Here is a 115,343-nt window from a genome sequence, read left to right as displayed (position 1 = left end):
GGCAGTGCCTGGAGCAGGCTGGCCGCTTCCTGCTGGCCCGAGTCGGCGGTGAACCGGGCGGCGCGCCGGTTGGCCACCCGGAAGCCGGCCTGAGCCAGGGTGTCCGCGAAGCCCTTCGAGCGCTCCTGCGTCAGCTCCAGCTCGTCCATGCCGGCGATCTCGCCGATGACCGGTGCGCTGACGTTCTTCGCCTTTAGCTGCGTGATGATGTATGTCGCCGCGGAGACACCCATGCCGTAGTTGTCGCCCTTGATCTGCAGGCGGTACGCCTTCGCGTCCGGGAACGCCCGGTCCAGGTTGACCACCGGGATACCGGCCTGCATGGCCTCCAGCCCGAACGCGTTCAGCTCCTTGCCGTCGTGCGGGAGCAGCACGATGACGTCGGGCTTCTGCGAGACGAGCGTCTGGAGGGCCGCGCGCTGGGCCGCCGCGTCCGCGCCGGCCTCGACCGTCTTGAACTCCACATCGGAGTACGTGCCGGCCTGCGCCTTGGCGTTGTTGGTGATGGCGGCGATCCAGCCGTGGTCGGCGGCCGGTGCGGAGAAGCCGATGGTCACCTGCTTGCCCGGTGCCGCGTTCGCGTTGTTGTTGCCGGTGTTCACCTGCGCGTTGTTGTCGTCGTCGCCCGAGTCGTTGCTCGTGCAGCCGGTGAGCACGGCCCCCGCGCCGAGCGCGGCACCACCTATCAGTAGGCGTCGGCGGGACAGATCGGGTAGGCGTCGCATGGCGACCTCCGGGAGAGTCAGGGGTGCAAGGGGCCCAGCCACCGTCCGAGATGGACGGTCGCCGATGGTTCGTTTTGGATCAGGTTCGGTTGAACAATTGGGAGAGCGACTTGTACCGGAACTGCTGGACCAGTACGGCGGCGACGATGATGCCGCCCTTGACCATGTTCTGGACCTCGGTGGACAGGTTGTTGATGGCGAACAGGTTCGTGATGGTGGCGAACACGATCACGCCCAGGAGCGAGCCGATGATCGTGCCGCGGCCGCCGCTGAGCAGCGTGCCGCCGATGATCGCCGCGGCGATCGCGTCGAGTTCGTACAGGTTGGCCATGGCCGCCTGGGCGGAGTTGGCCTGCGAGGTCAGCATGATGGCCGCGATGCCGCAGCACAGGCCGGACAGCGCGTACAGCAGCAGCGTGTGCCGCTTGACGTTGATGCCCGCGAGCCGGGCGGCCTCGACGTTGCCGCCGACCGCCACCGTGCGCCGGCCGAACGTGGTGCGGTTGAGCAGTACCCAGCCGGCGGCCACGACCGCGGCGAGGATGTAGACGAGCAGCGGGATGCCGAGCAGGTCGCCCGCCGCGATGTCGTTGATGAACGTGTTCGTGGACACCTGGGTCTGCTTGCCGGAGATCTGGGCGGCGAGCCCGCGGGCGGCCACCAGCATCGCGAGCGTGGCGATGAAGGCGACCAGCCGGCCGTACGCGATCAGGATGCCGTTGACCACGCCGACACCGATGCCGACCGCGACCGCGCAGAAGATCATGCCGCCGGCGCCGTAGCTCTGGGTGGCGACCGTTGTCGACCAGACCCCGGCGAGGGCCACGATCGCGCCCACCGACAGGTCGATGCCGCCGCCGATGATCACGAAGGTCATGCCCACGGTCACGACGCCGATCACCGACGCCAGCTCCAGGATCGTGAAGATGTTGTTGCGCACCCAGGTGGAGTCGCCGTAAAGGTCGGGCCGGGTCGCGATGCCGATGATGACCAGCAGGATCAGCACGCCGACGAGAGCCAGGTTGCGCCGCAGTGGCTCGCTGGCGTCGTCGCGCCACCAGCTCCGCTTCTCGGCCGGCTTTTCGGGGGCGGGCGGGGCCGCCGTCTGTGTTGTCGTCATAGCGTGACCTCTTCCGCCTGGAGCGAGCCCGCCATCACCAGGTCGAGCACGGTGTCTTCGTCGAGTTCTCCGGCGGGGGCCTCGCGGACCATCCGCCCCTCTCGCATGACCAGCACCCGGTCGGCGAGACCGAGCACCTCGGGGACCTCGCTGGAGACCAGCAGGACGCCGACGCCGCGCGCGGCGAGGTCGCGGATCACCTGGTACAGCTCGGCGCGGGCGCCGACGTCGACGCCTCGGGTCGGCTCGTCGAGCAGCAGCAGCTTGGTGTCGCCGAGCAACCACCGGCCGACCACGACCTTCTGCTGGTTGCCACCGGACAGTGTGCGCACCGGCCGGCGCACGTCGCGCGGGCGCAGTTCGAGCAGGTCGGCGATGCGGTTCGCCTCGGCGATCTCCTTGCCCGCGTTGGTGAACCCGCCCCGGGCGTACCCGGTGAACGTGGCGAGCGTGACGTTGCGGTAGATCGGTTCGCCGAGCAGCAGCGCCTGGCTCTTGCGTTCCTCCGGCGCCATGCCGAGCCCGGCCCGTACCGCCGCGCCAACGCTGCCGGGCCGCAGCGTCTTGCCGCGGACCGTCACGGTGCCCGACTCGGCCCGGCGCGCGCCGAAGATGGTCTCCAGCAGCTCCGATCGGCCCGAGCCGACCAGCCCGGCGATCCCGACGATCTCACCACTGTGGACGCTGAGCGAGATGTCGGCGAACTCCCCGGCGCGGCCAAGACCGTCGACGCGGAGCAGCTCCTCCCCGCGGTCCTGTGTGGACTGCTCGGGAAAGACGTACTCGATGGTGCGCCCCGTCATCCGGCTGACCAGGTCGCGGGTGGGCGTCGTGCGCGCGGGCAGGTTGGCCGCCGTCGTCCGCCCATCCTTGAGTACCGTCACCCGGTCGCCGATCTCCCGGATCTCTTCGAGCCGGTGGGAGATGTAGATGACCGCGATGCCGTTCGAGGTGAGGTCGCGGATGATCCGGAAGAGGTTGTCCACCTCGTCGTGGGCCAGTACCGCACTCGGCTCGTCCATGATGATCAGCTTGGCGTCGTGCGAGAGCGCGCGGGCCATGCTGACCACCTGCTTGCCGGCCGCCGGCAGCGAACGGACCATCCGGCCCGGCGGGATCTCGCCGTGCCCGAGCCGGGTCAGGATCTGCCTGGTGTGCCGGGACATGTATCCGCGCCGGACGAACCCGAACCGGCGCGGCTCATGCCCGAGAAACGCGTTCTCCGCCACCGACAGGTCGTCGACCAGGTCGAGCTCCTGGTAGATGGTGGCGATGCCGGCCTTCATCGCGGCCTGCGGGTTGGCCGGCTTGAACTCCCCGCCGAGCCACTCGATCCGCCCTTCGTCGGGGCGGTGCACACCCGACAGCACCTTGATGAGCGTGGACTTGCCGGCACCGTTCTGCCCGAGCAGGCAGTGCACCTCGCCCGCGCGCACCTCCAGCTGCACCCCGTCCAGGGCACGCACGCCGGGAAACGTCTTGACGACGTCTTCCAGCCGCAGCACGACCTCGTTGTCGGTCATGTCGCCTGCTCGAACGCCAGGTCGCTGGCCAGGACCGCGGCGCCGGTAACGCCGGCGCGCGGGCCCAACTCGGACAGGACCACGGGCAGGTTGCCGGTGGCGAGTGGCAGGGAGCGCCGGTACACCACGCTGCGGATCTCGGCCAGCAGGATGTGCCCGAGGTGTGCGAGCCCGCCCCCGATGACGATCATCGACGGGTTCGCGAAGCTGACCAGCCCCGCCAGTACGCCACCGAGCCGGCGCCCCCCGTCACGGATGAGCCGGATGCAGGTGACGTCACCCTCGGAGGCCGCCTCGGCCACGTCGCGCGCGGTCAGCGTGCCCTTGGCCGCGAGCCGCTCGGCGAGCGCGGGCGAGGTGCCGCCGCGCGCCGCGAGCCCGGCGTCCTTGGCGAGCGCGGCGCCACTGAACAGCGCCTCCAGGCAGCCGACGTTGCCGCAGGAACACATTGGACCGTGCGAGTCGACCTGGATGTGCCCGATGTCGCCGGCACAGCCGTCGGTGCCCCGGTAGACCTCACCGGAAAGGTAGATGCCGCAACCGATACCTGTGCCGATCTTGACGAACAGGAAATCGTCGACCGAGTGCGCGACACCCCCGTGCCGCTCCCCGATCGCCATGATGTTGACGTCGTTGTCGACGACGGCGGGGCAGCCGTGCTCGCGGGTCAGCAGCTCCCGTACCGGGAACCGGTCCCAGCCCGGCATGATTGGCGGCGACACCGGCACCCCGTCGCGGAAACTCACCGGCCCCGGTACGCCGATCCCGATCGCGTCGAGACGCTCGTACACGCCGTCGGCCTTGGCCTTGGCGAGCAGCTCGTTGACCCGGTGCAGGATGACCTTGGGACCGCTGCGGATGTCGGTGCTCTCGGTGTACGCCGCGATGGGCTCCAGCCGACCGTTGCTCACCTCGACGTCGACCGAGCTGGCGCCCAGGTCGACGGCCGCGAAGCGCAGGTTCGGGTTGAGCTCGACCAATGTGGAGCGTCGACCGCCCCGGGACGCCGCCATGCCGGCCTCGGCGATGTAGCCGGCGCCGACCAGGCGGTCGAGCTCTGCGAGCAGCCGCGGCCGGGGAATCTCCAGGCGGTCGGCCAGCTCGGCGCGGGAGACCGTGCCCTGATCGCGCAGGAGCCGCAGGAGCCGCAGGTGCAGAGGTTCGGCGATGCGCACGGAATCCTCCTAGAAGCAACGTGCTCGAAACAATATGAGGCTTCCGCCTGCGCTGTCTATACCTTTGGGAAGCGCAGCCCCAAACTTTTCATCACCTGAGCAAAAGTCTGAGGCTGCGCGGTGTTCCTACCGGTAGATGGTCAGGTCGGACATGTTGGTGTAGCTGAGCGCGGCGAAGTTCATCGACTGCCCCGGGTTGGCCGTGCCGCCGGGAGCGGTGTCCTGCTCCCAGTTGGCGTGGTGGTAGTCCTGCTCCCCGATCACCTCGAAGAACTGCTGGAAGTTGATGTCGCCCTCGCCCAGCGGCGTCATCACGTATCCGTTGGCTTGCTCCGGCGCCTTGTCGCCGTCCTTCGCGTGGAAGAGCGGGAACCGCTTGGTGCGCCGGGCCACCGTCAGGATCGGGTCGAAGATGTCCGTCTTCACCTGACCGGCGGAGTTCGTGTATGTCTTGTGCTTGAACTTCGCCACGTGCGCCCAGTAGATGTCCATCTCGAAGAACACGTACTTCGGGTCGGTCTTGGCGAAGAAGTACTCCAGCCGCCGCACGCCCGACGAGCGCGTGGGCTTGCCGTTGGCGTCCAGCGGGCCGGCGTCGAGCAGGAAGCTGTACGCGATGTCGTGGTTGTGCGTGTAGAGCTTGATGCCCCGTTCCTTGGCCTGCCGTCCCAACTCGTTCCACACGTCGGCCGCGGCGTCCCAATCGGACTGGTACGCGCTGCCCGTCGGGTCGGAGCCGGTGCCGATGTGCTTCATGCCCAGCTCTTCGGCGATGTCGAGCTGCTGCTGGAACGTCGCCGGGTTGATCTGAGTGTGCGTGCCGTTGGCCACGAGCCCGTTGTCGTCGAGGATCTTCCTGATCTCGGCCGGCGTGATCTGGCGGCCGAGGATCGAGGTGTGCTGGTTGTACCCAGCGAACTCGATCTCCTTGTATCCGACCTCGGCCAGCCGGCTGAGCACCCGCTCGAAGCCGTATGGGACGCCGCTCTCGTCGGGCGCCGCCGCGATGCGGTCGCGCACGCTGTACAGGATGATGCCGCGGTTCTGGTGCGGGATAAGGGGCTCGACCGTGAGCTTCTTGTCGCCGAGCGCGGGGGCGCCGGTCTGGAGGACGGGCAGGCCGGCGGCGCCGATCGCGGCAGCGGCTCCGGCCGAGGCGGTGAGCAGCCGCCGGCGGGTCAACGCGGACTTGGACTGCGGCTCGTTCATGCGTTCTCACCTTTCGTGGTCACGCGCTGCCGATGCGCCGGACCGAGGAAAACAGGAGATGAGAGGGGGTACGGGGGTGCCGCCCGAGCTTTGTGTCAATGGTGTTACGTCCTGAGAGCAGACGCTAGCGGCACCGCTGGGCGAAAGAAAGTCCCCAGAGCGCCAAACTTTTGACGATCTCAGCGAAAGCTCGGTTATTTAGCGAGCAACTTACCCATCCGGCGCGCGGCGACCCACAGGCCCAGCGCCAGCACGGCGACAAGATAGGCCAGGTCGAGCCATGGGTGACCGCCCGAGGTGCCCGTCGTGATGCCCCGGATCAGGTCGACCGCCCGGTACAGCGGAGACAGCTCGACGACCCACCGCAGCACCGCCGGGTAGCTCTCGGCCGGCACGAACGTGCCCGAGAACAGGAACAGTGCGAACTGGGCCGAACCCACCACGTCGAAGTCTTGCCAACCACGCATGAACGTGGACAGCGTCATGCCCAGCGCCCCGAACGCGAAGCCGGTCAGTACGGTCGCCGGGAAGGCGGCCAGCGCCCGCAGCCCGGTGGTCAAATCCATCGTCACCATGACGACCAGGAACGCCGCGGAGTACAGCGAGCCGCGCACCATGGCCCAGGCCAGCTCGCCGAGCGCGATCTCGAAGGGCTGCACGGGGGTGGCCAGTACCCCGTCGTACAGCTTCATGTACTTCATCTTCCCGAAGAAGTTGAAGGTGGTCTCCGAGAGCGCGCCGGACATCGCCGAGGACGCCAGCATCGCGGGCGCGACGAACGCGGCGTACGCCACCACCTCGCCGCCGGGCAGCGTGAGGTCGCCGACCAGCGCGCCCACCCCGATGCCGATCGACAGCAGGTAGAGCAGCGGCTCCAGGAAGCCGGAGAGCAGCACGAGCCAGTACGCCGACTTGAGGGCGGCCACGTTGCGCTCGGACACCGACAGCGCCCGCCGGCCAACCGCGATGGCGAGCATCAGACCACCAGCCTCTTCGCGAACTGCCGGCGTGCCAGCAGGTAACCACCGACCGCCCACACCGACAGGTACGCCAGGTGACCGGCCACCGACCACTCCGGTGCCACGCCGAGCGTCGCCGCCCGGCTGAGGTCGACGCCGTGCCACAACGGCGACGCGTATGCCAGCCACCGCAGGCCGACCGGCAGCGACTCGACGGGGAAGAAAACGCCCGCGAACAGCGACATCGGGATCACCACGAACCGGAACAGCAACGCGAGGAAGCTGTCGCTCGTGACCGAGGAGCTGTAGGCGAACGTGGGCGCCGCGACCGCGAACGCGAGCAGCGCGCCGATCGGCAGCGTGGCCAGCGCCCACGGCGAGTGCAGCACGCCGAACGCGAGTGCCACCAGCAGGAACGCCACGATGCTGGTGAGCGCGCGGAACATCACGAAGAGCAGGTTGCCGCCGAGGATGTCGTCGAGGCGCACCGGCGTGGCCGCCTGCCCCTCGTAGGTGCGCACCCAGTTGAAGCTGCTGAGCACCGGCCAGGTCGACTCGAAGACGGCCACCTGCAGCGCGGTCGACGCGATCAGGCCGGGCACCATCCAGTCGAGGTACGGCGCGCCGTCGACGCCACCCTCCACATAGGCCCCGACCCCGAGGCCGAACCCGAGCATGGTGAGCAGCGGCAGCACGAACGACGACATCGCGCTGCCCCGCCACACCCGCCGGTAGCTGACGAGGTAGAACTCGAAGACCGCGGCCATGTCAGTCGACCAGGGTCCGGCCGGTGAGGTGCAGGAACACGTCTTCGAGCGAGCTGCGCCGCTCCAGCACGCTCGCTGGGGTCAGCGCCCGCTCGTGCACCGCCGCGAGGGCCGCGTCGCCATCCTCGACATACAGCAAGATGCGGTCGGGCAGCACCTCGACCCGCTCCCCGATGCCGGCCAGCTTGTCGGCGAAGCCCTCCTGCGACTCGGCGGTGAAGCGCAGCTCGACCACCTCACGCGTCGAATACCGCTCGATGAGCTCGCGCGGTGAGCCCTCGGCGACGATCTTGCCGGCGTCCATCACCACGAGCCGGTCGCAGAGCTGCTCGGCCTCGTCCATGTAGTGCGTGGTCAGCACGAGCGTCACGCCCTGCTGCTTGAGCCGGAAGAGCCGCTCCCACACCAGGTGCCGGGCCTGCGGGTCGAGCCCGGTGGTCGGCTCGTCGAGCAGCACGATCTCGGGCTCGTTGACCAGCGCACGGGCGATCGTCAGCCGGCGCTTCATGCCGCCGGACAGTGGCTCGACCTTGCTGCCCGCCCGCTCGGTGAGCTGCACGAAGTCGAGCAGCTCGTCGGCGCGCTGCCGAGCCACCTTGCGCGGGATGCCGAAATATCGCGCGTAGGTCGTGAGGTTTTCCCGGACGGTCAGCTCGGGGTCGAGGTTGTCGAGCTGCGGGCACACGCCCAGGCGGCCACGGATCGCCGGGCCGTCGCGGCGCGGATCCATGCCGAGGATGCGCAGCGTGCCGCCGGTCGGCGGCGAGACGCAGCCCACCATGCGCATGGTCGAGCTCTTGCCGGCACCGTTTGGACCGAGGAAGCCGAAGGCCTCTCCCGGCTGGACGTCGACGTCGATGCCGTCGACCGCGGTGAAGGAGCCGAACCGTTTGACCAGCCCCCGAGCATGGATAAGTGGTTCAGTTGCCACGCCACGCACCCTAGCCCCGGGGTCCGACACGAACCCACCGACTTTCGGACTTTTGAAGAGATAGAACAAAGTTCATCGCTGTCGAGCCGAACTTTAGGATATCTTGGACGAATGGTTGGCGTGTGGCCCGACAATCGGCACCAGGCGGCAGTGCTCCGCCTCCTGCGCGACGGCGGGCCGTCCTCGCGCGCCGAGCTGGTCGAGGCGGTGGGACTCTCCCGATCCAAGCTGGGGCTGGAGATCGACCGCCTCGTCGAGCGCGGGCTCGTCGAGGCGGTCGGCCCGGCGGCCAGCCGTGGCGGGCGCCGCTCGTCGGTGGTACGCATCGCCACCACCACGCGCTTTCTGGGCATCGACATCGGCGCCAGCACGCTCGACCTGGCCGTGGTCGACGGCGAGATGCGGATGATCTCACGGCTCACCGAGCAGACAGACCTGCGGCGCGGGCCGGCGAAGGTACTCGCCCAGGCTTTGGAACTCGTCAACAAGCTGCGCGCCGACACGGGCACCACGCGGTTCGCCGGAGCGGGTGTCGGCGTGCCCGGCCCGGTCAGCTTTCGCGAGGGTGTGCCGGTGTCGCCGCCGTTCATGCCGGGCTGGCATCGGTTTCCGGTACGCGAGACCATCGCCACCGAGCTGGCCTGCCCGGTACTGGTCGACAACGACGTCAACATCATGGCGCTCGGCGAGATGCACGCCGGCATCGCCCGTTCGTTCGACGACTTTCTGTTCGTCAAGATCGGCGCCGGTATCGGCTGCGGGATCGTGGTCGGTGGCCAGGTGTACCGGGGCGCGACCGGCAGCGCCGGCGACATCGGGCACACCTCGGTCGACCCGCACGGGCCGGTGTGCGTGTGCGGCAACACCGGCTGCCTGGAGGCGTTCTTCGGTGGAGCGGCCCTCAGCCGGGACGCCCTCGCCGCCGCCCAGTCGGGCAGGTCGCCGCAGCTCGCCGAGAGGCTGGCCGAGGTCGGCACGGTCACCTCGGTCGACGTCGCGCGGGCGGCCGCCGAGGGTGACCCGTACTCGATCGGCATGGTGCGCGACGGCGCGCGACGGGTCGGTCAGGTCCTCGCCGGCCTGGTCAGCTTCTTCAACCCCGGCCTGGTCGTGGTCGGCGGCGGCGTCGCGGGCATCGGCCACGCGCTGCTCGCCGAGATCCGCGGCGTCGTCTACCGCTCCTCGCCACCGCTGGCGACAGGCGACATGCCGATCGCCCTGTCCGAGATGGGCGACGAGGCCGGCCTGGTAGGCGCCGCCCGCCTGATCAGCGACCACATCCTCACGCCCTGATCACGAGAAGGTGGTGGCGGCGCGGGCCGCGGTTACCAGGTCGGCCACCGCCTCTGGGGCGGGTGGGGTGTCGGGGTCGTAGCGGGCCGTCCAGGTCAGGCCATCCACGCCGCTCACCCGCCGCGCCACCACCCGCACGCCGCCACCGTCGGGCAGCGCGTGGTGTTCCGTGTACGCCACCGACTTGGTCACCCGGGCGCGCACCTGGTGCGGCAGCTCGCCCGGGTCGAGCAGCAGGTACGAGAGCGGTAGCCGGTCGGCCACCACCGTGTACCCCTCCTGCTCCTCGACGACGGTGGCCGCCGTGACCGCGAGCTCGCGCCCCGACCACGCCGCTTTGTGGATCTCGTGCCAGCCGAGGCGGTCGTGCTCCGGCAGCCACAGCCCGCGGTTGGTCGCGACCACGACACCGCCGCCCGACTCGGCCCACGCCAATACCCGCTCGTCGCGGTCGAGCGCCGGCCGCCGGTCGGCTGGCAACTTGGGCTTGCGCCGGAACAGTCCCATCAAAGCCCTCCAACCGCCTGCTCGCGCAGCGCCCGCGCGTGCTGCTCCAGCGGCACGAGCTCGCCGAAGAGGCGGAGGTGATCGTCTGCATTGGATACCGGGTTGACGCGCTGAAGCCTCGACTTGAGGTCGCGGATGCGGGCATCGACCGAGGCGAGCTGGAGCCGCGCCAGCGTCACCGAGACGTAGTACGGGTCGGGCTCGCGGTCGATCCGCATCGGCTCCACGGCCAGCTCGCCCACCAGCGCCTTCGCGGCCAGGTCGGGGCTGGCGTCGCGTACCCCTTCGATCCACACCGCTCCGGCGACGGCGGACGCGGCCCCACCGGCATCGGTGATCGCCTGCCGGATCGCCACATGCACCGGGTGCCGGTAGACCTCGGGGCCCAGCGCGTCGAACATCGGGCCAGCGAGCACCGGCGCCTGGAGGGCCAGCTTCAACGCCTCGCGCTCGACCGCCGCTTGTGGACTGTCCACAGCCGACTCCGGGAGTGGCGCCGAGCGCGCGGGCGGCTCGGCCCGGCCCAGGGCGGCCGCCACGGCACGCTGTACCGGCTCGATCTCCATGCCGAGATCGCCGGCGAGCTTCCGGACGTACTCGGGACGCTTTTCCCTGTCTTTGATCTTCGCGACCAGCGGCGCGGCCCGGCGCATCGCGTCGACCCTGCCCTCGACGGTGTCGAGGTCGTGCCGTGACAGCACCTGCCGCAGCGCGAAGTCGACGAGCGGCTCGCGGCGCGCGACCAGGTCACGCACTGCCATGTCGCCCTTGGCGAGGCGCAGGTCGCAGGGGTCCATGTTGTCGGGCGAGACCGCGATGAAGGTGCGGCCGACGAACCTCTGGTCTTCCTCGAACGCCCGCAGCGCCGCCTTCTGCCCAGCCGCGTCGCCGTCGAAGGTGAAGATGATCTCGCCGGCGAACCCGTCGGTGTCCATGAGCAGCCGGCGCAGCACGCCGATGTGGTCGGTGCCGAAAGAGGTGCCGCAGGTGGCCACGGCCGTCGGGACGTCGGCCAGGTGGCAGGCCATCACGTCCGTGTACCCCTCGACGATGACCACGCGCCCCTGCTTGGCGATCTCGCGTTTGGCCTGGTCGACGCCGTAGAGCACGTGCGACTTCTTGTAGATCGGCGTCTCGGGCGTGTTGAGGTACTTGGGCCCGTCATCGTCGTCGAAGAGCTTGCGCGCCCCGAAACCGATGACGTCGCCGGTCAGGTCCTTGATCGGCCACAGCAGCCGGCGGCGGAACCGGTCGATCAGCGACCCCGACCGCGCCTCACGCGCCAATCCGGCGGTGATCAGCTCCTGTGCGGTGAAACCCTTCTGCCGCAGGTGCTTGGCGAGCAGGTCCCAGGCGTCCGGGGCGAACCCGCAGCTGTACCGCTCGGCGGCCGCCTTGTCGAAGCCGCGCTGGGCGAGGAACTCGCGGGCCGGCCGCGCCCCCGCGGTGCCGAGCATGTCCGTGTAGTACTCCAGGGCGGCGGCGTGTGCGGCGACCAGGCGCTGCCGCTGCCCCTGCTGCTGGCGGACGGGCGCCGGGCCGGCCTCGATGTACCGGAGCTGGATGCCGGCGCGGGCGGCGAGCCGCTCGACCGACTCGACGAACGTCAGGTGGTCGATGTCGATCAGGAATTTGATCGCGTCGCCACCGGCGCCGCAGCCGTGGCAGAAGTACACATTTCGGCCGGGTGCGACGGTGAACGAGGCGGTCTTTTCGTCGTGGAACGGGCAGAGGCCCTTGAGATTGCCCCCGCCGGCCGACTTCAGCGTGACGTGCTCGGAGATGACGTCGGCGATCGCAGTGCGTTCGCGGACCAGCGCGATGTCCTCGTCTCGGATGCGGCCAGCCATGCCGTACATCCTGCCTCGCGAACCTGATCTTGGCGATCCGGCCCTTCGTTACTCACATTCCATTGACCAACATTGATTTAACCAAGTATTCTTCCGGAATTGTTCCGGTAAGCATAACCCGTTTCCGGGGAGGACCATCGCCCATGGCGCAGCTCACCCTGTTCGCGGTCGACGTCGTCGCGGTAGGTGTCCTGGTATTCGGGCTCTACTTCCCGCGCCACCGCAGGCGTGACCTGGTCGTCGCCTACCTCGGCGTCAACGTCGGCGTCCTTGCCGTGGCCAGCGCGCTGAGCGTCAGCACCATCGGCGCCGGCCTCGGTCTCGGCATGGCCCTTTTCGGCGTACTGTCGATCATCCGGCTGCGCTCCACCGAGTTGGACCAGCACGAGGTCGCCTACTACTTCTCGGCGCTGGCGCTCGGTCTGCTCGGTGCGCTCGAAGCCAACCCACTCTGGCGCAACGTGGCGCTGATGGCACTCATCGTCGTCGTGATGTTCGTCGGCGACCACGCCCGGCTGTTCCGCCGGTACCGCCACCAGATCGTCGTACTGGACTCGGCGATCACCGATCACGTGGCGCTGGTCGCCCACCTCGAACAGATCCTCGGCGGCCGGGTGCACGCGGTGACGGTCCAGCGCGTCGACCTCGTCAACGACACGATGGTGGTCGACGTGCGGTACGCCATCGCGCCGGTGCCGGTGGGCGTCGGTCCCATGCTGGCGGCGCACCGGTGAGCGCGCTGGTCGCGACCTCCCGCCTCTGGGACCTGGCGCCGATCGGCCTCGACGACCTCATGGAGCGGGCCGCGCTGCAGACCCGCGTCGACCGCAAGTACCTGGTGCCGCTGACCGAGGTCGACGCGTTGCTCGCCGACCTGGAAGCGGGCACCGAGATCCTGGACATCGACGGGACACGGGTCTTCACCTACGAGACGGTGTACTTCGACACGCCGGAGCTCACCAGCTACCTGCTGACGGCGTACCGGCGCCGCCGGCGTTTCAAGGTGCGCACGCGCACCTATGTGGACTCGGCGACGTGCTGGCTCGAGGTGAAAGTGGCTGGCTCGCGAGGCGACACGGTCAAGCACCGCGCGCCGTACCACCGCGAGCACCACGCCACAGTGGACCCCGGCCGGGAGTTCGTCGACAGCGTGCTCACCGGGTTCGGGCAGCAGGCGAGCTTCGCGCCCACGCTCGTCACCCGGTACCGCCGCTGCACGCTCTTCGTGCCCGCCACCGCCAGCCGGGTCACCATCGACACCGACCTGTCGTGGCACGACCGGCACCATCGCCTGCACCTGCCCGGCCTCGCGGTGGTCGAGACCAAGACGAGCCGAGCTGTGTCCACTGTCGACCGTCGACTGTGGCGGCGCGGACATCGCCCGACCCGCATCTCCAAGTACGCCACGGGTCTGGCCGCCCTGCGCACCGACCTGCCGGACGCACCCTGGCGGCGCGTCCTGCGCCAGCACTTCACCGCTGCCCCCGTTCCGCTACGGAAGGAGTCCGCTCCGTGTTTCGCGCTGCCGCCACTGCCCTGGCGGTGATCCTGGTCACCGTCATGAGCCCGCCCGTGCGGGCCGCCGCCGATCTCACTGGCGACATCGTGTTCTCGGTACCCAGTGGCACCTTCCAGGGCGAGGTGAACGTTTCCCTGAGCACCGCGGTCAGCGGCGCCCAGATCCGGTACACGACGAACGGCCAGCTCCCCACCGCGAGTTCGACGGCGTACGGGGCGCCGTTGCGGTTAACGGCGACCACGCAGCTGCGTGCCCAGGCGTTCGTCAACGGCGCCGCCACGGGTGCGCCCGGCACGGCTCTCTACATCGCACGGTCGTTCAACGCCAGCCACGACCTGCCGCTCGTCGTCGTCGACGCGTACGGCCAGGGCAAGCCGGGTCGGGAGTACGTCGACGCGGCCACGATGGTCTTCAACGCACCCGCGTCGCTCGGTTCGGCGCCGGCCATCGCCACGCGCGCCGGGGTACGGCTGCGCGGGCAGTCGTCGTCGACGTTCGAGAAGGCGCCGTACCGGTTGGAGTTCTGGGACAACGCGAACGAGGACGCCGACCACGCCGTGCTCGGCATGCCGGCCGACTCCGACTGGGTGCTGCGCGGGCCGTTCACCGACAAGTCGCTCATCCGGGACGCGTTCGTCTACGGGCTCGGGCGAGACATGGGCATTCCCGCGCCACGGTTCGCGTTCGTGGAGTTCTATCTCAACACCGATGCCAGTCCGCTCGCCGCGAGCGACTACCAGGGCGTCTACATGGTCGTCGAGACCATCAAGAACTCCAAGGACCGGCTCGACCTCAAGCAGCTCGAAGAGGAAGACACCACGCTGCCCAAGATTCAGGGCGGGTACATCTTCAAGTTCGAGTGGATGGCCGCCGAAGAGCCGATCCTGCCGTGCACCGGGCCGGCCGCCACCTGCTGGAACTATCTGGAGGTCGAGGACCCGTCACCGCTCAACACCCAGCAGCGCGCGTGGCTCACCCAGCACCTGCAACAGTTCCACGACCTCATGCACACTTCCGGTGCCAACGATCCGTCAACCGGGTATCGCGCGTGGATCGACGTGCGCTCGTTCGTCAACCAGCTCATCATCTACGAGGTGAGCCGGGAGATGGACGCGTACGTGCGCAGCGCGTACTTCCACAAGGATCGGGATACGAAGATTTTCGCCGGTCCACTGTGGGACTACGACCTGAGCTTCGGCGTCGGCGGGTTCTTCAACAACACGCAGACCGCCGGCTGGCAGTACCAGCAGACGCGGCAGCCGACGGCCAACGACTGGTTCCAGATCCTGATGCGCGATCCGGCTTTCGTCGCGGACGTCAAGACCCGCTGGCGGGAGCTCCGGCAAGGTGTGCTGTCCAACTCCTCCCTCAACGCGCGCATCGACAGCCTGGCGGCACCGTTGACAAACGCCGCCCAGCGAAACTTCCAGCGCTGGCCGAACCTCAGCTCCCCACAGGTGGGCTTCTTCCAGACGCCGACCGCGCCGACGTGGCAGGGCCAGGTGCAGGCCATGCGAACCTGGCTGACGCAGCGGGTGTCCTGGTTGGACAGTGCGGCCGGCTTCGGCGGCGGCACCACTCCCCCGCCAACCACTCCCCCGCCAACCACTCCCCCACCGACGACTCCTCCGCCCACAAGCGCTCCCCCCGCGCCTACCGGGTGCACGGCCACCTACTCGGTGACCAGCCAATGGACGGGCGGTTTCCAGGCCGAGGTGCGGGTCGTGGCGGGCTCCGCGCCGATCAACGGCTGGACGGTGACGTGGACGTTCGCCAACGGTCAGAGCCTCAGCCAGGCGTGGAACGCGACGGTCACCACCAGCGGCACGGCGGTGACCGCCCGGAACGTGTCGTACAACGGCGCGCTGGGTGCCGGCGCCAGCACCACATTCGGCTTCATCGGCTCCTGGACCGGCACGAACGCGGTCCCCACCCTCACCTGCAGGTAACCCCGTGATCAGGGCGTCCCTCAAGTCGTTAGAGCGACTTGAGGGACGCCCTGATCACGAAACTATGCGTAGGCGTTGGGAGCCCAGATCGACGACGTCGCCGGGACGGACCGGCGAGGGTGCCTGGAGCTTCCACCCGTTGATGCGGCTGCCGTTCGTGGATCCCAGGTCGGACAGCGTCCACTGCCCGTCGTTACCCGTCAGCACCGCGTGCCGGCGCGACACGGTGTCGTCGGCCAGCCGCAGGTCGCAGGCGTTGTCGCGGCCGATCACGTAGCTGCCCGGGGCGGGTGGCAACCGCAGCTGCATCTCGGGCACCGCCGCCGCGACGGCCGGTCGTGAGAGGGAGCGGGTGGCCCGGTCGAGCAGCATCCGCGCCCGGGCCAGCACGCCACGGGCCGGCAGGTCACCGACGACCGCTTTCAACTCGCTGCGTCGCCGCGCTTCGAGGGCCATGCGCAGCCGGGTGACGAACGTGACCTCGGAGAGCCGCCCATCTCGCGCCCCGTCACGCAGGGCTCGAACGGCGTCCTGCCGTTCGCGGTGCGAGATGCGTAGCCACTCCGAGGTCATCGCCACATTATCGGTGTATGTCGCTAACCCGTACAGCCCTCAGCGGGCGGTGCAGGTCAGCGCGGGTACGGCGTTGGTCGCACCCGACGACGCGGTGAAGCCGAACGCCGCGCCGGCACCGGCCGCGAGGGCACCGTTCCAGGAGACGTTCTGCGCCAGCACGCTCGCGCCGTTGCTGGTCACGGTCGCGTTCCACGCCTGGGTGATGGTCTGGCCGTTCGCGTACGTCCAGCTCACCGTCCAGCCGTTGATCGGTGCCGTACCCGCACGCACGCTCACGTCGCCCTGGAACCCGCCCTGCCACTGGCTGGTAATGGTGTATGTCGCGCTGCATCCCGCTCCGGAAGGCGGCGGTGTCGTGGCGGGTGGAGGGGTTGTCGCGGGCGGCGGCGTCGTCGCCGGCGGGGTCGTCGCGGGAGGCGTGGTGGCCGGCGGCGTCGTCGCGGGCGGCGGCGTGGTCGGGTTCGTGTCACCGGTGATGGCGAGTTCCTCGGTGGTGAACGTGCCGTGTGCCGGGTTGACGTCGACCTCGGTCGAGCCGCTGCCGCAGGCCCGGTCCGGGTTGAACAGCAGGTACGTCCCGGACGAGCAGTTGCCGCCGGTGGGACCGGCCGGTGGTTCGGCGTCACCGCCGATGATGGCGCTGCCGCCGATGGTCACTCCACCGTGGACGATCGCGTTGTGCCGGACGATCGCGTTGCCGGTGACCGTGCCGCCGTTGACCCACGCGAGGTCTTCGATCCGGGCGTTGCCGCTCACCGTGCCGCTGAAGACCGCCGCGCGGGGGCCGACGTACGCGGTCGACGCCACGCTGGCGTTGCCGGCGACCCAGCCTCCACCGTTGGAGTGCCAGCGCCCGCCGTTGGTCGCCGCCGGCTTCTGGTACCCAGCCTGGTGACCGTCCGGGATCGCGCCGGAAATGCGGAACTCGTACGGGTACCGGCGGTTCTTCGACCAGCCGTCGAGGAAGCCGTACTTGGGCACGGCGGTCGCCGGCGTACCGGTGACGACCAGGTACACCTCGGTCTCACCGGCCTGCGTCTGGAAGCTGATCTGCCCGCTGGTGCCCTGGGTCAGTGGCCCGTACCGCGGGGTGCTGCCGTTGCGGACCGCGACGAAGCCGAACGTCCAGCCCGTGGCGCCGGTCTCGGCGTGTCCCTTGAGGTGCAGCCGGATCAGCGCGCCGCTGCTGTCCGGTACAAGCTTGATCTTGTTGTATCCGTAGTCCGACGGTGCCATCGCGTCCGAGATCCGGTAGTGGCGGGCGCTGGCGTTGACCGCCTCGACCGGCACACCCTTGTACGCGTTGAGGAAGCCCGCCCCGTACACGTTGTTGATGAACCCGATGAAGTCGGCGCGGTTCGTGTAGTCCCAGGTGACGTTGTGCTGGGCGTACTCGCCGAGGCGGCGGTTCAGCTCGGTGTGCGAGATGTTCGCGATCCGCCGGTACGTCTCGAGCGGGTGCTCGGTGTTGCGGGCCTCGTTCCACATCCGGTTGAACATGGCGAGCCCGTCACGGTCCTTGATGTACTGCGCCAGCATCCACGCGCCGTAGTGATGGCGGCTCGAGCTGTAGTACAGGTTTTCCGTCCGCAGCCACCGGGTGAGGTCACCGGCTGCCGCGCGCGGGTACACCTGCATGGCCATGAACTCGGCGCTGGCCTCCCAGAAGGTGCCGGCCGACGGGTGCGTGAAGCCCATGCCGGAGCGACCCAGGAACGTGTAGTTCTGGAACACGTGCGCGAGCTCGTGCGCGAGACCCCACGATCCGGGCTGCGCCGCGCCGGGCGCGATGTTGATGACGCCGACCCGCCCGTCCGTCGAGCCGCCGGTCGCCCAGGCGTCCAGCGCGGTCCGGTTCCAGGTGCGCGTGACGATCACGATGATCTTGTGCTCGGCCAGGAGCCCGGTCTCCGGCGTGAACTGCATCGTGTTCACGTAGAAGGAGTACAGGCTCTCCAACTGGCTCAGGATGTTGGCTGGGTCGAAGCGGAACTCCGACGGCGCGGTCAGGGGGTTGGTGCCCGACTTCTCACCCCACAGCAGGATGAAGTTCGCCGACTCCCTGGTCCGATCCGTCGCCCACGGCACCTCGCCGGTGCTCTGCCAGCGGGCCGGGATGAAGACGGTCTTGGCGGCGGCGGACGCTTCGGGCATCAGGCGCGGCAGGCCGAAGGAGACGCCGAGCGCGAGCAACGCGGTCGCGATCAGCAGATATCGGCGCCACGATGGCCGATTTGACATGGCAATCCTCTGGTAGACGACGGGTCGATCCTCGCCCGGAGAGGATGCACCGAACATGGTGAATGTCCGGTCTTTGGATGTCAAGCCTATCGATGGAAGCGCTCCCGCACCACTTCAGCCGCGTTTCATGAGGCGACCGACGGCCGCCATCATCTCCGTCGCCATCTCCTCGCCACGCCCGTCGCTGGCACCCTCGTGCATGCAGTGGCGGGCGTGACCGTCGAGAAGGCCGAGCGCGACCTTGTCGAGCGCCGCCTGGATGGCGGAGATCTGGGTGAGCACGTCGATGCAGTACCGGTCGTCGTCGACCATCCGCTCGATGCCGCGAACCTGCCCTTCGACCCTGCGCAGGCGCGCGAGCAACTGGTCTTTGCTGGCGGTGTAGCCACGAACTGGTGTCGTCATGACTCCAAGGATAGTCAAACCCCCCGGGGGTATGCTAGGTTTCAGATACCCCGGTGGGGTAACTTGGCGAGGGAGGGAGCTACCAGTGATCACCCAGACGTTCCGCGTGAAGGGCATGACCTGCGGACACTGCGTCAACTCGGTCAGCAGCGAGGTCGGCGCGCTGCCCGGCGTCGATGACGTCCAGGTCGACCTGACCTCCGGCACGGTCACCGTCCAGAGCGCCGCGGCCCTCGATGAGCAGGCCGTCCGCGAGGCTGTCGACGAAGCCGGATACGAGTTGGTCAGCGCCTGACGTGGTTTAGGCTTGACTAAAGGTTTAGGTAGAGCTAACGTTGAGGTCTGGTAGCTCGGCACAGGGGGCGTGACTCATGGCTCGCGAGTCTTTCGATCTCTTGCGTGTCATCGTCGACGAGGTGACGTGGTATATGCGAGAGCACAAGATCACCCGTGCCGAGCTGGCCTCGACGATGGGCGTCTCGCCCGGGCGGGTCAGCCAGATCCTCTCCGGCGATGAAAACCTCACCCTTCGCACCCTCGGATCGGTGATCGACGCTCTCGGCGCCGAGATCGACCTCACCCTCCGCTCGCGGGAGCCGAGACTCGCCGGTTGACCATTGGCGCCGGCCGGTAGCAGGGCATTTTCCGGTACCCCGCGGCGTAGCCGACGCTTATCAGTCGCACCAGATCGCGCTCCGCGTCGTGCCGCAGGATGTTCGCCAGCCGCCCCAGATCGTCCAGGTACCGCCGGTAGCGCGGCTCTCGGGTCACGCGCGCCTCGTCCAACGCGACCTCGACCTTCTGCCGCGCCACTCCGTTTTCGATGATCTGCACGATGCCCAGCCGCGTCTCGATCCCGCTGAGCACGGCATGGATCCTCGCTCGCCGCTTCTCTTCCAGCGACAGCCGCTCCCGCAGGTACTCCTGGTAGACGCGCGCCGCCATGTGCAGCTCGTCGGTGCTCCACATGGGATCGACGCGCCGCTCGCACCAGGTGTCTCGGTCGTCGGCCATCCCCTCGTGCATCCGGGCCAGCAGCCGCGCCAGCCATAACGTCGACGCGTCGCGGGCCAGGTTGCGCCGGGCCTCACCGTTGTTACGGATCTGCCCGAGCCACAGCCAACTCGGCGCCGCGACGCCGACACCGAGGAAGGCGTGCGGCAGGTGGCTCAGCAGCGTGACGCCGGCGAACGCGACCGCCGTGGACAGGGCGCTCGTGATCCCGACCACCGCGAGCGCCCACCACCTGCTACTCGGACCGAACGGCCGGCCCTTGCCCTCACAGCGCAGGAAGAGGAAGAACGCCGCCGACGCGAACGCCAACGCGAACGTGACCCCCAGACCCAGCGCTTCGCCCGGCACGGTGGTGACCCCTCTCGCCGCGGCGCTCTCCACGCAAGATAGCCGCGTTACGGACGGGAGCCAACCGGTTACCCGACTCTGTCCTCAATGGCGAAAGATCGTCCGGAGCACCTCCGCGGTTCGCGCCGCGTTGGTCGCGACGAAGTAGTGATCGCCGTCGACCGCGTGCGCGGTCGACACGAGGTCCGCCGGCAGGTTCGCGGTGATCGCGTCGAGCGTGCAGAGCGGGTCATGGGTACCGGCCAGCACGTGCACCGCCGTGCCGAGCGAACCCTCCCACCCCTGCGCCACCAGCGCGAGGTCGCGCCGGAACCGCGGCAGCACCAGCCGCCGTACCTCGTCGGGCGTGAGCGAGGTGCGCGGCAGCAACCCGGCCCTCAGCAGCTCGACGACCAGCGTCTCGTCGTCCAGCGCCAGGAACTCGCGTGGAATCCGGCCCGCCCACACAGGCAGCGCGGAGAGCACGACGTGCGCGTCGTCCAGCCGCCCGCCCGCGAGCCCGGCCACCTCGGCGGCCAGTACCGCGCCCACGCTGTGCCCGAGCAGCACCGAGCCGTCAGAGACGTACGGCGTGATGGCCTTCCACCACGCCTCGGCCGCCTCGCCGAGCGTGACGCCGTTGCGGTACGACGCCTCGCCGGCCACCACCCGCCAGCCGGGCAGGTGCCGGGCCAGCCGGGTGAACGAGCCTGACGAGCCGCCCGCGTAAGGGATGCAGACAAGCGTGCGGCCGGGGTCGTTGCGCAGTACCCGCATCGTCACCGACGCGACCTCGCGCACTCCCGCGGCCCTCAGCTTGAACCGGGCGAGCTTGCCGGTCGACGTCACCGGCAGCCGGTCGACCACCTCGACCACGGCGGGCCGTTTGAAGGCCGGGAGTGCCCGGAACGCGCGGCGCGCCGCCGCGTGCACCGCGTCCAGCTCCGCGCCCGGGGTCGGCACCAGGTACGCCACGGCCTGTTCCAAGCCGCGGTCATCGCGGGAGCCGACGACCGCGCACTGCGCCACGCTCGGGACGCCGAGCATCGCGGCCTCGATCTCGAACGGCGACACCTTGTAGCCGCCCACATTGATGAGATCATCGCGCCGGCAGACGAACTCAACCACGCCGCCGGGTCCGCGCCGCACGATATCGCCCGTGTACGCGCCACCGTCAGCGAACGTCCGCGTGGTCGCCTCGGGACGGTCCAGGTATCCGGCCGCGACCGACGCGCCCGCGATGTGCAGCCTGCCGGGCGAACCGTTCGTCACCGGATTGCCCTCGTCGTCGCGGACCGAGATCCGGATGCCGGGCACCGCCGTGCCCGTCCAGCCGGGCTGGGTGCCGCGGGTCGCCACGACGATGTGCAGCACCTCGGTCGCGCCGAGGCCGTTGATGATCGGGACGCCGTACCGCTTGACGAACCACTCGCAGATCGGGGATGGCAGGTGCTCGCCGGCCGAGACCGCGAGCCGGAGGCTTCCGAGCGGCTTCCGCTCGTCGAGGAGGGCGGCGTACATGCGCGGCACCGAGCAGAGGACCGTCGGCTGGTGCGCGGCGACCGCCGCCGCCACCTTGTATACATCCGGTGGTCCTGACATCAGCACGGCCCGTGCCCCGGCGGCCAGCGGAAACAGCAACGAGTTGCCGAACCCGTACCCGAACGAGAGCTTCGCCGTGGACAGCACGACGTCGGTCGGGCCGAGGCCGAGCAGCTTGCCGAACCCGCCGAGCACGCTGTCGATGCCGGCCCGGGTGTGCAGTACTCCCTTGGGCGTCCCGGTGCTGCCCGACGTGTACTGGATCAGCACCACGTCGCCGCTCTCCTGTGCGACCAGCGGCGGCGCGTTACCTGCGGCACCGGGGTTACCCGTGTCACTTGGTAGAGCCCAGTCGGCGCCGCCCCGCGGTACATCGAACGGGCCGGTCATCGGCACCTTGGCGGCCGCACTCTCGTCCAGGTGCAGAAACGCGGCGTAGCAGTCCTTGGCGACGAACTCGATCTCCTGCACGGTCAGCATCGGGCTCACCGGTACCGGGATGCCGCCGTTCCACCACACCGCGAGGATCGCCACGACGGCCGGTACCGAGTCGTCCGACACGACCAGTGCCCGCGAACCGGGCCGGAATCCGGTGTCCGCCAAGCGGCTCGCGTACGCCCGGACCGCCCGGCCCAGGTCCGCGTATGTCATCTGGCCGGCGCCGTCCACATAGGCCACCGACTTCCCCGGAGCGCCCAGCAGCCGCTCGACGATGTTGACGTTCACGATGACGAGACCTCCAGTACCACGGCGTTTCCGCGCGGCTCGATGGCGAGCGCCAGGATGGTGACGGGACGGGTGGTTTCACCGCAGAGCGCGACCGCGCAGACCGCCGCGATGAGGCCACCGGCCGCACCGAAGTCGCCGAGCGTCCGCTCGACATGCCATACCGGGTACGGCAGGCGCTTCGCCAGCGCCTCGGCGATACCGGTATCGGGTGTCGCGACGACGAGGCCGGCGGTGGCGCCGAGTGCCGCTTCGTCCAGCGCACCGCGATGGCGCGTGCGCAGGTGTACTCCCTTGTGGTTCGCGGGTGCGAGGGCGAGGCACGCGGCTCCCTCCGCGGCGATGAAGCCGTTCGGAGCGCGCCACGGGCTCACCGCCGCTGAGCCGCCGGCCAGTACGCCGGTCGCGTCGCCGGTCGCGATGAGCCTGATCGCCTCGGCGATCGCCGACAGGCCCGCCGTGGCACCGCCCGTCAGGGTGAGGTTCGGTCCCACGAGGCCCAGCCGGATCGAGATCATGGCCGCCGGGATGTTGAACGCCGAGGCGGGACCGAGCGCGGGACTCGCGAGTCCTGGGTCCAGTGTGGACGCCTCGGTGCAGATTGTCGCGTACTCGGTCAGGCCCGCCGTCGAACTGGCCCACGCCACGGCGGCGGCGTCGCGCGGACCACCCGGGTCGGCGTCGGCCGCCGCGGCGAGCGCGAGCCGTGACTCGTGCGCCATGTTCCGCAGCCCGCGCGTGCCGATCCGCTCCGGCATCCGCGGGTCGACCAGATCGCCGCCGACCGGTGCCTCGCGGGCCACCAGCCACCCGGCCAGCTCGTCGGTGCCGCCCACGCCGGACAGCCGAAGGCCCACCTGCGCGACCGCGGCCCTAGGCATCGTCGTTCCTTCCCAGCAGTACCGTCGACACGCCACCGCCGAAGCCATACGCCTGGCTGAGCACGACGTCCACTGTGGTCTTCCGGCCACCGGGCGGCACCAGGTCGACACCCGCGCAGTCGGGGTCCGGCTCCAGCAGCGTCACGTTGCCCGGGATGCGGTTCTCTTCCAACGCCTTCACCGCGACGATCGCCTCCAGCGCGGCCGCGCCACCCTCGGCGTGCCCGATCTGGCCCTTGATGGACGACAGGACGGGGCGGCGCTTCCCCGCCAGCGCCTTGGCGACCGCGCGCGCCTCCACACCGTCATTCGCGGGCGTACCCGTGCCATGCGCGCACACCCAGTCGACATCGTCGGCGCCCAGGCCGGCGCGGGTGAGGCAGGTGTGGATCGTCGCGATCAGGCCGGAGCCGTCGGGGTGCGGTTGCGTGACGCTGTACGCGTCGGCGGCTGACGCCGTGGCCAGTACCCGGGCCAGCGGCTCGACACCGCGAGCCAGGGCGCGTTCGGGGCGCTCCAGCACCAGTACGCCGGCGCCCTCGCCCGGCATCGTGCCCCGCCGGCCGGCGTCGAACGGCCGGATCGTGTCCGGCGCCAGCGCCCGCATCGCCGTAAAGAACGCGAACACCTCCAGCGACAACTCGTCCACGCCACCGCAGATCGCCACGTCCACCTCGCCCGAGGCGACCGCCGCAGCGCCCGCCGCGATCGCGATGTTGCCGGCCGAGCAGCCCGGCGCGAACAGCACCACCGGACCGTTGACGGCCACCACCTGGCAGAGCGTCGCGAGCAGTTCATCCGGATCCGCCCACGTGCGGTCCGAAACCCCCAGCCGTCCCGGACCGATCGCGCGGTCCAGCACCGGCCGGGTACCCATCACCGTGCCGACGAAGACACCCAACTTCTCCCGCCGGGCCCGGGGCGCGATGCCCGCCTGGCCCAACGCTTCCAGAGCCGCCGCGCTGAGATACCGCGCCACCAGCGACTCGTGATGCGGCAGCGCCGCGTCCAGCGCGGCCACCGTCTGCGCCGGGACTTCCCCCGCCCGCTGGGTCGGGTACCCGGAAACGTCGAAGCGGGTGACCGGACCGGTCAGCACCCGCCCACCGACAGTGGCGTCCCACAGCGCGGTCACACCCAGGCCGGCGACCGAAACGGCGCCGATGCCGGAGACCGCGACCGCTCTCCTACGGTCCAATGTAGAGACCCTTGCCACGCAGTACCGCGAGCGTGTCACCGATGTCGCGAAGGCCGGCCGCCTCCTCGTCGGTAAGCTTCACGCCCAGCTGTCGTTCGATGCGCACCACCAGCTCAACCTTCTGGAGCGAGTCGACCCCGAGATCCTCGTAGAACGACGCGCCCTCGGTGACCTCCTCAGGTCCGACCTCAAACACCTCTGCCGCCAGGTCGCGTAGCCGAGCAGCCGACACATTGGGCACCGCCCTCTCCTCACCTGTCCGCCGTGTCACCGCCGAGGCCGACGGCCAGCCGAAGCACACACCTGATCAAGTCCGCGCCGTCGCACACAGGGTCCGTCAAATCGCTCTTGACAACACCCCGCCGGCGGCGCTGCGCGCGGTCCGCCCGCGCCCGACGCGCCCGCGCCCGGGCGGTCGCGCCCCGCGCCCTCTCCCCGCCGATCAAGGGCGAATGCACGCGGTTGGATCTCTTTCCGCGTGCATTCGCCCTTGATCCATGCACTTGCCCTTGATCGATCGGCGCCCGCCGGCAGCGCGACCCGCTCACCGCACGGCGCCGGCGGCCGCCGGGCCAGTGCGCCCGGCGATGCCGCCGCTCTCGTCTTGACCATCCGACGTCGGGGTTCGTCCGTCCATGGATTCGAGCTACTGCGACGCAGGCCGCGGTAGCCCAAGCATCGACCCTGATCTTGACCTACCGGCGGACCAGCCTGGTGCGGGCCGCGGATCTACGCGGCGTTCCAGCAGGTTCAGGGAAAGTGCTGCATCACCACGGCCCGGAGGGCGCATTTTCCCCGAAACTGCTGCATCCCGCGCCGCTCGCCGACGCAAGGCCGTCCGGCACGCGCCGCGCCGCGGGATGCGGTGGAAACGCCGCGAGGGTCCGCCGATCAAGGCCATTCGCATCGATCAAGGGCAAAGGGACGCGGAAAAGAGATCGAACCGCGTGCGTTTGCCCTTGATCGACGGGAGGGGGCGCTTCGCGCGGCACGAGCAGCGCGGCACGAGCGGCGCGGCACGAGCGGCGCGGCACGAGCGGCGCGGCACGAGCGGCGCGGCACGAGCGGCGCGGCACGAGCGGCGCGGCACGAGCGGCGCGGCACGAGCGGCGCGGCGGGTTAGTTGCCTAGGAGTGGGGGGAGGGTGGGGAGCGGGAGGCCCGGGAGCAGCGATGGGAGCAGGCCGGGACGGGACGAGGGCTCCGGGGATGGCGACGGTGAGACCGGCGCGGAAGGCGCCGGGTTGGCGGCGGTGCCGGGTGACGTCGACGGTGTTGGCTGGGTCGACGGTGACGGGTGCGGCGCGGGCGTCGACGGGCTGGCGGCGGCGAGTCGCTTGCGGAGCGTGTCGATTTCGCCGCGAAGGCGGCGGGCGGCGGGCTCGTCGTCGACGCGAGCGACGTGGGCGTCGGCCTCGTCGAGCTGCCTCGCCGCCTCGTCGCGGTTGCCCGCGGTCAGCGCCGCACCGGCGAGCGCGATCGCGTTTTCCGCCGCACGGATCTCGGCCTGTTGCGGGTACACGACCTCGGTGATCGGCCACAGTGGACCGCCGGGCTCGGATTGGTATGTGGCGACGCCGAGGCCGGTCAGCAGGATGGCACCCGCCGCCGCGCTCATTATGACGCGGGCGAACCGGCGTGGCTTGAGCACGACGACAGGGGCCGTGTCGACTTCCTCGAACGCTTCATCCGAGGGGTCCAGGTCGGCTCGCCACACCGCCAGCATCTCGGCGACCTCGTCGGCGTCGGCGGGGAGCGTGCCCTGGCCGAGGGCGTCGAGCAGCGCGTCGTCGGCTGCGATGGTGGGCAGGCCGTCGGGCGGGTTGGTCGTGCTCATGCCGCCGTCACCTCGTCGAGAGCGCTCCCAGCAAGCGTACGCAGCCGGGCGAGGCCGCGGGACTGCGCCACCCGTACCGCCGCCGCGGACATGCCCATCACGACGCCGACCTCATCGGCGGACAGGCCCACGGCGACGCGCAGCAGGATGATCTCGCGTTGTGCTTCGGGGAGGCGGCCGAGCAGTGCGGACAGGCGGCGGGCCAGGTCGGTGGCGACCGCCTGCTGCTCCGGTCCGGGTGCGGCGTCGGGCCGGTCGAGTACCGCCTCGGTCGGCGTGACCGCCGAGTCACGGATTGCGGCGCGCTGGGCGTCGGCCACCTTGTGGGCCGCGATGGCGTAGACGAACGCGGCGAACGGCCGGCCCTCGTCACGGTACTGGGGCAGCGCCCGCAGGACCGCGATGCAGACCTCCTGCGCGACGTCGTCCGCGGTGGTGTACGCGCCACCGATCCGGCCGAGCCGCGCACGGCAGTACCGCACCAAACCCGGACGAAGCTCCGTAAGTAAGGCGGATGTCGCGCGCGGGTCGCGTTGTGCGGCCCGCCGGACCAGATCCGGATCGATCGCTGCGCTCATGTCGCGTGGGGTACGCCCTCATTACTCACCAGTTAACTACCGCACCGTACCGGTGAGCAGGCGAAACCGCCACCGCCGCAAAATCGTGTGTAACACCCGGGCGCCTTCTCCCGATGTCTACCCCAGAGGGAGGGGCGGATGGGTGTCGAGGTTCGCGTCGAGGGGCTGACGAAGTCGTTCGGCGGTCACGCGGTCTGGTCAGACGTGAGCCTGACCCTGCCCTCGGGCGAGATCTCGGTGCTGCTCGGCCCGTCCGGAACCGGCAAATCGGTCTTCTTGAAGACGCTGGTCGGACTGCTCAAACCCGACCGTGGCTCGATCTGGATCGCGGACAACGACCTGCCGCGCCTCTCTGAGCGTGCCCTGTACGAGGTTCGCAAGCTCTTCGGCGTCCTTTTCCAGGATGGGGCGCTCTTCGGCTCGATGAACCTCTATGACAATGTTGCTTTTCCACTGCGCGAGCACACCCGGCGTCCTGAGTCGGAAATCAAGAAGATCGTCTTCGAGAAGCTGGAGATGGTCGGTCTCGTGGGTGCTGAGGAGAAACTCCCGGGCGAGATCTCTGGGGGCATGCGGAAGCGTGCTGGTCTCGCCCGGGCTCTCGTCCTGGATCCCGAAATCATCCTCTTCGACGAACCCGACTCCGGGCTCGACCCGGTGCGCACCGCCTATCTGAACCAACTCATCATCGACCTCAACCAGCAGACCGGCGCGACGTTCCTCATCGTCACGCACGACATCAACACGGCGCGCACCGTCCCGGACAACATCGGGCTCATCTACCACGGGCACCTGGCGATGTTCGGGCCGCGCGAGATGCTGCTGTCCAGTACCGAGCCTGTGGTGCGGCAGTTCCTCAACGCGCAACGGATCGGCCCGATCGGCATGGCCGAGGAGAAGGACGCGGACGAGCTTCAGGCCGAGGCGGCGTCCGGTGTGGAGCTTCCGCCACTGCCACCGATACCGCTGCAATTGCGGCCGTCGGACGGCGCGCCGCGCCGCGCGGAGCACGCGCCCGGCGCGTGGTGCCGGGAAAACGGGATCGCGCCACCGCCGGGATCGTTCTCGTGATCAGGGCGTCGGGACACTTCATCGCGTTTTCGCTGGATACGCTGCGCGGTCTGGCGCGACGTCCGTTTCAGGTACGCGAATTCATCCAGCAGGCGTGGTTCATCAGCTCCGTCTCGATCCTGCCGGCCGCGCTGGTCGCCATCCCGTTCGGCGCGGTGATCGCGCTTCAGTTGGGTTCTCTGGTACGCCAGCTCGGCGCGCAGTCATTCACGGGCGCAGCCTCGGTACTGGCCGTGGTGCGCGAGGCGGGACCGATCGTGACCGCGCTCATCATCGCGGGCGCGGGCGGCTCGGCGATCTGCGCCGACCTGGGTGCCCGGAAGATTCGCGAAGAGCTCGACGCCATGCAGGTGCTCGGCATCGACCCGATCCAACGCCTGGTGGTGCCGCGCGTGGTCGCCGCGATGCTGGTGGCCGTACTGCTCAACGGTGTCGTGAGCGTGGTCGGCGTATCGGGCGGCTATCTGTTCAACGTGGTGCTTCAGGACGGCACCCCGGGCGCGTACCTGGCCAGTTTCCAGGCGTTGGGCCAGCTCCCCGACCTCATCGTTGGCGAGATCAAGGCGCTGCTGTTCGGTGCCGCCGCGGCTCTGGTGGCTTCCTACAAGGGGATGAACGCCAAGGGCGGCCCGAAAGGCGTCGGCGACGCGGTGAACCAGAGCGTGGTCATCACGTTCATGTTGCTTTTCGCCCTGAACTTCGTCGTCACCGCCCTGTACTTCCAGCTCGTCCCGCAGAAGGGGTCCTGAGATGCTACAGAGCCTCGGCGGGCAGCTCGCATTCTACCTGCGGGCGTTCGGGTGGACGCCACGCGCGATCCGGCGGTACAAGCGCGAGGTTTTCAGGTTGCTGGCCGAGGTCAGCTTCGGGCGCGGCGCGCTGGCGGTGGCCGGCGGCACGGTCGGCGTGATCTGCTTCCTGACCTTCTTCACGGGCACCGAGGTCGGGCTCCAGGGATACCAGGCGCTGAACCAGCTCGGCAGCAGCGCGTTCACCGGGTTCGTGTCGGCGTACTTCAACACGCGCGAGATCGCCCCGCTGGTAGCGGCGTTGGCACTCTCAGCCACCGTCGGGTGTGGATTCACCGCACAGCTCGGCGCGATGCGCATCTCCGAGGAGGTCGACGCGCTCGAGGTGATGGGCATACCCTCGCTGCCGTTCCTGGTCACGACCCGAATGATCGCGGCGTTCGTCGCCGTCATCCCGCTGTACGTGATCGGCCTGCTCTCCAGCTACCTGGCCACCCGCACGATCGCGGTCGTCTACTTCGGACAGTCCGCGGGCACCTACGACTACTACTTCGACCTGTTCCTGCCGCCCGTCGACGTGCTGTGGTCGTTCGGCAAGGTGCTCGTGTTCAGCGTGATCGTCGTGCTCGTGCACTGCTACTACGGGTACACGGCGACGGGCGGGCCGGCCGGTGTCGGTGTGGCGGTGGGTCGCGCGGTGCGCACGGCGATCGTCTCCGTCAATGTCGTCGACTTCTTCCTGTCGCTCGCCATCTGGGGCGCGACGACGACGGTACGGATCGCGGGGTGACGGCGTGAGGCATCGGGTACTCGGCATCGTCTTCATCGCCTTGCTCACGGCGGCCCTGTCGGCGGCGGTTCTCCAGTACAACAAGGCGTTCACCTCGGTCGCATGGGTGACGCTGCTCGCCGACCGCAGCGGCATGCAGCTCAGCCGTGGCGCCGAGGTCAAACTGCGCGGTGTCGTCGTGGGCGACGTGCGGTCGATCAGCAGCGACGGCAGCGGCGCGAAGCTGCAGCTGGCCCTCGACCCCGACCTGGTGCCGCAGATTCCGGCCGACGTGACCGCGCGGCTGCTGCCCAAGACGCTCTTCGGCGAGCGGTACGTGGCGCTGGCGGCACCGGACACCACGACCGGCGCGCCGATCCGGGACGGTGCGACCATCACGCAGGACCGCACGCGCAACGGCGTCGAGCTGGAGCGGGTGCTCGACAACGCGCTGCCGCTCCTCCAGTCGATCCGGCCGGACCGCCTCGCCGCCACGCTGAGCGCGCTCGCCACCGCGCTGGAGGGGCGGGGCGAGCAGGTCGGCGACAACCTCGTGCTGCTGGACCAGTACCTGAAGGCGCTGAACCCGCAGATGCCGGTGATCGCCGAAGACGTACGCAAGCTGGCGGCCGTGGTCGACGCGTACGACGCGGCGCTGCCGGACCTGATGTCGATCCTGCGCGACGTGACAGTGACCGCCACGACGGTGTACGACCAGCGCACGCAGTTGGCCGCGCTGTTCGCCAGCACGACCGGCGCCGCCGACGTGTCCAGCGTCTTCCTGAACCGCCATGGCGACCAGCTGATCCGGCTGGGCGACGTGAGCCGGCCGGTACTGGAGCTGCTGGCCGCCTACGCGCCCGAGTACCCGTGCCTGTTGAAGGGTCTGGTGACGCTGGAGCCTCGGGTGGCGGAGTCGTTCGAGAACGGGCGGTTCCACATCACGCTGGAGGTGACGCGCGACGGTGGGAAGTACGAGGCTGGGCGGGACGATCCGGTCTATGGCGCCGACGACGGTCCACTGTGTCATGGGTTGCCGGGCCCCAAGCAGCCCGCACCTGGATATCCCATCGACGACGGCTATGACTACAGCGGGAGCCGGTCGCCGGTGAAGCTGCCGGTGGGCCTGCCAAGCGTCACCGAGAGCCCCGACATGGGCGTCGCCGGCACGACCGAGGAGAAGGACGTGCTCAAGCCGATCGTGGGCGCGGCCACCGGCACGCTCCCCGTGGAGGTACCCGACATCGCGGTGCTCCTATGGGGACCGCTGCTGCGTGGAGCGGTGGTGAACACGCCATGAAGACCGGAAAGCCGCTGCTGAAGCTGCTCATCTTCGCGACCGTCACGGTGTTGCTGACCGGTGCGCTCGCGAGCACCCTGGGCTCGTTCGACTTCGGTGGCACCACGTACCGGGCCCGGTTCTCCGACGTGACCGGGCTGCTCGACGGCGACGACGTGCGCATCGCCGGTGTCCGGGTGGGCCAGGTGCGCGACATCCGGGTGGTCGACAACTCGGTCGCCGAGGTGACGTTCACAGTGGACGGCGACGTGCCGCTCGCCACGAGCGTGCTGGCGAAGATCCGGTACCGGAACCTGGTCGGCCAGCGGTACATCGCGCTGAGCGAGGGCCCGGGCGACGGCCGGCCGCTGCGCCCGCACGCGCTGATACCGCTGGCGCAGACCTCACCCGCGCTCGACCTGACCGCGCTGTTCCACGGGTTCCGCCCGCTGTTCACCGCGCTCACACCCGACGACGTCAACAAGCTGGCGTACGAGATCATCCAGGTGCTCCAAGGCGAGGGCGGCACCGTGGCCAGCCTGCTGCGGCGCACGGCGTCCGTGACGAACACGCTCGCCGACCGCGACGCGGTGATCGGCCGCGTGGTCACGAACCTCAACCAGGTGCTGTCCACTCTGGCCAGTCGCGACCAGGAGCTGGACCAGACCATCGGATCGCTCCAGCAGTTCGTCAGCGCCCTCGCGGCCGACCGGGTGGCCATCGGCGACGCGGTGGACAGTCTCGCCGACCTCACCGGTGCGACCGCCGACCTGCTGCACGACGCCCGACCGGCCATCGCTGACGACGTGGTATCGCTCGACACGCTCGCCGGCACGCTGAACCGCAACTCAGCCGTCATCGACCAGACGCTCGGGGAGTTGCCGGGACGGTACGAGGCGCTGACCCGGGTGGCGTCGTACGGCTCGTGGTTCAACTTCTACCTGTGTGACTTCGACGGCCGCGTGACGGTGGGCAACCAGAGCCTGAACCCCGCGACGCTCAGCTCGCCGGCCGCCCGTTGCGCGGCACCCGGAGGTGCGCGATGAAGCCGTTCCGGGAGCGGAACCCGGTCGTGGTCGGGGCGATCGGGCTGACGGTACTGGTGGCCTCGGTGGTCATCGCGTTCCGGATCGACGAGATCGCGGCGCTCGGCGCCCGCGGGTACCAGGCGGCCTTCCGGGACGCGAGCGGGCTGGCGCCCGGCAACGAGGTACGCGTCGCGGGCGTGCGCGTCGGCAAGGTGACCGATGTGGACCTCGCCCGGCACGGCACGACCACGTATGTGCGGGTCGGCTTCCGGGTCGAGGACGACGGCATCCGCCTGGGTACCGGGACCGGTGCGACGATCCGCATCAAGACCGTGCTGGGCCAGAAGTACCTGGCGCTCGCACCGGCCGGCGACGGGCGGATGCCGGAGGGCGACGAGATCCCGCTCGACCGCACCGCGTCACCGTTCGACGTGCTGCAGGCGGTGACCGGGCTTGCCGACACCGTCGACCAGATCGACAGCCAGCAGCTCGCGACCGCCTTCACCACGCTCAGCCAGGCGTTCACGGACACACCGTCCAGCGTGGAGTCGTCGCTCGACGGGCTGTCCCGGCTGTCGCAGACGATCGCCAGCCGCGACGCCGAACTGCGCCAGCTGCTCGACCGGGCGCACACTGTTACGCAGGTACTGGCCGAACGCGACGACGAGTTCCGCAAGCTGGTGACCGATGGCGACGCGCTGTTGCGGGAGGTCAGGAAGCGGCGCGACGCCATCCACGAGCTGCTGGTCGGCACCAACGAACTGTCGGTGCAGCTGTCCGGGCTGGTCTCCGACAACCGCGCGCAGCTTGAGCCGGCGCTCAAGGAGCTGCGCGGTGTCGTGGCGATCCTCCAGCGCAACCGCGACAACCTGGAGCAGTCGATCGAGAAGATGAGCCCGTTCCTCGACGCCTTCGCGAACGTGGTCGGAAACGGCCGCTGGTTCGACTCCTACGTCAGCGGGCTCCTGCAGCCGTACACCCCGACGGGAGGCCGCTGATGGCTTGGCGTACCCGGATAGCCGCGGGCGTGGCGCTGACCGTCGCCGCCGCCGGGGCGGTGGTCGTACTGGCCAACGGCGAACCCCAGCGGCGGCTGGTCGCACACTTCACTCGCGTCGTGGGTGTGCACGAAGGATCCGACCTGCGGGTGCTCGGCGTGAAGATCGGCGAGGTGACCGCCGTCGTACCCGAGGGGCGCACGGTGCGGGTCGAGATGCGGTACGCCCGCGAATACGACATCCCGGCCGGTGCCCAAGCCATCATCGTCCCGCCCAGCGTGGTCAGCGACCGGTACGTCCAGCTCACGCCGGCGTACTCGAGCGGGCCCACCCTCGCCGACAGGGCTGACCTGCCGATCAGCCGGACAGCGGCGCCCATGGAGATCGACGAGATCTACCAGGCCCTCGACGAGTTCAACAAGGCGCTCGGTCCGGAGGGCGCCAACAAGGACGGCGCGCTGAGCGACCTGCTGGCCACCGGCCGCGCCAACCTAGAGGGCAACGGCCAGAACCTGCACGAGACGCTCGCCGGCCTCTCACAGGCGCTCGACACGCTCGCCGACGGCCGGCAGGATCTCTTCGGCACCGTCGGCAACCTCCAGAAGTTCACCACGGCTCTGGCCCAGAGCGACGCGCAGGTGCGCTCGTTCAACCAGCAGCTCGCCGGGGTGTCCGAGCAGCTGGCGGCGGAGGGTGACGAGCTGACCGCCGCGCTGCGGAGCCTGTCCACCGCACTCGCCGACGTCACCACGTTTCTCAAGCAGAACCGCACCGAGCTAGTGTCGAATGTGGACGCTCTCGCGGACATCACCGGTGTACTGGTACGCCAGCAGCAGGCGGTCATCAACATCCTCGACGTCGCACCGCTGGCGCTGTCGAACCTGAACCTGGCGTACAACCCGCGCTCGGGCACCTTGGACACCCGCGACAACGTGATGGGACCGTACGACCCGGCGAGCTTCGTCTGTTCGCTGATGGTCGACCTGTTGCCGGCGGGCAAGGTGTCAGACAAGTGCTTCGCGCTCGCGCAGACTCTCAACGCCAAGAAGCTGCCCATGACAGACCAGCTCCGCAAGCTCCTCAAACTACCGGCCGGCGCCCCTTCACGGAGTACGGTCCCTACTCCGGAGGCCTCCCCGGCGCCGGCCGGTTCCGACGTGGCTCCAGATCTCACCCTCGGCGGCATCCTGCGAGGCGGGCGATGAAGGCCCCGGTCGCCGCCGCGACGGTACTGCTCGCGCTCGCCAGCGGATGCGGCGTCGTCGACAGGTCCGACGGCTACCGGGTCACCGTCGAGTTCAGCGACGTGCTCGACCTCGTTCCACACTCGTCGGTCAAAGTGGACGATGTCACCGTCGGCAGCGTCGAGAAGATCTCGCTGTCGGGGTGGACCGCCAAGGTGCGGGTGCGGCTCGACCGGAAGGTCCAGCTGCCCGCGAACGCCACCGCCGCGGTGCGCCAGACGAGCCTGCTCGGCGAGAAGTACGTCGAGGTGGCCAAGCCGACCACCGAGGCGGCGCGCGGCAAGCTGACTGACGGATCAGTCATCCCGCTGGCCCGCACCCGCCGCTCCGCCGAGGTCGAGGAGGTACTGGCCGCGCTCGGCCTCGTGCTGAACGGCGGCGGTCTCGCCCAGTTGAAGACCATCAACCAGGAGCTCGCCACCGCGTTCGACGGCCGTGAGCCCGTCGCGCGCGACGCGCTGCACCAGCTCGACGAGTTCATGGGTGGCCTGGACAAGCAGAAGGCGGACCTGGTGCGCGCCATCGAGGCGCTCGACCGGCTCACCGGGCGGCTTGTGCAGCAGCGAGCGGTCATCGGTGACGCCCTCGACGCGCTCGGGCCCGGCATCACCGTGCTGGCCGACCAGAGCACCCAACTCACCGGCGCCCTCAAGTCTCTGGGCGAGCTGGGCACCGTTGGCACCCGCGTGGTCAACGAGAGCAAAGCCGACACCGTCGCCAGCCTGCGTGCGCTGCGTCCCATCCTCGACCAGCTCGTGAAGGCCGGCGACGACCTGCCGCAGTCCCTCGACTTCCTGCTGACCTACCCGTTTCCGCCGAACGTGACGGGCGCTATCGTCGGCGACTTCGTCAACCTCGCCATCACCGCCGACCTCGACGCCGCGTCCATCCTCGCGAACCTCGTGGCGGCCGGGCCTCGCGTCAGCAAGGCCGGCAAGACGGCAACGACCACGCCGCGCGGCACCACGAAGACTCCGAAACCCGGCACGCTCGCGCCCTCGCTCCCCGGTCAGCTTCCGCTGGAATGCCTGCCGCTCGACGGCATCCTGCCGCCGGAGTGGGTGCCGCCCAAGGAGTGCAAGCTGCCCGACGGCTGCAAGCTGCTGGCTCCTGGCTCACCGGTGCCACTGGGCGGGCTCCTCATTCCCGCCGAGGGTCTGGTGCCCGCCGGCACGGTCTTTCCCGCCGGCACCAAGCTGCCCAAAGGCACCGTCCTCACCGCACAGTGCCTTCTCGGCGCCGTCACCGGCGCGGTGGACGGCGTGGTTGGCGGCCTCACCGACGTGCTCACCGGAGGGCTGACGCCGTGATCCGAACGGGTACGAAGCTTCAGCTCCTCGCGTTCCTTCTGGTGAGCGTGCTCGGCGTGACGTATGTCGCCGTGCGCTATGTGGGAATCGGCGGGCGCGGGTACATCGTGCACGCCGACTTCGCCGACGCGGGCGGCATCTTCGCCAACGCGCCGGTCACCTATCGGGGCTCCCCCGTCGGGCGGGTCACCGGCGTCCGGCTGCACGCGGGCGGCGTCCGCGCGGACCTTCGGCTTGATCAAGGGGTACGGGTGCCGAGCGACCTGCGCGCGGTGGTGGCCCAGCGCTCCGCGGTCGGCGAGCAGTACCTGGACCTGCGGCCGAACCAGGACGGCGGCCCGTACCTGAGCGACGGCTCGGTGATACCGAGCGACCGCACCGGCACGCCGATCGCCGCCGAGACTCTACTGTCCAACCTGGACACGCTGGTGCGCTCGGTCGACCCCGACGACCTGGGTGTGGTCATCGACGAGCTGGGCATCGCGTTCGAGGGCAACGAGGCCGCGTTGCGCACCATCTTCGACGCGAGCGACGCGCTGCTCGCCGACGCGGTCGCCAACCTGCCGCAGACGGTGGCGCTCATCCGGGACGGCCGCACCGTGCTCACCACGCAGGCGGAGTCGGCGGCCGCCATCCGGCGCTGGGCCAAGGGGCTCGCCGATCTGTCCGCCACGCTCAAGGCGGCCGATCCGGACCTGCGCAAGCTCCTCACGACCGCACCACCCGCGGCCACGGAGCTCGTGGCGTTGCTGCGCGACCTCGAACCCACCATCGGCACGCTGCTGGGCAACCTCGTGACGGTGAACGGCATCGCCGCCCGCCGGCTGCCCGGCATCGAGCAGATCCTCGTGGTGTACCCGCTGGCGGTGGCCGGTGGTTTCACCGTCACGCCCGGCGACGGCACCGCCCACCTTGGACTCGTCGTCAACATCGACGATCCGCCGTCGTGCAAGTACCAGGGGTCGACGCGGTGCGACAGCGTGCGCGGCACCGGCAACGCACCACGGCCCGGTGGGCGGGAGCCGGCGCAGCCCGACCCGGAGACCGGTGTCGTCACGGAAGACGGCGGCGCTCCACTGTGGTTCGGGGGCACGGGTGGCCAGTACCAGATGGCGGGCGACCAATCCTGGAAGCAGCTTCTCCTCTCGGGTCTTGCCCCATGAACGAGATAGCCCCGTGAGTACCGACGGACATCAGGAGGCGACCATGCCGACGACACGCGACCAGCGCATGCTGCGCCTGGTCAAGGGAACTGACGCTGCCGCCGTGCGGCAGCGGCGCGCCATCGTCCGCCGGCTGCCGCGCGCGGAAGACGACCCGGTCGCGCTCCTCGCGCACCTGGACGAGGAGCCGGTATCGGACGAGGAGCCGCCGAAGCGGCGCTGGCGGCTGCCTCTGATCGGCGCCGCCGTGGCGCTCGCGCTGGCACTCGCCGCCGCGATCCTGTCCGGATATCAGTGGTACCAGGACCGTGCGCTCGACGACGCGCATCAGCGGGCCCTCGCGGCGGCCAAGCAGACGTCCGTCAACTTCGTGTCGGTCAGCGCGTCCAGTGTGGACCGTGACTTGCAGCGGATCGTCGCGGGAGCCACCGGCGACTTCAAGGACGAGTTCACGCGCGGGCAGGCCCAGGTGCGCACCGCCGTGGTGGAAAACAAGGTGGAGTCGCGCGGCACCGTGCTGCGGGCCGGCCTGGTCTCCGGCGACCGCCGCTCGGCCGTCGTGCTGGTCGCCATCGACGCCACCGTCAAGAACGTGAAGACGCCGGACGGCCGGGCGTCGCACTACCGCATCCAGGTCGACGTCACGCGCGACGGCAAGTCCGGCGCGTGGCTCGTGTCGAAGCTCCAGTTCGTCGGATAAGGAGGGACACCGTGCGCGTTCGCATCGTTCCCGCGCTCGCCGTAGCCGCCGTGCTCGCCGCGGGTATCGCGGTCGCCGGCTGGATCGGGCACCACCGCGCCGACGGCAAGTCCGCGGCGGTCCGGCAGTCGCTCGCCGCCGCGCCCGCCGCGGCCAAGGCGATCTTCTCGTACGACTACCGCACGTTCGACGCGAGCGTGGCCAACGGGAAGCTCTTCGTCACCGGCACATTCGCCGACGAGTACGCCGAGACGACAGCCGCGCTCAAAAAGACCGCCACGACGGAGCAGGCGGTCGTCCTGGCCGAAGTGTCGTCGACGGGTGTCGTCAGCGCCGGCAGCGACAAGGTCGAACTGCTGCTCTATCTCAACCAGTACCGGCGCAACGTGAACACGTCCGGCGAGAAGGTCGACCAGAACCGAGTGGTGCTCACGATGGTGCCGGTCGACGGCGAGTGGAAGGTATCTCAGGCCGCCGCCATCTGAGTTGGCGGTAGCGTGGAACGGTGGACGCGGATCAGGAGAAGGTGCTGCGTACGTTCCTGCGAGACGGGCGGCTCGTGTCGATACCGGCCAAGGCGGGCAAGCGGCGGGTGCTGTTGGAGCACATCGCACGCGCGTTCGAGCCGGGAGTCAAGTTACCCGAGCGCGAGGTCGACGCGGTGCTGCGCGCGTTCTACGAGACGGACTGGGTGGCGCTGCGCCGATACCTCATCGACGAGGGTCTGATGAGCCGCGAGGGTGGCCTGTACTGGCGCACGGGCGGCCCGGTCGACGTGTGAATCACGCTTCTTTGGGGTCGCGCCGTCAGGCTTCCTCAGGGTCGCGGCCCTGTGCCGACCGGCCGCCGTCGACCGGCACCACCGCGCCGTTGACGAAGCTCGCCTCACCCGACAGCAGGTACGCGACGGCGGCGGCCACCTCGTCGATGCGCCCCACCCGGCCGAGCGGGTGCAGCCGGCCCATCTCCGCGCCGATCCGCGCCACCTCGTCGGGCTCCTGAGCGGCGAGATAGTCCGCGTACCGCTCGGTCGCGATCGAGCCGAGCGCCACCGCGTTGACCCGGATGCCGTCCGGGCCGTAGTCGACGGCCAGCGCCCGGGTGAGCCCCTCGGTGGCCGCCTTCGCGGTCGCGTACGCCATCGCGCCGCGGACCGCCCGTTGGGCCTGGTGTGACGAGATGTTGACGATGGCGCCTCCGGTGCCGGCGTCACGAAACCGCCGGATCGCGGTGGCGCAGCCCGCCAGTACCGGAGCGAGATTGCGATCCACGAGGCTCAGCGCCTCGCTGGCGGGCGTCTCGTGGAGCCAGGCGTCGCGGAACGTGGCCGCGTTGTTGACCCAACCCGCGAGCGGGGCGGCCGCCTCCGCGAGGTCGGCCGCCCGCTCTGTCACCGCTTCGTCGCTTGCGTCGCCGGTCACCGGAATCACCCGCTCGGGAACCGAGGCGAGCACCGCCGGATCGAGTTCGATCGCCACCACGGTGTCTTCGGTGCCCAGCAGCCGCTCGACGATCGCACGGCCGATACCCCGGCCGCCTCCGGTCACCACATAGGAACGCGCCATGTGGTTCAGCCTTGCGCAAACGCCTCCGAGTTGGCGAACTTCCGGTAGGCATCCTGCTCGGCCGTGTCGGAGCGGCCCTTGTCGTCGTACCGGATCCGCAGGCCGCCCTGGTCGTGGGTTCCCGGCGAGTCGAAGATCATGTACGCCTTGAGTCGCGGGAACCGGTCGGTCGCCAGCGCGGCCGCGGCCTGCCCGTAGTAGGCGATCGCCGTCGACTGGGGTGCGTCATGCACGCCCCACTCCACGATGCCCCAGGGCTTCGAGACGAGGTTCCGGTCCGCTGTGGACAGCGAGGTGAGCAGCTTGTAGAACCGGTCGACGTCGGTGACGAAGTTGGCTTTGCTGCCCGAGCCGTAGCCGTTGAACATGATCCAGTCCACATAGGCGTCGCCCGGGTAGACCTGCGGAACCAGGCAGTCCCAGCGCTTGTAGTTCATGTAGTCCATCACCCACACGACGTTGTCGACACCCTTGGCGTCGAACCGCGTGCGGACGTTCTTCCACATCTGCCGGTACTCGGCCGCGGTGCCGCCAGACGCGCTCGACTTCGTGTCACACGAACCGGCCGACGTCACGTCGTTTTCGGGCTCGTGGTGCAGGGTCAGGAAAATCTTCTTGCCGCCCAGCGACTTGATGGCGTCGGCCGCCTTGTCGATGAACGCGTTCACCTTCGCGTTGCCACCGCCGGCGTCCTTCCACCGGCTGACCGGCTTCCAGTTCTGGTACAGGTAGGTGTCGGCGCGCAGCGCGAAGTACTTGTCGCTGGAGCTCGACAGCGGCAGCTTCCCGACCGGAGCGAACGTGTGCACGATGTCGACCTGCCGGCCGATCCGCTTCTCGTGGAATTCGAGCTGGACCTTCTGGTCCGACGACACGTCCGGATAGTCGTTGGCGCGGGCTCCGAGCCATGGCCGGCACGAGTTGACGAGCTTGTCGTCGACGGTGCAGGAGGCGGTGGCCGCGTGGGTGGTCAGGGGTACGGCCGCACAGACCGCAGCGGTCGCGAGGACCAGCACCGGCCGGACGAAACGGGGGAATGACGCCATGGGCGTGGACCGTATGGATCACACGGCGGGCAACACCAGACCACCAGAGCAAGCGACCTGTCACAGTAAGTAATCGATTACTCGGCGTTTACGAATCTCCCACGCGTAGTGGTCAGATCGGGCACATCAGTCACATCGGTCTCCCTGAGTCACCGGTCAGCGGCTCGGTGAAATAGGTCACAATGTCTTATGCTGCCCGTGATCCAGTACACCGGGGCCGAAGGGGTGCTCGACCTCGGTTGGGGCCACCCCGACCCCACCCTGCTCCCAGTCGAGGCGTGGGCGGAGTCCACATCGGAAGCGATACGCGCCGCCGGGTGGACGGCGCTCACCTACGGGTACGCCAACGGGCCCGGTCCACTGATCGAGTGGCTGACCGTCCACATCGGCGCGATCGACGGCCGGGCGCCCTCACCGGACGAACTCTTCGTGACAGCCGGCGCCTCACAGGGCCTCGAACTTGTCTCCACCGTCCTGACCCGACCCGGCGACGTCGTACTGGTCGACTCGCCCACGTACCACCTGGCGCTGCGCATCCTCACCGACCGCGGCGTCGAGCTGCGTGCCGCACCCACCGACGCGCAGGGCATCGACCCCGCGGCCACCGCGCGGCTCGTCGGCGACCTGCGCGCCGCCGGACGACGGGTGCCCATGCTGTACACGGTGGCGACGTTCAACAATCCGTCAGGCGCCTCGATGCCGGTGCCTCGCCGGCGTGAGCTGGTCGACGCTCTCGACGGCGTGACGATCGTCGAGGACGACACGTACCGCGAGCTGGCGTACGACGGCCCGGCCCCACCATCGTTGTGGAGTCTCGCCTCGGCGGGCGTGGTGCGGCTCGGCTCCTTCGCCAAGACGATCGCGCCTGGCCTCCGGCTCGGCTACCTCTCGGCGGAGGCGGGATTCGTGCGGCGTCTCGCCGGCCGCGGGTACGTCGACAGTGGAGGCTGCGTCAACCACACGTCGGCGATGGCGCTGGCTCAGTTCGCCACTACGGGCAGGTACGAGGCGCACGTGTCCGCGCTCCGTGAGGCGTACCGGCTGCGCAGGGACGCGCTTGTTGGTGCGCTGCGCGCGGCGGCGCCCGGCGTCGAGTTCACGGTGCCGGCGGGTGGGTGGTTTCTGTGGCTGGGAGTACCGGACGCGGCGGCGGTGGCGCGGCGCGCTCTGGAGCGGGGCGTCGGGATGTCGACCGGCGAACGCTTCCATGTGGACGGTGGCGGCACGCGGCACCTACGCGTGTCCTTCTCGATGTACGGCCCGACCGACCTTGAGGAAGCCGCCCACCGCTTCGGCGGCTCCCTCAAGATCGGGGCAGATCAGGTCAGGCCGTAGGCGCGGTGGACTGTTTGGGTGACCGTGTTGCCGGCGGCGTCGACCGCGCGTACGCGCAGGCTCACGGCACCCGTCGTGTCGGTCAGCGCCGGATGCCTCACCGTCGCCGTGTACTGGCCACCGCCCACCGGTGCCGTCCGGACCTGTGTCCAATGTGCTCCATCATCGACGCTGGTCCACAGCTCCAGCTTGCTCACCTTCGGCGCCGGCTTCAGGAATGGGCTGTGTGCGGCGCTCAGCGTGATCCGGTGGGCCTTGCCCGCCCGCAACGTGTTGTCCAGGCTCAGCCCCAGGTCGTACCCCACGAAGAGCTGGCTCGTGGCCTGGCAGACGTCGTTCGGCCTGGGCCACGTCATGTACCAGCCCATGCAGTTCGCGCCGTCCGCGGTCGACGTGTAGCCGCTCTTTGGTCGCTCTGAGGTGAACGTCCACTCTGTCTCGACGGTTCGCGCCCAGCGCTGCGCGCCTGCCAGCGTCGGGTGCCGCTCGGTCAGCCGGTAGTTCGCTCGCTCGGGCGGGAGCATGAAGTACGCGTTGACGTAAGCGAACCACGGCGGCGCGATCCAGACGAGGCCCTGCTGGCGCGGCACCTCGACGCCGTCACGGTACAGGCGCAGTTCGGTCTGCTCGTCGCCGTAGTACCCGTTGGAGATGTCGTATGCCTGGTAGCCGCTGCCCAGGCCGTCGTTGTCGAGCACGTGTACAGGGTTGAACATGTCACCGTTGCGGCACGACAGGCAGGTGCGGGTGAAGTAGTCGGCGGTGCTCGACGTGTACTGGCTGGTGTTTGGCACCAGCGGATGCTCGCCCCACTCCTCCACACGGTGCCCGGGTCGGGTGAATTCTTCGATCTTGGTGTCCGCCCAGCCGCCCGGCCGGACGATCCCGGGCGCCGCGTCGTACGACACCATCGCGCCGTGGAACCAGCCAACGTTCCGGCTGACGGGCCCGTAGTAGGTGGTGATTTCGCTGGGCGCCCGCACCGGCAGGTCGTTGCCGTTGCCGACCCGCTTCGGATAGCTGAGTTCGGGAAGGCTGGCGCTCCAGCTCAAGGTGGCCTTGGCGGGCCCGTCGGCGTGGATGCGGTTGTCGATCCGGTACAGCTCGTCGCCGGCGACGCGACCGCTCAACGACTTGGGAATACGGCCCTCCCACGGGTACGTCAGCGCGTACACGTACTCGGGGTCCACCGAGCCGGTGATGTCCACGCTGACGGGGCCGCGGGTCAGCGCGTCCTGCAACGCCCGGCCCTGTTCGGCCGCCAGGCTCACGGTGGGCACGGGATGCGCGGGCCAGGTCGGTCGGGCCGCGTACGGGTCGGGGTCGAGGAAACCACGCCCCGCCGAGCCGAAGCCGGCGACACCAGCCGCTCCAGCCGCGGCGACCGCGCGCACCCTGGCGGTGCCGTAGTCGGTGCAGGTGAACCCGCAGATGTCGGAGAGGTCGAGAAGCGCCAGCTTGCCACGCAGGTCCAGCCCGGCGATGTCTTCCGGGGTGCCGCGTCCGGCGTACACGACTGGGAGAGTGTGCCGCCCGTCGAACCGCAGGATCTTGTCGTCGCTGACCGCGGCGTTCGGCGTCTGGTACCGGGCGTCGAGCGTGGTGTGCCGGCCGGCGATCCGCATGGACAGCCGGGGCGTGATGTGGACCTGTTGGCTGTACGCGTAGAAGGAGCCGACTTTGGGTTTGACGGTCGGCAGTGTCCACAGTGTCATGGCACCGTACATGCGGATTTCGACGCGGGCGCGAGCCCAACCACCCGCCACGGTGCTCTCGAAGCCGAACTGGTGCACGTACCGCTCGGTCGGGCGGGGCGTGTCCGCGCCGATCCGCTTGGCTTTGCGCAGGTCGAGCACGACGGTGGTGTCGTTGCGCGCGTCCACGTCGGGTGCGGCGACGAGCGCGGCGTTCGGCGCACCGCTGGCGTCGCGCCACTCGACGAACGTGCGCACCGCGTACCGGCCGGCGTAGATTTCGCCGCTCACCTCGGGTACCTCGGCGGTCTCGCCCAACACCGGCACCTCGTCGCGCCCGTCGATCCGCAGCAGCACCCAGCCGCCGTAGAAGAGCTGGCTGGCGCCATCCGGCGGAATCACCCGCAGGGTGAGGTCGACCTTCTTCATCTCGCGGAACGCACCGACCGCCGTGGTCACCTCGACACCGTTGGCACGCGCCCGGATCTTGCCCTGGTACCAGGTGTCGGGGCCACCGGCCGGGTTGAACGCGGCCACCACCGGGGCCGAGCCGTGCGCCGGCACGGTGACGGTGGTGCGATCGAGCCGCAGCGCACCCGCCGGGGCGGGTCCCGTGCGCGCGCTGACCGACGACTCAAGGCTGAGCGTGACCGGCTCGCCGGTGTCGTTGGTGTACGTCACCGTCCGCGTCACCGGGGACGCCTGGTCGTACGCGATCCGTCCGAAGTCGACGCTTCCGGTCGCGTACACGCCCTGACCGATGGAGCGCGCCACATCGACCCGCCCGGCGCCCTGCTCGTAGACGTCCGCGCCGTTGTCCTTGGCGGTGCTCATGAGGACTTCTTTGAGGCGTGATCCGGTCCAGTCTGGATGCCGCTGGGCCAGGATCGCGGCGGCGCCCGCCACGTGCGGCGACGCCATCGAGGTGCCGGAGATCGTGGTGAACTTCCCGTCGACCACCGGCCCGGCCGCGGTGCCGTCGGCGCGCGCCGCGGTGATGGCGACGCCGGGCGCGGCGATGTCCGGCTTGAGGCCGAAGTCGCCGAAGCGGGGCCCACGGCTGGAGAATGGAGCGGTCCGGTCCTGCTTGTCGACGGCTGCCACGGTGAGCGCGGACGCCGCGACACCAGGTGCACCGATGGTGCGGTTGCCGTAGGCGCCGTTGTTGCCGGCGGCGATGACGAAGAGCGCCCCTGACTGCGCGCTCAGTCTGTTGACCGCCTGGCTCATCGGGTCGGTGCCGTCGGTACAGCAGCCGCCGAGGCTCATGTTCACCACGTCGGCGCCCTGGTCCACGGCCCACTGCATGCCAGCGATGATCTGCGACTCGCTGCCGTTACCGGCGTTGTCGAGCACCTTGCCCACGATCAGCGAGGCGCCCGGAGCGACGCCCTTGTACTTCTCATCCACACCGGCCACAGTGGACGCCACGTGGGTGCCGTGGCCGTTTCCGTCCTGCACCGTCTGGCCCGGCACGAAACTGCGGGTCGCCGCCACCTTGCCGGCCAGCGCGGAATGCTTCTCGTCGACGCCGGTGTCCAGCACGGCAACGGTCACGCCCGAGCCGTCGTACCCCGACGCCCACGCCTGGGGCGCGCCGATCATGGGCACGCTCTCGGCGAGGTCGGCCTTGACCCGGCCGTCCAGCCACAGGCTGTCGACTCCCGAAAGCGCCGACGCCCAGAACTTCTCGGCTTCCGGCTTCTCGACCTCGACGGCGGCGGCGTTGACGGTGGCGAGCGTGGCGGTGCGGGCGCTCGCGGGCAGGTCGTCCGCGCGGCGACTCAGGTCGGAACGCGCGGTCGCTGGGTACCGCACGATCACGGGCAGCGTCTTCGACGCCTTGTCCGCGTACCCGTTGCTCGCCAGATACGCCACGTCGAACAGGCGACGGTCCAGCCGGCCCTCGTCGACGGGCGCCATCGCGTCGGACGGGTACACGTACAGCGAGTCGTGCTCGCGCACCGTCGAATACACCACCGCGCGGCCGTTCGGCCGGGGCGCGGGCGCGGTCACTTCCGCGCTGAACGCGCCGTTCGGCTCGACACCCACGGTCACCACGTCGCCGGTCACGAGTGTGACCTCGCCGATCGGCTTGGATGCCCCGTAAGAGGGCGCGACGTCGGGTGGCGGTGGCGCCGCCGACGCGGGTGCTGCCGCTACAACAGGTAACCCGAGCACCAGTACGGCACTCGCGACCGTGGCTCGCAACCACGCTGGACGGCTCATTCGTCCTCCCCAGGGCGCCGACATTGTTGATCTACGATGGCAGCGTCGGCCGCTGGCGGGAAGACGGCGGCGCGGCCTCTTCACGTCAATGGCGGCAAGTGGCCACGGGTGGACGCGCGGCGGCCACGCCGGGGTGATGATGGCGGAGGCGGCGCTGCGCCGCCGGAGCTGAGAGGAGAACGGTCATCGCCACCGCGAAGTCGGTCCGGTACACCTACTACGCACTCCAGCTGGGAAACACCCTGGCCGCGTCGCTCATCTGGGGGATCAACACGATCTTCCTGCTTGACGCCGGGCTGTCGAACCTGGAGGCGTTCGCGGCCAACGCCTTCTTCACCGCCGGCATGGTGCTTTTCGAGGTACCGACGGGCGTGGTCGCCGACGTGTGGGGGCGGCGAGCGTCCTTCCTGCTCGGCACGGTCACGCTGGCCGCGTCCACCGGGCTGTACGTGCTGCTCTGGCAGGTGAACGGCCCGTTCTGGCAGTGGGCTGTCGTGTCGCTGCTGCTGGGGCTCGGCTTCACGTTCTTTTCGGGCGCGGTCGAGGCGTGGCTGGTCGACGCGCTCACCGCGACCGGATACACCGGGCCGCTGGAGTCGGTCTTCGCGCGCGGACAGGTCATCAGCGGCACGGGAATGCTCGCCGGTTCGGTGGCCGGCGGGTACATCGCGCAGCTCACCAACCTGGGTGTGCCTTTCGTGCTCCGGGCGGGTGTGCTGCTGGTGATGTTCGTGGTGGCTCTGGTGCTGATGCGCGACATAGGGTTCACGCCGAGCCGGGGCGCCGGGCCGATCGGCGGCACCGGACCGATTGACAGGGTGCGAAACATCGCCGCCAACTCGGTACGGTACGGATGGCGGGTGCCGGCGGTGCGGTACCTGATGCTGGCCGCGCCGTTCACCGGTGGCGTCAGCATCTACGTCTTCTACGCGCTCCAGCCGTACCTGCTCGATCTCTGGGGCGACCCGCAGGCGTACGGCATCGCCGGTCTCGCGGCGGCCATCGTCGCTGGCGCGCAGATCCTCGGTGGGCTGCTCACACCGCAGGTCGCCCGGATCTTCCCGCGCCGCACCACGGCCCTGCTGGTCGTCGAGGCGATCGCCGCGGTGGCCGTACTGCTCATCGGGCTGGTCACGAACTTCTGGGCGGTCATCGCACTGATCGTCGTGTGGGCGCTGCTGTTCGCGGCCGTCACGCCCGTGCGCCAGGCGTACATCAACGGGATGATCCCGTCGCAGCAGCGCGCCACGATCCTGTCGTTCGACTCGCTGATGTCGTCGAGCGGCGGTATCGCGGCGCAGCCCGTGCTGGGGCGGGTGGCCGACGTGTGGGGCTATCCCGCCTCGTACCTCATCTCCGGCGTGCTGTCGGCGCTGGCGCTCCCGTTCGTCGCCCAGGCTCGCCGCCAAAACGCCCCGGCCGACCTCCGCACCACGCTCCCCGACCCCCCGCCCCCCACGCCCTGATCACGGAGGGGAGACGGCGGCGCTCAGGCAGGCGGGGATGTCGGCGGCGTGATACGGGTGCTCCGACGGCTCGATGTTGTCGATGAAGTTCGCGTAGACGGCGGCCATGCGCAGCGCGGCGACCGGCCGGAGCAACTCGACGGCCCTCTCGGGATCGCAGCCGGGCACCGCCTCACGCCAGCGCGCCGCCCAGGCCCCGATGAGATGCGTGGCATCGGCCGACGCGACGCCCTCGGTCAGCCGCAGTATGTCGAACGCCGGATGCCCGATGAACGAGTCGCCCCAATCGATGAGCGTGCGCCGTTCGCTGGTGCCGCGCGCGTTTCCGGGGTGCAGGTCGCCGTGCACGAGCGTGTCGGGCAGGCCACAGGACTCCACTGTGGAGAGGCGGGCGGGTAGGTCGTCGACGAGCGCCCGCAGGCCGGTATCACCGCCGCCATGACGTGTCACGACGCCGGCTACCCAGTCGCAGAGCGGTGCCGCGCGCAGGTCCGGCACACCCGTGGCCAGCAACTCGGCCTCGTTGTCGAGTGTGGCCAGTTGGATGCGGTGCATGTCGGCGGCGATGGCGTCACGGGTGGCGATGCCCGCGCCGTACAGGTCATCGCCTTCGACGTGAGCGAGCAGCGCCCGCCCGTCGTCACCGGCCGCGAGCAGCGGGGGCACGAGCCGCTCCCCCGCCCGGTCGGCGATCCACGCGAGAACCGCTGCCTCGTGCGCGAAGAACCGGGGCACCTGCTTGAGCCACACCGGGCCGCGGGGCGTGCCCAGCCGCCAGATCGCAGACAGGTTCCACGTGCGGTGCTGCTCCACATCGGACACCGCGCCGTAGCCCAGATCGGTCAGCACGCGAGCGGCCCATCGCAGGCTCGCCGCCGGACCGCCCGGCCACGCGTAGGGAGCACGGTGCGGATGCGCGACCGGGTCCGGCCGGTACCCGTCAAGCGCCTCGCCCACCTGCGCGAGGTACGTGACGGGCCCGCCATGCGGCACCGGCCGCTCGGCGGCGAGCAGGCGCAGGATGGTCACGTCGACGCCGTACCGCTCGCGGGCGCCGCGGACCACGCAGGCGACTTCCTGCCAGTACGGGAGATCAACCTCGAAGGGCGGCAGCGAGCCTGCCGGCGATCCCTCGCCATCGACGAGGGTCAGCGAAACGGTACGCGACACAAGCCACGACGCTAGCGTGCTCCCTCGCGACGCCGCTCCGGTTTTCCTACGCCGCCGCCGTCCGCGCCGGCTGGTCGTGGCCGGCGGGAGGAGTCCGGTACGGCAGGTCGTGGAGGGTGCGGTCGCCGAAGAAGCGGAGCATCAGGTCGACGAACTCGTCCAGCCGCTGCAGCGGCATCAGGTGATCCGCCTGCCGCACGGTCAGGAACCGCGCGTCGGGACAGCGCGCCGCCGTCGCCCGGCACATCGACGCGGTCGTCAACGAGTCGTGCTCACCGGTGACCAGCAGCGTCGGCACCGCCGGCGGCGCACCGGCGGGCAGCGGGGCGGCGAGCACCCGTTCGGTGTTGGCGACGTACTTCCGGATGTCTTCGGGGGTCAGTGCGCGGAGTTGCCGCTCCAGCAGCCGAGCCACCGCCGCCTGCCGGCGGATCTCACGGTCGGAGTCCTGGCACAGGAAGAGCGCGAGCGTGGCACGCACGAAGTCGTCCATGGCTCCGCGGCGCAGCAGCGCCACGGTGTCCGCGGCGCGGGCCCGGGTCGCGTCGGGCACGTCCAACGCGGTACCGCACAGCAGTAACCGGCGCACGTCGGCGGGATGGCGCTGCGCCAGCCGGTACGCGACCGCGCCACCGTACGAGCCGCCCATCACGTTCAGCGGCGGCAGCCCCTCCTCGACGATCATGTGGTGTAGCGCGTCCGCGAGAAACTCCAGCCCGTACCCGGCGGGCAGGTAGTCCGCGGCCCCCGCGCCCGGCAGGTCGACGGTCACCACGGACGCGAGCGGCCCGATCAGGGCCTCGTGCCGCAGCCAGGACTGCTTGTCCTGAAACGCGCCGCCGAGCAGCAGGATCGGCGCCATCGCCGGTTCGGGGCGGGTCACGACCCGGTACTCGTACTTGAACCCGCCGAAAGCCAGAGGCGTCACGCGTTCCACAAGTGTGATCAACGCCGTTGCGACCGGTAGAGAAACGGCTAGGGTGCGTCGCATGAGCGAACGGCGGGCGATCTTGAGCGGTTCGACCTTCGAGGAGCAGATCGGGTACGCGCGGGCCGTGGTCGACGGTGATCGGGTACACGTGTCCGGCACTACCGGCTTTGACTACGCCACGATGACGATCTCGGACGATGTCGTCGAGCAGGCCGAACAGTGCCTTCGCAACGTGGGCGCGGCCCTGGCCGAGGCCGGCTGCACGTTCGCCGACGTGGTGCGCGTGCGGTACATCCTGCCTGACCGCGACGACTTCGAGCCCTGCTGGCCGACGCTGCGCCGGTACTTCGCCGAGGTCCGCCCGGCGGCGACCATGCTGATGTGCGGCCTGTCCGACCCGCGCATGAAGATCGAAATCGAAGTGGACGCCCGCCGGTCCGCGACGATGTAGGTACACCAACGTCGTGACGGACGAGGTACGCGACGCCGCCGCCCGGCGTCCCGCTGGCGCACGTGCCCTCGGCGCGATCCACGTCGCGAGCGCGCAGATCATTGGATCCGCGTTGAACTCGCTGGTCACATACGACAAGCGAATGCTGGATGTGGCACGGTCGGTTGGATTGACGACCGCGGCCCCCGGTCTCGACGTCGCTCAAGATCTCGATGGCCGTGGGTGTAACGCTGGGTCGCGCGCCGGAGCCTGACAGATCGCCGCAACGCCTGGCTCGACGACGCCGCTCAAGGAGAAGTCCATCGATCAAGGGCAAATACACGCGGAAAAGAGATCCAACCGCGTGCATTCGCCCTTGATCGGCGCGGAGAGACCGCGGCGCGGACGCCGCGTAGACGCGGCGCGGCCGTAGCGCGGCGCGGCCGTGGCGCGGAGGGCGCGCTGTTAGGCGGCGGTGGTGGCGCGTTGGGACGGGACGGGGCTGGTCGGGGTCGGGTCGGCCTCGGGCTCGGCGGGCGCCGGCTCCTCGATGGCCTCGGCGTTGACCTGGGGCTCGTCGACCCAGAGCGCGCGGAGCTGGTTCTGCATGAACGAGGTGAGGCGAGTCCGGTACTCCCGGTCGAAGCTCTCCAGTGCCTCGATCTGCCGCTGCAGCGCCTCCCGCTTGGCGGCCAGGCTGCCGACGACGTCCTGGTACTTCTGCTCGGCCTGGTGCCTGAGCTCCTCGGCGGACACCTGTGCGTGCTTGGCCATGTCGTCGGCCTTGGTGCGCGCCTCGGAAAGGATCGTCTCCGCCTCGCGGTGCGCCTTGTCGGAGCGCGACTGGGCTTCGCGGGCGATCTGAGCGGCCGAGGCGTGCGCGGCCGACAACGCCTTTTCGGCCTCCTGCTGGAGGCCCTGGGCGTTAGCCTGCGCCTCGCGGATGATCTGCTCCGCGCTGGCCTGCGCGTCCGCGCGGATCCGCTCGACCTCGCGCCGGGCGCTGGCGACGTGCTCCTCGGCGGTGCGTTGCGCCAGCGTGAGGACCTGCAGGGCCTGGTGCTGCTGCGCGACGGGGTCGGCTGCGGCGACGGCCACCTGCTCCAGAGTCTCGCTCATTCCAGATGGCCCTCCGAGTAGTCCCTTGACACGACCCTTCATGCCACTGTCAGACACGAGATGACCTCCCCTGTGTCGCTGCAGCCGTAGCCGTGAGTCGGCGGCAGAGTATCAAGCTCTCGCCAGCCACGGGAGGGGGAACTGCGCGATGTAGCCGTGCCACTTCGCGGCGTCACCGCCGCCGGCCCGGACCACCGATCAAGGGCAACTGCATCGATCGAGGGCAAAAGCACGCGGAAAAGCGATCCAACCACGTGCATTCGCCCTTGATCGACGGAAGAGAGACGGCGGGAGAGCGGGTGGGGACGGCGGGTGGGGCTACGGGAGGAGGGACGATAGGGGGATGGAGGGGTCGGACAGACGGGTCTCGTCTATTGGCTGGCCGGCGAAGCCGGCGCGCACCAGGGCCTGGATGTCGTCCTGGACGTCCCAGACATTGACGTTCATGCCGGCGAGGACGCGGCCGCCCTTGACCCAGAACGCCACGAACTCGCGCCCCGCCACGTCGCCCCGGAATATGACGGAGTCGTACGAGCCCTGGGGTGCCCAGCCCGCGTACTCCATGCCCAGGTCGTACTGGTCGGTGAAGAAGTACGGCACGCGGTCGTAACTGACCGCCTGGCCGAGCATCGAGCGGGCGGCGGCCGGGCCACCGTTGAGCGCGTTCGACCAGTGCTCGACCCTGATCCGCTCGCCGATCAGCGGGTGCTCGAAGGAGGCGACGTCGCCGCACGCGTACACGTCGGGGTTGGCAGTACGCAGCGCGGCGTCGGTGACCACGCCGTTGTCGACGGCCAGCCCGGCGGCCTCGGCCAACTCGGTGGCGGGCCGGATGCCGACGCCCGCCACGACCAGGTCGGTGGGCACCTCGGTGCCGTCTTCGAGCACCGCGTGGGTGACCCGGCCACCGAGCCCACCGAACTCCCGGATCCCGACGCCGAACCGGAACTCGACCCCGTGTGCCACGTGCAGGTCGCGGAAGACGGCCGCCACCTCGTCGCCGATCACGCGGCGCAGCGGCAGCGAGTCCAGCTCGACCACGGTGACCGGGCAGCCGTGCTCGCGGGCGGCGGCGGCTACCTCCAGCCCGATCCAGCCGGCGCCGACGACGAGCACCTGGTTACCGGCGCGGAGCCGTTCGAGCAGCGTCTCGGCTTCGTCGACGGTGCGCAGATAGCGGACGCCGCTCAGCTCGGCGCCCGCCACGGACAGCGTGCGGACCCGGGAGCCCGTGGCGAGCAGCAGCTTGTCGTACGCCAGCTCGACCACGCCGTCGAGCGTGACGGTGCGAGCGGCGACGTCGAGGTTGGTGGCCCGGCGGCCCAGCATCAGCTCGACGTCGTGCTCCGCGTACCAGGACTCGTCGTGCACGAACGCCTTGTCGCGCGGCTCCTTGCCGAGCATGTACCCCTTGGACAGTGGCGGCCGCTCGTACGGCCGCTCGGTCTCCTCGCCGACGAGCACGATCCGCCCGTCGAAGCCCTCGGCGCGTAGCGTCTCCGCCGCCTTCGCGCCCGCGAGGGACGCACCGATGATCACGAACGTGGGCATGTCAGCCTCCCGTCAACCGCTGATGCCAGGCTACGGCCGCCGGGTCGGTCAGGGAGGCCACCTGGTCGACAACCACGCGAAGCCGCGCGGCGTCGTCGGGAGCGGCCTTCCACAGCGGCTCGAATACCGGATCGAGTCCGTCCGGCGCCCTGATCGTAAGCGCCCGGACCAGCTCCGTGAGGATCTCGCGCTGCTCGACGTATCGATGCTCGGCGTTCGGCCGGCGCATGACGTATCGCAGCGCCATGCCCTTGAGCAGCGCGGACTGTGCCCGTACGGCCCGCGGCACGACGAGATCGGCCGCGTACCGCCGTAGTGGACCGTCGCCGAAACGTTCCTGGGTCGCCTCGACGGCTCCCGCCACGAACCGGCCGATGAGGACACTCGTGACGCCCTTGAGAGCGGCCAGCGCGCCGTGGCTGCCGTCGTACCGCGACAGGGGCGCGAGCACCGGATCGGCGAGCAGGTCGACGAGCGCCTCTTCGAGGTCGGCGGCGGACTCGGCGGAGTACGCCTCGGCCACGTCGGCGCACAGGCCGGCCCGCTCGTCGCGGTCGTCCAGCAGCCCGCGAAACGCGATGTAGCCGCCGTGGACGCCGTCTTCGACATCGTGGACCGAGTACGCCACGTCGTCGGCCCAGTCCATGACCTGGGCTTCCAGGCACCGGGTCTCGCCCGGCGCGCCGGCGCGCACCCAGTCGAACACCGCGGCGTCGTCGGCGTAGACGCCGAACTTGCGCTGGCCGGGCCGGCGCCGCCACGGGTACTTGCAGGTGGCGTCCAGGGAGGCTCGCGTCAGGTTGAGGCCGGCACCCTCCACCTTGGCTTCCAGCCGAGCCAGTACCCGAAGGGTCTGCGCGTTGCCCTCGAACCCGCCACAGTCCCGCGCTGCCTTGTCCAGGGCGTCTTCGCCGTTGTGCCCGAACGGCGGGTGGCCCAGGTCGTGCGCCAGCGCCGCCGTGTCCACCACGTCGGGGTCGCAGCCGAGCCGCGCCCCCATCTCGCGGGCGATCTGCGCCACTTCGAGCGAGTGGGTGAGCCGCGTGCGGAGGAAGTCGTCCGACCCGGCCGTGTGGACCTGGGTCTTCGCGGCGAGCCGCCGGAACGCCGCCGAGTGCAGCACCCGGGCACGGTCTCGCTCGTACGGGCTGCGCCCGTACCCGGTGTCCTTGGGCGGCTCGAAGACGAGGCGCTCGGAATCCCGACTCACTCCAGGAGCCTAGCCCTGCCCCTTCGTGATCAGGGCGTCCCTGAAGGCGTTAGGGCAGCTTGAGGGACGCCCTGATCACGAAGAGGGGGTCAGCAGTATGCGGGGGCTACCTCGGCGAGGCGCTCGACGACCTGGCGGATGTCCTGGATCTGGGCCCGGCCGGCGACCAGCAACCCGTCGTCGAGGTCGACGACCACGCTGTCACGGACGCCGACCAGCGCGATGGGCCGCGGCGTGGCCTGCAGCACGAGGTTGTCGGACGCGTCGATGCCGATGATCAGCTCGGGGCGCGGGCTGACCACCACGGTGCCGTCGGGCTCGGCCCAACCGTCGGCGAGCACCGCGTACAGCTCGTTCCAGTTGCCGACGTCGCTCCACCGGAAGTCGGCCGGCAGCACGTAGATGTTGGACGCCTTCTCCGTCATCGCGGTGTCGACCGGCGCCGCCTCCACAGTGGCGTACACCTGGGCGATGGCGGCCCTGTCAGCGGTGCCGCGCAACGGGGCGAGCGCGCGGTACAGGCTGGGGGCGTACTCAGCAAGGCTGGCGAGGAACGTGTCGACGTGAAACGTGTAGTAGTTGGCGTTCCACAGGTACCGTCCAGAGTCGACGAACGCGCGAGCCGTTGCCGCGTCGGGCTTCTCGGTGAACCGGGCCACCTCCAGCAGCGTCCGGTCCCCTACCTCGATGGTGTCGGCGCCCACCTCGATGTACCCGAGTCCCGTGTTGGCGAACGTGGGTGGCACGCCCAGCACGGCGACCACCGGATGGTCGTACGCGGCCTCGGCGGCGGTGAGCAGCGCGGCGCGAAAGCGTTCCCCGTCGGCGACGTAGTGGTCGGCCGGGAGGTTGACGACCACGGCGTCCGGGCAGCGCGCGGAGACGATCTCGGCGGCGACGCCCATGGCGGGCGCGGTGTCGCGGCCGCACGGCTCCGCGATGATGTTTTCCGGTGCCAGGTCGGGCAGTTGGGCGGCGACGTCGGCGGCGAACCGCTCGGTCGTGACGACCAGGACGCGGTCGAGCGGGATGATGTCGACGACCCGGTCGACGGCCTGCTGCAGCAGCGACCGCCCACCGCCGAGCAGGTCGATGAACTGCTTGGGACGACCCTGCCGCGAGAGCGGCCAGAGTCGGGTACCGAAGCCGCCCGCGAGCACCACGCCGTAGAGGTTCTGTGGATCGAAGCCCACTATGTCCGCCTTACCCTTAATTGCGCCGTTTGCGCAGGGTAGCACGAAATGGACATATATGAGCTAGCCGCGCTGGCGCAGCACGCAGAACTCGTTTCCCTCGGGATCGGCGAGCACGACCCAACTCACGTCGTCGCCCTGGCCCACGTCGACGTGCCGGGCGCCCATGTTGACCAGGCGCTCCACCTCGGCCTCCTGATCGGAGGGGCGCAGGTCGATGTGCAGGCGGTTCTTGATGGTCTTGCTTTCGGGTACCGCCACGAAGATCAGGCCGGGCAGCGCGTCGGGCGTGCGGCGGATCTCCACCTCGTCGGGCTTTTCGTAGGTGATCTGGTAGCCGAGCGCCTCTGCCCACCAGCGCGCCAGTCGCGGTGGGTCCTGAGAGTCAACGACCAGGTTCTCCCACTGGCTGCCCATGGGTCGCACCTCCGTTGTCACCGTACCGACGAAGTCAAAGTGACGCTTAGGTTACGCCGAGCTTCCAAGTCCCGCCGGCCGCACAACCGCCGATCAGTCGAGACTTGCTGGCCGATCGCCGACCGTGACGGCTATGGCAATGACCAATAGCGGCGAGTAGCGTCCGCCGAGGCGGAAGGTAAGCAGGTCGGCAGCGGTGCCGGCCGTCCACCCACGATGCTCGAAGTTCGACGACCACCAGGCCGGAGCGGTCGCCGGAGTTTCCTTCGGGCGGAGGAGCGCACGTGTCCGGCATTGACGACTGCCTCGTGCAGGCCATGGCCATCCCCGGCGCCATCGGGACGGGCCTCGTCGACTACAGCTCTGGCTTCGCCCTCGGCACCGCTGGGCGGGCGCCCGCGGAGGATCCGGACGGCGCCTGGGCGGGCGCCTCAGAGGTCGTGAACACAGCCGTCAACCGGGCGCCATTCGCGTCGACCCGGCCGGGCGACCGCGTAGAGGACATCATCGTCACCACGCTCGGTGGCTACCACATCTTTCGGCAGGTACACACGCAGTTCGACAGCCGGTTGGTGCTCTACCTATGGCTGGATCGCAGCGTCGCCAACCTCGCGATCGCCCGAAGAAAGCTGCAGCTTCTCGCCGACAACCTCGTCGCCGCCTCCGCGGCCGTACCGGCGCCCGCGTCGGGCGCTGGACGCTGAACGTCGCCCCGTAGCCACCACAGCCTCGTGAGGAGTGCCGGTGAAGTCCGGTCGTGCGGTCCTGCCCCGACGGGTGCTCACCCAACTCGCCGGTGCCGCTGAGACCGGCGCCCTGTACGTGGAGGGCGAGCCGGGCGGCACGCTGTACCTGGCCGGCGGGCTGGTCAGTTACGCCGAGTCGCCCTCGACGCCCGACGCGGGTGAGCTGCTGACCGCGTCCGGGCGGGTGCCGCCGCACGTCTGGCACACCGTGGTGACCGGCACCTCGGACACTGGCGCCGGTGCGCAGCTGGTCGCGCAGGGCCACCTGACCCAGGGCGAGTTGGAGCTGTGCGTGCTCGGCGCGCTCTACGACGCCGCCTTCTTCGTGCTCTCCCCCACGCCGGCCCGGGTCCGGTTCGAGCCCGGCGGTACGCACCCGCTCGGCGGGGTGTGCCGGGTCGACCCGGCGGTACTCGGCCGAGAGGTGACCCGCCGGCGTAAGCAACTCGACGAGGCGCATCCCGGGTCCGCGGTGGACAGTGCGCCGATCACGCCCGTGCTTCGCGCGCCCGTGCCCCGCCTGGCGTTGACCGCCGCGCAGTGGGAGCTGGTGGTGCACGCCGACGGGAAGCGCACCGCCGCCGAGATCGCCCGGCTGCTCGGGCGGGCGGGGTACACCACGCTGCTGGAGCTGCGCCGGCTCGCCGCAGCCGGTCTGGTCACAGTGGACGGTGATGACGGGCCGGTCGCGGCGGAACCCGCGCCCGCGGGTCCAAAGACCGGCCCCGCCACACCACCCCGTAAGGCACAGATCGCTCGAAAGCCGGCCAGCCCGGCTCGGCGTACCCAGAAAAACCGCGCGACGGAGGGTGAGCTGCCGCAACGCAGTCCCGGCGCGGAGCTGCCCCCGGTCGAGGCGGCCTTGGCCACCGAAGAACCGGACGTGCCGCTGCTGAAACGCATCCGATCGGGGCTCAAAGCTCTGCGTTGACGACACAGGGTCGATAAAACAAGGGGGGAATAGATGGACGCGCTGGCGGAACTGCTCGCGCTCCGCCGCCGGCTGCCCGACGTGGCCGGCACCGTGCTGGCCGCCGTCGACGGCATGCTCATCGCGAGCGACCTGCGGGACGGCGGGTCGGCTGTCGAAGCCGAGACCGTAGCGGCGATGTGCGCGACGACCTTGGGACTGGGGCAGCGGTTCGCGGCCACGGTCGGCCAGGGCGGGCTGATGGAAGTCGTGATGCGCGCCGCGGGCGGTTACATCGCCACGTACGCCGCCGGCGGCGGCGCGCTGCTCACGGTGCTGGCGCATCCGCACGCCAACGTGGCCCGACTGCACCTGGAGGCGCGACGTTCGGCGGAACGCATTGGCCGGCTACTCGACGTCTACGCGGCAGCGCCGCCGCAACCCGACTCCGCATCCACCCACCACGGCGGGCCACTCGCTACCCGCACCCCGATGGCCACTCTCAACCAGCGGGCCTGACGTCCGGCACTCACATCTCACCCGAAAGGAACCTGGCATGGCCGACATGGACACCGCCCTCAAGCAGGCGATGCAGATCGACGGAGCGATCGGCGTGGCGCTGGTCGACTACACGAGCGGGATGGCGCTCGGCACCGTCGGCGGCGGCAAGGAGCTCGACCTCACCGTCGCCGCCGCCGGCAACACCGACGTGGTGCGCGCCAAGCTGCGCGCCATGGAGTTGCTGGCGCTGAAGGAGACGATCGAGGACATCCTGATCACGCTTGACACCCAGTACCACCTGATCCGGCCGCTGACCGGTCGCGCGGGCAAGGGCCTGTTCATCTACCTGGCCCTCAACAAGGCCCGTGCCAACCTCGCGATGGCGCGCCACCAGCTGCGCTCGATCGAGGAAGACCTGGACGTCTGAACTTCGTACGAACGCCCCCGCCGTCACTGGACGACCGGCGGGGGCGTGCGGTTAGCGGCTGTCGGAGCCGTCGGAGTGCACGGACGCGCGCCCGGCCTCCAGTCGGGCCACCGGCACCCGGAATGGCGAGCACGACACGTAGTCGAGGCCCGCGTCTTCGAAGAAGTGCACGGAGTCGGGGTCGCCCCCGTGCTCCCCACAAACGCCGATCTTGAGGTCTGGACGCGCGGTCCGGCCCTCGTCGACGGCGATCCGCACGAGCCGCCCGACCCCGTCGCGGTCGATCGACTCGAACGGCGACACACCGAAGATGCCCAACTCCAGGTAGCGGGGGAAGAACGCGCCCTCGACGTCGTCGCGGGAGAACCCCCAGCCCATCTGGGTCAGGTCGTTGGTGCCGAACGAGAAGAACTCGGCCGCCTCGGCGATCTGGTCGGCGGTGAGGGCCGCTCGCGGTACCTCGATCATCGTGCCGATCGGGATGCCGGACACGCCCGCCTCAGCGATGATCCGCTCCGCCTCCGCGCGTACCGTCTCCAGCTCCTGCACGGCGCCCACGAGCGGCACCATGATCTCCGGCCGCGGCGTGCCGCCCTGGCGCGCGCACTCGGCGGCGGCCTCCGCGATCGCGCGGACCTGCATGCCGAACAGGCCGGGAATCACCAGGCCGAGCCGGACGCCGCGCAGGCCGAGCATCGGGTTCTGCTCGTGCATGCGGCGGACGGCGGCCAGCAGCGCCTCGTCCTTGCCCGCGTCTTCGCCGCGCTCATGCGCGACCGCCACGCGCACCGCCAGGTCTTCGAGCGCCGGCAGGAACTCGTGCAGCGGCGGGTCGATCAGCCGCACGGTGACCGGCAGGCCGTCCATCGCCTGGAAGATCTCGACGAAGTCCGCGCGCTGCAACGGCATCAGCCCGTCCAGCGCCGCCTGCCGCTCCTCGTCGGTGCGGGCCAGGATCAGCCGCTCGACGAGCTCGCGCCGGTCACCCAGGAACATGTGCTCGGTGCGGCACAGGCCGATCCCCTCGGCACCGAACCGCCGCGCACGCGCCGCGTCTTCCCCGGTGTCGGCGTTCGCGCGAACGCGCAGCCGCCGCGCTTCATCGGCGTGCGTGACGAGTCTGTGTACCGCCGCCACGAGCGCGTCGTCGTCTGGTGAGACCTCGCCCTCGAAGTACCGCACCACGGCCGACGGCCGCACCGGTACCTCACCGAGATAGACGCAGCCACTGGTGCCGTCGATCGAGATGACGTCACCCTCGCTGACCGTACGACCGTCCACAGTGAACTTCCGGCCGGCGGTGTCCACTTCGAGGTCGTCGGCCCCGCACACGCACGTCTTGCCCATGCCCCGGGCCACCACGGCCGCGTGGCTGGTCTTACCGCCACGGCTGGTGAGGATGCCCTGCGCGGCGATCATGCCGGGCAGGTCGTCGGGGTTGGTCTCGCGCCGGACCAGGATCACCGGCTCGCCGCCCGCGGCCACCTCGGCGGCGCGCGCGGAGTCGAACACCGCCTTCCCGTACGCCGCTCCCGGCGACGCCGCGATGCCCTTGGCCAGCGCCTCGGGCTCACCCGACAGGTCGAAGCGCGGGAACGTCAGCTGCGCGAGCTGTGCGCCGTTGACCCGCTGGAGCGCCTCGTCGAGGTCGATCAGCCCCTCGTCGACGAGCTGGCTGGCGATGATGAAAGCCGCCGCCGCGGTGCGCTTGCCGACCCGCGTCTGGAGCATCCACAGCTTGCCGCGCTCGATCGTGAACTCGATGTCGCACAGGTCGCGGTAGTGGCCCTCCAGCGTCGCCATGATCGACATGAGCTCGTCGTACGAGGTCTTGTCGAGCCGTTCCAGGTCCTGCAGGGGCACGGTGTTGCGGATGCCGGCCACCACGTCTTCGCCCTGCGCGTTGGCGAGGTAGTCGCCGTACACGCCCTGCGCGCCGGTCGCCGGGTCACGGGTGAACGCGACACCCGTGCCCGAGTCGGAGCCCAGGTTGCCGAAGACCATCGCCATGACGTTCACCGCCGTACCCAGGGTGTGCGGGATGCGTTCCTGCCGGCGGTACAGCGTCGCGCGTTCACTGTTCCAGGAGGTGAAGACCGCCCGGATGGCCAGGTGGAGCTGCTCGCGCGGATCCTGCGGGAACTCGCGGCCGGTGTGCGCCTGAAGGATCTTCTGGTAGGCCGCGACCAGGTGACGCAGGTCGGCGACGGTCAGTTCAGTATCGATCCTGACGCCGGCGTGCACCTTGTGCGCGGCCAGTTCCTCCTCGAACGCCTCGCCCGGCACGCCAAACACCGTCTTGCCGAACATCTGGATCAGGCGCCGGTAGGAGTCCCAGGCGAACCGCTCCCCACCGTAGTGCTGGGCGAGACCCGCGACGCTGGCGTCGGTCAGTCCGATGTCCAGGACGGTGTCCATCATCCCCGGCATGGAGAACTTGCCACCCGAACGCACCGACAGCAGCAACGGGTCCGCCGGGTCGCCGAGCGCGCGGCCCATGCGCGCCTCGACGTGCAGCAGCTGCCGGTTGACCTCGTCGAACAGGCCCTCCGGCACCGCGCCGGTGGCCAGGTACTCCCGGCACGCCTCGGTGCTGATGGTGAACCCCGGCGGCACCGGCAGCCCGAGCCGGGTCATCTCGGCCAGATTGGCGCCCTTGCCACCCAGCAGATCCTTGAGCTCCTTGTTGCCCTCGGTGAAGTCGAAGACGTACTTCGCCATCACGACCGTCCTTTCCTATGCCTGCGGGATGTGGTCGACGCCGATCCGCTTGCGGAAGACCCAGTACGTCCAGCCCTGGTAGGCCAGCACGATCGGGGTGAACACGACAGCGACCCAGGTCATGATCTTCAGCGTGTACGAGGTCGACGACGCGTTGTCGACGGTGAGGCTGTTCGCGGGGTCCACGATGGACGGCAACACGTCCGGGAAAAGCGCGGCGAACAAGCACGCCACGGCGAGCGCGATGGCGGCGGCGGTGCCCGCGAAGGCCCAGCCCTCACGCCGTACCAGGTTGGCGGCCAGCCCGCCGACCAAGGCGAGGGCAGCGAACATGGCCAGGACCGCCGCCGCCGCCCCACCGCGTACGCCGAACAGTGTCCAGGCCAGGAACCCCACCGCGAGCGCCGCGGCGGCCAGGCCGGTGCGGCCTGCGAGCACGTTGGCACGCTCGCGTATCTCGCCGGTGGTCTTCAGCGCCAGGAACACCGCACCGTGCGTGGTGAACAGGCTCAAGGTGACCAGACCGCCCAGCAGCGCATACGGGTTCAGCAGCGCCCAGAAACCGCCGACGTACTCGTGGGTGGCGTCCAGCCGAACCCCGCGCACGATGTTGCCGAAGGCTACGCCCCACAGCAGCGCGGGCAGCAGGGAGCCGAAGAAGATGGCCCTGTCCCACCATGACTTCCACTGTGGATCGTCGCGCTTGCCGCGGTACTCGAAGGCCACGCCGCGCAGTATGAGCGCGACGAGGATCAACAGCAGCGGCAGGTAGAAGCCGGAGAACAGGGTGGCGTACCACTCCGGGAACGCCGCGAACATCGCCCCGCCCGCCGTGAGAACCCACACCTCGTTGCCGTCCCAGACCGGGCCGATGGTGTTGATGAGCACGCGGCGCTGCCGGTCGTCGCGGCCGAGCAGGGGCAGCAGGATGCCGACGCCGAAGTCGAAGCCCTCCAGCACGAAGTAGCCGGTGAAGAGGATCGCGATGAGGATGAACCAGATGGTCGAGAGGTCCACGGCGCTTCTCCTAGTACGCGAACGCGAGCGGGCGGTCGTCGGTGTCGGTCTCCGGTGGCGGTGCCGGATCGGGCAGGCCGGGCCTGATGAAGCGCAGCAGCAGCTTCACCTCGACGACGGCGAGGAGTCCGTACAGGAGGGTGAAGCCGGCCAGCGAGGTCACCACCTCGCTCGCGGAGACGGTGCGCGAGACGCCGTCGCGGGTGAGCATCTCGCCGAACACGATCCACGGTTGCCGGCCCATCTCGGTGAAGATCCAGCCGAACGCGTTCGCGGCCAGCGGCAGCAGCGGCAGCACGATGCCGGCCCGCACCAGCCACCGCGAGGTGGGCCGGCGGCCCTTGCGATGGGTCCACAGCGCCCAGGCGGCGACCAGCGCGGTGAGCAGCCCGAACCCGATCATCAGCCGGAAGCTCCAGTACGTGACCGGGATGATCGGGGTGTAGGAGCCGGCGCCGTACTGGGCGGAGTACCGGGCCTGCAGGTCGTTGACCCCCTCGACGGCGGCGTTGACATCGCCCTGGCCGAGCCACGAGAGCAGTCCGGGAATCTTCAGCGCGTACACCTCGCGGCTGCCGTCCAGCGAGCCGATCGTGAACACCGAGAGCCCGGCGGACCGCTCGGTCTCGTACAGCCCTTCGGCGGCGGCCATCTTCATTGGCTGCACATCCGTCATGATCTTGCCTTGGATGTCGCCGGTGACGAGCGTGGCGAGCGCGGCGACCATGGTCACCCACGCGCCAAGGCGCAGCGCCGGCCGGAACTCCTCGGCGCCGTTGCGGACCAGGTGCCACAGTGCGATGGCGAGCATGAGCGCGCCGGCGACCAGGAAGCAGCCCGCGACCGTGTGCGGGTACGTCACCAGCGTCACCTTGTTGGTCAGCACGGCGGCGAAGTCGGTGAGCTCGGCGCGGCCGGTGTCGGGGTTGAACCGGTAGCCGACCGGGTTCTGCATCCACGAGTTGGCGGCGAGGATGAAGTACGCGGATAGCTGCGTGCCGATGGCCACGGCCCAGATGCAGGCCAGGTGCACCTTCTTCGGCAGCTTGTCCCAGCCGAAGATCCACAGTCCGAGGAAGGTGGATTCGAGGAAGAACGCCAGCAGCGCCTCGATGGCCAGGGGCGCGCCGAAGATGTCGCCGACGAAGCGCGAGTAGTCGCTCCAGTTCATGCCGAACTGGAACTCCTGCACGATGCCGGTCACCACGCCCATCGCGAAATTGATCAGCAGTAACTTGCCGTAGAACTTCGTCAGCCGCAGCCACCGTTCGTCGCCGGTGCGCACCCATGCCGTTTGCAGGCCGGCGACGAGAGCCGACAGGCCGATGGTGATCGGCACGAAGAGGAAGTGGTAAACGGTGGTGACACCGAACTGCCACCGTGCCAGGTCCAAAGCATCCACGGGATCAAGATTCGCGGTGAGGGCCGCCGCGCGGGCAGGGCCGGAAGGCCCTAGTCGGCCGGGACCGGTGACCCTGAACACCCGTGCGTGGACCTGGTGTGCTGGTACGAAACAGGAGGTGTCGCCATGATTACGACCGCGTACGACCTGCTGGCCGGGCACCCGTTCCTGCATGGCATGTCCCGCCAGCACCTGGACCGGCTGGCGCTGTGGGGCCGCCGTTCGTCCTTCCACGCCGGCACCCGGATCTTCTCCGAGGGTGGGGTGGCTGACCGGTTCTGGCTGATCCGGGACGGCGCCGTCGAGCTGGATACGGAGGTGCCGGGCCGCGGCCGGGTCGTGGTCGAGACGCTCGGCGGCGGCAGCGTGCTGGGCTGGTCCTGGCTGTTCCCGCCGTACCGGTGGCACTTCGGCGCCACCGCTGTCGAGCCCACGCTCACCGTCGAGCTGGACGGCAAGGGCATCTACCGACTGTGCGCGGAGGACCCGGCTCTGGGGTTCGAGCTCACCGCCGGTTCGTTCAGGTGGTCGTCGAGCGCTTACAAGCCACCCGGTCCCGCCTTCTCGACCTGTGACGGCAACAGCAACGGCAACGGGGTCCCCCGCCGCGGCAGGGGACCCCGTTGCCGTCCGGTCAGGGTGTCGTTTCGGCCTCCTCGCGGATCCAGCGCCATTCGGTGACCTCGGGTGCGTCTTCGCCGTGCCGGCGGGTGTGGTCGCGGCATTGTTGGCGGGCGTCGACCATGGCCTGGCGCAGGTGGGCGGCGCGCGCGCCGAGCCCTGGCACCCGGTCGATGACGTCGATGACCAGGTGGTACCGGTCGAGGTCGTTGAGCATGACCATGTCGAACGGTGTGGTGGTGGTGCCTTCCTCCTTGTAACCGCGCACGTGCAGGTTGCGGTGGTTGGTGCGGCGGTAGGTGAGCCGGTGGATCAGCCACGGGTACCCGTGGTAGGCGAAGATGATCGGTTTGTCGGTGGTGAAGATGGTGTCGAACTGGGTGTCGGGCAGCCCGTGCGGGTGTTCGCTGTCGGGTTGCAGGCGCATCAGGTCGACGACGTTGACCACGCGTACCTTCAGGTCGGGCAGGTGCCGGCGCAGCAGGTCGGCGGCGGCGAGCGTTTCGAGGGTGGGCACGTCGCCGGCGCAGGCGAGCACGACGTCCGGTTCGGCGTCGGCGTCGGTGCTGGCCCAGTCCCAGATGCCCAGGCCGCGCCGGCAGTGCAGGATCGCCTCGTCCATGGTCAGCCAGCTGGGGGCGGGCTGCTTGCCGGCCACGACGACGTTGATGTAGTGCCGGCTGCGCAGGCAGTGGTCCATCGTGGACAGCAGCGTGTTGGCGTCCGGCGGCAGGTACACGCGGACGACTTCGGCCTTCTTGTTGACGACGTGGTCGATGAAGCCGGGGTCCTGGTGGGAGAAGCCGTTGTGGTCCTGGCGCCACACGTGCGAGGAGAGCAGGTAGTTCAGCGAGGCCAGGGGCCGGCGCCAGGGGATGTGCCGGGTCACCTTGAGCCACTTGGCGTGCTGGTTGACCATCGAGTCGACCACGTGGATGAACGCCTCGTAGCTGGTGAACACGCCGTGCCGGCCGGTGAGTAGGTACCCCTCGAGCCAGCCCTGGCACAGGTGCTCGGACAGCACCTCCATGACCCGGCCGTCGGGGGAGAGGTGGTCGTCGCCGTCGCGGATCTGCGCGGTGTACGCCCGGTCGGTGACCTCCAGGGCGGCGCCGAGCCGGTTCGAGGTGACCTCGTCCGGGCCGAACAGCCGGAATCGGTCGGGGTTGGCCCGGATGACGTCGCGCAGCCAGGTGCCGAACACGCGGGTGGCCTCGGCCATCGGCTCGCCGGGCGTGGGTACGTCGACGGCGTACTGGCGGAAGTCCGGCAGTACCAGGTCGCGCAGTACGACGCCGCCGTTGGCGTGCGGGTTCGCGCTCATCCGCCGGTCACCGGCCGGTGGCAGGGCGGCGAGGTCGTCGATCGGTGCGCCGGTCGCGTCGAACAGCTCCTCTGGCCGGTACGAGCGCAGCCATGCCTCCAGTTGGCGCAGGTGGTCGGGGTTGTCGCGGACCGCCGACAGGGGTACCTGGTGTGACCGGAACGTGCCCTCCACCCGCACGCCGTCGACCTCGCGCGGGCCGGTCCAGCCCTTGGGGGTGCGCAGCACGATGACCGGCCAGCGGGGGCGGGTGCCGTCGCCGGTGGTGCGGGCGTGCCGCTGGATGCCGGCGATCTCATCGAGGGCCTTGTCGAGGGTGCCGGCGAACTGTTGGTGCACGGTGTCGGGATCGTCGCCCGAGACCACGTAGGGCTCGTACCCGAAGCCGCGCAGCATCGCGATGAGGTCGTCGGGCGGGATCCGGTCCAGCGCGGTCGGGTTGGCGATCTTGTACCCGTTGAGGTGCAGGATGGGCAGCACCGCACCGTCCCGGGCCGGGTTGAGGTACACGTTGGAGAGCCAGCTGGCGGCGAGCGGGCCGGTCTCGGCCTCGCCGTCGCCGATGACGCAGGCGACCAGCAGGTCGGGGTTGTCGAACGCGGCGCCGTATGCGTGCATCAGGGAGTATCCGAGTTCGCCGCCCTCGTGGATCGAGCCGGGCACCTCCGGCGCGACGTGGCTGGGGATGCCGCCGGGGAACGAGAACTGGCGGAACAGCCGGGCCATGCCGGCCTCGTCGCGGGACACCGACGGGTACAGCTCGCTGTAGGTGCCTTCCAGCCAGGTGTTCGCGACCAGCGCCGGGCCGCCGTGGCCCGGCCCGGTCACGTAGATCGCGGACAGGTCGCGCGCTACGATGGCGCGGTTGAGGTGTACGTAGATCAGGTTCAGCCCGGGGCTGGTGCCCCAATGCCCGAGTAGGCGTGGCTTGATGTGTTCGGGCGCGAGCGGTTCCCGCAGCAGCGGGTTGTCGAGCAGGTAGATCTGCCCGATGGTGAGGTAGTTGGCCGCCCGCCAGTAGGCGTCCAGACGGCGCAGCTCCTCCCCGGTCAGCGGTGCGGCGGTGTCCAGCGTCGTGTCCATACGGTCAGCCTCTCCCAGGTCCGGATACCGTGCTCGGTAATCGCCGATCCCCAGCCTGCGGGAGGCTGGGGATCGGGGTTAGGGCCGTTGGTCCCGGACGGTCAGGGCTGTAGCACCAAACGGGCCGGCACCCGGCTGGCGAGTACGTCGTCGATCGCCGTGTTGATCTCGTCGAGCTTGCGTACCTCGTAAATCACCTTGGTCCGTCCGGCAGCGTGCAGCTTGAACACCGTGGCAAGGTCGTCGCGTGTGCCGACGATCGATCCGATCACCGAGATTCCCTTCAGGACCGTCTCGAAGATCGGCAACCGCATCGCGTTGTCCTTGGGAAGCGACACCAGCACCAGCCGGCCGCCGCGGCGCAGCGAGGCGTGCGCCTGCTCCAGCACCTTCGGCTCGGCGGCGAGCACCACCGCCACATCGACGCCGCCCAGCGACTGGATGGCCGCTACCGGGTCAGTCGTCGCGGCGTTGACCAGCTCGGTCGCGCCCAGCGAGGCGGCCAGCCGCAGCTTCTCCTCGGTCACGTCGACGGCCACCGTCTCACCACCGAAGATCTGCGCGTACTGCTGAGCCAGATGTCCAAGCCCACCAACGCCGAAGATCGCCACGCGCTCACCCGGCTGGACCCCGGCCACCTTGACGGCCTTGTAGGTGGTCACGCCCGCACAGGTCAGCGGCGCCGCCGCGAACGGGTCCACGCCGTCGGGCACCGGCACCACGTACCGGGCCGACGCGACCGCGTACTCCGCGTGCGCGCCGTCGATCGAGTAGCCGGTGTTGCGCTGCGCCTCGCACAGCGTCTCCCACCCGCTCACGCAGTACTGGCAGGTGCCGCACGCCGAGCCCAGCCACGGGATCGCGACCCGGTCACCGACCGCCGGAGACGTGACCCCATCGCCGGTCTGCTCCACAATGCCCACGCCTTCGTGGCCCGGCGTGAATGGTACGGACGGTTTGACGGGCCAGTCTCCGCGTGCGGCGTGGATATCGGTGTGGCACAGGCCGCTGGCCTCGATGCGCACCAGAACCTGCCCGGGCCCCGGCTCGGGGACCGGAACGTCCCTGATCTCCAACGGTTTCTCGAAGCTCGTCACGACCGACGCGCGCATCTGCGTCCTCCTTCGGATCTGGTGTTCCGCTGCGGCCACCACCGGGGCCGCCCTCGCCCGGTGGGGGAGAAGCCTCTGAGACTGACCCAGCCGCCGTGTCCCATCCGGATGGCCCCGACCACCGGGGTCCGCCGGCGGGTTACGGCGACCGCCGCACCGACGATCGTCACCGCGGCGAGCGCGGCGGCGGCCAACTCGCCCACGTCGAGCACGGGGCGGTAGCGGACCCGCCCGCCAGCGACTACGAAGGCACCGACCGGGCGCGGCTTCGCCCCGCCGCTGACGACCGGTACCAGCAGCACCGGTTCCGGGCCGGCGAACTCGATCGGCGCCGCGATCGGCTCGGCCTCCGTGGCCGGGCGCACGACAGTGTCCAACATGGACGTCCCCTTTCCGGTTCAGGGTTCGATGACGTCAGCGGGGTCGCGCCGCGGGGTGGGGTAGCCCGGTTGGCCGTACCCGATGCGCAGCACCATCTGCGGCGTGCCGAACCGGCCAAGTGCGGTGCGCAGGCGTTCGCGGGCAGCGGGCACCTCGATCGGCTGCGAGTGCATGGACGCGGCCAGGCCGGCGTCCGTGACGGTCAGCAGCACCGCCTGCAGCGCCTGACCGGCCCGGATCTGGTCGCTGGGCGAATTCGACGCGGTACCCAGCACCGCGACCAGCGGGTCGGCCTCGAAATCCCGGCCGGCGGCGCGCGGTCGGCTACCGAACGGGCGGCCGGGCAGCAGGTCGGTGGGTTCCGGACTGGGCCCGCCGGCCGCGGCGGGCACCCCGTCGGGCGCTGCGGCGTGCCGGGTCCAGTCGGTCAGTTCGGTCGCGTATTCGGGGTCGCGGTGCAGGACGCGATGGGCGGCATGCGCGATCTCGCTCACCGCCGCGAGCGGTCCGGGCCCGATGAGCAGTTCCAGCCAAGCGGCCTCCGCGCGGGCCGCTGCGATCAGACGGGCACGAGCATCACCCGGTACCGGGTCCGGCCAGAACGGCAGCCGGTTGCTGTGCCGGCGCCAGATGGCCGCATACTGGTCGCGCTCGGCAGGCGTCGCTGGGCGTGCCGGCCCCGGCCGTACCCGTGCCATCAGATCCGGATCGGTCAGGTCCGGACGGACCTCCACCACTGCCGGCGCTCCCTGCACGGCAAAGGCGAGCCGCAGGTTGTAGATAGCCGCCCCGCAAGCGATACGGGTGGCCCAGCCGGATGGGTCAGAAACAGGCAGCCGCCGCGCCGGATCGGCGTACACGTCGATGCCGCCCTCTCGGAGCCGGAACCGCCACGGCTGGCTGTTGTGCATCGACGGCGCCCTGATGGCGGCGGTGACCGCTTCGCGCAGATCGATCTGTGGCTGGATGGTGGTGCTCATCGTGGTGCTCCCATGGATGGGACGACCGCGACCGGGCCGCCGGCCTGGTCGACGACGCCGTGGCTGACAGAGCCCAGCAGCACGCGGGCCGCCACGCCGTGGCCGCGGGCGCCGAGCGCCAGCAGCCGAGCGCCAGCGGCGGCGCGAAGCAGGGCCGGCAGGGCTCGCCCGGTGTACACGGCTCGCTTGACCCGCACGTCCGGGTACTTGTGGGTCCACGGCTCGACCTGTTCGGCCAGCAGCCGCAGCCCGGCCGGTTCGGCGGGGAAGTGTGCCTCCAGCATCGTGTCGTCGAACCAGAAGTCATCGGGGGCGTCGGCGGTGGCGTGCACGGCGGCGAGTGGCACCCGGTGTGTGGCCGCGTAGCGGAAGGCGAGCTCCAGTCCACCCGCGGAAGGCTCGGAACCGTCGACGCCGACCACGACATGCCCGGCAAACGGGCCAGCCGGACCCGTGACCGGCCGCACCACTATCGTCGGGACGGGCACGTGACCCAGCAGCCGGTGCGTGATCTCGCGCCAGCCCCTACTGCTCGGCGCCCCGAGGACCAGCACATCCGCGTCCCGGGCAGCGTCGGCCAGCAGCGCGACCGCGTGGTGCTCTGGACGGATGCGCACGCTGACCCGTTCGCCGCCCAGGCGGGCGCGGGTCGCGGCAACTGCGCGCGCCAGCGGCGGGTCCGCCAGCTCGAGCACAGCCATCGGCACCGCGGCCGGATACCGGCCGAGCACGGACTCGGCGGGGCAGCCGTGGCAGATGACCAGGTGCCCGCCGGTGGCGGCGGCCTCGTCGGCGGCCCAGGCCAATGCCTGCCAGGACGTCGCGGTGCCGGCCACGCCGACGGCGACACGTGGAAACGCCATCGCCCTCACCGCCTTCCACGCTGGCCCGTCACCAGGTCGGCGCGAGCTCTTCCTGGCACCACACTGCCGCGTGCCGGCGCGGCCGCGCAGGGCCAGAAGTCCCGACGGTCCGGGCAGGTAAGCACACGCTGGGTTCTCGCGGCACCTCAGGCGCGGTCAGTCTCGGAGCGTGGCGATGACTCCTTTACTCGGCCGGTTTATGCTTCAGACGACCTGGGCAAACGTGCGCGAGCATGCCGCTGGGCCACTGGGGGTCAAGGGGGCGTCGGTTCGAATCCGGCCGTCCCGACATGGCTTGAGCTGCTGATATGCCGTGCGTGGTATATCAGCGGTTATGTATAAGGGCCGATTATGGTCGCAGTATGGTCGCATGCGAGCGTCGTCCTGGCGGTGTGCCTCTTGCCGTGCGTTCGGCAGCCTCCAATGCGGTGGCGGTGGCATCGACTGCGCCCTGTGCGGCTTGGCGGGTCAGGTGGCCGTAGATGTCAACGGTGGTCGAAAAAGTGGAGTGCCGCAAGGTCTTAGACACCATGGCCAGCGGAACTCCGGACGCGATCATGATGGTGGCGGCCAGGTGACGTAAGTCGTGGACCCGGATCCGCGGCACACCCGCCGCCTCAGCCAGCTCGTAGAAGCGGCGCAGCACGCGCTCGGGGCGGATCGGCTGCCCTTCAGGCCGGCAGAAGACGAGTCCCCGGTCGTTGGATGCCCTGCCGGTGATGGCTGTGGCGCGCTGACGTCTGGCGCAGCGGCGTAGCGCGGCGACGGCTCGGCTGGACAACGCGATCCAGTCGCGGCTGCCGGGCGTCTTCGGCGTGCTGAGCACCAAGCGGCTGTTGTCGACGGCGACGAGGGTGTGTCGGACGAATAGCAGCCGGGCTTGCAGGTCGACGTCGGCCCAGTGCAGGCCGAGCGCTTCGCCTTTGCGCATGCCCGTACAGATCAGCACCTCGAAGAGCTCGGTGAGGGGGTCGTCGACCTGGCGGCAGTAGCGCAGGAATGCGACGGTTTCCTCGATGGTCCAACATGGACGTTCGGCGCGGTGTGGGAGTGGGATGGCGGTGTAGCGGGCTGCGTTGTGGGTTAGTCGGCGTTGGCGGATAGCGTCGTTGAGCGCGTTGGACAGTGTGGCGATGCAGCGGCGTAGGGTGACCGGGCCGCGGCCTGCGGCAAGCTGGGTCCGCACGAACCGGTCGACATGTTGGTGCGTCAGGCGTTCGAGGCGAAACCGCACCGAAGGCCGGCAGCAGATCGTTGTGCAGATAGTCGCGATAGCGGGCCACGGTGGTCGGCTTGAGCTGCCATGCCTTGGCGTCCAGCCAGCCGATCAGGTAGTCGGCGACGGTCTGGGTGTCGTCGAGGTAGACGCCGGCGCGTTCGCATTCCAGCACCTGCCCAGTGCCGTGCGGGCGTCGGCGCGGGTGTCGTAGCCGCTGCGGCGCATGGTCTTGCGCTTGCCGTCGGGTGACGGCATGTCTACGGCGAAAGCCCAGCTTCCGTGTCGCGGGTTGGCCAGTTGTGGGCAGCGGGCGCCCAGTTGCTGGCCGTTGGTATCGCGGCAGCCGCAGCGTCGGTACACGCGGCCGCGATTCGGGTTGGGTCTCATGACGTCCTCCTAGGATCGACAAACGGCCTTGAGATCATCATGATCGTGTTCGGGTGCGACCACGTTGCGACCACCGGCCGTGTTACGGCTGGTCAGCGGTGGGGCAGGTGAGGCCAGCTCAAGGGGTTGCTCAGCCGCAGTGCCGCACGATTACCCGGACGGAAACCGAATCCGCCGAACGCCGAGCACGAGATGGTTTGCCGCTGGCTCAGCCTGCAGAAGTTGATCGACAAACATGCCAGCGCTTTCCAGCGCCGTCGGTACCACAGCGCTACGTGGAGTCACTGCCCGTGTGCGGCAATTTCCAGGTCTGCCAGGTGGGCGACTGATCTCGGTATGAGGTGATGCATTGTTTCTTGCTCTCGGCCGAGCCCGTTGGCGGCGACTCTGTCTGCCAGGTCACGTAGTTGCGGGTGGCCGTCCTGGGCGAGCCGGCGGGCTAGGCGTTTCTGCTCATCGTCTTGCTGCAGTGGCGATCCAGTAGGCGGTGTCGATCACGAGAAGCACCGCCGCGACCACGGACGCCAGCAGCAAGGAGGCTGCTCGCCGTTCGCTTGTAGACCTCGACGGATGAGCGGGCTCGCGTTGGCGCCACTCATCGCCTCGTACAGCAGGCTCACGAATGTCGACGGCGGCATACGCGACCGCTTCACGACCTCGTACGGACACTGGTTGAGCAGCAGCGGCAGGTGTGCGCCGCAGAGCAGCACGAAGATGGGCCTGCCCTGCTGCATCATCCTGTCGATCTTGAGTCCGAGCCGCTCGGACGCGGTCGACCCTTTGTGACGACGCGCACTGCCGTCGACCCGGCGACGCCGCCTCTCATGTTCGGCTGCGGCAGCCCCTTCGTCGTCGGCCTCTGTCGGGATACCGGTCTTTTGGAGGTACTCCGCCATCCGCGTCCCTGAAGCCGAGGTTCCCGAGGACTTGGACAGCGAGAGTACCGGCTGCTGTGCGAGCTGATGCCGGACCGCGTTCGTGCTGGCGTGGGCTGACCATCGGCCATGAGCTGCAACAACTCCCGATGATTCAGGCTCATCAGCTTTCTGCTGGACGGTGTTCCCAGTGCCACGGCTCCCGCTCGTATGGTGAATAGCCGAACGAGGCGGCATTAGCCCTGAGCCATCGGTATAGCCATGTGGTCCGCCATGCCTGTACCGCGGGAGCGGCGGTGGAGTTGCGGATGCCGTGTCCTTTGGTCCGTTCCTGCATCAGGTCGATCGCGATGCCGTTCTGGTGGTTGCTGTAGCCTGGCGCGGCGATGCGTGCCGGGATGCGGAAGACCTCGAGCAGGTAGCCCACTGCGGCATCACTGTGTGGGCCGCCGGGTAGCGCGTCGCGTGCCTGTCGGGTGTCGTCGTAGTAGCTGGTGAAGTACTTCCGCCACAGTCGCGTTTGGTGAGAGCGGTCCCGGTAGCCGCTGGACGCGGTAACCCGTACCGTGTGGCCTGCGTCTGCGTCGCCGGCGGCGTGTGCGGCGGTGAGTGCGGTGTTGGCCGCCGCCAGCATCCGCCCGGCCGCTTGTGCAGCGTCGCGTCGCATGCTGATCTCGGTGCCCGCGACCGGAGCGAGTTCCTCCGGGCCGAGGTCGCGGCCGGGTGAGCCTCGCCGTCGTGCTTGGCGGGCGATGTGCGCGTCAAGGACCGCCTCACGGAACCGCACCTGTGCCTCCGTGGAAGTCCAGCGTTCCTGGGTTTGGGCGTCCTCGGTGGACAGTTCTTGTGGCGCTTGGGGTCGCAGGATCATGACATGGTCGAGGACGACACCTACCGGGTCGGTCACCCGCCGGGCCTGGCGGTGCGGCCCCATGGCCATCACGTGGACATATCGGCCAGGCAGAGGGGAGTCAACGACATACCCTGCCGGGGTTAGTGCCTCCCGTACCCGCAGCGTCGGCGTCGCCACAACGGCGACCGCCGCGAATGGGCTCCCGCGGCCGCGGGTCAGCATCAAATCCCCTGGACGCAGCGCCGGCAGGCGGGTGGCCCGGGGTCCGGCGACCAGTGACAAGGTGGCAGCGATCGGGCCTGGGATCTGACCTGTGCCTGCGGCGAATGCGTCGAAGAGTTGTGCGGGCGTGAGGTGTTCGCTGTCACTGGTCGGCCCGGTGATGAGGCCCGCAGGACCACGCACGACATCTTCTCCTTCCGTTGGAGCGTATGGAGGCCGGTGGGGATCACACGCTGCGGCGGTGATGAGCTCGGCTGCTCGGTTGCCGGACTGGAGGGCGCCTTCCATGTAGCCAAAGAAGCCGGGTGAGGTTTGCTCGCCGGCGAAGAACAGGCGGCCCTGGTACGGCCGGCTGAGATTCCTGAGGACCGTGGTGACCTGACCAAGGGCGGGGTTGGCGTATCCGGTGCCGATCCACCGCTCGTTCGGCCAGTCGGCGAACAGCCGCGCTGTCAGCCTTTTGCGGTAGCCGGGGAAGATCTCTTCAAGGCGATGAGGGTAGTGGGCGGCGTCCAGTACCAGCCCGTCGCCGGAGTACGTCGACAGGGCGAAGCCGTTCTTTGGCTGGCGCTGGTTGTCGGTGCCTTCCCAGACGCTGCCCACCTGGTCCCAGAGCACATTCGGCGATCCCCAGTGGTTGGAGGTGAATGCGCCGATGAACTTCACCGCGGGCCCGTGGCGGATGGTGAAGTCGGCCGGTGTGAACGGCGGGTTCGAGTGGATTGAGGGCCACACGGCGGGTGGTAGTGCCAGTACGACGTAAGCGAAGGGTGCTGAGGTGCACACGCCGTCGCCCTCGTATGTGAGTCGGGCGCCGTCGGAGTGGATCTCGATGCTGCTGACCGGTGTGTTCAGCCTGACGTCAGGCAGGCTTTTTGCGAGGTGCGTGGCGAGTTGTTCGTTGCCGCCTTTGCAGCGGCGCGTCTCCGTGCGCGTCCAGTACCCGCGGACGTTGCCGTCGATAGTGTGCGCCCGGACCGCGGCTAGGAGTCCGAGGTAGCTCTGCTCGGCGACCGGCGCGCACTGGTCGTTGGCGGCGACGAGGTCGAACAGCCGCCGGGCAATGGTCCCGGTCCGACCGAACATGTCGGGCCGGCTGAGGCGGTCCGCGACGGAGAGGGCGTCGAGGCCCGCCGCATCCGGTGCGGTCCAGGGCTGGTCAAACGGCACCGCCTGCGCCTCCCGGCCGATGAGCGTCTGCACGCGGGTGATCTGGCGCTCGGCGTCCGCCACCTGTTTGGGGGTGAGGAAGTGGTTGCCGAGGCGGGTTCGGGCCGGTCCCGAGCGGCCAAGAGGTTGAAGGTGCAGCCCGAAAGTCGCAGCCAGGCGATGCCACGTCGGGTGGTTGTCGCCGATGAGCTCGGCGCCGGCCTCCAGGACCTTTCCGGGCACCAGATCCGCATCTGTGCGGACGCGGCCGCCGAGCCGTCCGGAAGCCTCGAAGACGGTGACGGGAAAGCCGGTCCTGGTCAGGTGCCAGGCGGCGGCGAGTCCGGCGAATCCGCCGCCGACGACCGCGACCGGGAGGTGTGCGTATGACGCATCGGCGACCTCGCTCGCTACGGAGGTACCGAAGCCCGTGGCCAGGCGGCGCGTGGCCGCCACAGGATTGAGGTAGCCGTTGCCGAGACGGTCGCGGTCCGCGTTCTCGGCGGGCGGATCGCAGCTGGCCAGGACCGCCAGCCGGGTCTCCTCGATGCTGAGCTTGCGTCCAGCGGCCTCAAAGAGCATCGCCACGGTGGCGGTGACCGCAGGGGCTGCCATGCTGGTGCCGGACATCCTGACGTATGCCGGGCCCGGCGTGGACCCGCGCGGACGCGAACGCGGGCCGAGGACGAGGACTCCCGGTGCGGCGATCAACGGCACACCCCGCCCGTCCCGAGTGGGACCGGAGCTGCTGAAGCGGGCCGGTGGGCGGTCCGCGTGATGGCTGTCGTAGGCCGCGACCACGAACGTGCGGCGGCCGTTGGCGATCGAGCCGAGCGTCGTACGAGGGTCGGCGTCCGCCTCCGTGAATCGCGTCTGGCAGCCGCGGCAGGCGCCATCCCGCTCGATCCAGCCGTGCATGCGCCCGTCCACGATGTCATCGGCGGTAAGCGTGACGACCCAGCGCGACACCGTCGGTGTGGGCTCAAGGTAGGCGCTCACCTGGCAGTCGCCGTTCTGCGGGTCACCGACCCGGTGGTAGACCCGGGCCGCCTCGCGGCCGTCGATGGAAATCGAGCCATGCTCACCTGGTGGAACCGTCAGGCTGTATTTCCTATCTGATGTGGACAGCCGAACGGTGATGCGGTCGACACCGGGGTACCAGAGATCGAGTTCATTGAGCGTCAGATCGTTCGGGTCGATATCGAGGCGGAAGCTGTGTTCACCGCCCGGACGCATTCGCCACGACGTGTGTGTTCGCCGCTCTGCGTAGTTCCCACACGATTGGACTATGGCTCTGCCTGGGACGGCTGAAACCAGGTGGTCCATCGCACGCTCCACGAGCGACCGTCCAGTGTGTTCACCCGCATGCCTGCCTAGGCTGAGATTTATGACACAGGCTCGACCGGCCGCCTTGCGCACGATGAAGTCCAACGCTTCTAGCAGTTCCACAGAGGACCCGAGCGGGGCTATCCGGTCGTGTCGGCCTGGGTTCACGAAGACGATCGCCGCATCGGACGCAAAACCCGGCTGACCGCCCCCTATCCCATTGCCGCACGCAATCCCGGTCGTGTGAGTGCCATGCGCACCGAGGCCTGCGTCGAAGTCCGCCGGATGGTAACCAAGCATCGCGTACGGGTCGTCCTCCCTCAGCGCGGCGTCGATGTCAGAGGCATCGAAGACCCGGCCGTAGCCGTACGAGGACGGGGCGCCCGGCCCGCTGGAACCCTGTAACCACAGGGCTTCGACCCGGGTACCGCCGCCGCCAGAGTGCCGTAGCGCGGCGTGCTGGACATCAAGACCCCAGTCGACGAATCCGACCACAATCCCTTTCCCGGTCCACGGCAGCCCGGAGGACCGGCCGATGTCGCCCGGCATGGTGGCGCCGGCCTCCACTTCCATCGTCGGCGCGTCCGGCGGCTCGAGGTCAGGGGTGTACCAGTGCGGCGCCTTCACACTGACGGTGATGGTGTCCGCCCACACCCGCGCCAACTCGCCACGTCGGACACGTGCCGTCACGACGTCACCGAACCGGCAGACGACCCGGGCATCAGGCGGCGTCCGCGCCGGGTCACGCAGCCGGAGGATCACCGCGACCTCGTCACCCGGATCGCCGCGCCGCGCCAGCTCCCTCAGTGCCGGGTCCATCCCGCGTCCCAGCTACGCTTTCTTGGCTGCGCCGGGGCCTGCCCCGGCCGATTTCAGCTTGGCCGCGATGTCGTCCAGCTTCTGGACCAGTACGTCATGCCGTCCCTTCGCATCGACCTCCGTCTCGACCGTTTGCACGGCCGTGGTGACAGCAACCACATCGGCCTTGACCTGCGTCACATGGGTATTGACCGTGCCCACCTCCGACTTGACCTGCGTCACCTCGGTTTTGACGCTGCCAACGTCCGCTTTGACTTGGGTCACGTCGGCCCTGACCTGGCCAAGTTCGGCCGAAGCGGCGGCGACGGCATCCTTCAGCTCTTTGAAGAGCTTGTCGAAGTCCGGCGGCGGACCCGGGGGGGCGATCGCAATGTTGATCAAAACCTGTGTATTCGGAGGAACCGTCTTTCCTTGCGCGGGTTCCTGGCTTACCACCTTTCCGAGCGGCGTGAAGGACTCCGCGTCCTGGCTGCGGCAACGTAGGCCGGCTTCCTTTAGGATCTTTTCGGCCTCGGCCTTTTCCTTACCCACGACATCCGGCACGGCGATCCTCCGGCCGGCGGGGCCGCCGAAGTTGAGGATCGGAACCGCTGGGCTGGTCATAGTCGCCTCCTACTTCCGCAGCGCCGTGATTAGGAGAATTGGAGTGAGGTCCATGGGTTTACCCGTGTCGCCGCCGCTGAGCCCCGGCAACAAAAGCAACAGTGGCAGGAGTGTGGACAGCTGGTCCTGCGACTGGGTCACCACCTTGACCGTCCTGCCGTCCTCGGCGGGCACTTCCACAGCCTGCTGGCTGATCAAGGGCAGCAGCAGCGCCAACATCCTCGTCTGCTGGAGCTCCGCCCGCGTCGCGTCGACGCCCTTGGTCCGATCGGTGGCTTCCTTCCTCAGCAGCGCTGTGGTCCGCTCCTGCTCCGCGGCCAGGCCGTTGGTCCGGCTCTCCAACGTCTTGACGGCATTGCCCAGCGTCTCGATCTTGGCGTCCAGATTGCGTGCGGCTGCCTGCACCTGACCCTGGCTCGCCGCCGTCGGAGCCTGCCTCGAGGTGAAGCTGCTCTGGCGGCTCGGGGTGCGGACTGCGGTCGGACGGCGCCGAGCGACACGCTCGTCGAAGTCCTCGTACTCGAATCCGTCCAGTAGGGAGTCGAGTTCGTCGGTGTACCCGTTCATGAATCTCTCCTATTCCACGCTCTTCCGGTGCTCTTCCTCGGTGTTGTTCGGTGTACGCATCCGGACGTACATGCGCACCGCGGGCACGACGAACCGCTCGAAGCCGTCAGGGTCCGGTGTCGTGAAGCCACCGCCGCCGCGACCGCGACACCACCGGCACGCAGCGTCTTCGCCGCAGCAGGCTGGACACGCCCCCAGCGCCGCCGTCAGGTCATCGAGCAACGCCCGCGCCGACGCCAGCTCGGTGGTTAGCGCGTCGAGGTGGCCACGCAGTGCCTCGGCACGTTCTCGGCGCCGCGCCTGTTGTTGGGTCTCCTCCAGTTCCCGCTCCTGACGCGCCAATTCCTCGTTGAGCTCCGCCTCACGCCGGGCGAGTAGATCGGCGACCGGTGCGATCCTTGGGTCGGTGAGGTCGCCGCCCGGTCCCTGCTGCCGCAGCAGTTCGATGAGCTGCTCAGTGCTCGCCATCGCCGGTCACCACCGGGTCGGCGCATACAGCAACACGTCATCGTCGGCGTCGTCGTACTCCGCCTCCGGCCAGTCAGCCGCCTCGTCGTACTCCGTTTCGCGGGCCAGGAGCTGGAACAGCCGAGCGGCGCGCTGGTCGGGGTCGGCCGGATCGGCGACGAGCTGACCTGTTGGTCCGACCAGGTACGCCGGCACCGACTCGGCGGTATCCGTAGCCAGCGCTTCTGCCTCGGCTTGCCGGGCAAGGGCAGACAGCAGGCCGGCGAAGGCGCTGGCTGGTACCGGTGTGCCGGACCTGCCGACCGGCACGGCCGTGCCTGAACCGCCAAGCAGCCCTGCGATCGCCTGCCCCATCTCCGGCCGACGTAGCAGTCCGAGAAGGTTCGCGGCAGCGTCCGGTGCCCCGCCCCCGCGCAACGCGCCGGCGGTACCGACCACACCGCTGAGCACGCCGCCCACATCGCGCGCGGCGCCTTGGCCGTGTTTGCTGAGCGCCGCGCCCGCGGCACCGGTCAACGCTCCTCCGAGCGCGCCCCATGGACCGAGCCGACTACCGGCGGCGGCTCCCTGAAGCGCGCCCTGGAACCCGGTGGCGACCACCGGTGCGGCTTGCTGCGCGAACTGGCCCACGTCGCGGGCCACGCCGCTCAGCGCCTTGCCTAGCCCGTTGAAGAACTCCTCGTACTCCGCCGGCGTGACGCCCTCACCAAAAGCCGACTCGAACGCCGCCTCGAGCTCCGCGTCCGACAGCGACGCGAACCGCGGATCCAGAACCTCCCGCAGCCGTGGATAGACCGTCTCTGCGCTGATCTCTGCCATCGCTTCTCCTATCCAGCCAATGCCTAGCCTCTCCGCTCCGGCGCGATCTGCCGAACCATTCCCGCCAAACCCGTGATCCTGATGTCACTGATACGGGTGACCCGAGGGCTCAGGCGATACAGCATTCCTTCGTCCCGATCAAGGTCGACCGCGAGCACGCCAAGCCGCGGGTACTCATCCAACAGACGCTCAGCCACGGGCGGCAGCTCCGCGCCTCGCATCCCGACAATGACTACCTCGACGTGAATTCGACCGGCTTCGAGAAGGGTTTCCACCTCACCGCTTGTCTCGCCGACGATGAGCAGGTCGTGCTGACCTGCGACCGCGTCGTGGACCATGGACCGCAGGTCGGACGTGGCGCCAGCCAGGAGAATACGAATCCGTGACACCGTCCGACGTTACGAGCGCCGACGGCGGCGAGCATGAGGCCGTTGATCCGGTACCGGAACCGAAATCCTGCCCGCCAGAATCCATCCGCGGGACTGGACCGGAGGATCTGTATCCATCGGCGGACGCCTTGGCGACAGCGCTGCGGTCCCACTCGCGTTATGGTGGCGCAGGTCCTATCGGACCTGCGCTCCAGCGAGAGCGGAGGTCATCGGTCGATGATGTCACTATTAGTGCTCGGGCCGGTCCGGGTGTATCGGGAGAGCTTCGCCGCAGCTTTGGACCAGGAAGATGGCGTTGGCACGGTCAGCGTGGCGGCGTCTGCCCAAGAGGCGTCGCATTGTATGCGCGCTCACAGCACCGACGTCGTGCTCGCCGACGCGTCCACGGACGCGGGTCTACGCGCGGTGTGTGCACTTTCCCGCTCCGAACCCTCGGCGCGGGTCCTGGTCATCACCGCGACTGACGACGACGCCACCGTAATGGAGTGCGCCCGAGCCGGTATTTCCGGTTTCGTAGCCGCCGACGGCACGCTGTCGGAAATCCTCGATGCCGCACGAGTGATCGCCCGGGGTGAGATCGCCTGCTCACCAGCAGCGACTGCCGTGCTCCTCCGCTGGGTAGTAGCGTCCGAAACCACACCCGCACGCCGCGGAAGCATGATCGGCCTGACGACGCGCGAACGGCAAATCCTCGCATTGATCGACGAGGGCATGTCAAACAAGGAGATCGCAGCACGGCTATACATCGAAGTCAGCACCGTCAAGAACCACGTCCACAACGTTCTGGAGAAACTCGGCGCCCGGCGCCGATCGGAAGCAGTGGCACGAGCCCGCGCGGCCAGGATCGGGCCATAGTGCTGCTACGGCGAGTCATTGCTTTGAGTGTCGTGACACTTTGAGGCGTTCGCGCCGTTTGTAATAGTGGGCGATCCTGGTGGTCTGTTCGTGACACGCCGGGTTGGGCGCGGGTGGTTGCGCTGGTGCTTGGTTGGGGCGGCCGTTCCTTTCCTCCCCGTCCTCTCGTCGGCTGCGGAAGCGGCTCACTGCGGCCGGGGCGGGCGCTTGTCAGGGGCAAGCATGGTAAGCGGGTTCCGCCGTTGGTGCTCAGTCGTCGGCACGGAGCTTGGCAATGGCTGTGGCGACGGAGCTTTCCCAGCCTTCGATCGGGTGGCTGGCGGGGTCGTGCGGTGGTAGCGCCGGTGTCTGCACGCCCAGGCTGTGAAGCAGGGCCGTGGCCTGGGTGAGATCGTGTCGCCTGACATAGGGCTCTCCGTCTGCCCAGGATCGGATGTATGCGGCTCGGGCGTGTTCGGCGGCCTGGGTTCTGTCGCCGAGGGCCAGCCACAGTTCAGCCAGTGGCTGGTGCGGTGCGATGGCGTGGCTCGACAGGCGGCGTGCGAGGCGGCCTGCGTCGGCGCGGTTGTCGGGTCGGGAACGTAGGCGAGCCAACGCAAGGTGGGCTTCCGCCCTGGTGTCTGCGAAGCCTGCTTCGTTGGCCATGCGGACGGCCTCGTGGAGGGGTTCGACGGCGCCAGTCGGATCGTCGCGGCTCAGGCACCACAGCCCGCGTAGGAACTGCAGCTTGCGTAGCCCATACCGGTTTCGGCCCGTGGCGGCGAGTTGTTCGGCGTTGGCCAGGGCGTCGTCCGTTAGCTGGCCAAGCGGAAACGCGACCCAGGAGAGATGTGCTATTTCCACGCCTCCTGGCAGGGTCATTCTTCGCGATACGTCGCGGTCCATCGGTTCGATCACATGCCAGAGCTGCTCGGCCTCCGTCCACCTGCCCAGCGTGGCAAGAAGCTGCATTTGGTGACTTCTGGCGATCAACAGGTGGCTCTGCTCGTCCAACGCCTCGGCCAGATCCAGAGCGAGTCGGCTGCAGCGCCACGCGATCGCCAGGCTATTCAACCGATTATAGGTTCTGGCGAGATTGTTCAGGTCGGCTCCTAGTTGAGCCCAGTTCTCCTTGGAAAGGTAAGTCTCTACGCACATCCGGGATAGGCGTGCCGATTCCCTATACAGACTGAGGCGATGTAGCGCGAAGGACGCAGCGTTCGCCAGCATGGTGGGCTCAGTCAGTCCGGCAATGGGCGTGGACCAGTCCGACGCGAACATCGGACGCGCCAACGAGACAAATTCAGGATACGCCTCCAGATCGGACAGTAATGCATCACTAAGGTCGTGCGTGAGGACCGCGGCAGCGTCGTCGAGCCGTCCGATCTGGACCATCGTGCGCGCCACCGTGAGCGCGTTGTGCAGATCGTCGAGAGTATCGACGGTCTTGGAGGTGCCCTGGGACTGCGAGAAGTGGTCGATGATCTGCTGGCCGAGACGGTCCCGGACTCTGCTCGTGAGACGAGCGCGAGTGGTGGCGCGGACGACCGGATGTAGATCCCAGCGACCCGCTTGGCGGTCGTACTGCAGTAGGCCCCGGCGTTCGAGATCGCCCACGGTCTTGGACAGAGCCTCGGCGGCGGCAAGGGTTTCAGGCGCTGCGTTCCACTGCGCGTGACGCCGTTCGGACTCTTCCCACGCGGCCATGGCACGCTGGTGGTCCTCCCGGTATCGGACGCGCTCTTCGGCTGTCGCTGACACCCATTCCCATCCCGACTCAGGATCGACCGGTCTTGCGACCCTTTTCGGTGGCTCCGGCCGGTGAGGATTGAGAGCGTCGAGGGTGGCGTAGCCGACGACACCAGGCAGCATACTCAGCGCCGACAGCAGGCGGTTACCTACTTCTGGCAGCGTGTCCAGTGCGGCCGACAGTATGTGGTTGCGTTTCTGGACCAGGTCCAGGTCGCCGATGTCGAGCAGCGCACCGTGCGCGGGATCGGCCGCCCATCGGTCGAAGTCACCCCGGGCGGGCAGATATGCGTTGATCAGACCGGCGACGACGCCGGTGACGAGGGGGTGGCAGTCACAGTGGCGTTGCAGGAAGTCCCGCATCCGTTGGGTGTCGCCGTCGACTCCGCACTCCCGCAGCAGGGCCTCGGCGTCCGGTGGGCGCAGGCCGGGCAGCCGCTCGACCCGAACACCAGGGAAGGGCTGGTTGGCGGTGTTGAGCAGCACCCGAGGCGTCAATCGCGACGTAATGAGGATCTTCGAAGGCGCCCCGGTCGCGAGTTGCCTCAGCAGGTCGTCGTCATCGGGCCGGATCGCGCTGCACGGGTCTCGGCCGGCGATCTCGTCGCTCTGGCCGGCCAACTCGTCGGCCAGTTGGCTGGCGTCGTAGCGGTGGTAGGCCACCAGTACCCGCTCCAGGCCGTCCAACACCAGCAACCACGGCCGCGACCGCAGTTCTCGCAGCAACATTCCGGTGAGTGTGGCCTGTTTGACATCGCGGAACTCGGTCAACGGTCGGCCGGTCATGTACGCCACGGCACGCCGGCAGAACTCCGCCATCGTGGAGTTCTTTTCATAGAACGAGTACCAAAAGCGTCCGGCCCAGTCGTCCCGCGTGGCTGCGGCGTGGTTGGTGAGCCACTGCCAGGTGAGCATGCTCTTGCCGGTGCCTCCGATCGCTTCGAACAACAACACCGGGTGCGGCTGTGCCGGCTCGGCCCAGTCGTCGAGCGTCTGTAGCTGGCCCGCCCGCCCCACAAACGGATGCGACCCGAGGTAGCGCGGCTCGGCGTACAACGCCGGAGGGTCAGGAATTGGGTCGTCCTGATCCGCATCGGCACCGGCCGCACCCTGCCGGACGGCTTGATGGCGCGAACGACTGTAGCGGCGGTTTTTCACCCACAGCCGGCGGCGAGCCCACGCCAAGTCATTGTGCACGGGTGGGTGGTCGGCGGGCAGGCAAGCGGTCATGGCTTCCCATACATCTGCGGGAGTGAGCCATCGATTCCCGGTCGGTACGCCCTCCAGCACTTGCACCATCGCGGCCGTGAACAGGGTCATGTCGGATTCGGCGGGCGCCGACGCCTCGCTGCTACCGTCGGCCGCGCCGATGAAATACCAGCCAGCCGCCTCACCGACTTTGACCGAAACGCCAGGCAGGGCGGAGCCGGCCCGGCCGGAAAAGCAGCAATCCAACACCAGCATCCGCATGTCTGACCGCGAACCGCCTGCTGCTCTAACCAACTCCGCCACCGGCACCATCGTCGCCTTCGGATTTGACCGGTCCGCGTCACGCATAGCCAGACACAGCTCCCCACCCGCCGGCTCGGCGTGCCCCACGAAGTAAACCAGTAGCATCCCCTGTCGGCCGACCAGCCGCCCGGCATCCGCGATGGTGCGTAGCACGGTCGCCCGGTCGCCGTCGACCAGTTCCAACAGCCGCGTCGGCTGCGGGAGTCCCCACAGCTCGTCGCTGGCCAACGCGGCCGCTAGGCGCTCCACGTTGTTCCGTGCCGCGACCACCGATGGGTAGTCAGAACGGGGATATTCGCCAACCCCGATCAGTACGGCCACGGATTGGCCGGGATCCAGCCGTCCCACGTCGACATTCGGTCGTGACGTCTCAACCACAGCCCTGCCCTCAGTCGGCGGTCAAGGCATCGCGGACGACCTGCTCCACGGTTGCAGCTGACCCCGACAACTCGATTTCCACATGCCGCACTTCGTCTGGCAGGTCGGTTCGGGTCAGGCGCAACTGTGTGCTCGCTTCCGCGGTACCGGCCCGATTATGACGACGCAAAAAGTCGTACAACGCGCTGGCGACCATTCCCAGGGTCACGTCGGTGGCGATGACCTCCAGAACCTCGAGGACACCGAGCGACGTAGGCGCCACCACCGGGCGTCCCCGAGTTAGGGGCACCTCGTCCATCCGCGGATCTTGCCGGAGGAAGGCCTCCAACTCGGCCAGTCCACCGTCGACGTCATCGATCCACTCGATCTCGATCCGCACGCGTCCTCCACAACTGGGCCAACGACAACCGCACAGTTGGCGAGCATCATCGCCACAAACCCTCGAATGGTCTGTCACCCACTCGACACAACGCCCAAGACGTAGCCAACGTTTGTCTGTCGGATCGAGAATCGGATCGGTCAGACAATTCCGCGCTCCGACATGGGTCACTCAAAAGGATGACGTCAGCAAGTCGACAGTTGGTTTGTGAATCGGTCGTACGTCGACATTATGCGAGGGCACGACTGTGTCGAGGTGACGGATCTTCAAGATTCTCTAGTCGGCGAGGAGCTTACATGCCAGGCCAGAGCCTGCATTTCAAGCATCAATTCGAGAGCCTGTCCGGCAATGTCGAGCGCCTTATTCGCGGTAAGTCGGAGACGGTGCGCCTCGCGCTGGTCTGTCTGTTCGCCGAGGGGCACCTCCTGATCGAGGATGTTCCCGGCGTCGCGAAGACGTCGTTGGCTAGGTCGATCGCCGCGTCGATCGACGGCACCTTCCACAGGGTCCAGTTCACGCCCGACCTGCTCCCGGCCGACATCACCGGCGTCGAGATCTACAACCAGAAGGAGGGCGAGTTCGAGTTCCGAGCGGGTCCGATCTTCGGAAACGTCGTTCTCGGCGACGAGATCAATCGAGCGTCGGCGAAGACCCAGTCCGCGTTGCTGCAGGCGATGGCCGAAGGTGAGGTCACGGCGGGCCGCAGAACGTACCGGCTCCCACGCCCTTTCTTCTGCCTGGCGACCCAGAACCCAGTCGACTATCAGGGCACCTATCCACTGCCCGAGGCCCAGTTGGACCGCTTCATGATGCGTGTCTCGATGGGATATCCACCCGCGGTCGAGGAGACATCGATCATTGCGCAGGCACTCGCCGGAGTGACGCCCGCGCAGATCCGCCCCGTCATCTCGGGCGACGAGGTCTCCGCGATGGTGATGCTGGCCCGGGAGGTCGAGGTCAACCCGCCGCTGCTCGACTATGTCGTCGCCATCGCCGAGGCGACCCGCCGCCACCCCGACGTCCGGCTGGGCGCGAGCCCTCGCGGCAGCATCGCCCTCGCGGCGGCGGCCCGCGTATGGGCCGCGTCGAAGGGCCGAGCGTACGCGATCGCCGACGACGTCAAGGACGTCGCGATCCCGGTACTCGCGCACCGGCTGCTGTTGAAACAGGACGCCCGGCGTCAAGGGAACACCGCGGAGAAGGTCATCTCGGAGGTACTGCACAATGCCGACGTGCCCGGAAGGGTGCCACTCCGTTGACCGTGGCGTTGACGGGTCCCGGGCGTAGCGCGCTCGCCGCGGGCGCTGTCCTGATAGTCGTCGGTACCTACTTCGACTATCCGGAGGTACTCGCGTTGGGTCTGGCGGCGGCCACCGCTGTGACCGCCGGCCTGCTCCGTGCGTTGCCCCGCATCGGGATCACCGTGGAGCGCTTCGTCCATCCTGACCGGGTCGAGGAGGGCGAGAAGATCCGGTGCGACGTCCGGTGCGCGAACTCAGGCCGGTGGCGTGTACCTGAGCTGGAACTCACCGAGGTCATCGACGGAGTGCGTACCCACGTCAGCCTTCCCCGGCTCCGGGCGGGCGCTGGTGAGCAGGTGCGGACCTACTGGATCACACCGCCGCGCCGCGGTGTGTACGAACTTCCGCCGCCGTCGGTCGCGCGCTACGACGGGCTGCGGCTGGCAGCACGCCGGTCCTGGTCCGGTCGACCGCAGACTGTGTACGTGCGTCCGCGGGTATATCCCCTTGCGGCAACGGACGCGTACGGCTCCCGCGAACTCGACGGGTGGACGGCGAACCCGCATCTGGGGCAGACCTCGTTTCACAGCCTGCGCGAGTACGTCGACGGCGACGACCCGCGCCTGATCCACTGGCCATCCAGCGCACGCCTCGGCAGCCTAGTCGTGCGGCAGGCGTTCGTGCCTTCGACTATGCGGTTCACCATCGTGCTCGACACCGCCATGACCCGATACACTAGCGAGTCCTTTGAGGACGCGGTCCGCATCGCCGCGTCACTCGCCGTCGCCGTGACCCGCACCGGCGCTCCGCTCACCCTGTGCACCACGGATTCCGCGCGCGCCGCGCCACCGCCTTCGGACGGCCCTGATGGCGACCCGGAGGGTACGGTCCTCGACTTTCTGGCCGGGGTCAGACTCACTCCCGCAGCGCGGGGCGCCGCCCGCTGGCATGACGCGCTGGCGACGGTTGACGAGGTGGCGACCCTGACGGTGGTCACGGGCAACGCCTACGATGATGAACTGTCCGCTGTCCTCAATGCCGCGGCCGTGACATCGGTCCAGTTCGTGCGTGTCGGTGTGCCGGAGGCGGAGCGTTCCACCGCTCCACGGGACGGGCGGCTGCTGGACGTCGGCACCGCGTTCGACTTCTCCGAGCGCTGGATCGGTTGGGTGCGACCATGACCGTCGAAGGCGCGAAGCGCGGAAGCGGCACGGTCGGCGACGCTGTCCAGATCGGACTGTCAATAGTCGCGACGGCGCCGGCTGCCCTTATCTTCCAGGACTTCTTCGCCACCGAGGGCTACCTGTATTCCGCCGTCGCGGCGCTCGCCGGAGTCGCTGTCCTCACTTTTGTGGCGGCGAAGCGTCGATGGCAAGCCGTACGGATCGTGTATGCGGGCGTCGGTGGCTTCGTCGTGCTGGCGGCGATCGCCGTATCGATACACGGGGCCCAGATCGGGCAGCCCTGGACGACGACAGCTCTCGAGGCCGTTCGAGGGCTCGCTACCGGGTGGGCACGGATGCTGTCGATCGGCCTCCCCGCGGATCTCGATACCAGGATGCTCGTGACGGTGCTGCTGCTGGTCTGGACGGCGGCGTTCGTCGCGGTGCTCCTCGCGCTCCGCACGGCGTCGCCGCTGGCCCCCGCGTTCCCGTCGCTGCTGGCGTTCACTGCCGGTCTCGTGATGGTGGCGAGTGCAGGGCATACACATTCGTGGTTGGCGGTAGTGTTGGCCTTTGCCACGGGAGCGCTCGCGCTGGTTCGCGCTCGCCGGCAAGCCGCCACTGTCCGGGCACGGGCGGAAGGCGACCGTTTGGCGGCGAGGCGACGGATGCCCGCAGCGGTGCTGCTCGGCGTCCCGGCGATAGCGGCCGTCGCGCTGGCGAGCACGGGCGCTATCCAGTTCGGCCTGCCCGCTGCCGGCGACCGCCGCGCCGATCCGAGGCCGCTGCACCCGTACGGGCTGCGCCACCCGGACCTGCTTAGTCCATTGTCGATGGTGCGGAGCCAGCTCGACGAGAAACCGGCTCGCACGGTCCTTGTCGTCCAGACTCCCGACGAAGCCGCGGCTCCAGTGGAGCTGATCCGGACTGCGGCACTGGACACCTTTGACGGCGCCCTGTGGACGGCGCATGACAACCATCTGCTGGCCGGGCGCCGCCTCCCCGCTAACGAACGATCGGACGCCGGTCCGAGACAGGCTCTTACGATCGGCATCCGATCGCTGGACGGGCCCTATCTGCCGGTCGCTGGCTGGCCGCTGCAGGTCGAGCTGGCTGGCCCTCGACAGATCCAGATCGGCTACAGCGCGACGTCCGGAACGGTGGTCGCCGATACCGCAGACGGCCGCCTGGACGGCATCACTTACACGATCATCGGCGCCGGCGTCACTGCGGGCGATGTGGATAGTACGGCGGCGCCCAGCCGGTCGGCGGCCTTCGCGCGCTATGTCCAGCTGCCCGAGGACGGATTGCGGCCCCAAATCCGGGGACTGGCGCACCAGCTCACCGATGTCGAACCGACCACGCCGGGCAAGCTCAGCGCACTGGAGGCGTACCTGCGCAGCCTGCCGTACGACCTCAGTGCCCCGCCGGGGCACTCCTACGCCGCGATTGGCCGGATGCTCGGGGCCCCGGCGAACGTCCGCGACGCACACGGTTACGCGGAACAGCACGCGTCCGCGTTCGTGGTGCTCGCGCGGCTCCTAAATATGCCGGCTCGCGTCGCGGTCGGGTACCGGCTCCCCAGCACCGGCGCGATCCGGACCGTGACCACGCGCGAGGCCCACGCGTGGGCAGAAGTCCACCTTGACGGCTACGGCTGGGTCGCCTACGACCCCACGGACCCGGAGCGAAAGTCGAAGTCCGCCATCGCCGAGCCGACCGTCGTGCCCACGCCGAGCAACGCGGGGGCGGCGCAGCCGGAGGCGACCCCGTCGATCGTGCCCAGCCCACCACCCCCGAAGCGCCCGGAGCCACCGCCTGGCTTCTCTTCTCTGCTGGCGATCGCCCTCGGTATCACCGGTGCCGCGACCGGACTGATCATCGGCGTGCCGATGGTCAAGGTAGTACGGCGGAGACACCGGAGACGCGCGCCCACCGCTCCCGCGCGGGTGGTCGGGGCCTGGTGTGAGACGGTCGACCGGCTCGTCGAGCGGCGGTTGGCGGTACCAGGCTCGATGACCGCCACGGAGATCGCGATGCGGGCGGAGGCGAAGCTCGGCGCCCGGGCCTGCGCCCTGCCCGAGCTCGCCACGCTGGCGACCCGCGCGACATTTGGTCCGGGGCACCTGGCACCGGACGCGGCCCTGCGCGCGTGGCGCCTTGAGCGTGAATTCCGCCGAGGCCTCGTACGGGGCTGGGCCGCGCCCCGGCGGTTGCACGTCTGGTTCAGCCCCAGACCCCTGATCGTAGCGGTCAAAACTCGTCGCCGACGCAACGCGCGACGGCAGTACAGGAGGCGACCGTGACCCGCCGTGCCCTGCACCTTGCCGCTGGTGCCGTCCGCCGGATCCACATCCGAGGGACGAGTCGCCGCACCCGTGCCATCCTTGCCGCCGCGACGGCGGTGCCACTCCTGGCGGCGCTCGTCCTGGTCGGGCTCCGGCACACCCTGCCGCCGACCAAGCCCCGGGTACTCTCCGGCACGGTCTGGCTCGCGTCCAGGGCGATCGGCAAGCTGACACTGGTCGACGGTGCTGCGGCCCAGGTCGCCGCAGACGTAACCGTCGCGGCGCCGGGCACCGAGTTCACGGCCCTCCAACAAGGCCGGTTCGGCTATGCCATCGACAACAAAAGCGGCCGAGCGGCGGTCGTCGACAGCGCCACACTGGACACCGTCGCCGGCACGCCGCTGCCCGGCAGCCCTGGCGGCATCGTGGCCTACGCCACCGAGACGTCGTTCTACGTGTTCAATACTCACAGCCGCCTGCTGCAGGCGGCGGAGCCACGAACGCTGGGCCAGCTGGGGCGTCCGGCCGCTGTGGCCGGCACCGACCGGACGACGGCCAGCGCCGGGAACGGGGTATGGGCGCTCGAGCCCGCCACCGGCCAAATCGCCCACCTTGGTGCCACCACCAGCTCGCTCCGGGAGAACCTGCGCCGACCGGTCATTCGGTCCACACAGGACGTGAGCCTGCACGTCACCGCCGGACTTCCGGTCGTGCTCGACCGAGCAACCGGCTTGGCGAGTGTCCTCGACCCAGAGACAGGACGGACGCGGCGGACGCTGCTGACCAACGTCAAGGACGATCACATCGTCACCGGCTCGCCGACGCGGCAGCGCCTGTTCATCGCCGAGCCGGCCACCGCGGCCCTCACCGTCTGTACTTTCCAGAACGGCGCCTGTGACTTCACCGTCTCTGTCGGCGTGGGCGGCGACGAGCTCGGGCCAACCGTCGAGGTTGGTGACCACGCGTACGTGCCGAACCATTCGTCCAACACCGTCTCCATCGTGGACCTGTCCAGCCGCGCGGTTGCGCGGACAGTTCCGCTCTTCAACAGGAACGTTCCGTTCGAGCTGATCCCCCGGGACGGGCTGGTCTTCTACAACGATCCCAACAGCGAGCACGCGGGAGTCATCGCGCCAGACGGCCAGGTACGCCGAATCAAGAAGTACGAGCCGCCGAAACCCACGCCAACCGTCCAACGCACGAAAGACAACCCGAAATCCGAGCCCACATCGGACCCCGAGCGGACGCCGACGCCCAGCCCCGTCGGCACCCAGCGGCTCACACCGAGCCCTTCGGGCTCACCCAGCCCGGGCGGCGACCTGAGGATCCAGCGCCTACGGATCACACCGCGTACCCCCGAAGCCGGTCAGGAGGTGCACTTCGCCGCCGACGTCACCGGGACACCCGACACCTGGCAGTGGAGCGTAGTGCGGGATCCCGACGGCACGGCGGAGGTGAGTTCCGCCAACGGCGAGTTCGACCACGTCTTCGATGCGCCGGGTACCTACCGGGTCACCTTGGTGGTCGTTGCCGGCCCGGGCCGGGCGGAGCAGTCCACCGCGCTGACAGTCGCCGTGCCGTCGCCGCAGGTACGGTGCGGGGATCGGATCTCGGTCAGTGTGGTGCTGCGTGCCGATCTCGACTGCGGCGAAACCAGCCCGGCGATCCGAGTGATCGGCGGCGACGTCGTCATCGACCTCAACGGCCACACACTCCGCTCGACCCGCGTGGCCATCGAGGCACGGCCGCTCTCCCTGGAGAACCCCACCGAGAACGTCGTCGTTCGGAACGGCACGGTTTTTGGCGGGGTCGGATTCGAGCGCGTGCCTGGCGCCCGCGTAGAGGACGTCACGCTCAACGGTCACCTGAATATCGCCCAATCGCCGGGTGCCGAACTCCGCGGATCCGAGGTATGGGCCCAGCCCCCGTTCGCCGTTGAGTTCAGCGGATCCAGCAACCCCGTGGTGGCGGACGTGGACGTCCGTGGCGGAATGCACTTCAGCAGCGCCATATTTCCGGTCGTCAACGACAGCACCATCACCGGGGGCAGGTTCCGGGTCGAAGAGTTCGCGGGGACGCAGGTCACCCGCAGCACGTTCGTCGACGTAGCCGTGTCGGTATTCCTGCACGACGACGCCGTGTTCGCGGACAACGAGTTCGTCCGGAGCAAGATTACCCACTTCGGAAACTCTCTCGACAACGTCTATCAGCGCAACCGGTTCGAGGGTGCGACGGTCGCGATCGACCTTCAACTGGCCGCCAGTGAAGCGGGCACCCTCATCGAGGACAACCAGTTCGAACGCAACGATATCGGTGTCTCGATTACAGGACCGCTCAACGAAGCCGCCGGCCTGACGCTCAGACGCAATACATTCAGCGGAAACCGCAAGGCCGGAATCTTCATTCAGGCCCCGAGCGGAGAACGGGACGGACCGGTGACCATCGCCAACAACACATTCACGGCGAACGGCCGAGGCGCCCCAGGGCCCGTCAACGACGGACTGCACGTGGATATCGAGGCTGGCGAGCCCATTTTTGTGATCCGTGACAACACATCGAGGTCCAATGGTGACTGCGGCATCGAGATCCGCAACGGTGCGGTTATCGACGGGCGGGGCAACACGTCTCAAGGCGATCCGCGTGGGTGCGTGGGGGTCGACTGTGGCTGAGCCACGCTGAGAAGGGATCGACGATGACCGCCACGGGTATAACGTACGACGGCAGTGACCTGCCCGCCGGTGCGGTGGCCGCCGCAGTCGAGGTGTCGGACGTCGGCCTCGGCACCGTGGCCTGGGCGAGCGTGCGGGTAGGCGAGGTCACCGAGGTGCCTCTGGAGCCGGGCCGCTACTTCGTCCGGGGACGGTTTCCCTCCGGCGAGCCGATCAGCGTCGTGCTGGACGTACCAAAAGGTGGCGCCCCTGCCTTGATCCGGCTGAGACGGCAGCCACCGGAGGCAGCCATAGCGGCTGAACGTGTTCAGGTGTGGACGCGGTGGTGGCGAATAGCGAACGCGACATGGAAGCCGGAACAGCCCGTTTCGCTGGAGGTTCCCGCCGGAGGCAGCGTCGAACTGACCCAGGCCGGCACCGGCGGGCACGGCACCGCCCTCCAGTTCGGCGCTGACAGCACGACGAGCATTCTCACGGTCGTGCCCGACTGGCTGCCGCTGCGACTGACCCATTCCGTCCGCCACGGCGCCGATCACCTCGACGTCAACATCGCACCGAGCACCGAGGCGACGCTGCTGGGCTATCTCTGGCTCGGCGACAATGTGGCGCTCGCGGCAGTCGTGGGAGAAGGGCCCGCCGGCCTCGCGGTGCCGGATGGCAGCCGACCACTGCTGGACATCGTGGTCGGGTATCACCTTCTCCGTCTACGGGACGGGCGGGCACGGGCCTGGATCTCCGCGCTCGAAGACAACTACCCCGCGTCAGCCGACGTTGCGGTACTCGGCGCGGCGCAGGTGGCTCGGGATCACGGGTACCACGCGGCCGCAGTGGTGCCGGCCGTGCGGCGCGCTGCCACTCTCGGGCCGCCTGTGGTCGCGGAAGGCGTACACCTGCTGGCAGCGCTCCTCGACCGCCTGCCGGAGGCGGCGCGGATGCCCGAAACGGCGGCGCGCTGGAACGCGTACGCCGGCACCCTCCTCGAAGGCGCGCTCACCAGCTACCCGCTCGACCCGCGGACACCCGACGACGACCCGCTCGCCCCGGGGGAGGGACCGCCTCGAATCCGCCTTCCCCGCGCCCCGCTAGTCGTGGCCACACCGGCCGATTCGCTGTCACCGCCGACGGTGCCGCGCCGGCCGCCGTCCCGTGGGAGAAATCGGGGGGCTCTGCGACGGATCCTCGCCCAAGCCGCGGATGGCCTCGCCGATCGCGGCTTCGGCGCGACGTCGATGCATGCCGTTATCCCCGTCGCCGGCCTCAAGGTGAGCACCAGCGCACTGGCCCGCGCCGATGGCCGCCTCGACGTCGAAATATCGATTTCGGACGGCACGTCGTCAAGCGGGCGCCTCGACGGCGACACGGTAAGCCTCTGCGTCGACGAAAGCCACCATTACCTGTCCATATTCGGCGCGTCTGGCCATGCCACGTTCACGAGCGTTCCCGCGGGGCGATGGCGGCTGAGCGCACCCGATCGGCCGGTCCAACCCCGGCTCACCTCGCCGACTGTCGGGCTCCCGCTCCCTGACCGGCAGGGGATCAGCCTGGCCCACTCGCTCCACGGTCATAGGGACGTGCTGCACGTGGTTGGGCCCGGCGGCCGCGGAGGCTATGTACTTTTCCGCAAGGGCAACGCCTACGGGGTTGAGGTCATGGCTCGGCCGCCGTCGGGCGTGGGTCTGACGATCCTCGAGTACAGCCGCCGTGACGGCGACACAACAGTGCTACTCGTGCCGCTCCGACAGGGGACACTCCGCTATGCCTCGTCGTACCTGCCGCTAGCTGGCTTCGATCCTGAGGCACCTTGGCACTGCGCTCCCGACGTCGACGTTATGGACCTGCCCGCATGGGATGCGCTTATTCCCCCGTCGATACGCGCGGCGGAGTCGGACGGTACGGCGGAGGCCTGGTTGGCCGTCGCCGCACTGGCCCCACGGGCACAACGGGCAACGATCGAGGACACCATCACGAACGAGACGCGCCGATGACCCTTCTTAAAGGACGTCGCTCCCCGGGATCCGCAACGGAGCCCTCAGCCATGGTGGAACTCGACGACACCGTGCACCGGATGGAGAGCGAGGACCACGGGAGTAATGGGATTACCCCCCGTGGGCTCGCCGATCGGCTCGTCGATCAGCAGCTCTGGTGGCGCGTCTGCGTCGAGGCCGTCGCCACACGGTCGGATCGGCTCCTGGAGTGGTACGAGGGAAAGGACCGCGCGACGTTCGGAGCCCTTGCCGGCCGCGGCGAGGCGGCGGTACAGGCCGCACGCGTCCTCGCCGGTGTAGGGGCGGCGCTCATCGGCCTACCGCCGGACGATCGCTCCGCGCCACTTGCACGTGCGCTGACCCACTGGTCGGCCGCGAACCCGCTGCCCCGAATGCCGGTGACGCCCAGCGCCCAGCGGATGTTGTCCAGATGTTCCCATCCTGGGCTTCGCGATGTGCTTAGCATGATCGATCGCTCCGCCGGTGACCACACCCGCGCCTTCCTGGCCCTCCAAGCGGCGATGCTGGCTGGCCTGCCTGTGACGGAAAGATGCGTGCGCCAGGTACGGGTCCTCTTCGATCACCGAGGAGAAGAGCCCATGGGCAAGACCGGCACACTACGCGTGTCCGTGCTGCCCGGCGGCCCGTCAGGCCTCTATCCGGATCCCAGGACGATGACCTTCTTCCAAGCGGATCGGGGTTTCGTCGACGCGTTGACCGCGGCATGGACGTATGCGACGCGTGGCCGCGCCGACCCGCCGTGCGTGCTGTGGTCGGTTACCTCAGTGGAGGGCGAGAGGCAATGGCGGATCGAAGGCGACTCGCTGGGGGCAGCGTTCGCGGTCGCCCTGTGTGAGTCCTTGCGCGGATGGTCCCGGGTACACGTGGTGCGCTCGCGCAGTGCGATTACCGGCACGGTCGGGGCCGACGGCTCCGTCGGAGCCGTCGGCGGTCTGGACCGGAAGCTCGAGGCGGCCCACCGGAACAACTGGCGAGTGGTCGCCCCCCTGCCCAACCGGGACGCGTGCCGGACGAAGCCCGATGGGCTGAAGATGAGCTTCGTCGGCAATATCAGCCAGGCCCGGCGAAAGGCCAAGCGGTGGTTGGCCACCCGCATCATGGCCGGAGCGGGCGCGCTACTGCTCGTAGCCGGTGGCGCCGTCGTGGAGCAGAAGCTGGATCGCCTTGGCACGGAGTCCACGGCCGCGCGAGAGGAGCAAAAGCGCGAGCAGAGGAAGAACATCGCGACCGAGATGCTCATGGCGGCGGAATCACTGCGCGAGAGCCAACCGATGACCGCGTTGAAATTGGCGATCGCGGCGGTAGCGGTCAACGACGGGCCGACCACGAAGGCCAGCCTCCTCACCGCCCTCACCGTGCGGGAGGATTCCACGGTGCTCGACGACGAGGGAGGCGTAGAGACGGTGGCTCTGGGCAACGACGTCGCCGTGGCGGGCGGTCCATCCGGCGTGAGGCTCTGGAACGTCCGGGACCGCGCGCGCCCTAAAGTGCTGGCTTCGTCGAAGACTGCATCGGTGTTTACAGAAGCGGGCCGGGATGGCGGCTTCGTCATGGCAGGCCATGCCGACGGGACCATCGAACTCTGGGATCCGTCCAACGCCCTCCAGGGAGTGGACGCGACGGCTCTGGACCGTCCCCACATCGCACCGCGCGCCGCAGCCTTCTTCAGCGGTGGACGGTCGGGGGTCATCGCGTGGCAGGACGGGATGGCCACCATCTGGACCGCGCAGGATGGTCGGATCACCGTCCAGAAGACGTCGCGGCTCGCGCCGACGATCTCGTGGCTGGCGCTTGGTGCGGACGACCACACACTCTATGTGGGCACAGACCGCGGCACCGCGGTGTGGGAGCTGATCGCGCGGCACAGCCCCGCCCTCCTGCGCGGACCCGATCCGGGTATGGCGTACCAGGAAATGGCGCACGCCAAGCGAGATCGAGACGAGATCGCGCTCGTACGGACCGAAGACAAGGCGGTGATGTTGGCGATGGACAACCGCCTGAAGCCGAAGAGGACGTACGAACTGGCGCCGGTGGGAAGGAAGGAACCGGTGGGATCGATTTCGATGACGCCAGGTGGGCGCACGGCCATCAGCGGCAGCCCGAGCGGCATCGCGACGGTGTGGCAATTCAGCTACAACGCTGGGCTGGGCGAGTACCGGCCCAGAGCTGTCTTCGACGGGCACACCGATGCGATCGTGGGCACGGCGCTGAGCCCGGATGGTGCCTTGGCAATGACGGTAGGACGGGACGGTCGGACGATCCTATGGAACCTCGCCCACCAAGACTTCACGGTGCGACCCCTTGCAGGCGCCAAGGTCTTCCAGGCCAAGGAACGCAGTGACGTCGTGGCTGTAGCCGGTACGCCATCGGCGGGCGGTGCCTTCACCCTCGACGCCGAGGGCGAGGCCGTGGTGTGGGGCCTCGCCAACCTCCACCGGCCACGCCGGCTGGGCAGCCTCAACGGCCGCGGGCGGGCTCCGGTGAAGGCGTTCGCGCTCAACGCCAAGGGCACCCTGGCTCTTGTCGGTAGTCAGAACGCCGACCCGGTGCTCTGGGACGTGTCCGACCCCGCCGCGCCACGGTCGTTCGACCCCATCAGAGACCGAAATCAGTCGGTGTACGCTGCGGCGTTCAGCCCGGACCGCGACATCCTGGTGCTATCAGGAGATGTCGAGGTCGGTTTGTGGGACGTGTCAAAACCGAATAGACCCCTTCGGCTCGGCGGCATCCCCGCGAACGGCCACGCCACGCGCGTAGCGATCCGACGCACCGCTGCCACCGGCAGCACCTACCTGCTGACTGCCGATGGCGGTACGGCGAGGATCTGGGAGGTGGCGGACCCGGCCCGCCCGCGATCCATCGGCACCGTACCGGGTTCTGGCAAGATCACTTCGGTGGCGTTCAACCCGGCGAACGACACCGTTCTGATCAGTCGGGACACACGCCTTCTCGCGGAGATGTGGGACATTGGTGACCCCGCCCATCCGTATCAGCAGCCCGCGCTTGGCGGCCACAAGGAGCCGGTCCAGGCCGTTGCCCTCAGCGCTAATGGCCGATTGGCGCTGACCGCCGGCGGGGACGGCGTCGTCAAGGTCTGGAACCTCATCGACCCAAGCCGCCCGCAGCTGCTCACGCCGCTGGCCGGTCATCTCGGGCCGGTGCTCTCCGCGATGCTCCTAGGAAACGGGGGTATTGCGCTGACCGGAAGTGCAGACGGTGACGCGCTGCTCTGGGACATCACGGAGCTGGCGAATATCGCGGCCAACCCGGTCGACCGTGCTTGCCAGGTCGCGCGCGGCAGCTTGAGTGTCCAAGACTGGCGGCGATACGCTGCGGAGTTACCGTACGTCAACATCTGTCCGAAATAGGCTATTTGTATCCTCGACCGCAGCCCTGCGGTGAGGAGCTGGGCCGTCCATATCTCTGCCAGGTGATCGTCGAGCAAAAGGTCGGCTATGCGCAGGACGCCAACGCTTGAGCGACAGGCAATTGACGCCAGCGGCCTCTTCCTCGATCCACGCGACTGAACCACGTGACGGTCGGTCGGCAGAGTCTCGTGCTGCGGTACGGTCCGGGGCCGGGTGGGTGGGTGGGTGGGTGCGGCCTACCCGGCTCCCGAGGCTCAGCCGCGCGGCAGCCCGGGGATGTAGCCGTCGTATCCGGTGTGCAGGTAGCCGTCGGCGACGTACCGGCTGGGGCCGATGCGGTCCCAGATGGCGCTGGTGCCGTATGTGCCGGTCACGGTGGTGCCGCTGGTCTGGCTGAGCACCGTGACGTTCGTCTCGTCGGGTAGCGAGTCGACCGACGGTGCGTCGACGTCCACATCGTCTACCCGGAGCGTGACCTCCATGGTGGTGCGGGGCGTAGGGATCCCGCGTCGGCGGGCCAGTGCTGGGCGGTGCCGGCTCGGGGTGTTCGGCGACTCTGTGGATGAGGACCGAGCGACACTGCCGGTGAGCACGTTCCGTGGATAACCGGGTACGCCGATGGACCTCCGGCGCGGCGACACGGTGAACAGGAACCGGTCCAACACGAACCGGGTGCTGCGAACGCGGGAACCCGTCGTGCTCATCGTGACGGCGAGCCCGATCGATCGAAACCGTCTGAAGTGGACGATGCCGGCGACGGTGTAGCAACGCGACGTGACCCCTTGGCTGGCCGGCCCGTTAGGTCAATGCTCACTCTCATGCCCGGAGCCACCGGCCGTGATCATGGTGTTGGACGTCGACCAGGCCGCCCGCGACCTCGCCGGCGGCCGGCTGGCCTGCCCCCACTGCGGTGGCGTGCTACGCCCCTGGGCGTGGGCTCCGGTCCGGACGGTCCGCCGCCTGGACGGCACCAGCGAGCCGGTGCGGCCCCGACGGACCCGCTGCTCGTCCTGCCATACCACCCAGGTGCTACTGCCAGCCTGGTGCCTGCCCCGCTGTGGCGACGCCGCCGAGGTCGTCGGAGCCGCACTGGCAGCCAACGCCACCGGTCGGGGACACCGAGGCATCGCCGCTGACCTGGACCGTCCGGCCGCCACCGTGCGCCGCTGGCTGCGGCGGGTCCGCGGCGATCACGCCGAGTGGCTGCGCCGCATAGCGGTCACGCACCTCGCCCGCCTGTGCCCGGAACTGGTCGCCGACCTGCATCCACAGCCCACCGTCCTCGGCGACGCGGTGAATGCCCTCGCCGCGGCCGTGTACGCCTACCGGCACCGGCTCGGTGTGGCTACCGACGCATGGACCCTCGTCGCCGGGTTGACCGGCGGACGGCTCCTGACCCCGGTGCCCGCTGACTGATCAACAACGTCACGTCCGGGCACCACTGTGCGCTCAACCGGATGCCGGCATCGACCACCATCAGTGACAGCATGAGCAGGACGCCGCCACCATGAACACCAAGCCGGCCCGCTCACGCTCACCAGCAATGACGCCGTCCTGCTCATCTCGAACGTCGCGCAACACGGGGTTGACGGGATGCGGGACACCGAGATCGGACAGCAGTGCCCCGATCCGCGCGCTCGCGCGGCGAGCCGTTCGCGGTGCTCCACCACACGAGCGGGACCAGGCCCATCTGGTCGGCACCCCTCGGAGGCGAGCGAGCTACCTGATGGAGAAGGGTTATCACATGGTCGCGCGGCAGGTAGGTCAAAGTACGTGATTCGACACCTCGGGACAGCTACCGGCTGCCGGCTACCCAGATGCCAGGACATGCGTTCCCTACGTGCAGTCGGTAGCCTGAATCTCCTCCAGATGCACGCGACGGAAATGCGCCACCACCCGGGTCCCGTCCTGGCGCTCCGGCTCGACGTCCCACCCATGGGTGTCGCCCCATAGCTGGAACAGCGATACCGGTCCGTTCCCCGGCCTTAGCCGTTCGTCTACCTCCCATGTCGTGTCGCGGTAGGTGTCGATCGTGTCCGAGCTCGGTGTCACTATGCGGTGCACCCGCCATCCGGTGGGCGCGGAGTGGATTGTGAAGATGGACCGCCCTGATCCCGCTGTATCGCCGTTGTTGGCCTCCGTGGCCTGGATCCAGACCTCGGCGTCGACGTGCGAGCCCCGATTGGTGAGGTTCGCGCCCGCGCTCACCAGCGGCCGGTTGACGCCGAACTCGGGATCGCCGGTGTCCAGGCTGGCGCGCACTTCCTTGATGCCGATGCTGTCCAGGAAGACATCGCGGATCCGACATGGGGGGTTGTTTGGCTGGGAGACGGGGATCTCCCACTTCCGCTCGCCGCCGTTCCATACGATGGATATTTGCTGGCTCGTGGCTGAGAGTCGCACGCCGTTAGCACCGAGGCTGATCACGATCTTGTAGTGGCCCTGGTGGCTCAGCCGACTCGTGCCGGAGGGGCTCCTGGTCACGTCGCTGACTGTGCCGTCATTGTCGGTTAGCAAGACCTGCATCTCGGGCTGGGTGTCGAGGTCGTAGCCGTGTACCTGGATCGACGGGAAGCGGCTGGGATTGGCGTTGAAGTCGGCCATCGGGATGTTGTCCGGCGTCCCGCTGCAGAATGTGGGACGGATCAGCGGGGCTTCCTGGCCGAGCAGTTGGGCTCGCAGTCGGATGAGGCCGTGCAGCGCTCGCTGCCCGACGAAGTCGATCACGCACCGGATTTCGGAGCCGGCTGCGGAGATGCTGCGGCTCAACAGATCGTTAAGCTCCGTTCGGACCAGTGACTGGGCATCTTTCGGCAACTTCTGGACCGTTGTCTCCATCACCTGACGCCAGTCACCGGACTGGTTTGTCAGCTTGGTGATGGCGTCGTCGAGCAGTCTTCGGGTCTCCGCACCGACGTCAACCCTTGCGCCGCAACCGCCGAGGAGCGTCGTCATCGCGGCGAGAAGACTGATCCACACTCTGGTTCGCATTTTTGCTACCTCGCTTCGAGAGCCACGCGGTACCGGTGCGGGCCGGGCGCGCGCGAACTGGGACTTCCGGCCCGCTCGTTCTGGCCATCGTCAGGCGGAGAGCCGGTCAGCCGATTCCGGGATCTCCCCAGGGTTGGCGAGCGGGCCCTGCGCCGGACTCAGGCGCGTTCGAGCATGGTCGGTACAGGTACCTTCTGCGCGTTCTGGCGGATCCGCTTGCGCCCTACGATTCGCCGTCGGTGTCGGCTGGCCTTTCGGTCGGATCCCCAGGGCCGGCACTACCGAGCTGCGGCGCTGCCACGGTGAGCGCGATGACGAGCACGAGGGCGCCGGCGAACGCCGTCCTAAGCGAGGCTAGGGCGGAGATCGCGCCGATCAGGGGTGCGCCGAGTACGAAGCCCGCATACACGCACACGTTGACCCGGGCGATCGCCGTGCCGGGGCGTTGAGGGACCGCTCGGGCGGCTGCGACGAATGCCTGCGGGGCGATCACGGACAGGCCGAACCCGGCGACAGCGAAGCCGGCCAGGCCCGTGGCAGGCGTGCCGGCGCTGATCACCAGCAGCAGTCCCGCGGCCCCGAGTAGCCCGCCGCCGCCGACGACACGAGTGCCGCCGAATCGTTCCACGGCGCCATCACCGATGGCACGGCCCAGTAGGGCGGCTCCGGCGAACCCGCCGTAGGTGAGCGCGGCGAGGTGCTCGGGTGCGGACAGGACGGCGCGCAGATACGTGGCGCCCCAGTTGGACACAGCCGAGTCCACAATGAACAGAGCCAGCATCGCCGCGCCGATGATGGCCGTCCGTCGCCACACTCCGGGTGGATCGGGCGATGAACGGTCGGTCGGCGGACGCGACGCCGGCTTGAGACGCGTGCCCATCGCCAGGCATCCCACACAGGCAACGGCACCGACCACGCCGAAGAAAATCGCAAGCGGTACGCCGGTCGCCGCCGCGGCGGCGACCGAGCCGAGGATGCCACCGAGGCTGTACGCGGCGTGGAGTCCCGACATCATCGCCCGGCCGGCGGACTCCTGCACCGCGACCCCGTGGGCGTTCATGGTCGCGTCCACCACACCGAGTGCCAATCCGAACAGCGCGAGCACCATTAACAGCACGGCGAGGCTGTACACGGTTCCGATAGCGGCCAGGCACGCGCAGGTGACCGGCGTGGCGATCCGTAGCAGGCGCACGACGCAGAAGCGTGGGGCTAGTCGGTCCGCTGCGAGGCTACCAACGCCCGCGATCAACGGCACGACGGCCAGGACGACGCCGAGGCGGAGGTCGTCGATGGCGAACCGGTCGCGCATCGCTGGGATCCTGCTGACCAGGGTGGCGAAGCAGGCGCCCTGCGCCAGGAAGATGTAGTGCAGCGCGCTCAATTGACGTGTAGGTACTGGCCGACGCTCGGGACACCCGCCGCGTCGAGGGCGAACACAAGGTAGTAACCGGGAACGCCGATCTGCCGGCTGGGCGAGGTTCGCACGGTGACCTGACCGGCGGTACGGCCGGTGATGGCCAGCTCGATCAGGCGCTGATCCGAGCTGTACCCGTGAGTCACCGAGGCGCAGCGCAGCATGGTCACTCGGTGGATGCGCCCGGCCTGCGCCGAGACCAGGCCAAGTTCTTTGCCGTACCCGATGGTGTCCGACGACAGCTCTATCTTGATCCGGTCCAACTCGTTCCCCGCACTGTCGAACATGTAGGGCGGGGAGTAGAGCTCCAGACGCAATTCCCGGGCGTCCTGCCCATGATGGCCGTGGTCGGACCGGCTGCCGCCGCTGTTGCGCTGGCTGTCGTGATTGGACCCACATACCAGCACCTGGCCGCTCGGCAGCACCACAGCGCTCATGTGGTACATGCGGGGGATCGGCGGATAGTCGGCCGGTGGGTTCCCGGGGACCCAAGTATCGCTGTCTGGGAGGTAGCGCTCTGGCACCGGGTTCGCGTCGCGGTCGTAGCCGCCGACCTCGCGCCACGGCCAGTACCAACGCGGCACCTTCTCCGATTTGCCGCCGCCGATGAGGATCGTCGAGCCGTCCGGCAGGAGCAGGCCGGTGGTGTACGCCCGCATCTTGTAGGGCCGGCGCTGCCCGGCCCGCCGCCACTTGCGCTTGGGAGCGTCGAGGTCGAAGCGGCGTGCGGTGCGGCCACCGGCGATCAGGACGCTCTGCGCGTAATCCGGCGGTCGCAGGGGCAGGAGTACAGATGTGAAGTTGGATCTCGAATAGACGTGTGACATGAAGGGCACCAACATGCCGCACGGGGCGGGCCCGGCGGTGGTCAGCCGGTTGCTCACCGGATCGAGGATCCGTGTGCGCCGCTTCTTGCGCACCTGCAGGGCCGTTGAGGAGAAGACGGTGCCGTCGTCAAGGTTGTGCAGGCGTGAATAGTAAACCATGGGCTGAAGATTCACGATGAACCAGAAGTGCCCTGTGTCTTCGAGCGGCGGCACGGTTTGCCGCGCCGGTTCCCAACGATCTGCGTCAGGGTCATAGATCTCCGTCTCCAACACCTCGTGGCTGGGCAGGTCAGGGCCGCCGTGCCCGCTGGCAGCCAGGACTCGCCCGTCGGCGAGGGGCAGTAGCGTCGGGTACCAGCGTTCGTAGTACATGGATGCCACGGGGGACCAGGTTTCGGTGCGCCAGTCGAAGATGAAGCAGTTGTCGATGCCGGTGAAGTGGTACGGCCGGTGGGGATTGCCCTTCTCGCGGTCATAGTTCGCAGTGCCGCCCGCGACCAAGACGTTGCCGTCGGGCAACAGGCAATGGCCGGCGCAGAACATGTCCGCCGCAGGCGCCTTTTGCTTGGTTATCTTGTGCGGTTGAGCGGGATCCCACAGGACGCTGTAGTAATCGTCTTTGGGGTGATGCTCGTCGTGTTGTGAGGCGGCGAAGCCGAGCACCTTTCCCGATGGCAGCAGCGCCACGTGAATCATCAGGATGTCGGCGAGCAGTGGATGGCCGTGCTCGTTCTCGACGATCTCCCATCGGTCGTGCATGGCTCTTACTCCTCACCGTCAGGGGCCTGCTGGAGGCACCGCTCCCACATCCGGATGTAGTGCTCGGCGCCCCGGTAGAGCGCGTCGGCCTCCGCCTCCGGGGCGCCGATGTTGCGCAGGTCCTGCAGAAAGTCGGGCAACAGGCCGTAGTGCGCGACGCCGTCGATGTTGACGTCGAAGTCCCGGCGCCCCGCGACCGATCGGCTCATGGCGCCGTCGGCCGTGTAGAGACCCGAGCCGGTGGGGCCGAACCGGTGTTGCATCCATGGGAGCGGGCGGGGGCCGCTCTCCATGGCCGCCCAGTGGTTCCAGACCTCGGCTAGCACCGGCGTCAGCTTGCAGACTGGCGCCGGATCGTCGGCGCGGAGCGCCTCGCCATGCCGGGCGAGGAAGGCGACGAGTTGGATCCAGTGGACGGTGCGGAACAGCGGCCACGGCTGGGACGGCCACCGATAGGGGACCGGGATGGGCAACTCGTCGCGGTGGCTGGCGCGCAGTCCATAGGCCAGGTTGACGATCCGGTTGCGGACGCTGGGCAGCCGACGCCACCAGGGCGGGTGGTCGGCCGATTCGGGTGCGAAACCGACCCGCCAGATCATGATGGCTTCCCAGAACTGTTGTTCCACCGCGGTCATCGGCGGTCCATCGCCGGAGAGGAAGCGTGGCGCACGGTAGTCCAGTGGCGGGGTCGCGTAACGTACCCCGGCCTCTTGGTTGAAGACCTCTGCGCGCCGCAGTGCACGTCCCAGAGCCCGGCGGACTACCTGGTCTGCGCGGCCCCGGATGCCTGCCGAGCCGTTGGGCCCGAATCTCGGCCCGGGCAATTGACCCACCCCGTTGACGTCGCTGCCCAGCGCGACCCGCCCGTGCATCACGCCGTGCACGTAGTGCAGCACCTGAGCGAAGGAACGTGCCGAGCCGGCGCTATCGTTAGCGACCGCGCCGGGGACGGTACGTACGTCTCGCTGGTAAAGAAATACCGAGACCAGCCCGCCCAGCCGCAGAATGCGCTTGAGTTGATCGGGCGAGCGGTTGTTCTCCGTGGCGAGCATCCGCGTGTTGGCGGTGCCGAAATCGGCGGCGTTGCGCGTACGTGAATAGGTCGCTGCGGGATCGGGCAGCGAAGGCCTCCATCCGTGCCGCATCTCGCGAGGCGTGCTGTGGCCGGAGACGACCGGATAGGCATGCCGCTCGCACTGCGTGAGTGCGGCATCCATCGTCTTGTGCCCCATGTGGTCGATATCGATGACTATGCCGCGGCGCATCAGTTCGCGGACGAGGACCCGACCATGGTCGGTGAGGCCCTCGGCGTTGATGTGGCCGCCGGGGGTCGCGGCCCAGTTGGTCGGCCGGGGCGTGCCGCCACGGCTCAGCAGGCCGCGCCATCCGCGGTACGCGAAGCGCTCGGCGATTCCGCCGCCGTCGAACTCGTCCTCGTCGATCCGGTAGGCGATGCCGAGCTGTTGCGGTGCCTCCTCGACGACGAAGCTGCGCCCGGTCAGGACATAGTTCGCCGCGTCGTAGGTGCGAGCGAACACGGCCGGCGCCCCGAACGCGTTATGCAAGGTGTGCATGGGGAAGACATGTCGCACGCCCCGGTCGTAGAGGTCTTGGACAAGCGCGGAGATCAGGTCCTCGGGCCGACAGCCCTGGCGGGCGGCCTGCTGCTCGAGTTGCGCGGGCGTGTACCAGTTACCGAGTGCGGGCACCTCGACCCCAGGTACCAGCGCGAGTCGGCCGGATGTCACGATGCGTCGGGCGTGTGCCGGGTCGGTGGCGATCTCGATCCATCCCTGTCCCGGTCCGCCGCACTGCTCGTCGACGTAGCGAACCAGTTGCCGCATGCCGGCCAACTGCCGGTCAACGGCGGACATGTCGTCGGACCCCGGTCGCGGACCGAACGGCCATCCGGCCCGGCGGGCTGCCAGAGCGTTGTTGACCGCCAGGCAGACAGCGAGGCGCAGGCCGCCATCGACAGCGCGACGGATCCAGTCCACGTACGCCTGCTGGTGTGCCTGCGTGGTGTGCAACGGCCAGCCGTCGAACTCGGGAAAGCCGCCCACGCGATGCCCGATGCCATCCAGCGTCGGCAATAGTCCCCAGGGTCCGTGCGCCCTCGTGCAATGGGGGAGTGCGGTGTCGGGACCACCGCCCGGATCGTCCGGCACAGCTGCGCCGACGACTCCCCGGCCGCCGAAGCCCAGATCGGCCCGGAAATGCACATGGGTGTCGGCGAGGCCGAACAGGCTCGTGGCCGGCGGATCGGGTCTGTTGTTGGACGTCGGCATCGCAACCTCCTCCGGGCGCACTGGTCCCTCCAGCGTCGGGGAGTCGCGAAGGCGCTCGCTTCCGGGAGCTCCCCAGGGCCGGTCATCCGGCGCTCAACTCCGGATGCTGGACGGCGAGTTCGGTGCGGGTCCGCACGCTGAGCTTGCGGTACACGTTGCCAAGGTGGAACTCGATGGTCTTGGTGCTGAGGAACAGTGCCGAGGCAGCCTCGCGGTTGGTCGCGCCGTGGGCTACGGCCCGGGCCACCTGGTACTCCTGAGCGGTGAGCCTCTCCAGCGGCAGGGCGGTCGGCCGGGTGCGAATGCTCTCCCCGGTCGCGGTGAGTTCCTGCCGTGTCCGCTCGGACCAGACCGTGGCGCCTAGCCGCTCGAACATCTCGAGCGCCAGCCGGAGCTGGATCCGTGCGTCGACGCGGCGGCCGGCTCGCCGCAGCCGTTCACCGTATGCGAGGTGGGTGCGCGCGGTCTCGAACGGAATCGCGGCCGCGACGTGTTCCTTCAGTGCGCTCTCGAAGCATTCGTCGATGTTCGTCGCTGCCGCGGCCAGCCCGCGCAGTCGCCTCGCGACGGCGACGTCGATCGCGAGGTTGGCCGGGCCGAGATGATCCGCTATCACCTGGCGCATCGCTCCGGTGAGCTCCCGGCCGCTGCGTAGGTACGCCTCGATCATGTCGCGATTGCTGTCCACGAGGTCGGGCGACGCGTCCGGGTGGAGATGCTGTACGCCTTGGCGCAGGCATTCGATTGCCTCGGTGTAGCGGCCGAGACTCAGCTCGAGCAGCGCGACGGCCTCATTGGCGTCGCGCGGATAGTCGCTGTGTTCCTGGCGCAGTTCCAGCGCGGTACGGCCGTGCTCGCGGCAGGCGTCGACGTCGCCACGAATCGCCTCGACGAGGGTAAGCAGGCTCAGGCCCAGGTAGCGCCACAGCACATCGCCTGTGGCTTCAGCCAGTTCAACGGCCTCGGTGGCCGCTGCCTGGGCCGCGCCGATCCGGCCGGCGCGCACCTCGGCCGAACCGAGCGCATAGAGGCCGAACGGCAGCAGGCCCAGCGCGCCGCCGCCTCGCAACTCGTCGACAAGTGGCAACGCCATGTCCCGGCCGATCTTGTGCTGACCGGTCCAGGACATCGCCGCGGCACCGAGCAGCATGTATTCGATCGGCGGACGGTCTGGCCCGGTACGCCGCGCCAGGGCGGCGCAACCGCTCAGCATCAGCACGCCGTCCCGGTGCCGGCCGAGATGCATCAGCGTGATGCCGCGCACCAGCCGGGTCACCAATCTCGTACTAGCGGACGGGTCGGCGGGTATCCGCTCCGCCTCCTCGGCGGCGGCCATCGCCGCCCGGGAGTCACCCGCGAGGAGGGCGGCCATCGCCGAGTCGGTCAGCAGCTCAGCACGGCGCACCGGTTCTTCGTCGCGCAGTGACGTCGCCGCCTCCCGCAGGATGCGATGGGCGAGCGCCGGGTGGCCGCTGAACGCCTCGACGCGACTGCGACCGGCCGCGACGGCGACCCGCATCCGCACGTCGCGGGCGAGGCCATCGGCAGCGATAAGCATCTCGCGAGCCCGGGCGTTGAGCCCGGCAAGCTGCGCGTCAGCGGCGGCGAGATACAACCGCCGGGCCCGCGAGGAGTCGTCCTCGCTTAGTGCCGCGGCGCGTTCCAACGCGGATACTGCGGCCGCGTACCCACTGCGAGCCCGGGAGACGCCAGCCACCTGCTCGAGGGCGTCGGCGACCTTCTCGTTCGTGCCGAGCGTCGCCTCGGCCAGGTGCATGGCGCGTTCGTCGGCCTGGTCCGGCGAGATCAGTACCGCCGCCAGCACCCGATGGGCGGCACGCCGTTGCCCCGGGCCGGCGGCGGAGAGCGCGGCCGTCGCGATCAGCGGATGGCTGAAGCGCGCCAGCGGACCGTCGAAGGTCACCAGCCGCTCGGCCTCCAGCTCATCAAAGGCATCTCGGGGGATCTGCATGATCTCCGCAGCTTCGAGCGCGGCGCTGAGCCGGGCCGAGGAACTGGCGGCGAGAAGCAGCAACGCCGCACGAGCGGGTGCGCCGAGCGTCGCCACACGGCGCTCGAAGAGCAACGCCGCCGTCGTTCCAGCCGGGACGAGTCCGGGCGCCGGTTGCCGCCCAGTCAGCTGCGCCGGCGACAGGTGATTAAGTGTTTCCAGCAATGCCATGGGGTTGCCCCCGGTGCCGCGCACAAGCTGTCGGACCAGGTCGCGGTGCGGCCGTAGACCACTTCGCTGCGCCACGAGCCGGGCCGCGGCATCCTCGTCGAGCCGGGTGAGTGGCAGCGACAGCAGCGCACCGGCGCTGGGCGCGGCCGACTCCGGAAGACGGCTTGCGACCAGCACCACGATTCCCTCCGCCACCAATCGGCGGCAGCTGAAAGCGAGCGCCTCCGCCGACGGGGCATCGAGTACATGCGCGTCGTCGACTGTCAGTAACACCGGTGCGTTCTCGGCCAGCAGACCCAGCAGGCCGAGCGTCGCGACGTACACAGAGAAACGATCGGCCGACTCGGCCGGGCCGAGTGCTACCGCCCCGCGCAACGCGCGCGACTGCGCGGGCGGCAGATCGTCGAGCCGGTGGCGATGCGGCAGCACAAACTGTGCCAGGCCTGCAAACGCCAGCTCGCGTTCGGGTTCCCAGCCTCGGATCGAGCAGATTCGCATGTCAGGCGCGGCGCCGATCGCGTACTCCAGCAGGGCTGTCTTGCCGATCCCAGCCTCGCCGCGTAGAACGAGGACGCCGCTATGTCCCTGACGTGCTGCGGTCAGCAGCTCGTCGATCCGGTGCGTCTCGTCCGTTCGCCCGAAGAGCACGACATCAAGGTACCGACGGTCATCAATTGATCGCTGTCGGCTTTCGGCGCGCGCCAGGCCGGGTTTCCAAGGGTTTCTCCGGACGCGGCTGGCTAGGCGTATCCGATGCCATGTGAGCAGATCGCATCGGATACGCCTGGAGGAACCGTGGGAACAGCAACCATGAACGTGTGGGTTACCGAGGTCGGGGACCCCTGCAAAATCGACCTTCAACACCAGTGGTTCGTGCACGTACTCACGTGCGACGGCGAGTTCCTGACCTGGTGCCGCGACGGTCGTGAGCCAACGCCTTACACCAACATCGAGACCCACTGTGGCCACGCGGAGTTCGAGGTGCCGCCGGGGTGCTACCTCGTTATGGCCACGTGGTCACCGAGCGCCGGGGACCCACACCGGCTCGGTAACCACCTCACGCATCTGCAGGTCGTACGGGTCAACTGCGATGATCACGCTTGCGTGACGCTCTTCCCACCCACGGCGCACTTCTGCGGCACGTGGTTCCAGATCGCCCTGGGTACCTTGGTCCGGCTGGGCGACCTCGATCGCGACATCGCCGAGCGGGCCATCGGAGTCATCGGGGACGTGCTGCAGCGGCTGCCGCAACCCCCGGACCCGCTGACCGAGGCGACCGCGAGGCTGGTGCGGCGCGACGCCGCCGCCTGAGTCAATGCCCGGAACCGCCGATGACGGCACGGCGGCGGCGGAACGATGGTTCACCGCCGCCGGCCAGGACGACCCGTACGCGAGGTACCGGCGACTGCGCGAGATCACTCCGGTGCTCTACGACCTGCGGCTGGACACCTTTTTCGTCCTACGCCATCGCGACTGCGCCGCCGTGCTGCGCGACCCTGACATCCGGACACCGGACCCAGCCTGGCTGGACGTTCGCGAGCCCGGCTGGCGTGAACACTCAGCGGCGGTGTTCCTCTACAACTCGCTGCTACGGCGCAATCCGCCCGATCATGCCCGCCTGCGGCGGATCCTTCGCGACGCGCTGCCGGTTAGCCCGAACCTCGAATCGGTCGTCGATCGTGCGCTCGACACGCTCGCCCAGCGCGGCGCCGTCGGCTCGGTGGTCGATCTGCAGACCGTCGTCGCGACGCCTGTGCCGCTGACGGTGATCAGCGATCTCCTCGGAGTGCCGCAAGCGGACCGGCGGTGGCTGGCCTCAACAGTCGACAACCTGGTCGCGGTACTGGACCCGCTCTTGGCGCCAGCGGTACGCGACCGCGCCGACCAGGCCGCGGATCGCCTCGGGAGCTACTTCTCCGAACTGATCGAGGAGCGATCCGAGCACCCGCGTGGCGATGTGGCCTCCACGCTGGCCGCAGCGGCCCGGATCGGCAGGCTTCGGACCGGCGAGGCCCACGACGCGTTACTGCTGCTGTTCGCCGCAGGCAACGAGACCACTTCGGGCCTGATCGGCAACGCCCTTCATGCGGTGCTGCGCGGCGAGCACAGGTCAGCCGATCCGGCGGCACTCATCGCCGAGACGCTGCGCTGGGACTCTCCAGTGCAGCTCACCGAGCGTGTCGCCAGCCGCACTTGCCGCATTGGCGAGGTGACGGTTCCGGCGGGAGCGGACATCACGCTGGTGCTGGGGTCGGCGAACCGTGACCCGCAGCGATTCCCGGCGCCGGACCGGTTCGATCCCGCCCGCACGGACCGCGACGCCTTGAGCTTTGGAGCAGGCCCGCACTACTGTCTCGGCGCCGCGTTGGCCCAGCAGTTGGCGATAGTCCTGCTCAGGCGATTCCTCGCGCGCTTTCCCAAGGCTCGCCTTGCGGGGGAGGCGACGCGGCGACCGAGTCCGACCTTGCGCGGCTTCACGAGCCTGCCGGTGGTCCTCGACGGCTGAGATGCCAGGGGTAGCCCCGAAGCGGCGGGTGCGGTCCGCAAGTGACCGTGAGGGACACCGACCACTTTCGGAGGTTCATCATGACCACTTTTCCGCCCAAGTCGAACGAGGCCGACGCCCGACAACGGGGGACGCGCGCGTTCTTCTTCGGTCTGTTCCTGGACGTCGCAGTCGCCGTCGTGCTCGTGCTGAGTACCAGCCTCACCGATCTGCAGTGGACCAGGGAGTACTGGATCGCACTCGGGCTGTCAGCCGCGAAATCCGTGCTGCAGGCGATCGTCACCTATCTCGCGCGCAAGCTCATCCCGCCGAAATGACCGCGAAGGACGGCATCATGAGAACCCCTCGGACTCTGTTGCTAATTGTGGTGCTCACTGTGCTCCTCGCTGGAGGCTGCTCATCCGACACTCCGCACGAAGGGTCTTCGCCGGTCGTTCCGCGGACAGCTCAGGGCAGGCTGCCGACGCCACATCAGCCGGTTCCCGACACCTCCGATGCGGCCTGGGCGGACGCCCTGCTCGCCGACGCGACACGGGGTGGCGAGGCGGACATGTCAGTGCTCAGTTCCGATCAGCTCCGGCAGTTCGATGTGGAATTGCCTGACCTTGCCTGCTGCATCCAGTCGGTGGCGCGGCAGTTGACCGCCGTGAACCCGGCCTGGGGCGTCACGCCGGCCGCGATCGAGCACTTCCTGTCCGACTGGTGCAACATCGGCGTCCGCCACTCGTTGGGCCGCCTGTTCGCCACGATCCCGGGTGCGGACCTCAGCGCGCTGCCAGCACTCAACCAGCTGATTAGCCTCATTCGCCGGACATGCCGCTACCAGCCGGCCCAACTGGACTGGACAAGCGGCCAGTTTCTCAGGTTCACCGCAGGCAACCAAACCGTGGCGACACCTCGGCCGCCGGCTCCGCCGGCTGAACGCTCTGGTGCTCTGCGGGCTACTTTCAGCGCCATCTGCACCGGTCTCAACGAGGGCCTGACCGGCTGGCTGGCGGGAAGATTGCGCAGCGCCAAGGGCAACGTCTTCGTCACGATCGCCCTGGAGGCCGCCTTCACTTTCTGTCCCAGCATCATCGACCGCGTTGTGCCCCGTTGATGCGTCGCGCCCATTAGCGAGGGCCAGCCAGGGAATCCCCGGAAGCGCTCCACAGCGACCGGAGTGAATCGTGAATACCGACTCGCGGCAATCGTGAGTACGACAACTGAGGAGGACCCATGGCTAACTACGACGCGGTGCTCGGTACGGACGAACTCGCTTTGAACGAGTTCGTCCGGACCGTGTACGACGCCGCCCACGACCGCCTGCTCAAGGGAACCGTGCCCGTCTCCCTGCCGCCACTTACCGTGACCGCGATCGAGTACGACATCGCGTCGGCTCCGGTTGTCGCGCTACGCCCCTCGGCGCTGGTGCGGCAACACCGCGAGGAGCAGCTACGGCAGCTCGCCGGGCTCACCGACCAGGACATCGTAGCCGGGGCGGCGGCCGAGTCGCGCGCGTCGTTCGAGCTGACCGTGGATCGGTTGGTTGCCGTCGTCCACTACGCCGGCGACCCCGAGCCGACCCAGATCGAGGCATCCGTACGTGCAGGTCTGCAGCTGATCGTGGTGTCCGGCGGCGTCATGACGCCGGACCTCGTCACCCTGACAATCAACATACCGGACAACCCCGATCTGGCCGAGATCGTCAACCGCGGTCTGGGGCCGGAGCTGATCCGGCTGATCGAGCAGAACTTCCTGTTTCCCATTCAGATCCCGCCGATCGGCCTGGGTAACCTGCAGGTCGCATCGCCCGTCGTCGCCACTGGCGACGGCCGCCTGCTCGCCACCACCTCCGTGCTACCCGAGCAGCCGGATCCGGCTCCGCTGGCCGGCGGATGGCCCGACGGCACAGTCTTTGTTGCGGTCCTGCCAAAGGTCCTCAATGGCCTCCTCAACGAGGCCACGGCCGGACAGGAGATCACCGGTCACTGGGAGAAGCGGTTCGACTTCTTCCTTTTCTCGATCACGCTGAAGGCCGACTTCCGTGCCCGGATCTCGGAAATCTCAATCGAGCTTGTGCCCGGCCAGAAAGGCCAACTGCACGGCGCAGCCCGGGTCGACGTGGACGTGCACTTCTGGGCGAAGAACCTCACCTCATTCAGCGCGACCGGCGTCGCCCGACCGACGGTACACGCGACGGCAGCGGTCAACGCCGCCAACGAGGTGACGGTCGATCTGGACAGCATCGACGCCATCAGCTTCGACCTCGACTTCAAGGGCGTGCCGGCGATCCTCGACAACCTCCTCGAGACCATCGTCAACGGCATGGCGCCGCTGATCATCGCGGCCGTCCGCGGCGAGGTCGCCAAGCTGCCCCCGCAGCCGGTCACCCAGATCCCGGAGCTGCCGATCGTGCTCGACGGTACCACGCTTGTCGTCACGCTAAAAAACGTCGCTCTCACGACACTGACCACCCCGGACGGCAAGCCGTGCCTAGCGGCAACCGGCGGCGCGGCAGTCCAAGTGAATCCGCAAACGGTCAAGCACACGCTCGTACGAGCGGCCTGACCAGGGAGTAGGGGATCAGCCAACTGGTGCGTGCGATCGTGGCGCGACGTCCCGATCGTGCTGCCCCGCCACACGACATGCGCAAGCCGAGACCGGGACATGCCGGGACGGGTGCCGATCAGTCGGTGTCCCGGTCCGGGACGTGTCCCGGTTCCGGAGGGTGCTGTCCCGCATTTCGTCGAGTGTTTGGGAGCGCGACCCCGGCGTATCGCAGCGCTGGATCTGGAGTGTGCCCCGTTCACGCTGGGTGCGTCGCTGCCCGAACCCGGTAGGGCAACCATTCGGCATGCTGCGTTTCGTTTTCGGTGTTTGCGGGTCCAGTGTGGACCCACCAACACGAAGGACACTTGACCGGAGCGCGCTAACAATCCGCTCACAGCGGAGATCGACTCCAGGTGGACTCGGAAGCATGACACCACACCGGTCAGCACACAGCGGTGTTAATATGAGGAGGTCAATTGGATGTGAAGGCATAGGCCGACACGAGGCAACACTCCATAGTGGAACCGTTCCCACGCCCCTGGGGGTCAAGGGGTCGTCGGTTCGAATCCGGCCGTCCCGACTTTGTAAAATGCCAGCTCAGCTGGCATTTTTGTTTGATGGACGTGGATGTGCTGATCGTGTCCTGACACTTGATTTTGCCCGTACGGCCATACGGTTGGCGCGTTTTCGCTGCTGGATGCCGTTGTGATCGGTGGCTCGGCCGTTAGCGAACGGGTCCGGGCCGCCTCACACCGGGGTCGTGGAGATCGGTGCAGATGTGGTCTGAGCAGGTCTTATGTCCCGTGGTGGTTGTGGTGCGAGCTCGCGAGACGGCCCCTTTACTCGGTTACGCGCGTTGTGGTCGACACAGCGTCCACTGTCGACGATCGTGACACGTCAACGACACGTACGCGCGTACGGTGTCGTCCTGTGTCTGATCGATTCGGCTGTTGGTATACCGCGAAGCATGGCCCGAGCCCCGGGCTGTCTTGATGTTCTTCTAACTAGCGTTGCACTCTGTTTCGAAATCTGTCAACCTAGGCACATGTCTAAACAGACTGCTCTCGCCGTGACCGACCTCTCCGCCGGCGCGGTCTGCTGCCAGCCGCTCAGCGAGCAACGCATCCCCGCCGAGACCGCCGCGGTGCTCGCCCCGGCGTTCAAGGCACTCGGCGACCCGGTCCGGCTCCAGCTGATGTCGATGATCGCCTCAGCGCCAAGCGGCGAGATCTGCGTTTGCGACCTCACCCCTTCCTTCACTCTCAGCGGCCCCACGATTTCGCACCACCTCAAGACCCTCCGCGACGCCGGCCTCGTCGAGGCCGAACGCCGCGGCACCTGGGTCCACTACCGAGCCCGCCCCGGCCTAATGACCCAGCTCGCCGCCCTGCTAGCCGTGCACGAGCCTGCGGCGAGCTAGTACGGCGGCGGATCGCTCGGCGTCGTCGCGCCGGTCGGACTTTGTCATAGGGGCAGTGGGGTTGGTGTAGATGTCGGCCACTTAGGAGCAACCGCCTACGTTTCTGCGCTGAGCCCTTGTTTCTACAGTCCCGGCTGCGGGGCGATGCGGACACAGTCGGCCACGGCTGCGGCGTTGTCGGCGGCGAGGGCGCGGGTGAGGCTGACGAGCTCGCCGACTCTGGGGTCGGTGACCCGATAGAAGGTTCGCCGTCCGGATCGGCGGGCGGTGAGGTAGCCGCAGTCGGCTAGGCAGGCCAGGTGGGTGGAGACTCTGCTCTGCGCGAGCCCGACGTGTTCCACGCACTCGCCCACGGTGTGCTCCTCATGTAGGAGGTATTCGAGGAGCCGCAGCCGGGTCGGGTCGCCCAAAGCCCGGAAGAACTTGGCCACCACGCCGACGCCTTCGTCGTCGTGGGGTAGTAGCAGCGCGACCGGGTGTGCCTCGCCTAATTGGGCCATACCCGCGCCTCCACTCCGTATCGATCCGTAGGATCGCATGATAGCATCAGATGCGATTGATCCGGATGACCGGATGGGTTGTGGAGGTGTGGGCGAGGTGGCCAAGAGGTACGACCTGGCGGTCGTGGGTTCGGGTGCCGCCGGATTCGCCGCAGCGATCAGCGCGCGCAGGTACGGCGCTTCGGTGGTAATGATCGAAGCCGGCACAGTCGGTGGCACCTGCGTCAACACCGGCTGCGTGCCGTCGAAGGCGCTGCTCGCGGCAGCTCACGTCAGGCAGGTTGCCGCCACCGCCGACCGGTTTCCGGGCATCAGCGCCGGCGTCGGCCGCGTGGAGTTCGAGGAGCTGGTTTTCGGCAAGGACGCCCTGGTCGCGGGGATGCGGTCGGACAAGTACATCAATCTGGCTGGCCGGTACGGGTGGGAGATAGTCGCGGGAGTGGCGCGGTTCGCCGGCACGCGACGAGACCCGGTGCTGGACGTCCAGCTCGACAGCGGCGGCGTGCATCGCATCGAGGCTGGCCAGTATCTGGTCGCAACCGGGTCGGCGCCGACCGCGCCATCCATTGACGGTCTCGCCGAGGCCGGCTATCTGACGTCCACGACCGCGATGGATCTGGCTCAGTTGCCAGGATCGATGGTGGTGGTCGGGGGCAACGCGATCGGTCTTGAGCAAGCGCAACTCTTCGCCCGACTGGGCACGCAGGTGACGGTCGTCGAGGCGCTGGACCGGCTGGCGCCGTTCGACGAACCAGAGGCCTCAGTGGCGATCGAGTCGATCCTCGCCGATGAAGGCATCACCGTGTACACCGGTGCGCCGGTTACCAAGGTGTGGCGCGACAACGGCCAAGTGGTTGTGGCCTTGCCCGCCGGACAGGTACGGGCAGATGAAATCCTTGGGGCCACGGGCCGACGGCCGGTCACCGCCGGATTGAACCTCGATCGGGTCGGTGTGGCGACCGGCGCGTGGGGTGAGATCGTGGTTGACGACGAATTGCGCACGACGAATCCGCGCGTGTGGGCAGCTGGCGACGTGACCGGGGCGCCTCAGTATGTGTACGTGGCCGCCCACCACGGCGATGTCGCCGCTGGCAATGCCCTTACCGGCGCCGGCCGTACCGTGGACTACGCCCACCTCCCGCGAGTGATTTTCACCAGCCCCGCCATCGCCGCCGCCGGAATGACGGAGGCCCAAGCCGTCGAGGCCGGGTACAACTGCGACTGCCGAGTCCTGCCTCTGGAGTACATGCCGCGGGCAGTGGTCAATCGGGACACCCGAGGCATGGTCAAACTGGTCGTAGACGCCGACACAGGCCGCTTGCTCGGCGTACACGCCGTGGCCGAAGCGGCCGGGGAACTGGCTGCCGCCGGCGTGTATGTCCTCGCGGCGGGCATGACGGTGCGGCAGGTTGCCGAGATGTGGTCCCCCTACCTGACGGCTGCGGAAGGCTTGAAGCTCGCCGCGCAGGCGTTTACCCGCGATGTTGCCGACCTGTCCTGCTGCGCCGTCTGACATCGAAGGCGAATCGATGAACGATAGGGATGTTCGATGAACCGGCGTGAGGGCGGTTCCGTGCCGGCCGTCGCCGGTGCCGGCGCGGCGATGGTGGCGTGCTGTGCCGTCCATCTGCTCGTTCTCGCCGGTGTCCTGGCCGGCGTATCCGGGATTGCGGTCGGCGGGCTTGAGGCGGCGGCCGGCGTGACGGCCGGCGCTGCTGTGTCGGGCGCGGTGCTGCTGCGCCGCCGCGTCCGCCGTTCGCGGGCGGCAGGCGTGGGGGAGGGGAGTAACGACGCCGTGTCAGGGCGGTGCCGAAATACTCACGGAACGGGCACGGGGACCTGCTGACCGCCGTGTTCTTGTACGGCAATCCTTGAGCGCTATTCAGAACGTCTGATCGTCCACTGTGGTCAGGGCCACGGGTGTCACTACAGGTGACGGCGGCCGCCCCGGTGTAGATCACCTGGGTTGTGTGGACCAAAGAGATCAACGAGGGGCAGCCGCCGCGCTGTCAGGCTATGACCGGACTACGCGGCG

Annotated in this window: 98 protein-coding genes and 1 pseudogene (1 of these 99 running past the window's edge); 42 read left to right on the top strand and 57 right to left on the bottom strand. The window is 69.0% G+C overall.

Going from position 1 to position 115,343, the window contains the following annotated elements:
* The 8 genes from QMG73_RS31945 to QMG73_RS31910 all read right to left on the bottom strand — a co-directional run.
* A protein-coding gene (locus QMG73_RS31945; RefSeq protein WP_281901883.1) for a substrate-binding domain-containing protein crosses the window boundary here: on the bottom strand, window positions 1–725 show its 5' portion. 331 nt of this gene lie to the left of the window's left edge; only the first 725 of its 1,056 coding nucleotides appear in the window; it begins with the start codon at window positions 723–725; its stop codon lies beyond the left edge, outside the window.
* Window positions 726–804: 79 nt separating this feature from the next.
* Window positions 805–1,845 (bottom strand): ABC transporter permease, encoded by a 1,041-nt coding sequence (locus tag QMG73_RS31940; protein WP_281901880.1) that lies wholly within the window; start codon window positions 1,843–1,845, stop codon window positions 805–807.
* On the bottom strand, window positions 1,842–3,368 hold the full coding sequence (locus tag QMG73_RS31935) for a sugar ABC transporter ATP-binding protein (protein WP_281901878.1): 1,527 nt from the start codon (window positions 3,366–3,368) through the stop codon (window positions 1,842–1,844). Before QMG73_RS31935 ends, QMG73_RS31940 begins: the two co-directional genes overlap by 4 nt.
* Complete coding sequence (locus tag QMG73_RS31930) at window positions 3,365–4,543, bottom strand: ROK family protein (RefSeq protein WP_281901877.1); 1,179 nt, start codon at window positions 4,541–4,543, stop codon at window positions 3,365–3,367. Before QMG73_RS31930 ends, QMG73_RS31935 begins: the two co-directional genes overlap by 4 nt.
* 126 nt (window positions 4,544–4,669) lie before the next feature.
* Entirely contained in the window at window positions 4,670–5,752 is a 1,083-nt protein-coding gene (locus tag QMG73_RS31925) for a sugar phosphate isomerase/epimerase family protein (RefSeq protein WP_281901876.1), read from the bottom strand.
* A 194-nt stretch (window positions 5,753–5,946) separates the two neighbouring features.
* Window positions 5,947–6,729: an ABC transporter permease gene (locus tag QMG73_RS31920; protein ID WP_281901874.1), complete on the bottom strand. Its 783-nt coding sequence runs from the start codon at window positions 6,727–6,729 to the stop codon at window positions 5,947–5,949.
* Window positions 6,729–7,478 carry an ABC transporter permease gene (locus tag QMG73_RS31915; protein WP_281901872.1) on the bottom strand — a complete coding sequence of 250 codons (750 nt, stop codon included), beginning with the start codon at window positions 7,476–7,478 and terminating at the stop codon, window positions 6,729–6,731. The genes QMG73_RS31920 and QMG73_RS31915 overlap by 1 nt, the downstream gene beginning before the upstream one ends.
* Before the next feature lies 1 nt (window position 7,479).
* On the bottom strand, window positions 7,480–8,409 hold the full coding sequence (locus tag QMG73_RS31910) for an ABC transporter ATP-binding protein (RefSeq protein WP_281901870.1): 930 nt from the start codon (window positions 8,407–8,409) through the stop codon (window positions 7,480–7,482).
* A gap of 111 nt (window positions 8,410–8,520) precedes the next feature.
* Here QMG73_RS31910 and QMG73_RS31905 point away from each other — a divergent pair, with 111 nt between their 5' ends.
* A complete protein-coding gene (locus tag QMG73_RS31905) occupies window positions 8,521–9,702 on the top strand; it encodes an ROK family transcriptional regulator (protein WP_281901868.1) in 1,182 nt (393 codons plus the stop codon).
* Here QMG73_RS31905 and QMG73_RS31900 read toward each other — a convergent pair whose 3' ends face one another.
* A complete protein-coding gene (locus QMG73_RS31900; protein WP_281901866.1) occupies window positions 9,703–10,209 on the bottom strand; it encodes a hypothetical protein in 507 nt (168 codons plus the stop codon).
* Window positions 10,209–12,068 (bottom strand): DNA primase, encoded by a 1,860-nt coding sequence (gene dnaG / locus QMG73_RS31895; protein ID WP_281901864.1) that lies wholly within the window; start codon window positions 12,066–12,068, stop codon window positions 10,209–10,211. Before dnaG ends, QMG73_RS31900 begins: the two co-directional genes overlap by 1 nt.
* A gap of 134 nt (window positions 12,069–12,202) precedes the next feature.
* Here dnaG and QMG73_RS31890 point away from each other — a divergent pair, with 134 nt between their 5' ends.
* Genes QMG73_RS31890 through QMG73_RS31880 form a run of 3 tightly spaced genes read left to right on the top strand, consistent with a single transcriptional unit; the run spans window position 12,203 to window position 15,527 of the window.
* Complete coding sequence (locus QMG73_RS31890) at window positions 12,203–12,793, top strand: DUF4956 domain-containing protein (RefSeq protein WP_281901863.1); 591 nt, start codon at window positions 12,203–12,205, stop codon at window positions 12,791–12,793.
* On the top strand, window positions 12,790–13,605 hold the full coding sequence (locus tag QMG73_RS31885; RefSeq protein ID WP_281901861.1) for a polyphosphate polymerase domain-containing protein: 816 nt from the start codon (window positions 12,790–12,792) through the stop codon (window positions 13,603–13,605). The genes QMG73_RS31890 and QMG73_RS31885 overlap by 4 nt, the downstream gene beginning before the upstream one ends.
* Entirely contained in the window at window positions 13,572–15,527 is a 1,956-nt protein-coding gene (locus tag QMG73_RS31880; RefSeq protein WP_281901858.1) for a CotH kinase family protein, read from the top strand. Before QMG73_RS31885 ends, QMG73_RS31880 begins: the two co-directional genes overlap by 34 nt.
* Before the next feature lie 54 nt (window positions 15,528–15,581).
* On the opposite strand, the gene QMG73_RS31875 is transcribed toward QMG73_RS31880, so the two are convergent.
* The 3 genes from QMG73_RS31875 to QMG73_RS31860 all read right to left on the bottom strand — a co-directional run bounded on the left by QMG73_RS31875 (window position 15,582) and on the right by QMG73_RS31860 (window position 18,749).
* Window positions 15,582–16,100: a DUF1707 and FHA domain-containing protein gene (locus tag QMG73_RS31875; protein ID WP_281901856.1), complete on the bottom strand. Its 519-nt coding sequence runs from the start codon at window positions 16,098–16,100 to the stop codon at window positions 15,582–15,584.
* A 39-nt stretch (window positions 16,101–16,139) separates the two neighbouring features.
* Window positions 16,140–18,344 (bottom strand): DUF6055 domain-containing protein, encoded by a 2,205-nt coding sequence (locus QMG73_RS46240; protein WP_309299550.1) that lies wholly within the window; start codon window positions 18,342–18,344, stop codon window positions 16,140–16,142.
* Between the two features lie 114 nt (window positions 18,345–18,458).
* Complete coding sequence (locus QMG73_RS31860) at window positions 18,459–18,749, bottom strand: metal-sensitive transcriptional regulator (protein ID WP_281901854.1); 291 nt, start codon at window positions 18,747–18,749, stop codon at window positions 18,459–18,461.
* Window positions 18,750–18,834: 85 nt separating this feature from the next.
* Here QMG73_RS31860 and QMG73_RS31855 point away from each other — a divergent pair, with 85 nt between their 5' ends.
* Window positions 18,835–19,044, top strand: a complete 210-nt coding sequence (locus tag QMG73_RS31855) for a heavy-metal-associated domain-containing protein (protein WP_281901852.1) — start codon at window positions 18,835–18,837, stop codon at window positions 19,042–19,044.
* Window positions 19,045–19,120: 76 nt separating this feature from the next.
* Window positions 19,121–19,363 (top strand): helix-turn-helix domain-containing protein, encoded by a 243-nt coding sequence (locus QMG73_RS31850; protein ID WP_281901850.1) that lies wholly within the window; start codon window positions 19,121–19,123, stop codon window positions 19,361–19,363.
* Here QMG73_RS31850 and QMG73_RS31845 read toward each other — a convergent pair.
* From QMG73_RS31845 to shbA, 7 genes are all read right to left on the bottom strand, one after another.
* The gene (locus QMG73_RS31845; protein ID WP_281901848.1) at window positions 19,326–20,111 is read right to left on the bottom strand and encodes a hypothetical protein; all 786 of its coding nucleotides are present in this window, start codon (window positions 20,109–20,111) and stop codon (window positions 19,326–19,328) included. The two genes, QMG73_RS31850 and QMG73_RS31845, sit on opposite strands and share 38 nt — an antisense overlap.
* Window positions 20,112–20,195: 84 nt before the next feature.
* The gene (locus QMG73_RS31840) at window positions 20,196–22,358 is read right to left on the bottom strand and encodes an AMP-binding protein (RefSeq protein ID WP_281901846.1); all 2,163 of its coding nucleotides are present in this window, start codon (window positions 22,356–22,358) and stop codon (window positions 20,196–20,198) included.
* Window positions 22,355–23,239 carry a beta-ketoacyl synthase N-terminal-like domain-containing protein gene (locus QMG73_RS31835; RefSeq protein WP_281901844.1) on the bottom strand — a complete coding sequence of 295 codons (885 nt, stop codon included), beginning with the start codon at window positions 23,237–23,239 and terminating at the stop codon, window positions 22,355–22,357. The genes QMG73_RS31840 and QMG73_RS31835 overlap by 4 nt, the downstream gene beginning before the upstream one ends.
* On the bottom strand, window positions 23,232–24,437 hold the full coding sequence (locus QMG73_RS31830) for a beta-ketoacyl-[acyl-carrier-protein] synthase family protein (protein WP_281901842.1): 1,206 nt from the start codon (window positions 24,435–24,437) through the stop codon (window positions 23,232–23,234). The genes QMG73_RS31835 and QMG73_RS31830 overlap by 8 nt, the downstream gene beginning before the upstream one ends.
* Window positions 24,427–24,678, bottom strand: a complete 252-nt coding sequence (locus QMG73_RS31825) for an acyl carrier protein (RefSeq protein ID WP_281901840.1) — start codon at window positions 24,676–24,678, stop codon at window positions 24,427–24,429. The genes QMG73_RS31830 and QMG73_RS31825 overlap by 11 nt, the downstream gene beginning before the upstream one ends.
* A gap of 878 nt (window positions 24,679–25,556) precedes the next feature.
* Complete coding sequence (locus QMG73_RS31820; RefSeq protein WP_281901838.1) at window positions 25,557–26,273, bottom strand: hypothetical protein; 717 nt, start codon at window positions 26,271–26,273, stop codon at window positions 25,557–25,559.
* On the bottom strand, window positions 26,270–26,851 hold the full coding sequence (gene shbA / locus QMG73_RS31815; protein ID WP_281901837.1) for an RNA polymerase sigma factor ShbA: 582 nt from the start codon (window positions 26,849–26,851) through the stop codon (window positions 26,270–26,272). The genes QMG73_RS31820 and shbA overlap by 4 nt, the downstream gene beginning before the upstream one ends.
* Before the next feature lie 138 nt (window positions 26,852–26,989).
* On the opposite strand from shbA, the gene QMG73_RS31810 reads away from it, so the two are divergent.
* From QMG73_RS31810 to QMG73_RS31755, 12 genes are read left to right on the top strand one after another with little or no spacing between them, the layout of a single operon-like run.
* Window positions 26,990–27,922: an ABC transporter ATP-binding protein gene (locus tag QMG73_RS31810; protein ID WP_281901836.1), complete on the top strand. Its 933-nt coding sequence runs from the start codon at window positions 26,990–26,992 to the stop codon at window positions 27,920–27,922.
* Complete coding sequence (locus QMG73_RS31805; protein WP_281901833.1) at window positions 27,919–28,671, top strand: MlaE family ABC transporter permease; 753 nt, start codon at window positions 27,919–27,921, stop codon at window positions 28,669–28,671. The genes QMG73_RS31810 and QMG73_RS31805 overlap by 4 nt, the downstream gene beginning before the upstream one ends.
* A 1-nt stretch (window position 28,672) precedes the next feature.
* Window positions 28,673–29,461, top strand: a complete 789-nt coding sequence (locus QMG73_RS31800) for an MlaE family ABC transporter permease (RefSeq protein WP_281901831.1) — start codon at window positions 28,673–28,675, stop codon at window positions 29,459–29,461.
* Window positions 29,462–29,465: 4 nt separating this feature from the next.
* Window positions 29,466–30,740 (top strand): MCE family protein, encoded by a 1,275-nt coding sequence (locus QMG73_RS31795; protein ID WP_281901829.1) that lies wholly within the window; start codon window positions 29,466–29,468, stop codon window positions 30,738–30,740.
* The gene (locus tag QMG73_RS31790; RefSeq protein WP_281901827.1) at window positions 30,737–31,765 is read left to right on the top strand and encodes an MCE family protein; all 1,029 of its coding nucleotides are present in this window, start codon (window positions 30,737–30,739) and stop codon (window positions 31,763–31,765) included. The genes QMG73_RS31795 and QMG73_RS31790 overlap by 4 nt, the downstream gene beginning before the upstream one ends.
* Complete coding sequence (locus tag QMG73_RS31785) at window positions 31,762–32,745, top strand: MCE family protein (protein ID WP_281901825.1); 984 nt, start codon at window positions 31,762–31,764, stop codon at window positions 32,743–32,745. Before QMG73_RS31790 ends, QMG73_RS31785 begins: the two co-directional genes overlap by 4 nt.
* Window positions 32,745–33,950, top strand: coding sequence for an MCE family protein (locus QMG73_RS31780; protein ID WP_281901822.1), 1,206 nt, complete (start codon window positions 32,745–32,747; stop codon window positions 33,948–33,950). The genes QMG73_RS31785 and QMG73_RS31780 overlap by 1 nt, the downstream gene beginning before the upstream one ends.
* Window positions 33,947–35,299, top strand: coding sequence for an MCE family protein (locus QMG73_RS31775; RefSeq protein ID WP_281901820.1), 1,353 nt, complete (start codon window positions 33,947–33,949; stop codon window positions 35,297–35,299). The genes QMG73_RS31780 and QMG73_RS31775 overlap by 4 nt, the downstream gene beginning before the upstream one ends.
* Window positions 35,296–36,462 (top strand): MCE family protein, encoded by a 1,167-nt coding sequence (locus tag QMG73_RS31770; protein ID WP_281901818.1) that lies wholly within the window; start codon window positions 35,296–35,298, stop codon window positions 36,460–36,462. The genes QMG73_RS31775 and QMG73_RS31770 overlap by 4 nt, the downstream gene beginning before the upstream one ends.
* Before the next feature lie 43 nt (window positions 36,463–36,505).
* Window positions 36,506–37,162, top strand: coding sequence for a hypothetical protein (locus tag QMG73_RS31765; protein ID WP_281901817.1), 657 nt, complete (start codon window positions 36,506–36,508; stop codon window positions 37,160–37,162).
* An 11-nt stretch (window positions 37,163–37,173) separates the two neighbouring features.
* Complete coding sequence (locus QMG73_RS31760; protein ID WP_281901815.1) at window positions 37,174–37,647, top strand: hypothetical protein; 474 nt, start codon at window positions 37,174–37,176, stop codon at window positions 37,645–37,647.
* Window positions 37,648–37,667: 20 nt separating this feature from the next.
* A complete protein-coding gene (locus QMG73_RS31755) occupies window positions 37,668–37,943 on the top strand; it encodes a DUF2087 domain-containing protein (protein WP_281901813.1) in 276 nt (91 codons plus the stop codon).
* 25 nt (window positions 37,944–37,968) lie between these two features.
* On the opposite strand, the gene QMG73_RS31750 is transcribed toward QMG73_RS31755, so the two are convergent.
* Both QMG73_RS31750 and QMG73_RS31745 read right to left on the bottom strand, forming a co-directional pair.
* Entirely contained in the window at window positions 37,969–38,727 is a 759-nt protein-coding gene (locus tag QMG73_RS31750; protein ID WP_281901811.1) for an SDR family NAD(P)-dependent oxidoreductase, read from the bottom strand.
* Between the two features lie 5 nt (window positions 38,728–38,732).
* Entirely contained in the window at window positions 38,733–39,773 is a 1,041-nt protein-coding gene (locus tag QMG73_RS31745) for a glycosyl hydrolase (protein ID WP_281901809.1), read from the bottom strand.
* A gap of 189 nt (window positions 39,774–39,962) precedes the next feature.
* On the opposite strand from QMG73_RS31745, the gene QMG73_RS31740 reads away from it, so the two are divergent.
* Window positions 39,963–41,108 (top strand): aminotransferase-like domain-containing protein, encoded by a 1,146-nt coding sequence (locus QMG73_RS31740; protein WP_281901807.1) that lies wholly within the window; start codon window positions 39,963–39,965, stop codon window positions 41,106–41,108.
* On the opposite strand, the gene QMG73_RS31735 is transcribed toward QMG73_RS31740, so the two are convergent.
* Complete coding sequence (locus QMG73_RS31735; protein WP_281901806.1) at window positions 41,093–45,031, bottom strand: S8 family peptidase; 3,939 nt, start codon at window positions 45,029–45,031, stop codon at window positions 41,093–41,095. The genes QMG73_RS31740 and QMG73_RS31735 overlap by 16 nt on opposite strands.
* A gap of 185 nt (window positions 45,032–45,216) precedes the next feature.
* Between QMG73_RS31735 and QMG73_RS31730 the strand changes: the two genes are divergently transcribed.
* Window positions 45,217–46,497 carry an MFS transporter gene (locus QMG73_RS31730; RefSeq protein ID WP_407676885.1) on the top strand — a complete coding sequence of 427 codons (1,281 nt, stop codon included), beginning with the start codon at window positions 45,217–45,219 and terminating at the stop codon, window positions 46,495–46,497.
* On the opposite strand, the gene QMG73_RS31725 is transcribed toward QMG73_RS31730, so the two are convergent.
* Together QMG73_RS31725 and QMG73_RS31720 are read right to left on the bottom strand one after the other, a co-directional pair.
* Window positions 46,498–47,667, bottom strand: coding sequence for a phosphotransferase family protein (locus tag QMG73_RS31725; RefSeq protein WP_281901802.1), 1,170 nt, complete (start codon window positions 47,665–47,667; stop codon window positions 46,498–46,500).
* Window positions 47,668–47,713: 46 nt separating this feature from the next.
* Window positions 47,714–48,595, bottom strand: a complete 882-nt coding sequence (locus QMG73_RS31720) for an alpha/beta fold hydrolase (protein ID WP_281901800.1) — start codon at window positions 48,593–48,595, stop codon at window positions 47,714–47,716.
* Between the two features lie 61 nt (window positions 48,596–48,656).
* Here QMG73_RS31720 and QMG73_RS31715 point away from each other — a divergent pair, with 61 nt between their 5' ends.
* On the top strand, window positions 48,657–49,049 hold the full coding sequence (locus QMG73_RS31715) for a RidA family protein (protein ID WP_281901799.1): 393 nt from the start codon (window positions 48,657–48,659) through the stop codon (window positions 49,047–49,049).
* A gap of 444 nt (window positions 49,050–49,493) precedes the next feature.
* Here the strand turns inward: QMG73_RS31715 and QMG73_RS31710 are convergent, their stop codons facing one another.
* The 5 genes from QMG73_RS31710 to QMG73_RS31690 form a co-directional block, all read right to left on the bottom strand.
* On the bottom strand, window positions 49,494–50,147 hold the full coding sequence (locus QMG73_RS31710) for a DivIVA domain-containing protein (protein WP_281901798.1): 654 nt from the start codon (window positions 50,145–50,147) through the stop codon (window positions 49,494–49,496).
* 318 nt (window positions 50,148–50,465) lie between these two features.
* A complete protein-coding gene (locus QMG73_RS31705) occupies window positions 50,466–51,698 on the bottom strand; it encodes an NAD(P)/FAD-dependent oxidoreductase (RefSeq protein ID WP_281901796.1) in 1,233 nt (410 codons plus the stop codon).
* A gap of 1 nt (window position 51,699) precedes the next feature.
* The gene (locus QMG73_RS31700) at window positions 51,700–52,908 is read right to left on the bottom strand and encodes a deoxyguanosinetriphosphate triphosphohydrolase (RefSeq protein WP_281901794.1); all 1,209 of its coding nucleotides are present in this window, start codon (window positions 52,906–52,908) and stop codon (window positions 51,700–51,702) included.
* A gap of 89 nt (window positions 52,909–52,997) precedes the next feature.
* Complete coding sequence (locus QMG73_RS31695; protein ID WP_281901793.1) at window positions 52,998–54,101, bottom strand: mannose-1-phosphate guanylyltransferase; 1,104 nt, start codon at window positions 54,099–54,101, stop codon at window positions 52,998–53,000.
* A 63-nt stretch (window positions 54,102–54,164) separates the two neighbouring features.
* Window positions 54,165–54,518 carry a VOC family protein gene (locus tag QMG73_RS31690; RefSeq protein WP_281901791.1) on the bottom strand — a complete coding sequence of 118 codons (354 nt, stop codon included), beginning with the start codon at window positions 54,516–54,518 and terminating at the stop codon, window positions 54,165–54,167.
* Window positions 54,519–54,802: 284 nt separating this feature from the next.
* On the opposite strand from QMG73_RS31690, the gene QMG73_RS31685 reads away from it, so the two are divergent.
* From QMG73_RS31685 to QMG73_RS31670, 4 genes are read left to right on the top strand one after another with little or no spacing between them, the layout of a single operon-like run.
* Window positions 54,803–55,222: a hypothetical protein gene (locus QMG73_RS31685; protein ID WP_281901790.1), complete on the top strand. Its 420-nt coding sequence runs from the start codon at window positions 54,803–54,805 to the stop codon at window positions 55,220–55,222.
* Window positions 55,223–55,262: 40 nt separating this feature from the next.
* Window positions 55,263–56,195 carry a DUF4388 domain-containing protein gene (locus QMG73_RS31680; protein ID WP_281901789.1) on the top strand — a complete coding sequence of 311 codons (933 nt, stop codon included), beginning with the start codon at window positions 55,263–55,265 and terminating at the stop codon, window positions 56,193–56,195.
* Window positions 56,196–56,228: 33 nt separating this feature from the next.
* A complete protein-coding gene (locus QMG73_RS31675; RefSeq protein WP_281901787.1) occupies window positions 56,229–56,693 on the top strand; it encodes a roadblock/LC7 domain-containing protein in 465 nt (154 codons plus the stop codon).
* A 37-nt stretch (window positions 56,694–56,730) separates the two neighbouring features.
* Window positions 56,731–57,102 carry a hypothetical protein gene (locus tag QMG73_RS31670; RefSeq protein WP_281901785.1) on the top strand — a complete coding sequence of 124 codons (372 nt, stop codon included), beginning with the start codon at window positions 56,731–56,733 and terminating at the stop codon, window positions 57,100–57,102.
* Between the two features lie 51 nt (window positions 57,103–57,153).
* On the opposite strand, the gene ppdK is transcribed toward QMG73_RS31670, so the two are convergent.
* Genes ppdK through QMG73_RS31655 form a run of 3 tightly spaced genes read right to left on the bottom strand, consistent with a single transcriptional unit; the run spans window position 57,154 to window position 62,242 of the window.
* On the bottom strand, window positions 57,154–59,823 hold the full coding sequence (gene ppdK / locus QMG73_RS31665) for a pyruvate, phosphate dikinase (RefSeq protein ID WP_281901783.1): 2,670 nt from the start codon (window positions 59,821–59,823) through the stop codon (window positions 57,154–57,156).
* 15 nt (window positions 59,824–59,838) lie between these two features.
* Window positions 59,839–60,840, bottom strand: a complete 1,002-nt coding sequence (gene cydB, locus QMG73_RS31660) for a cytochrome d ubiquinol oxidase subunit II (RefSeq protein ID WP_281901781.1) — start codon at window positions 60,838–60,840, stop codon at window positions 59,839–59,841.
* A gap of 10 nt (window positions 60,841–60,850) precedes the next feature.
* Window positions 60,851–62,242, bottom strand: coding sequence for a cytochrome ubiquinol oxidase subunit I (locus QMG73_RS31655; protein WP_281901779.1), 1,392 nt, complete (start codon window positions 62,240–62,242; stop codon window positions 60,851–60,853).
* 126 nt (window positions 62,243–62,368) lie between these two features.
* On the opposite strand from QMG73_RS31655, the gene QMG73_RS31650 reads away from it, so the two are divergent.
* Entirely contained in the window at window positions 62,369–62,923 is a 555-nt protein-coding gene (locus QMG73_RS31650) for a cyclic nucleotide-binding domain-containing protein (RefSeq protein WP_281901777.1), read from the top strand.
* Here the strand turns inward: QMG73_RS31650 and QMG73_RS31645 are convergent.
* The 15 genes and pseudogenes from QMG73_RS31645 to QMG73_RS31580 all read right to left on the bottom strand — a co-directional run bounded on the left by QMG73_RS31645 (window position 62,877) and on the right by QMG73_RS31580 (window position 78,302).
* Entirely contained in the window at window positions 62,877–65,270 is a 2,394-nt protein-coding gene (locus tag QMG73_RS31645) for a phosphoketolase family protein (RefSeq protein ID WP_281901776.1), read from the bottom strand. The genes QMG73_RS31650 and QMG73_RS31645 overlap by 47 nt on opposite strands.
* A 101-nt stretch (window positions 65,271–65,371) precedes the next feature.
* Window positions 65,372–66,382 carry a zinc-dependent alcohol dehydrogenase gene (locus tag QMG73_RS31640; protein ID WP_281901774.1) on the bottom strand — a complete coding sequence of 337 codons (1,011 nt, stop codon included), beginning with the start codon at window positions 66,380–66,382 and terminating at the stop codon, window positions 65,372–65,374.
* Window positions 66,364–66,762: a hypothetical protein gene (locus QMG73_RS31635; RefSeq protein WP_281901773.1), complete on the bottom strand. Its 399-nt coding sequence runs from the start codon at window positions 66,760–66,762 to the stop codon at window positions 66,364–66,366. The genes QMG73_RS31640 and QMG73_RS31635 overlap by 19 nt, the downstream gene beginning before the upstream one ends.
* An 18-nt stretch (window positions 66,763–66,780) precedes the next feature.
* Entirely contained in the window at window positions 66,781–67,743 is a 963-nt protein-coding gene (locus tag QMG73_RS31630; RefSeq protein ID WP_281901771.1) for an Acg family FMN-binding oxidoreductase, read from the bottom strand.
* The gene (locus QMG73_RS31625) at window positions 67,740–68,606 is read right to left on the bottom strand and encodes a universal stress protein (protein ID WP_281901769.1); all 867 of its coding nucleotides are present in this window, start codon (window positions 68,604–68,606) and stop codon (window positions 67,740–67,742) included. Before QMG73_RS31625 ends, QMG73_RS31630 begins: the two co-directional genes overlap by 4 nt.
* Window positions 68,607–68,955: 349 nt before the next feature.
* A complete protein-coding gene (locus QMG73_RS31620) occupies window positions 68,956–69,840 on the bottom strand; it encodes a site-specific integrase (RefSeq protein WP_281901768.1) in 885 nt (294 codons plus the stop codon).
* Window positions 69,841–69,933: 93 nt separating this feature from the next.
* Window positions 69,934–70,212, bottom strand: coding sequence for a hypothetical protein (locus tag QMG73_RS31615; RefSeq protein WP_281901766.1), 279 nt, complete (start codon window positions 70,210–70,212; stop codon window positions 69,934–69,936).
* A gap of 494 nt (window positions 70,213–70,706) precedes the next feature.
* Window positions 70,707–71,108 carry a hypothetical protein gene (locus QMG73_RS31610; RefSeq protein ID WP_281901764.1) on the bottom strand — a complete coding sequence of 134 codons (402 nt, stop codon included), beginning with the start codon at window positions 71,106–71,108 and terminating at the stop codon, window positions 70,707–70,709.
* Between the two features lie 142 nt (window positions 71,109–71,250).
* Entirely contained in the window at window positions 71,251–74,547 is a 3,297-nt protein-coding gene (locus tag QMG73_RS31605; RefSeq protein WP_407676884.1) for an FAD-dependent oxidoreductase, read from the bottom strand.
* A 42-nt stretch (window positions 74,548–74,589) separates the two neighbouring features.
* Window positions 74,590–75,186: pseudogene (locus QMG73_RS46505) on the bottom strand (S8 family serine peptidase); the annotation flags it as partial.
* 282 nt (window positions 75,187–75,468) lie between these two features.
* The gene (locus QMG73_RS31600; RefSeq protein WP_281901763.1) at window positions 75,469–76,059 is read right to left on the bottom strand and encodes a PASTA domain-containing protein; all 591 of its coding nucleotides are present in this window, start codon (window positions 76,057–76,059) and stop codon (window positions 75,469–75,471) included.
* A gap of 9 nt (window positions 76,060–76,068) precedes the next feature.
* Window positions 76,069–76,626 (bottom strand): hypothetical protein, encoded by a 558-nt coding sequence (locus tag QMG73_RS31595; protein ID WP_281901761.1) that lies wholly within the window; start codon window positions 76,624–76,626, stop codon window positions 76,069–76,071.
* 9 nt (window positions 76,627–76,635) lie between these two features.
* Window positions 76,636–77,094 carry a hypothetical protein gene (locus QMG73_RS31590; protein WP_281901759.1) on the bottom strand — a complete coding sequence of 153 codons (459 nt, stop codon included), beginning with the start codon at window positions 77,092–77,094 and terminating at the stop codon, window positions 76,636–76,638.
* 6 nt (window positions 77,095–77,100) lie between these two features.
* A complete protein-coding gene (locus QMG73_RS31585) occupies window positions 77,101–77,913 on the bottom strand; it encodes a hypothetical protein (RefSeq protein ID WP_281901757.1) in 813 nt (270 codons plus the stop codon).
* 23 nt (window positions 77,914–77,936) lie between these two features.
* Window positions 77,937–78,302 (bottom strand): hypothetical protein, encoded by a 366-nt coding sequence (locus tag QMG73_RS31580; RefSeq protein ID WP_281901755.1) that lies wholly within the window; start codon window positions 78,300–78,302, stop codon window positions 77,937–77,939.
* A gap of 159 nt (window positions 78,303–78,461) precedes the next feature.
* Here QMG73_RS31580 and QMG73_RS31575 point away from each other — a divergent pair, with 159 nt between their 5' ends.
* Complete coding sequence (locus QMG73_RS31575) at window positions 78,462–79,157, top strand: LuxR C-terminal-related transcriptional regulator (RefSeq protein WP_281901753.1); 696 nt, start codon at window positions 78,462–78,464, stop codon at window positions 79,155–79,157.
* Window positions 79,158–79,406: 249 nt separating this feature from the next.
* Here the strand turns inward: QMG73_RS31575 and QMG73_RS31570 are convergent, their stop codons facing one another.
* Together QMG73_RS31570 and QMG73_RS31565 are read right to left on the bottom strand one after the other, a co-directional pair.
* Complete coding sequence (locus QMG73_RS31570; RefSeq protein ID WP_281901751.1) at window positions 79,407–82,745, bottom strand: caspase family protein; 3,339 nt, start codon at window positions 82,743–82,745, stop codon at window positions 79,407–79,409.
* 40 nt (window positions 82,746–82,785) lie between these two features.
* Entirely contained in the window at window positions 82,786–83,154 is a 369-nt protein-coding gene (locus tag QMG73_RS31565; protein WP_281901749.1) for a hypothetical protein, read from the bottom strand.
* 296 nt (window positions 83,155–83,450) lie between these two features.
* Between QMG73_RS31565 and QMG73_RS31560 the strand changes: the two genes are divergently transcribed.
* The 6 genes from QMG73_RS31560 to QMG73_RS31535 are packed head-to-tail and all read left to right on the top strand — an operon-like array spanning window position 83,451 to window position 95,889.
* A complete protein-coding gene (locus QMG73_RS31560; RefSeq protein ID WP_281901747.1) occupies window positions 83,451–84,413 on the top strand; it encodes an AAA family ATPase in 963 nt (320 codons plus the stop codon).
* Between the two features lie 2 nt (window positions 84,414–84,415).
* Complete coding sequence (locus QMG73_RS31555) at window positions 84,416–85,576, top strand: DUF58 domain-containing protein (RefSeq protein WP_281901937.1); 1,161 nt, start codon at window positions 84,416–84,418, stop codon at window positions 85,574–85,576.
* The gene (locus tag QMG73_RS31550) at window positions 85,573–87,864 is read left to right on the top strand and encodes a transglutaminase family protein (RefSeq protein WP_281901745.1); all 2,292 of its coding nucleotides are present in this window, start codon (window positions 85,573–85,575) and stop codon (window positions 87,862–87,864) included. Before QMG73_RS31555 ends, QMG73_RS31550 begins: the two co-directional genes overlap by 4 nt.
* The gene (locus QMG73_RS31545; protein ID WP_281901744.1) at window positions 87,861–90,515 is read left to right on the top strand and encodes a right-handed parallel beta-helix repeat-containing protein; all 2,655 of its coding nucleotides are present in this window, start codon (window positions 87,861–87,863) and stop codon (window positions 90,513–90,515) included. Before QMG73_RS31550 ends, QMG73_RS31545 begins: the two co-directional genes overlap by 4 nt.
* A 23-nt stretch (window positions 90,516–90,538) precedes the next feature.
* On the top strand, window positions 90,539–92,500 hold the full coding sequence (locus QMG73_RS31540; RefSeq protein ID WP_281901743.1) for a serine/threonine-protein kinase: 1,962 nt from the start codon (window positions 90,539–90,541) through the stop codon (window positions 92,498–92,500).
* 50 nt (window positions 92,501–92,550) lie between these two features.
* Complete coding sequence (locus QMG73_RS31535) at window positions 92,551–95,889, top strand: S16 family serine protease (RefSeq protein WP_281901741.1); 3,339 nt, start codon at window positions 92,551–92,553, stop codon at window positions 95,887–95,889.
* A gap of 254 nt (window positions 95,890–96,143) precedes the next feature.
* Here QMG73_RS31535 and QMG73_RS31530 read toward each other — a convergent pair whose 3' ends face one another.
* Complete coding sequence (locus QMG73_RS31530) at window positions 96,144–96,554, bottom strand: hypothetical protein (RefSeq protein ID WP_281901740.1); 411 nt, start codon at window positions 96,552–96,554, stop codon at window positions 96,144–96,146.
* A 178-nt stretch (window positions 96,555–96,732) separates the two neighbouring features.
* Between QMG73_RS31530 and QMG73_RS31525 the strand changes: the two genes are divergently transcribed.
* A complete protein-coding gene (locus QMG73_RS31525; RefSeq protein ID WP_281901935.1) occupies window positions 96,733–97,305 on the top strand; it encodes a DUF6431 domain-containing protein in 573 nt (190 codons plus the stop codon).
* Between the two features lie 420 nt (window positions 97,306–97,725).
* On the opposite strand, the gene QMG73_RS31520 is transcribed toward QMG73_RS31525, so the two are convergent.
* From QMG73_RS31520 to QMG73_RS31500, 5 genes are all read right to left on the bottom strand, one after another.
* Entirely contained in the window at window positions 97,726–98,880 is a 1,155-nt protein-coding gene (locus QMG73_RS31520) for a hypothetical protein (protein WP_281901738.1), read from the bottom strand.
* 223 nt (window positions 98,881–99,103) lie between these two features.
* Window positions 99,104–100,261: an MFS transporter gene (locus QMG73_RS31515; protein WP_281901736.1), complete on the bottom strand. Its 1,158-nt coding sequence runs from the start codon at window positions 100,259–100,261 to the stop codon at window positions 99,104–99,106.
* On the bottom strand, window positions 100,258–101,808 hold the full coding sequence (locus QMG73_RS31510) for a glyoxal oxidase (RefSeq protein WP_281901735.1): 1,551 nt from the start codon (window positions 101,806–101,808) through the stop codon (window positions 100,258–100,260). Before QMG73_RS31510 ends, QMG73_RS31515 begins: the two co-directional genes overlap by 4 nt.
* Before the next feature lie 77 nt (window positions 101,809–101,885).
* Entirely contained in the window at window positions 101,886–104,168 is a 2,283-nt protein-coding gene (locus QMG73_RS31505; RefSeq protein ID WP_281901733.1) for a membrane dipeptidase, read from the bottom strand.
* An 82-nt stretch (window positions 104,169–104,250) separates the two neighbouring features.
* Window positions 104,251–107,229 carry a helix-turn-helix transcriptional regulator gene (locus tag QMG73_RS31500; RefSeq protein ID WP_281901732.1) on the bottom strand — a complete coding sequence of 993 codons (2,979 nt, stop codon included), beginning with the start codon at window positions 107,227–107,229 and terminating at the stop codon, window positions 104,251–104,253.
* Here QMG73_RS31500 and QMG73_RS31495 point away from each other — a divergent pair.
* From QMG73_RS31495 to QMG73_RS31470, 6 genes are all read left to right on the top strand, one after another.
* Window positions 107,224–107,661, top strand: a complete 438-nt coding sequence (locus QMG73_RS31495; protein WP_281901730.1) for a hypothetical protein — start codon at window positions 107,224–107,226, stop codon at window positions 107,659–107,661. The two genes, QMG73_RS31500 and QMG73_RS31495, sit on opposite strands and share 6 nt — an antisense overlap.
* Before the next feature lie 112 nt (window positions 107,662–107,773).
* Window positions 107,774–108,856: a cytochrome P450 gene (locus tag QMG73_RS31490; RefSeq protein ID WP_281901729.1), complete on the top strand. Its 1,083-nt coding sequence runs from the start codon at window positions 107,774–107,776 to the stop codon at window positions 108,854–108,856.
* An 80-nt stretch (window positions 108,857–108,936) separates the two neighbouring features.
* The gene (locus tag QMG73_RS31485; RefSeq protein ID WP_281901727.1) at window positions 108,937–109,173 is read left to right on the top strand and encodes a hypothetical protein; all 237 of its coding nucleotides are present in this window, start codon (window positions 108,937–108,939) and stop codon (window positions 109,171–109,173) included.
* A complete protein-coding gene (locus tag QMG73_RS31480; protein ID WP_281901725.1) occupies window positions 109,170–109,955 on the top strand; it encodes a hypothetical protein in 786 nt (261 codons plus the stop codon). Before QMG73_RS31485 ends, QMG73_RS31480 begins: the two co-directional genes overlap by 4 nt.
* A gap of 119 nt (window positions 109,956–110,074) precedes the next feature.
* Window positions 110,075–111,406: a hypothetical protein gene (locus tag QMG73_RS31475; protein ID WP_281901724.1), complete on the top strand. Its 1,332-nt coding sequence runs from the start codon at window positions 110,075–110,077 to the stop codon at window positions 111,404–111,406.
* Between the two features lie 1,027 nt (window positions 111,407–112,433).
* Window positions 112,434–112,808, top strand: coding sequence for an ArsR/SmtB family transcription factor (locus QMG73_RS31470; RefSeq protein WP_281901722.1), 375 nt, complete (start codon window positions 112,434–112,436; stop codon window positions 112,806–112,808).
* Window positions 112,809–112,930: 122 nt separating this feature from the next.
* Here QMG73_RS31470 and QMG73_RS31465 read toward each other — a convergent pair whose 3' ends face one another.
* Window positions 112,931–113,308, bottom strand: a complete 378-nt coding sequence (locus QMG73_RS31465) for an ArsR/SmtB family transcription factor (RefSeq protein WP_281901720.1) — start codon at window positions 113,306–113,308, stop codon at window positions 112,931–112,933.
* A gap of 88 nt (window positions 113,309–113,396) precedes the next feature.
* Here QMG73_RS31465 and merA point away from each other — a divergent pair, with 88 nt between their 5' ends.
* Complete coding sequence (gene merA, locus QMG73_RS31460) at window positions 113,397–114,821, top strand: mercury(II) reductase (RefSeq protein ID WP_456107257.1); 1,425 nt, start codon at window positions 113,397–113,399, stop codon at window positions 114,819–114,821.
* A 36-nt stretch (window positions 114,822–114,857) separates the two neighbouring features.
* Window positions 114,858–115,154, top strand: coding sequence for a hypothetical protein (locus QMG73_RS31455; RefSeq protein WP_281901718.1), 297 nt, complete (start codon window positions 114,858–114,860; stop codon window positions 115,152–115,154).
* The last annotated feature ends 189 nt before the right edge of the window (window positions 115,155–115,343 follow it).

Source organism: Phytohabitans aurantiacus (assembly GCF_027923225.1).
Taxonomy (GTDB): domain Bacteria; phylum Actinomycetota; class Actinomycetes; order Mycobacteriales; family Micromonosporaceae; genus Phytohabitans; species Phytohabitans aurantiacus.
This window is presented reverse-complemented; position numbering and strand designations above follow the sequence as displayed.

Bases quoted from the DNA above. Each gene is read 5' to 3' on its own strand.
- QMG73_RS31595 (WP_281901761.1), bottom strand. From the start codon at position 76,626: ATGAACGGGTACACCGACGAACTCGACTCCCTACTGGACGGATTCGAG.
- QMG73_RS31925 (WP_281901876.1), bottom strand. From the start codon at position 5,752: ATGAACGAGCCGCAGTCCAAGTCCGCGTTGACCCGCCGGCGGCTGCTC.
- QMG73_RS31675 (WP_281901787.1), top strand. From the start codon at position 56,229: ATGGACGCGCTGGCGGAACTGCTCGCGCTCCGCCGCCGGCTGCCCGAC.
- QMG73_RS31625 (WP_281901769.1), bottom strand. From the start codon at position 68,606: ATGGCGTTTCCACGTGTCGCCGTCGGCGTGGCCGGCACCGCGACGTCC.
- QMG73_RS31615 (WP_281901766.1), bottom strand. From the start codon at position 70,212: ATGAGACCCAACCCGAATCGCGGCCGCGTGTACCGACGCTGCGGCTGC.
- QMG73_RS31905 (WP_281901868.1), top strand. From the start codon at position 8,521: ATGGTTGGCGTGTGGCCCGACAATCGGCACCAGGCGGCAGTGCTCCGC.
- shbA (WP_281901837.1), bottom strand. From the start codon at position 26,851: ATGAGCGCAGCGATCGATCCGGATCTGGTCCGGCGGGCCGCACAACGC.
- QMG73_RS31520 (WP_281901738.1), bottom strand. From the start codon at position 98,880: ATGCGAACCAGAGTGTGGATCAGTCTTCTCGCCGCGATGACGACGCTC.
- QMG73_RS31670 (WP_281901785.1), top strand. From the start codon at position 56,731: ATGGCCGACATGGACACCGCCCTCAAGCAGGCGATGCAGATCGACGGA.
- QMG73_RS31640 (WP_281901774.1), bottom strand. From the start codon at position 66,382: ATGCGCGCGTCGGTCGTGACGAGCTTCGAGAAACCGTTGGAGATCAGG.
- QMG73_RS31525 (WP_281901935.1), top strand. From the start codon at position 96,733: ATGGTGTTGGACGTCGACCAGGCCGCCCGCGACCTCGCCGGCGGCCGG.
- QMG73_RS31715 (WP_281901799.1), top strand. From the start codon at position 48,657: ATGAGCGAACGGCGGGCGATCTTGAGCGGTTCGACCTTCGAGGAGCAG.
- QMG73_RS31820 (WP_281901838.1), bottom strand. From the start codon at position 26,273: ATGAGCACGACCAACCCGCCCGACGGCCTGCCCACCATCGCAGCCGAC.
- QMG73_RS31790 (WP_281901827.1), top strand. From the start codon at position 30,737: ATGAAGACCGGAAAGCCGCTGCTGAAGCTGCTCATCTTCGCGACCGTC.
- QMG73_RS31560 (WP_281901747.1), top strand. From the start codon at position 83,451: ATGCCAGGCCAGAGCCTGCATTTCAAGCATCAATTCGAGAGCCTGTCC.
- QMG73_RS31475 (WP_281901724.1), top strand. From the start codon at position 110,075: ATGGCTAACTACGACGCGGTGCTCGGTACGGACGAACTCGCTTTGAAC.
- QMG73_RS31940 (WP_281901880.1), bottom strand. From the start codon at position 1,845: ATGACGACAACACAGACGGCGGCCCCGCCCGCCCCCGAAAAGCCGGCC.
- QMG73_RS31740 (WP_281901807.1), top strand. From the start codon at position 39,963: ATGCTGCCCGTGATCCAGTACACCGGGGCCGAAGGGGTGCTCGACCTC.
- QMG73_RS31835 (WP_281901844.1), bottom strand. From the start codon at position 23,239: ATGCCTAGGGCCGCGGTCGCGCAGGTGGGCCTTCGGCTGTCCGGCGTG.
- QMG73_RS31690 (WP_281901791.1), bottom strand. From the start codon at position 54,518: ATGGGCAGCCAGTGGGAGAACCTGGTCGTTGACTCTCAGGACCCACCG.
- QMG73_RS31745 (WP_281901809.1), bottom strand. From the start codon at position 39,773: ATGGCGTCATTCCCCCGTTTCGTCCGGCCGGTGCTGGTCCTCGCGACC.
- QMG73_RS31920 (WP_281901874.1), bottom strand. From the start codon at position 6,729: ATGCTCGCCATCGCGGTTGGCCGGCGGGCGCTGTCGGTGTCCGAGCGC.
- QMG73_RS31800 (WP_281901831.1), top strand. From the start codon at position 28,673: ATGCTACAGAGCCTCGGCGGGCAGCTCGCATTCTACCTGCGGGCGTTC.
- QMG73_RS31935 (WP_281901878.1), bottom strand. From the start codon at position 3,368: ATGACCGACAACGAGGTCGTGCTGCGGCTGGAAGACGTCGTCAAGACG.
- QMG73_RS31750 (WP_281901811.1), bottom strand. From the start codon at position 38,727: ATGGCGCGTTCCTATGTGGTGACCGGAGGCGGCCGGGGTATCGGCCGT.
- QMG73_RS31785 (WP_281901825.1), top strand. From the start codon at position 31,762: ATGAAGCCGTTCCGGGAGCGGAACCCGGTCGTGGTCGGGGCGATCGGG.
- QMG73_RS46240 (WP_309299550.1), bottom strand. From the start codon at position 18,344: ATGTCAAATCGGCCATCGTGGCGCCGATATCTGCTGATCGCGACCGCG.
- QMG73_RS31645 (WP_281901776.1), bottom strand. From the start codon at position 65,270: ATGGACACGACGCTGGACACCGCCGCACCGCTGACCGGGGAGGAGCTG.
- QMG73_RS31875 (WP_281901856.1), bottom strand. From the start codon at position 16,100: ATGACCTCGGAGTGGCTACGCATCTCGCACCGCGAACGGCAGGACGCC.
- QMG73_RS31470 (WP_281901722.1), top strand. From the start codon at position 112,434: ATGTCTAAACAGACTGCTCTCGCCGTGACCGACCTCTCCGCCGGCGCG.
- QMG73_RS31635 (WP_281901773.1), bottom strand. From the start codon at position 66,762: ATGTTGGACACTGTCGTGCGCCCGGCCACGGAGGCCGAGCCGATCGCG.
- QMG73_RS31650 (WP_281901777.1), top strand. From the start codon at position 62,369: ATGATTACGACCGCGTACGACCTGCTGGCCGGGCACCCGTTCCTGCAT.
- QMG73_RS31600 (WP_281901763.1), bottom strand. From the start codon at position 76,059: ATGACCAGCCCAGCGGTTCCGATCCTCAACTTCGGCGGCCCCGCCGGC.
- QMG73_RS31900 (WP_281901866.1), bottom strand. From the start codon at position 10,209: ATGGGACTGTTCCGGCGCAAGCCCAAGTTGCCAGCCGACCGGCGGCCG.
- QMG73_RS31705 (WP_281901796.1), bottom strand. From the start codon at position 51,698: ATGCCCACGTTCGTGATCATCGGTGCGTCCCTCGCGGGCGCGAAGGCG.
- QMG73_RS31605 (WP_407676884.1), bottom strand. From the start codon at position 74,547: ATGCGTCCGGGCGGTGAACACAGCTTCCGCCTCGATATCGACCCGAAC.
- QMG73_RS31610 (WP_281901764.1), bottom strand. From the start codon at position 71,108: ATGGCGGAGTACCTCCAAAAGACCGGTATCCCGACAGAGGCCGACGAC.
- QMG73_RS31915 (WP_281901872.1), bottom strand. From the start codon at position 7,478: ATGGCCGCGGTCTTCGAGTTCTACCTCGTCAGCTACCGGCGGGTGTGG.
- QMG73_RS31850 (WP_281901850.1), top strand. From the start codon at position 19,121: ATGGCTCGCGAGTCTTTCGATCTCTTGCGTGTCATCGTCGACGAGGTG.
- QMG73_RS31505 (WP_281901733.1), bottom strand. From the start codon at position 104,168: ATGCCGACGTCCAACAACAGACCCGATCCGCCGGCCACGAGCCTGTTC.
- QMG73_RS31710 (WP_281901798.1), bottom strand. From the start codon at position 50,147: ATGAGCGAGACTCTGGAGCAGGTGGCCGTCGCCGCAGCCGACCCCGTC.
- dnaG (WP_281901864.1), bottom strand. From the start codon at position 12,068: ATGTACGGCATGGCTGGCCGCATCCGAGACGAGGACATCGCGCTGGTC.
- QMG73_RS31735 (WP_281901806.1), bottom strand. From the start codon at position 45,031: ATGAGCCGTCCAGCGTGGTTGCGAGCCACGGTCGCGAGTGCCGTACTG.
- QMG73_RS31535 (WP_281901741.1), top strand. From the start codon at position 92,551: ATGGTGGAACTCGACGACACCGTGCACCGGATGGAGAGCGAGGACCAC.
- QMG73_RS31630 (WP_281901771.1), bottom strand. From the start codon at position 67,743: ATGAGCACCACCATCCAGCCACAGATCGATCTGCGCGAAGCGGTCACC.
- QMG73_RS31485 (WP_281901727.1), top strand. From the start codon at position 108,937: ATGACCACTTTTCCGCCCAAGTCGAACGAGGCCGACGCCCGACAACGG.
- QMG73_RS31775 (WP_281901820.1), top strand. From the start codon at position 33,947: ATGAAGGCCCCGGTCGCCGCCGCGACGGTACTGCTCGCGCTCGCCAGC.
- QMG73_RS31465 (WP_281901720.1), bottom strand. From the start codon at position 113,308: ATGGCCCAATTAGGCGAGGCACACCCGGTCGCGCTGCTACTACCCCAC.
- QMG73_RS31540 (WP_281901743.1), top strand. From the start codon at position 90,539: ATGACCGCCACGGGTATAACGTACGACGGCAGTGACCTGCCCGCCGGT.
- QMG73_RS31455 (WP_281901718.1), top strand. From the start codon at position 114,858: ATGAACCGGCGTGAGGGCGGTTCCGTGCCGGCCGTCGCCGGTGCCGGC.
- QMG73_RS31780 (WP_281901822.1), top strand. From the start codon at position 32,745: ATGGCTTGGCGTACCCGGATAGCCGCGGGCGTGGCGCTGACCGTCGCC.
- QMG73_RS31585 (WP_281901757.1), bottom strand. From the start codon at position 77,913: ATGGCAGAGATCAGCGCAGAGACGGTCTATCCACGGCTGCGGGAGGTT.
- QMG73_RS31765 (WP_281901817.1), top strand. From the start codon at position 36,506: ATGCCGACGACACGCGACCAGCGCATGCTGCGCCTGGTCAAGGGAACT.
- QMG73_RS31550 (WP_281901745.1), top strand. From the start codon at position 85,573: ATGACCGTCGAAGGCGCGAAGCGCGGAAGCGGCACGGTCGGCGACGCT.
- ppdK (WP_281901783.1), bottom strand. From the start codon at position 59,823: ATGGCGAAGTACGTCTTCGACTTCACCGAGGGCAACAAGGAGCTCAAG.
- QMG73_RS31890 (WP_281901863.1), top strand. From the start codon at position 12,203: ATGGCGCAGCTCACCCTGTTCGCGGTCGACGTCGTCGCGGTAGGTGTC.
- QMG73_RS31860 (WP_281901854.1), bottom strand. From the start codon at position 18,749: ATGACGACACCAGTTCGTGGCTACACCGCCAGCAAAGACCAGTTGCTC.
- QMG73_RS31575 (WP_281901753.1), top strand. From the start codon at position 78,462: ATGGTGGCGCAGGTCCTATCGGACCTGCGCTCCAGCGAGAGCGGAGGT.
- QMG73_RS31590 (WP_281901759.1), bottom strand. From the start codon at position 77,094: ATGGCGAGCACTGAGCAGCTCATCGAACTGCTGCGGCAGCAGGGACCG.
- QMG73_RS31480 (WP_281901725.1), top strand. From the start codon at position 109,170: ATGACCGCGAAGGACGGCATCATGAGAACCCCTCGGACTCTGTTGCTA.
- QMG73_RS31810 (WP_281901836.1), top strand. From the start codon at position 26,990: ATGGGTGTCGAGGTTCGCGTCGAGGGGCTGACGAAGTCGTTCGGCGGT.